This window comes from Flavobacterium sp. AC274, assembly GCF_979258275.1.
In genome coordinates this window covers 1,672,471-1,787,813 of sequence record NZ_OZ409852.1, presented here as the reverse complement: position 1 = coordinate 1,787,813, position 115,343 = coordinate 1,672,471, and the positions used below count along the sequence as shown (strand labels likewise).

General features: G+C 33.2%; 103 protein-coding genes, 5 tRNA genes, 3 rRNA genes, 9 pseudogenes and 1 riboswitch (2 of these 121 only partly in view). Of the genes and pseudogenes, 67 read left to right on the top strand and 53 right to left on the bottom strand.

The window, feature by feature from the left end:
• The 5 genes from ACZZZT_RS08335 to scpA all read left to right on the top strand — a co-directional run.
• A protein-coding gene (locus ACZZZT_RS08335) for an SDR family oxidoreductase (RefSeq protein WP_073395479.1) crosses the window boundary here: on the top strand, nt 1–699 show its 3' portion. Its footprint begins 183 nt before the window's first position; the window shows 699 of its 882 coding nt (coding positions 184–882); the start codon falls outside the window, past its left edge; the stop codon is at nt 697–699.
• A gap of 275 nt (nt 700–974) precedes the next feature.
• Complete coding sequence (udk, locus tag ACZZZT_RS08330; RefSeq protein ID WP_042565131.1) at nt 975–1,583, top strand: uridine kinase; 609 nt, start codon at nt 975–977, stop codon at nt 1,581–1,583.
• A 79-nt stretch (nt 1,584–1,662) separates the two neighbouring features.
• Entirely contained in the window at nt 1,663–1,989 is a 327-nt protein-coding gene (locus ACZZZT_RS08325) for an FtsB family cell division protein (RefSeq protein WP_042565130.1), read from the top strand.
• Nucleotides 1,990–2,006: 17 nt separating this feature from the next.
• Nucleotides 2,007–3,371: a methylmalonyl-CoA mutase subunit beta gene (locus tag ACZZZT_RS08320; RefSeq protein WP_463460024.1), complete on the top strand. Its 1,365-nt coding sequence runs from the start codon at nt 2,007–2,009 to the stop codon at nt 3,369–3,371.
• Between the two features lie 43 nt (nt 3,372–3,414).
• Nucleotides 3,415–5,550, top strand: a complete 2,136-nt coding sequence (scpA, locus tag ACZZZT_RS08315; protein WP_463460023.1) for a methylmalonyl-CoA mutase — start codon at nt 3,415–3,417, stop codon at nt 5,548–5,550.
• Nucleotides 5,551–5,604: 54 nt separating this feature from the next.
• Here scpA and ACZZZT_RS08310 read toward each other — a convergent pair whose 3' ends face one another.
• The 5 genes from ACZZZT_RS08310 to dapF form a co-directional block, all read right to left on the bottom strand.
• Nucleotides 5,605–6,252 (bottom strand): hypothetical protein, encoded by a 648-nt coding sequence (locus tag ACZZZT_RS08310; RefSeq protein WP_042565125.1) that lies wholly within the window; start codon nt 6,250–6,252, stop codon nt 5,605–5,607.
• 515 nt (nt 6,253–6,767) lie between these two features.
• Nucleotides 6,768–7,817, bottom strand: coding sequence for an endolytic transglycosylase MltG (gene mltG, locus ACZZZT_RS08305; protein ID WP_463462397.1), 1,050 nt, complete (start codon nt 7,815–7,817; stop codon nt 6,768–6,770).
• Nucleotides 7,818–8,351, bottom strand: coding sequence for a GNAT family N-acetyltransferase (locus tag ACZZZT_RS08300; protein ID WP_463460022.1), 534 nt, complete (start codon nt 8,349–8,351; stop codon nt 7,818–7,820).
• Nucleotides 8,348–9,217 (bottom strand): tetratricopeptide repeat protein, encoded by an 870-nt coding sequence (locus ACZZZT_RS08295; RefSeq protein WP_463460021.1) that lies wholly within the window; start codon nt 9,215–9,217, stop codon nt 8,348–8,350. The genes ACZZZT_RS08300 and ACZZZT_RS08295 overlap by 4 nt, the downstream gene beginning before the upstream one ends.
• Nucleotides 9,218–9,304: 87 nt before the next feature.
• Nucleotides 9,305–10,087, bottom strand: coding sequence for a diaminopimelate epimerase (dapF, locus tag ACZZZT_RS08290; RefSeq protein WP_302097305.1), 783 nt, complete (start codon nt 10,085–10,087; stop codon nt 9,305–9,307).
• Between the two features lie 140 nt (nt 10,088–10,227).
• On the opposite strand from dapF, the gene ACZZZT_RS08285 reads away from it, so the two are divergent.
• Both ACZZZT_RS08285 and ACZZZT_RS08280 read left to right on the top strand, forming a co-directional pair.
• A complete protein-coding gene (locus tag ACZZZT_RS08285) occupies nt 10,228–11,628 on the top strand; it encodes a trypsin-like peptidase domain-containing protein (protein ID WP_042565121.1) in 1,401 nt (466 codons plus the stop codon).
• Between the two features lie 220 nt (nt 11,629–11,848).
• Nucleotides 11,849–13,296: pseudogene (locus ACZZZT_RS08280) on the top strand (glyceraldehyde-3-phosphate dehydrogenase).
• 117 nt (nt 13,297–13,413) lie between these two features.
• Here ACZZZT_RS08280 and ACZZZT_RS08275 read toward each other — a convergent pair.
• The gene (locus ACZZZT_RS08275; RefSeq protein WP_463460020.1) at nt 13,414–13,815 is read right to left on the bottom strand and encodes an Lrp/AsnC family transcriptional regulator; all 402 of its coding nucleotides are present in this window, start codon (nt 13,813–13,815) and stop codon (nt 13,414–13,416) included.
• A 199-nt stretch (nt 13,816–14,014) separates the two neighbouring features.
• Between ACZZZT_RS08275 and ald the strand changes: the two genes are divergently transcribed.
• Nucleotides 14,015–15,133: an alanine dehydrogenase gene (ald, locus tag ACZZZT_RS08270; RefSeq protein ID WP_463460019.1), complete on the top strand. Its 1,119-nt coding sequence runs from the start codon at nt 14,015–14,017 to the stop codon at nt 15,131–15,133.
• Between the two features lie 91 nt (nt 15,134–15,224).
• Here the strand turns inward: ald and pafA are convergent, their stop codons facing one another.
• From pafA to ACZZZT_RS08240, 6 genes are all read right to left on the bottom strand, one after another.
• Complete coding sequence (gene pafA / locus ACZZZT_RS08265) at nt 15,225–16,865, bottom strand: alkaline phosphatase PafA (RefSeq protein ID WP_463460018.1); 1,641 nt, start codon at nt 16,863–16,865, stop codon at nt 15,225–15,227.
• Nucleotides 16,866–17,073: 208 nt separating this feature from the next.
• Nucleotides 17,074–17,183, bottom strand: a 5S ribosomal RNA gene (rrf, locus tag ACZZZT_RS08260).
• Between the two features lie 151 nt (nt 17,184–17,334).
• Nucleotides 17,335–20,213: ribosomal RNA gene (locus ACZZZT_RS08255) — 23S ribosomal RNA — on the bottom strand.
• A gap of 147 nt (nt 20,214–20,360) precedes the next feature.
• Nucleotides 20,361–20,434: transfer RNA gene (locus tag ACZZZT_RS08250), tRNA-Ala, on the bottom strand.
• Between the two features lie 87 nt (nt 20,435–20,521).
• Nucleotides 20,522–20,595 (bottom strand) — tRNA-Ile (locus ACZZZT_RS08245).
• A gap of 124 nt (nt 20,596–20,719) precedes the next feature.
• Nucleotides 20,720–22,233: ribosomal RNA gene (locus ACZZZT_RS08240) — 16S ribosomal RNA — on the bottom strand.
• The 16S, 23S and 5S rRNA genes sit together here with 2 tRNA genes alongside, the layout of an rRNA operon.
• Nucleotides 22,234–23,329: 1,096 nt before the next feature.
• On the opposite strand from ACZZZT_RS08240, the gene thrS reads away from it, so the two are divergent.
• The 13 genes and pseudogenes from thrS to ACZZZT_RS08175 all read left to right on the top strand — a co-directional run bounded on the left by thrS (nt 23,330) and on the right by ACZZZT_RS08175 (nt 35,151).
• Nucleotides 23,330–25,276 carry a threonine--tRNA ligase gene (gene thrS / locus ACZZZT_RS08235; RefSeq protein WP_042567370.1) on the top strand — a complete coding sequence of 649 codons (1,947 nt, stop codon included), beginning with the start codon at nt 23,330–23,332 and terminating at the stop codon, nt 25,274–25,276.
• 22 nt (nt 25,277–25,298) lie between these two features.
• On the top strand, nt 25,299–25,850 hold the full coding sequence (gene infC, locus ACZZZT_RS08230; protein ID WP_072974136.1) for a translation initiation factor IF-3: 552 nt from the start codon (nt 25,299–25,301) through the stop codon (nt 25,848–25,850).
• A 92-nt stretch (nt 25,851–25,942) separates the two neighbouring features.
• Nucleotides 25,943–26,140 (top strand): 50S ribosomal protein L35, encoded by a 198-nt coding sequence (gene rpmI / locus ACZZZT_RS08225; protein ID WP_007810722.1) that lies wholly within the window; start codon nt 25,943–25,945, stop codon nt 26,138–26,140.
• Nucleotides 26,141–26,241: 101 nt separating this feature from the next.
• A pseudogene (gene rplT, locus ACZZZT_RS08220) lies at nt 26,242–26,585 on the top strand (50S ribosomal protein L20).
• Nucleotides 26,586–26,726: 141 nt separating this feature from the next.
• Nucleotides 26,727–27,299, top strand: coding sequence for a Crp/Fnr family transcriptional regulator (locus ACZZZT_RS08215; RefSeq protein WP_463460017.1), 573 nt, complete (start codon nt 26,727–26,729; stop codon nt 27,297–27,299).
• A gap of 74 nt (nt 27,300–27,373) precedes the next feature.
• Nucleotides 27,374–27,808: a carboxymuconolactone decarboxylase family protein gene (locus tag ACZZZT_RS08210; protein WP_463460016.1), complete on the top strand. Its 435-nt coding sequence runs from the start codon at nt 27,374–27,376 to the stop codon at nt 27,806–27,808.
• A gap of 292 nt (nt 27,809–28,100) precedes the next feature.
• Nucleotides 28,101–28,655: a hypothetical protein gene (locus ACZZZT_RS08205; RefSeq protein WP_463460015.1), complete on the top strand. Its 555-nt coding sequence runs from the start codon at nt 28,101–28,103 to the stop codon at nt 28,653–28,655.
• Between the two features lie 76 nt (nt 28,656–28,731).
• On the top strand, nt 28,732–29,703 hold the full coding sequence (locus ACZZZT_RS08200; RefSeq protein WP_463460014.1) for a sensor histidine kinase: 972 nt from the start codon (nt 28,732–28,734) through the stop codon (nt 29,701–29,703).
• Entirely contained in the window at nt 29,703–30,965 is a 1,263-nt protein-coding gene (locus ACZZZT_RS08195; RefSeq protein WP_463460013.1) for a tetratricopeptide repeat protein, read from the top strand. The genes ACZZZT_RS08200 and ACZZZT_RS08195 overlap by 1 nt, the downstream gene beginning before the upstream one ends.
• Complete coding sequence (locus ACZZZT_RS08190; RefSeq protein WP_463460012.1) at nt 30,908–31,471, top strand: sensor histidine kinase; 564 nt, start codon at nt 30,908–30,910, stop codon at nt 31,469–31,471. The genes ACZZZT_RS08195 and ACZZZT_RS08190 overlap by 58 nt, the downstream gene beginning before the upstream one ends.
• Before the next feature lie 2 nt (nt 31,472–31,473).
• On the top strand, nt 31,474–33,249 hold the full coding sequence (locus ACZZZT_RS08185) for a tetratricopeptide repeat-containing sensor histidine kinase (protein WP_463460011.1): 1,776 nt from the start codon (nt 31,474–31,476) through the stop codon (nt 33,247–33,249).
• Nucleotides 33,250–33,258: 9 nt separating this feature from the next.
• Nucleotides 33,259–33,927: a response regulator gene (locus tag ACZZZT_RS08180; protein WP_463460010.1), complete on the top strand. Its 669-nt coding sequence runs from the start codon at nt 33,259–33,261 to the stop codon at nt 33,925–33,927.
• A gap of 420 nt (nt 33,928–34,347) precedes the next feature.
• Nucleotides 34,348–35,151 (top strand): endonuclease/exonuclease/phosphatase family protein, encoded by an 804-nt coding sequence (locus ACZZZT_RS08175; protein WP_463460009.1) that lies wholly within the window; start codon nt 34,348–34,350, stop codon nt 35,149–35,151.
• On the opposite strand, the pseudogene ACZZZT_RS08170 reads toward ACZZZT_RS08175, so the two are convergent.
• The 10 genes and pseudogenes from ACZZZT_RS08170 to tgt form a co-directional block, all read right to left on the bottom strand.
• Nucleotides 35,152–36,410, bottom strand: a pseudogene (locus ACZZZT_RS08170) (asparagine synthetase B). It lies immediately after the preceding gene.
• A 340-nt stretch (nt 36,411–36,750) separates the two neighbouring features.
• On the bottom strand, nt 36,751–37,416 hold the full coding sequence (locus ACZZZT_RS08165; protein WP_042567362.1) for a response regulator transcription factor: 666 nt from the start codon (nt 37,414–37,416) through the stop codon (nt 36,751–36,753).
• Between the two features lie 112 nt (nt 37,417–37,528).
• On the bottom strand, nt 37,529–38,059 hold the full coding sequence (locus ACZZZT_RS08160) for a sensor histidine kinase (protein WP_463460008.1): 531 nt from the start codon (nt 38,057–38,059) through the stop codon (nt 37,529–37,531).
• Nucleotides 38,060–38,345: 286 nt separating this feature from the next.
• A complete protein-coding gene (locus tag ACZZZT_RS08155; protein ID WP_463460007.1) occupies nt 38,346–38,813 on the bottom strand; it encodes a hypothetical protein in 468 nt (155 codons plus the stop codon).
• A 183-nt stretch (nt 38,814–38,996) separates the two neighbouring features.
• Nucleotides 38,997–39,347 (bottom strand): hypothetical protein, encoded by a 351-nt coding sequence (locus tag ACZZZT_RS08150; RefSeq protein WP_042567359.1) that lies wholly within the window; start codon nt 39,345–39,347, stop codon nt 38,997–38,999.
• A gap of 196 nt (nt 39,348–39,543) precedes the next feature.
• Nucleotides 39,544–41,087: pseudogene (gene dnaB / locus ACZZZT_RS08145) on the bottom strand (replicative DNA helicase).
• Nucleotides 41,088–41,224: 137 nt separating this feature from the next.
• Nucleotides 41,225–42,178 carry an acetyl-CoA carboxylase carboxyltransferase subunit alpha gene (locus ACZZZT_RS08140; RefSeq protein ID WP_042567357.1) on the bottom strand — a complete coding sequence of 318 codons (954 nt, stop codon included), beginning with the start codon at nt 42,176–42,178 and terminating at the stop codon, nt 41,225–41,227.
• A gap of 112 nt (nt 42,179–42,290) precedes the next feature.
• A complete protein-coding gene (locus tag ACZZZT_RS08135) occupies nt 42,291–43,178 on the bottom strand; it encodes a DMT family transporter (protein ID WP_463460006.1) in 888 nt (295 codons plus the stop codon).
• Nucleotides 43,165–44,253: an LptF/LptG family permease gene (locus ACZZZT_RS08130; protein WP_042567355.1), complete on the bottom strand. Its 1,089-nt coding sequence runs from the start codon at nt 44,251–44,253 to the stop codon at nt 43,165–43,167. Before ACZZZT_RS08130 ends, ACZZZT_RS08135 begins: the two co-directional genes overlap by 14 nt.
• 66 nt (nt 44,254–44,319) lie before the next feature.
• Complete coding sequence (tgt, locus tag ACZZZT_RS08125) at nt 44,320–45,450, bottom strand: tRNA guanosine(34) transglycosylase Tgt (protein ID WP_463460005.1); 1,131 nt, start codon at nt 45,448–45,450, stop codon at nt 44,320–44,322.
• Nucleotides 45,451–45,843: 393 nt separating this feature from the next.
• On the opposite strand from tgt, the gene ACZZZT_RS08120 reads away from it, so the two are divergent.
• The 3 genes from ACZZZT_RS08120 to ACZZZT_RS08110 all read left to right on the top strand — a co-directional run bounded on the left by ACZZZT_RS08120 (nt 45,844) and on the right by ACZZZT_RS08110 (nt 48,291).
• Nucleotides 45,844–46,152, top strand: a complete 309-nt coding sequence (locus ACZZZT_RS08120; RefSeq protein WP_073396644.1) for a hypothetical protein — start codon at nt 45,844–45,846, stop codon at nt 46,150–46,152.
• A 259-nt stretch (nt 46,153–46,411) separates the two neighbouring features.
• Nucleotides 46,412–47,263, top strand: coding sequence for a transketolase (locus ACZZZT_RS08115; protein WP_042567352.1), 852 nt, complete (start codon nt 46,412–46,414; stop codon nt 47,261–47,263).
• A gap of 74 nt (nt 47,264–47,337) precedes the next feature.
• Entirely contained in the window at nt 47,338–48,291 is a 954-nt protein-coding gene (locus ACZZZT_RS08110) for a transketolase family protein (protein ID WP_073396641.1), read from the top strand.
• 81 nt (nt 48,292–48,372) lie between these two features.
• Here ACZZZT_RS08110 and ACZZZT_RS08105 read toward each other — a convergent pair whose 3' ends face one another.
• The 3 genes from ACZZZT_RS08105 to ACZZZT_RS08095 all read right to left on the bottom strand — a co-directional run bounded on the left by ACZZZT_RS08105 (nt 48,373) and on the right by ACZZZT_RS08095 (nt 50,469).
• The gene (locus ACZZZT_RS08105; protein ID WP_463460004.1) at nt 48,373–49,119 is read right to left on the bottom strand and encodes a hypothetical protein; all 747 of its coding nucleotides are present in this window, start codon (nt 49,117–49,119) and stop codon (nt 48,373–48,375) included.
• Nucleotides 49,120–49,297: 178 nt separating this feature from the next.
• Nucleotides 49,298–49,972 carry an FKBP-type peptidyl-prolyl cis-trans isomerase gene (locus tag ACZZZT_RS08100; protein WP_463460003.1) on the bottom strand — a complete coding sequence of 225 codons (675 nt, stop codon included), beginning with the start codon at nt 49,970–49,972 and terminating at the stop codon, nt 49,298–49,300.
• A gap of 2 nt (nt 49,973–49,974) precedes the next feature.
• Entirely contained in the window at nt 49,975–50,469 is a 495-nt protein-coding gene (locus ACZZZT_RS08095) for a hypothetical protein (protein WP_463460002.1), read from the bottom strand.
• Between the two features lie 79 nt (nt 50,470–50,548).
• Between ACZZZT_RS08095 and ACZZZT_RS08090 the strand changes: the two genes are divergently transcribed.
• Nucleotides 50,549–50,938 (top strand): RNA-binding S4 domain-containing protein, encoded by a 390-nt coding sequence (locus ACZZZT_RS08090; protein WP_042567348.1) that lies wholly within the window; start codon nt 50,549–50,551, stop codon nt 50,936–50,938.
• Between the two features lie 188 nt (nt 50,939–51,126).
• A complete protein-coding gene (locus tag ACZZZT_RS08085; protein ID WP_073396779.1) occupies nt 51,127–51,627 on the top strand; it encodes a phosphoribosyltransferase domain-containing protein in 501 nt (166 codons plus the stop codon).
• On the opposite strand, the gene ACZZZT_RS08080 is transcribed toward ACZZZT_RS08085, so the two are convergent.
• The gene (locus ACZZZT_RS08080) at nt 51,619–52,137 is read right to left on the bottom strand and encodes a shikimate kinase (RefSeq protein ID WP_463460001.1); all 519 of its coding nucleotides are present in this window, start codon (nt 52,135–52,137) and stop codon (nt 51,619–51,621) included. The genes ACZZZT_RS08085 and ACZZZT_RS08080 overlap by 9 nt on opposite strands.
• A gap of 125 nt (nt 52,138–52,262) precedes the next feature.
• On the opposite strand from ACZZZT_RS08080, the gene ACZZZT_RS08075 reads away from it, so the two are divergent.
• The 4 genes from ACZZZT_RS08075 (at nt 52,263) to ACZZZT_RS08060 (ending at nt 53,711) form a co-directional block, all read left to right on the top strand.
• Nucleotides 52,263–52,335: transfer RNA gene (locus tag ACZZZT_RS08075), tRNA-Lys, on the top strand.
• Nucleotides 52,336–52,375: 40 nt separating this feature from the next.
• A tRNA-Lys gene (locus ACZZZT_RS08070) sits at nt 52,376–52,448 on the top strand.
• A 42-nt stretch (nt 52,449–52,490) separates the two neighbouring features.
• Nucleotides 52,491–52,573, top strand: a tRNA-Leu gene (locus tag ACZZZT_RS08065).
• A gap of 319 nt (nt 52,574–52,892) precedes the next feature.
• Nucleotides 52,893–53,711, top strand: coding sequence for a lysophospholipid acyltransferase family protein (locus ACZZZT_RS08060; RefSeq protein ID WP_042567380.1), 819 nt, complete (start codon nt 52,893–52,895; stop codon nt 53,709–53,711).
• 232 nt (nt 53,712–53,943) lie between these two features.
• Here ACZZZT_RS08060 and ACZZZT_RS08055 read toward each other — a convergent pair.
• The 3 genes and pseudogenes from ACZZZT_RS08055 to ACZZZT_RS08045 all read right to left on the bottom strand — a co-directional run.
• A pseudogene (locus tag ACZZZT_RS08055) lies at nt 53,944–56,175 on the bottom strand (alpha-L-fucosidase); the annotation flags it as partial.
• Nucleotides 56,176–56,286: 111 nt separating this feature from the next.
• Complete coding sequence (locus ACZZZT_RS08050; RefSeq protein WP_463460000.1) at nt 56,287–58,254, bottom strand: glucoamylase family protein; 1,968 nt, start codon at nt 58,252–58,254, stop codon at nt 56,287–56,289.
• 597 nt (nt 58,255–58,851) lie between these two features.
• Nucleotides 58,852–59,595, bottom strand: coding sequence for a T9SS type A sorting domain-containing protein (locus ACZZZT_RS08045; protein WP_463459999.1), 744 nt, complete (start codon nt 59,593–59,595; stop codon nt 58,852–58,854).
• A 291-nt stretch (nt 59,596–59,886) separates the two neighbouring features.
• Here ACZZZT_RS08045 and ACZZZT_RS08040 point away from each other — a divergent pair, with 291 nt between their 5' ends.
• The 10 genes from ACZZZT_RS08040 to ACZZZT_RS07995 all read left to right on the top strand — a co-directional run bounded on the left by ACZZZT_RS08040 (nt 59,887) and on the right by ACZZZT_RS07995 (nt 67,387).
• On the top strand, nt 59,887–60,342 hold the full coding sequence (locus ACZZZT_RS08040; RefSeq protein WP_463459998.1) for a tetratricopeptide repeat protein: 456 nt from the start codon (nt 59,887–59,889) through the stop codon (nt 60,340–60,342).
• A gap of 170 nt (nt 60,343–60,512) precedes the next feature.
• Nucleotides 60,513–60,899: a hypothetical protein gene (locus ACZZZT_RS08035; RefSeq protein ID WP_463459997.1), complete on the top strand. Its 387-nt coding sequence runs from the start codon at nt 60,513–60,515 to the stop codon at nt 60,897–60,899.
• Nucleotides 60,821–61,000: an ion channel gene (locus ACZZZT_RS08030; protein WP_463462396.1), complete on the top strand. Its 180-nt coding sequence runs from the start codon at nt 60,821–60,823 to the stop codon at nt 60,998–61,000. Before ACZZZT_RS08035 ends, ACZZZT_RS08030 begins: the two co-directional genes overlap by 79 nt.
• A 50-nt stretch (nt 61,001–61,050) precedes the next feature.
• The gene (locus ACZZZT_RS08025) at nt 61,051–61,473 is read left to right on the top strand and encodes a hypothetical protein (protein WP_463459996.1); all 423 of its coding nucleotides are present in this window, start codon (nt 61,051–61,053) and stop codon (nt 61,471–61,473) included.
• Between the two features lie 72 nt (nt 61,474–61,545).
• Nucleotides 61,546–62,442 (top strand): MerR family transcriptional regulator, encoded by an 897-nt coding sequence (locus ACZZZT_RS08020; RefSeq protein ID WP_042567344.1) that lies wholly within the window; start codon nt 61,546–61,548, stop codon nt 62,440–62,442.
• A 36-nt stretch (nt 62,443–62,478) separates the two neighbouring features.
• Nucleotides 62,479–63,945, top strand: coding sequence for a phytoene desaturase family protein (locus ACZZZT_RS08015; RefSeq protein ID WP_463459995.1), 1,467 nt, complete (start codon nt 62,479–62,481; stop codon nt 63,943–63,945).
• A 4-nt stretch (nt 63,946–63,949) separates the two neighbouring features.
• Nucleotides 63,950–64,789 (top strand): phytoene/squalene synthase family protein, encoded by an 840-nt coding sequence (locus tag ACZZZT_RS08010; RefSeq protein ID WP_463459994.1) that lies wholly within the window; start codon nt 63,950–63,952, stop codon nt 64,787–64,789.
• A 141-nt stretch (nt 64,790–64,930) separates the two neighbouring features.
• The gene (locus ACZZZT_RS08005; protein WP_463459993.1) at nt 64,931–65,371 is read left to right on the top strand and encodes a sterol desaturase family protein; all 441 of its coding nucleotides are present in this window, start codon (nt 64,931–64,933) and stop codon (nt 65,369–65,371) included.
• A 136-nt stretch (nt 65,372–65,507) separates the two neighbouring features.
• The gene (locus ACZZZT_RS08000; RefSeq protein ID WP_463459992.1) at nt 65,508–65,834 is read left to right on the top strand and encodes an SRPBCC family protein; all 327 of its coding nucleotides are present in this window, start codon (nt 65,508–65,510) and stop codon (nt 65,832–65,834) included.
• 257 nt (nt 65,835–66,091) lie between these two features.
• Nucleotides 66,092–67,387, top strand: a complete 1,296-nt coding sequence (locus tag ACZZZT_RS07995; protein ID WP_463459991.1) for a cryptochrome/photolyase family protein — start codon at nt 66,092–66,094, stop codon at nt 67,385–67,387.
• A gap of 60 nt (nt 67,388–67,447) precedes the next feature.
• Here ACZZZT_RS07995 and ACZZZT_RS07990 read toward each other — a convergent pair whose 3' ends face one another.
• Nucleotides 67,448–68,752 (bottom strand): ABC1 kinase family protein, encoded by a 1,305-nt coding sequence (locus ACZZZT_RS07990; RefSeq protein WP_463459990.1) that lies wholly within the window; start codon nt 68,750–68,752, stop codon nt 67,448–67,450.
• Nucleotides 68,749–69,411 (bottom strand): TetR family transcriptional regulator C-terminal domain-containing protein, encoded by a 663-nt coding sequence (locus ACZZZT_RS07985; protein ID WP_042567337.1) that lies wholly within the window; start codon nt 69,409–69,411, stop codon nt 68,749–68,751. The genes ACZZZT_RS07990 and ACZZZT_RS07985 overlap by 4 nt, the downstream gene beginning before the upstream one ends.
• Before the next feature lie 94 nt (nt 69,412–69,505).
• Here ACZZZT_RS07985 and ACZZZT_RS07980 point away from each other — a divergent pair.
• A pseudogene (locus ACZZZT_RS07980) lies at nt 69,506–70,416 on the top strand (TIGR01777 family oxidoreductase).
• Between the two features lie 4 nt (nt 70,417–70,420).
• Here ACZZZT_RS07980 and ACZZZT_RS07975 read toward each other — a convergent pair.
• The 4 genes from ACZZZT_RS07975 to ACZZZT_RS07960 form a co-directional block, all read right to left on the bottom strand.
• Nucleotides 70,421–70,990: a YceI family protein gene (locus tag ACZZZT_RS07975; RefSeq protein WP_042567335.1), complete on the bottom strand. Its 570-nt coding sequence runs from the start codon at nt 70,988–70,990 to the stop codon at nt 70,421–70,423.
• A 323-nt stretch (nt 70,991–71,313) separates the two neighbouring features.
• A complete protein-coding gene (locus tag ACZZZT_RS07970; protein ID WP_463459989.1) occupies nt 71,314–71,709 on the bottom strand; it encodes a VOC family protein in 396 nt (131 codons plus the stop codon).
• Nucleotides 71,710–71,771: 62 nt separating this feature from the next.
• Nucleotides 71,772–72,320: an acyl-CoA thioesterase gene (locus ACZZZT_RS07965; RefSeq protein WP_042567333.1), complete on the bottom strand. Its 549-nt coding sequence runs from the start codon at nt 72,318–72,320 to the stop codon at nt 71,772–71,774.
• Between the two features lie 24 nt (nt 72,321–72,344).
• The gene (locus ACZZZT_RS07960) at nt 72,345–73,718 is read right to left on the bottom strand and encodes a DNA recombination protein RmuC (protein ID WP_463459988.1); all 1,374 of its coding nucleotides are present in this window, start codon (nt 73,716–73,718) and stop codon (nt 72,345–72,347) included.
• A gap of 201 nt (nt 73,719–73,919) precedes the next feature.
• Here ACZZZT_RS07960 and ACZZZT_RS07955 point away from each other — a divergent pair, with 201 nt between their 5' ends.
• The 6 genes from ACZZZT_RS07955 to ACZZZT_RS07930 all read left to right on the top strand — a co-directional run bounded on the left by ACZZZT_RS07955 (nt 73,920) and on the right by ACZZZT_RS07930 (nt 78,537).
• Nucleotides 73,920–74,777, top strand: coding sequence for a protease complex subunit PrcB family protein (locus ACZZZT_RS07955; protein WP_463459987.1), 858 nt, complete (start codon nt 73,920–73,922; stop codon nt 74,775–74,777).
• Between the two features lie 7 nt (nt 74,778–74,784).
• Complete coding sequence (locus tag ACZZZT_RS07950) at nt 74,785–75,180, top strand: hypothetical protein (RefSeq protein WP_042567330.1); 396 nt, start codon at nt 74,785–74,787, stop codon at nt 75,178–75,180.
• A gap of 86 nt (nt 75,181–75,266) precedes the next feature.
• Nucleotides 75,267–75,782, top strand: coding sequence for an RNA polymerase sigma factor (locus ACZZZT_RS07945; RefSeq protein WP_256365498.1), 516 nt, complete (start codon nt 75,267–75,269; stop codon nt 75,780–75,782).
• On the top strand, nt 75,779–75,943 hold the full coding sequence (locus tag ACZZZT_RS07940) for a hypothetical protein (RefSeq protein ID WP_463459986.1): 165 nt from the start codon (nt 75,779–75,781) through the stop codon (nt 75,941–75,943). Before ACZZZT_RS07945 ends, ACZZZT_RS07940 begins: the two co-directional genes overlap by 4 nt.
• Entirely contained in the window at nt 75,943–77,955 is a 2,013-nt protein-coding gene (locus tag ACZZZT_RS07935; RefSeq protein ID WP_463459985.1) for a hypothetical protein, read from the top strand. Before ACZZZT_RS07940 ends, ACZZZT_RS07935 begins: the two co-directional genes overlap by 1 nt.
• Nucleotides 77,956–78,009: 54 nt before the next feature.
• The gene (locus ACZZZT_RS07930; RefSeq protein ID WP_463459984.1) at nt 78,010–78,537 is read left to right on the top strand and encodes a MepB family protein; all 528 of its coding nucleotides are present in this window, start codon (nt 78,010–78,012) and stop codon (nt 78,535–78,537) included.
• A 56-nt stretch (nt 78,538–78,593) separates the two neighbouring features.
• On the opposite strand, the gene ACZZZT_RS07925 is transcribed toward ACZZZT_RS07930, so the two are convergent.
• From ACZZZT_RS07925 to ACZZZT_RS07915, 3 genes are all read right to left on the bottom strand, one after another.
• Nucleotides 78,594–81,944, bottom strand: a complete 3,351-nt coding sequence (locus ACZZZT_RS07925; RefSeq protein WP_463459983.1) for a T9SS type A sorting domain-containing protein — start codon at nt 81,942–81,944, stop codon at nt 78,594–78,596.
• 365 nt (nt 81,945–82,309) lie between these two features.
• The gene (locus ACZZZT_RS07920; protein WP_073396583.1) at nt 82,310–83,062 is read right to left on the bottom strand and encodes an SDR family NAD(P)-dependent oxidoreductase; all 753 of its coding nucleotides are present in this window, start codon (nt 83,060–83,062) and stop codon (nt 82,310–82,312) included.
• A gap of 150 nt (nt 83,063–83,212) precedes the next feature.
• Nucleotides 83,213–83,584 (bottom strand): hypothetical protein, encoded by a 372-nt coding sequence (locus ACZZZT_RS07915; RefSeq protein WP_463459982.1) that lies wholly within the window; start codon nt 83,582–83,584, stop codon nt 83,213–83,215.
• A 138-nt stretch (nt 83,585–83,722) separates the two neighbouring features.
• On the opposite strand from ACZZZT_RS07915, the gene ACZZZT_RS07910 reads away from it, so the two are divergent.
• Nucleotides 83,723–84,304 (top strand): pseudouridine synthase, encoded by a 582-nt coding sequence (locus tag ACZZZT_RS07910; RefSeq protein ID WP_463459981.1) that lies wholly within the window; start codon nt 83,723–83,725, stop codon nt 84,302–84,304.
• A gap of 52 nt (nt 84,305–84,356) precedes the next feature.
• The gene (locus ACZZZT_RS07905; RefSeq protein WP_463459980.1) at nt 84,357–84,812 is read left to right on the top strand and encodes a tRNA (cytidine(34)-2'-O)-methyltransferase; all 456 of its coding nucleotides are present in this window, start codon (nt 84,357–84,359) and stop codon (nt 84,810–84,812) included.
• A gap of 139 nt (nt 84,813–84,951) precedes the next feature.
• Here ACZZZT_RS07905 and ACZZZT_RS07900 read toward each other — a convergent pair whose 3' ends face one another.
• The 3 genes from ACZZZT_RS07900 to ACZZZT_RS07890 all read right to left on the bottom strand — a co-directional run bounded on the left by ACZZZT_RS07900 (nt 84,952) and on the right by ACZZZT_RS07890 (nt 88,016).
• Complete coding sequence (locus tag ACZZZT_RS07900) at nt 84,952–85,731, bottom strand: ABC transporter ATP-binding protein (protein ID WP_463459979.1); 780 nt, start codon at nt 85,729–85,731, stop codon at nt 84,952–84,954.
• 107 nt (nt 85,732–85,838) lie between these two features.
• Complete coding sequence (locus ACZZZT_RS07895) at nt 85,839–86,867, bottom strand: iron chelate uptake ABC transporter family permease subunit (protein WP_463459978.1); 1,029 nt, start codon at nt 86,865–86,867, stop codon at nt 85,839–85,841.
• A 6-nt stretch (nt 86,868–86,873) separates the two neighbouring features.
• Nucleotides 86,874–88,016, bottom strand: coding sequence for an ABC transporter substrate-binding protein (locus ACZZZT_RS07890; RefSeq protein WP_463459977.1), 1,143 nt, complete (start codon nt 88,014–88,016; stop codon nt 86,874–86,876).
• Nucleotides 88,017–88,187: 171 nt separating this feature from the next.
• Between ACZZZT_RS07890 and ACZZZT_RS07885 the strand changes: the two genes are divergently transcribed.
• From ACZZZT_RS07885 to ACZZZT_RS07850, 8 genes are all read left to right on the top strand, one after another.
• A complete protein-coding gene (locus tag ACZZZT_RS07885; protein WP_073396567.1) occupies nt 88,188–88,550 on the top strand; it encodes a DUF5522 domain-containing protein in 363 nt (120 codons plus the stop codon).
• Nucleotides 88,551–88,736: 186 nt separating this feature from the next.
• Nucleotides 88,737–89,249 (top strand): bifunctional adenosylcobinamide kinase/adenosylcobinamide-phosphate guanylyltransferase, encoded by a 513-nt coding sequence (gene cobU, locus ACZZZT_RS07880; protein WP_463459976.1) that lies wholly within the window; start codon nt 88,737–88,739, stop codon nt 89,247–89,249.
• Between the two features lie 172 nt (nt 89,250–89,421).
• Complete coding sequence (gene cobT, locus ACZZZT_RS07875) at nt 89,422–91,098, top strand: nicotinate-nucleotide--dimethylbenzimidazole phosphoribosyltransferase (protein WP_463459975.1); 1,677 nt, start codon at nt 89,422–89,424, stop codon at nt 91,096–91,098.
• 35 nt (nt 91,099–91,133) lie between these two features.
• Nucleotides 91,134–91,574 carry an IS200/IS605 family transposase gene (tnpA, locus tag ACZZZT_RS07870; protein WP_463459974.1) on the top strand — a complete coding sequence of 147 codons (441 nt, stop codon included), beginning with the start codon at nt 91,134–91,136 and terminating at the stop codon, nt 91,572–91,574.
• A 315-nt stretch (nt 91,575–91,889) separates the two neighbouring features.
• The gene (locus ACZZZT_RS07865; protein WP_463459973.1) at nt 91,890–92,681 is read left to right on the top strand and encodes an adenosylcobinamide-GDP ribazoletransferase; all 792 of its coding nucleotides are present in this window, start codon (nt 91,890–91,892) and stop codon (nt 92,679–92,681) included.
• The gene (gene cobC / locus ACZZZT_RS07860; protein WP_463459972.1) at nt 92,666–93,202 is read left to right on the top strand and encodes an alpha-ribazole phosphatase; all 537 of its coding nucleotides are present in this window, start codon (nt 92,666–92,668) and stop codon (nt 93,200–93,202) included. Before ACZZZT_RS07865 ends, cobC begins: the two co-directional genes overlap by 16 nt.
• A gap of 67 nt (nt 93,203–93,269) precedes the next feature.
• A riboswitch (cobalamin riboswitch) is annotated at nt 93,270–93,470 on the top strand.
• Nucleotides 93,471–93,497: 27 nt separating this feature from the next.
• Nucleotides 93,498–95,360, top strand: coding sequence for a TonB-dependent receptor plug domain-containing protein (locus ACZZZT_RS07855; protein WP_463459971.1), 1,863 nt, complete (start codon nt 93,498–93,500; stop codon nt 95,358–95,360).
• A gap of 5 nt (nt 95,361–95,365) precedes the next feature.
• Nucleotides 95,366–96,436 (top strand): YncE family protein, encoded by a 1,071-nt coding sequence (locus tag ACZZZT_RS07850; protein ID WP_463459970.1) that lies wholly within the window; start codon nt 95,366–95,368, stop codon nt 96,434–96,436.
• Nucleotides 96,437–96,549: 113 nt separating this feature from the next.
• Here the strand turns inward: ACZZZT_RS07850 and ACZZZT_RS07845 are convergent, their stop codons facing one another.
• The gene (locus ACZZZT_RS07845; protein WP_463459969.1) at nt 96,550–98,022 is read right to left on the bottom strand and encodes a S41 family peptidase; all 1,473 of its coding nucleotides are present in this window, start codon (nt 98,020–98,022) and stop codon (nt 96,550–96,552) included.
• A gap of 244 nt (nt 98,023–98,266) precedes the next feature.
• On the opposite strand from ACZZZT_RS07845, the pseudogene ACZZZT_RS07840 reads away from it, so the two are divergent.
• The 5 genes and pseudogenes from ACZZZT_RS07840 (at nt 98,267) to yiaA (ending at nt 100,853) form a co-directional block, all read left to right on the top strand.
• Nucleotides 98,267–98,775 (top strand): annotated as a pseudogene (locus ACZZZT_RS07840) (RNA polymerase sigma factor).
• Complete coding sequence (locus ACZZZT_RS07835) at nt 98,762–99,220, top strand: hypothetical protein (RefSeq protein ID WP_463459968.1); 459 nt, start codon at nt 98,762–98,764, stop codon at nt 99,218–99,220. Before ACZZZT_RS07840 ends, ACZZZT_RS07835 begins: the two are co-directional and overlap by 14 nt.
• 14 nt (nt 99,221–99,234) lie before the next feature.
• Entirely contained in the window at nt 99,235–99,762 is a 528-nt protein-coding gene (locus tag ACZZZT_RS07830; protein WP_463459967.1) for a DUF4252 domain-containing protein, read from the top strand.
• Nucleotides 99,763–99,764: 2 nt separating this feature from the next.
• Nucleotides 99,765–100,301, top strand: coding sequence for a DUF4252 domain-containing protein (locus ACZZZT_RS07825; RefSeq protein ID WP_463459966.1), 537 nt, complete (start codon nt 99,765–99,767; stop codon nt 100,299–100,301).
• Between the two features lie 156 nt (nt 100,302–100,457).
• A complete protein-coding gene (gene yiaA, locus ACZZZT_RS07820) occupies nt 100,458–100,853 on the top strand; it encodes an inner membrane protein YiaA (RefSeq protein ID WP_042567307.1) in 396 nt (131 codons plus the stop codon).
• Nucleotides 100,854–100,930: 77 nt separating this feature from the next.
• Here yiaA and ACZZZT_RS07815 read toward each other — a convergent pair whose 3' ends face one another.
• From ACZZZT_RS07815 to rpmH, 3 genes are all read right to left on the bottom strand, one after another.
• Nucleotides 100,931–102,316, bottom strand: a complete 1,386-nt coding sequence (locus tag ACZZZT_RS07815) for a S41 family peptidase (RefSeq protein ID WP_463459965.1) — start codon at nt 102,314–102,316, stop codon at nt 100,931–100,933.
• 152 nt (nt 102,317–102,468) lie between these two features.
• Nucleotides 102,469–105,324, bottom strand: coding sequence for a carbamoyl-phosphate synthase large subunit (carB, locus tag ACZZZT_RS07810; RefSeq protein ID WP_463459964.1), 2,856 nt, complete (start codon nt 105,322–105,324; stop codon nt 102,469–102,471).
• Between the two features lie 146 nt (nt 105,325–105,470).
• The gene (rpmH, locus tag ACZZZT_RS07805; protein WP_008464848.1) at nt 105,471–105,632 is read right to left on the bottom strand and encodes a 50S ribosomal protein L34; all 162 of its coding nucleotides are present in this window, start codon (nt 105,630–105,632) and stop codon (nt 105,471–105,473) included.
• 165 nt (nt 105,633–105,797) lie between these two features.
• Between rpmH and ACZZZT_RS07800 the strand changes: the two genes are divergently transcribed.
• Nucleotides 105,798–106,313 (top strand): hypothetical protein, encoded by a 516-nt coding sequence (locus ACZZZT_RS07800; RefSeq protein WP_042567304.1) that lies wholly within the window; start codon nt 105,798–105,800, stop codon nt 106,311–106,313.
• 339 nt (nt 106,314–106,652) lie between these two features.
• Here the strand turns inward: ACZZZT_RS07800 and ACZZZT_RS07795 are convergent, their stop codons facing one another.
• The gene (locus ACZZZT_RS07795; protein ID WP_463459963.1) at nt 106,653–107,312 is read right to left on the bottom strand and encodes an alpha/beta hydrolase family protein; all 660 of its coding nucleotides are present in this window, start codon (nt 107,310–107,312) and stop codon (nt 106,653–106,655) included.
• 284 nt (nt 107,313–107,596) lie between these two features.
• Between ACZZZT_RS07795 and ACZZZT_RS07790 the strand changes: the two genes are divergently transcribed.
• Complete coding sequence (locus ACZZZT_RS07790) at nt 107,597–107,899, top strand: GNAT family N-acetyltransferase (protein WP_243396761.1); 303 nt, start codon at nt 107,597–107,599, stop codon at nt 107,897–107,899.
• 76 nt (nt 107,900–107,975) lie between these two features.
• On the opposite strand, the gene ACZZZT_RS07785 is transcribed toward ACZZZT_RS07790, so the two are convergent.
• The 7 genes and pseudogenes from ACZZZT_RS07785 to ACZZZT_RS07755 form a co-directional block, all read right to left on the bottom strand.
• Complete coding sequence (locus tag ACZZZT_RS07785) at nt 107,976–109,610, bottom strand: ABC-F family ATP-binding cassette domain-containing protein (protein ID WP_073396530.1); 1,635 nt, start codon at nt 109,608–109,610, stop codon at nt 107,976–107,978.
• 221 nt (nt 109,611–109,831) lie between these two features.
• Nucleotides 109,832–111,006 (bottom strand): annotated as a pseudogene (locus ACZZZT_RS07780) (GlmU family protein).
• 223 nt (nt 111,007–111,229) lie between these two features.
• Entirely contained in the window at nt 111,230–111,751 is a 522-nt protein-coding gene (locus ACZZZT_RS07775) for a Cif family virulence factor (protein WP_463459962.1), read from the bottom strand.
• A gap of 3 nt (nt 111,752–111,754) precedes the next feature.
• Nucleotides 111,755–112,162: a tautomerase family protein gene (locus tag ACZZZT_RS07770; RefSeq protein WP_463459961.1), complete on the bottom strand. Its 408-nt coding sequence runs from the start codon at nt 112,160–112,162 to the stop codon at nt 111,755–111,757.
• A 52-nt stretch (nt 112,163–112,214) separates the two neighbouring features.
• The gene (locus ACZZZT_RS07765; protein ID WP_463459960.1) at nt 112,215–112,337 is read right to left on the bottom strand and encodes a hypothetical protein; all 123 of its coding nucleotides are present in this window, start codon (nt 112,335–112,337) and stop codon (nt 112,215–112,217) included.
• 26 nt (nt 112,338–112,363) lie between these two features.
• Nucleotides 112,364–112,786 carry a Crp/Fnr family transcriptional regulator gene (locus ACZZZT_RS07760; protein ID WP_463459959.1) on the bottom strand — a complete coding sequence of 141 codons (423 nt, stop codon included), beginning with the start codon at nt 112,784–112,786 and terminating at the stop codon, nt 112,364–112,366.
• A 142-nt stretch (nt 112,787–112,928) separates the two neighbouring features.
• Nucleotides 112,929–113,183: a type B 50S ribosomal protein L31 gene (locus ACZZZT_RS07755; protein ID WP_029272307.1), complete on the bottom strand. Its 255-nt coding sequence runs from the start codon at nt 113,181–113,183 to the stop codon at nt 112,929–112,931.
• Between the two features lie 248 nt (nt 113,184–113,431).
• Here ACZZZT_RS07755 and ACZZZT_RS07750 point away from each other — a divergent pair, with 248 nt between their 5' ends.
• The 3 genes and pseudogenes from ACZZZT_RS07750 to ACZZZT_RS07740 all read left to right on the top strand — a co-directional run.
• Nucleotides 113,432–113,962 carry a DUF4199 domain-containing protein gene (locus ACZZZT_RS07750; RefSeq protein WP_042567300.1) on the top strand — a complete coding sequence of 177 codons (531 nt, stop codon included), beginning with the start codon at nt 113,432–113,434 and terminating at the stop codon, nt 113,960–113,962.
• Between the two features lie 7 nt (nt 113,963–113,969).
• Complete coding sequence (locus ACZZZT_RS07745) at nt 113,970–114,917, top strand: glycosyltransferase family 2 protein (RefSeq protein ID WP_463459958.1); 948 nt, start codon at nt 113,970–113,972, stop codon at nt 114,915–114,917.
• Nucleotides 114,918–115,071: 154 nt separating this feature from the next.
• A pseudogene (locus ACZZZT_RS07740) lies at nt 115,072–115,343 on the top strand (phospho-sugar mutase) (it continues 1,455 nt past the right edge of the window).

Below are 115,343 nucleotides of genomic sequence, written 5' to 3'. Positions count from 1 at the left end.
GAAACTGGCGGAAAATGTTTGCCACTTCAATGTGATGTTCGTCATTATGAAGAAGTAGAAAATATGCTTCAGGAAGTTTTAAAAGCTTTCGGAAAAGTAGATGTTCTTTTAAACAATGCTGCCGGAAATTTCATTTCTCCAACAGAGCGTTTATCTGCAAATGCATTTGATACTGTTATAGATATCGTACTTAAAGGTTCTAAAAACTGTACGCTGGCTTTTGGAAAACACTGGATTGACAGTAAACAAAAATCGGCTACGATTTTGAATATTGTTACTACTTATGCCTGGACAGGTTCTGCGTATGTTGTGCCAAGTGCTACAGCAAAAGCCGGGGTTTTGGCTATGACAAGAAGTCTTGCAGTGGAATGGGCTAAATACGGAATTCGTTCTAATGCAATCGCTCCGGGACCTTTCCCAACTAAGGGTGCATGGGACAGATTATTGCCTGGAGATCTTGCCGAGAAATTTGATATGGCTAAAAAAGTACCATTAAAACGTGTAGGCGATCATCAGGAATTGGCCAATTTAGCTGCTTACTTGGTTTCTGATTTTTCAGCTTATGTAAATGGAGATGTTATTACAATTGATGGCGGCGAATGGCTGAAAGGTGCAGGACAATTTAATTTATTAGAAGCGATTCCGGAAGAACTTTGGGATCAGCTTGAAATGATGATAAAAGCAAAAAAGAATAAATAATTACAAGTGCTTACTAAATTCAGAATATTTTATTAAAACTATACTGATTGCACAAATCCCGAAGGTTTTACTTTCGGGATTTTTTTACGCTTTTCACCATATAAATGATATCTTTTTAACCATATAAGCAATATAAGTTTAACCAAGAAGTGTTTTCACTAAATATCTTGTTGCTTAAATTTACTTCTGTTACTTATATGGTTTAAATAAATAATATGTTGAGACAATTCACTTAAATTATTATTTTTGCCGAATAAATATATAACACCAAATTTATGCTCATTATTGGAATTGCAGGAGGAACAGGAAGTGGAAAAACAACGGTAGTACACCAGATTATGAATGAATTACCAGACACTGAAGTGGGCGTAATTTCTCAGGATTCGTACTATAAAGAAACCCATAATTTGTCGTTTGACGAAAGAGCATTAATAAATTTTGATCATCCGCGCGCTATTGATTTTGAATTGCTGGTAAAACATTTAAAAGCATTAAAAGAAGGCGAAACTATTGATCAGCCGGTTTATTCTTTTATTCAGCACAACAGAACTGACGATACGGTTTCTACACATCCGAGAAAAGTAATGATTGTTGAAGGTATTTTGATTTTGACAAATCCTGAACTTCGTGAGCTTTTTGATGTCAAAGTATATGTTCACGCAGATTCTGACGAAAGATTAATTCGTCGTTTAAAACGTGATATTTCTGAAAGGGGCCGTGATATTGATGAAGTTTTAACCCGTTATCAAAACACATTAAAACCTATGCACGAGCAATTTATAGAACCGTCTAAAGCTTTTGCCGATATTATCATACCAAATGACAAATACAATACTGTTGCAATTGATGTGGTTCGTGCTGTAATTAATCAGCGAATTTCATAATTTTTATCGTAAATTTATTCCATAATCCCGATAGCGATCGTGACCTGCTCTCAACTATCGGGTAAAATTGAAAACTAAAATGAAAAATCCGTATAAAGACAAATCTTGGTTTAAATTTCTAGGCAATAAATATGTCTGGGTTTTACTCTTTTTTGTAGTCTGGATGCTATTTTTAGACAATTACTCTTATTTTGATCATCGCTTTTTAGACAATCAAATTAATGAACTCGAAGACAATAAAAGTTATTATAAAGAGGAAATTAAAAAGGATCAGGAACAAATCAAACAATTAAAAAATCCTGAACAAATAGAAAAATACGCCCGCGAAAAATATTTCATGAAAAAAGACAGCGAGGATATTTACATCATTCACTTTGAAGGAGACACTATTCAAGATAAAGAATAATCAGAAAAAAACACCAAATGGCTACTACCCTTTTCGACGATTTTAATCCGATTTCATCCAAACAATGGAAACAAAAAATTCAGTTTGAATTAGATGGAGCTGATTATAACGAAACCGTAATTTGGAATTCTCCCGAAGATATTCAGGTAAAACCATTTTATCACAGAGACGAATTCTTTAAAACTGCTTCTGTAAAAACAAGTGCTTCAAATTTTAAGATTTGCCAAAATATCTTTGTTTATGATATTGAAAAATCAATTCAAAGAGCCATAAACACTATCGAAAGAGGTGCTGAAAGTTTACGTTTCACCATCGAAAACGAAAAAATTGATATTCAAAAACTATTAGAAAATCTTACTTTAGAAAATAGAACCGTTTACTTTAATTTGAAATTTATTTCAATCGATTTCGTAAAATTATTAGATACCATTTCGATTCAGAAAAAAGCAACTTTTTACTGTAATTTAGATCCCATTGGTCATTTTGCGCGAGAAGGGAACTGGTTTACAACATCTGATAAAAATAATTTTGAAACGATTGAAAAAATTTCAAAAGCAACTACAAATCTTTCTTTGCTAAGTATCGATTTGGGTTTGTATCAAAATGCAGGTGCAAATATTTCACAGCAAATCGCTTATAGTCTGGCTCACGCCAATGAATATCTGAATCGTTTGCCAAATGTTTCCAAACCAATTGTTTTTCAGGTTTCGGTAGGAACTAATTATTTCTTCGAAATTGCAAAACTTCGTGCTTTGCGAATGCTTTTTAAATTAATTGCTGCTGAATATAATCCAGATTTGGATTGTCATCTATTAGTGACGCCAACCAAACGCAACAAAACAATTTACGATTATAATGTAAATATGCTTCGTACAACGACAGAATGCATGTCGGCCATTTTAGGTGGTGCAGATGCGGTTTCTAATTTACCTTATGATTCTTTGTACCATAAAGACAATGAATTTGGCGATAGAATTGCCCGCAATCAATTATTGGTTTTAAAACATGAAAGTTATTTTGACAAAGTAAATAACCCTGCAGACGGAAGTTATTATATTGAAAGTCTAACCATGCAATTAGCCGAAAAAAGTTTGACTTTATTTAAAGATATTGAAGCCAATGGAGGTTTCCTAAAATTTTTGAACGACGGGACAATCAAAAAGAAAATTCAGGAAAGTGCCAATAAAGAACAAGAGTTGTTTGATTCTAAAAAAGAAGTTTTGCTAGGCACAAATAAATACCCGAATAAAGAAGATAAAATGAAACATGATTTAGAATTGTTTCCTTTTGTAAAAATAAAGCCAAGAAAAACATTAATTACGCCCATTATAGAAAAAAGATTAGCTGAAAAGCTAGAACAGGAACGCCTTGAACAAGAATAATCATTTTTCGAAGTAATTAATAACCTACTCAAAGAGTATTTCAATGATAAGAAAAGACCTAAAACATATTAATTTAAATAGTCAAAAGTCGAAAGTCGAAAGTCAAAAACCCGAAGATTTGACTGATAACTTCTTTACTGCGGAAGGAATTGAACTCAAGAAAACCTATTCTGAAAAAGATATTGAAGATTTAGAGTTTCTTGATTTTGGAGCTGGTTTTGCACCTAATTTGCGTGGACCTTACGCTACAATGTATGTGAGGCGTCCGTGGACAATTCGCCAATATGCCGGATTTTCGACAGCTGAAGAAAGCAATGCTTTTTACAGAAGAAATCTTGCAGCAGGACAAAAAGGATTATCCATAGCATTTGATTTACCAACGCATCGAGGTTACGACTCTGATCATGAAAGAGTTGTTGGTGATGTGGGAAAAGCGGGTGTTGCCATAGATTCTGTTGAAGACATGAAAGTGCTTTTTGATCAGATTCCGTTAGATGAAATGTCGGTTTCAATGACAATGAATGGTGCTGTTTTACCTATTATGGCGTTTTATATTGTGGCTGCAGAAGAACAAGGTGTCGCCATTGAAAAACTTTCAGGAACAATTCAGAATGACATTTTGAAAGAATTTATGGTTCGAAATACCTATATCTACCCGCCAACTCCTTCGATGAAGATTATTGCTGATATTTTTGAATTTACAAGCAAGAAAATGCCAAAATTCAATTCTATCTCAATTTCCGGTTATCATATGCAGGAAGCCGGAGCAACAGCCGATATTGAATTAGCTTATACTTTGGCCGATGGTTTAGAATACATTAGAACCGGATTATCAACAGGAATGTCAATTGACGACTTTGCTCCCCGCCTATCTTTCTTTTGGGCGATTGGTATGAATCATTTTATGGAGATTGCAAAAATGCGTGCCGGACGAATGATTTGGGCAAAATTGCTGCAGCAGTTTAATCCTAAAAGTGATAAATCTCTGGCATTAAGAACACATTGTCAAACGAGCGGATGGAGCTTAACAGAACAAGATCCTTTTAATAATGTTGCAAGAACTTGTATCGAAGCTACGGCAGCAGCTTTTGGCGGAACGCAATCTTTGCATACAAATGCACTTGACGAAGCCATCGCTTTGCCAACTGATTTTTCTGCCAGAATTGCACGTAATACTCAAATATATTTACAGGAAGAAACCAAAATCACCAAAACTGTAGATCCTTGGGCGGGCAGTTATTATGTCGAAAGTTTGACTAACGAGATTCTTGAAAGTACCTGGAAACTTATCGAAGAAGTGGAAGAATTAGGCGGAATGACAAAAGCCATTGAAGCCGGAATTCCAAAACTTAGAATTGAGGAAGCCGCCGCGAGAAAACAAGCCAGAATTGATAGCGGACAAGATATTATTGTTGGTGTAAATCAATATCGATTAGAAAAAGAAGATCCTTTGCATATTTTGGATGTAGACAATCAAATGGTTCGCAAACAGCAAATTGATCGATTGGAGGAAATAAAGTCGAAAAGAAATACAGAAGAAGTAAATAAATCACTCGAAAAATTAATTCTTTGTGCTAAAACCAAAGAAGGCAACTTGCTTGAAATTGCTGTTGAAGCTGCCCGAAACAGGGCAACTTTAGGAGAAATAAGCGATGCCCTTGAAACTGTTTTCGGAAGGTTCAAAGCACAAATTAAATCCTTTAGCGGTGTGTATAGTGCAGCAATAAAAAACGACGAAAATTTTGAAAAAGCTAAGCAACTAGCTAATGCTTTCGCAAAACAAGAAGGAAGACGTCCCCGAATTATGATTGCCAAAATGGGACAAGACGGCCATGACAGAGGTGCAAAAGTTGTAGCAACTGGTTATGCTGATGTTGGTTTTGATGTTGATATAGGCCCATTATTTCAAACTCCTGCAGAAGCTGCAAAACAAGCCGTAGAAAACGATGTTCATATTTTAGGTGTTTCATCATTGGCAGCGGGTCATAAAACATTGGTTCCGCAAGTTATTGAGGAATTAAAGAAACATGGCAGAGACGATATTATGGTAATTGTTGGCGGAGTAATTCCTGCACAGGATTATCAATTTTTATTTGATGCCGGAGCAGTTGCCGTTTTTGGTCCCGGGACTAAAATTAGCGAAGCTGCCATTAAAATTTTAGAAATATTAATTGATTAAAACAAGTCATAAAAAAATCCCGAATATTCGGGATTTTTATTTTTTACATTTTTTTTAATCGTGTATTGTCGCGTTACTATCTGCTTCAATATAAGAAAGATCATAACCTCCAAAGGCTTTCATATAACTTCTTAACGAAGTGCCGTAAGCATCTCTAAAATGTCTGTTCCCTTTGTTTCTAAAGAAGTTTTTTACTGATCCCGCACCACCTAGATGCGCAGCAGCTAAAATTCCTGATTCTGTAATTTCGACACCGTTAATGGTTTTCCCTTCATACCTTTCAATTTCATTACGCAAAATCCATTTATTGATAGATAATAATGCAATAAAGGCTTTTTCTTGTAAAGCAGGGTCTTTTAGGAATTCTTTGTTGTTTTTCACACCGATGGCTCTCAAAGCTTTAGAACCAAATTGGTATTTTCCCATATAACCAAGAGAATTTACTTTTCGGTATTTTCCCTGAGATTCTTTAAAAGCAACTGCTTCTTTAAAACCTATAAGATGATTTCCGGTGTAGGGAATGTTTAAGTTTTTTTCGACAGGATAATCATCCTTGTCTTGAGATGGAAGGGAGTATTCAGATCCATCTGTTTTTTCTATTAAAAACCAAGGTTTGGTTTTTAGATTAAAGGGTTTAAACCCCAGGCTTAAAAATGTAATAATAACGATTAAACTTGTGTAATAATACCATTTCTTTATCATAAATTGTTTTTCTTCAAAACGCTGTCACCCTTTTGAAATTTCTACGGTGCAAAGATAAGAAATACAAAATAATGCTGATTTTCAATGTTTTAGTAGTTTACAAAAAATCTAATATTCCCTTTCATCCCTTTATTGATGCACTTTTCGGGCGTTCGATAAAAATCAAATTAAGCTGTTAATTGGCGAAAAAAAAATCTTCAAAAACGTCATTTTTATCAAATTTTTAGCAATTTTGTTAAAATTGAAATAAAAAACCTACAGTATTTAGAGCGTTTTTGACTTAATTAGAATGTTTGGGCAAAAAATTATCTGATTTTTAGGTTAAAAAATCGAAGTGAAAAGGTTATTAAATTAATCTTCTTGACAAAAGAGCAAATTCAGCATTAATTAATTGCCATTTTCAATTAAAACACATTAAAATACATGCCTAAAATATGAAGTTCATAAAGACAAATATTGAAAATAAAAAAACCGAAGCTTTTAACTTCGGTTCTTTAGGTATATTTTATATTTTTTTATCTCGTTACTCCCTGACTAGCGATCCAGTCTGAGTATTTTTTTGCATTTACCTGATGCTGCTCATAAGTTGAAGCAAATTCATGATAACCAAAACGGTCCACACTTGCGCAGAAATAAATATAATCATTCTTTTCCGGGTTTAAAACAGCTTCAAGAGCCGTAATGTCTGGCATTGCAATTGGTCCTGGCGGAAGTCCAACATTCACGTAAGTGTTATATGGCGATTTCATAATCAAGTCATTATAGAAAACTCTTTTTATAACCTGATCAAAATCGTTCGCTTTTAGTTTTAATGCATAAATAACGGTTGGATCTGCTTGTAAAGGCATCGCTAAACGCAATCTGTTTAAATAAACACCTGCAATGCGCGGTCTTTCATCCTTTTTTACAGATTCTTTATGAACAATCGAAGCTAAAATTGTTGCCTGAACCGGTGTTAAACCTTGTTTTTCTGCTTTTGCAATTCTTTCCGCTGTCCAGAAATTATGATATTCTTTGATCATTTTATCACGGAATTTCACTGCAGATGTATTCCAGTAAATTTCATAAGTATTTGGAATAAACATGGCAAAAACGTTCTCTTCATTAAAACCATTTTCTTTTAAAAAAGTAGAATCTTTTATGGCTTTCATTAATGATAAACTATCAGCTTCAATTTCTGAACCTACTCTTCCTGCAAAATTCTCCAAACGTTCCTGATTGTTAAAAGCTAATTTAACCGGAACATTTGATCGCATTGCACGAACCAAATCAATATTATTCATGTCTTTTTTAAGCAAAAAACGACCTGATTTTACATTTTCAGGATAGCTTCTTTTATTGGCTACCATTTCAAAATCATCGTAATTCTTAAGATAAGGCTCTAATATTTTTTTTACATCTGTATAATTAGCTCCGGTTGGAACATACACATAAACTTCTTTTTCTTCGAATTTAGTATTGGCACTAAAAATTCTGCTAATTAAAATAAATCCGTAAATTATTAAAACTGAAATTACGGCTACGGCACTTAATGTGATGATTTTTTTATACTCAAAGCTAAAAATTTAAATTTGTTCGTTAATTAACTGAAAAATTGCTTCATCTTGATAGTGGCCATTTAGCAAAATCCAATCTTTTTTAATTCCTATTTTCTCAAACCCAAATTTAGTAAAAAGAGCTATACTTGCTACATTTCCTATACTAATATTTGCATATAATTGATGTAAATTTAAATTATGAAAAGAATATTTAATTAACAACTCTAAGGCCTCAGAACCAATATTTTGGTTTCTGTTTTCTTTATTTTGAATCACAATCCCAATCCCCGCTCTGTTATTTTTTGGATCAAATTCGAATAAATCAATCAATCCTATAGCAGGAAAATCTTCGTCCTGACAAATTGCCAAGCGCAGCTGTTTTGCTTCATAAATATCCTGATGTGCATTTTCAAGATATTGGCGAACCAAAAAACGACTATATGGTGTTTGTGTATTGCTGACTTCCCAGATACTCTGATCATTTTCCATCGCATATACAAACTCTAAATCATTAGGTTCTAATGCACGTAAATAAATATTTTCGCCTTTGAGTGTTATCATTTTTCAATTTTAGATTGCAAATTGTAGATTTTAGATTGGAATATTAGATATACAAGACTAATTGCTATGATTACTAAAATTAATGAGAGTAACGTTCTAATGTAATCTATTTCGTCGTTTGTTTGCTCTTTTTTGATTTTAGGTTTAGGGTTTAATACATGCTTTGTGTAAGTGAGTCTTTTTTCTAAAATCTTATTATTCAAACCATACTTTTTTGCTTCCTCAAGTATTGGTTTTGCAGTATTAAATTCTCCCTTGATCATTTTTATATTCCCTAATTCAAACAACAATATTGCAATAATATTATCTTTTGGTTTGATAAAAGAAATTCTTTCATTCAATTGATAATTCAATGCCTTATCTAATTTATTTAGCTGAATAGTATCCAGTTGAGAAACAGGTTTGATTTCTTTACCGAAATCGGTATTCAAAAGAAATTTAGCATTTTGAGATTTTACACCGTTAATTTTTGCTTCTAAAATACGGGAATGAAGCCATTCTGAACCATTATGCGATTTCGGATTAATGGTAATTGATTTATTAATCCATTTTAAAGCCTCTTCATTATTCCCCATCAATTCGTATAAGGTTCCTAAGTTTGAAGCGGTAGAATATCGGTTTGGCTTTAACTTTTCAATCTTTAAATACAGACTTAAGGCTTCGTGATATTTCTTTTCAATAATCAAAACATATCCTTTATCCGACAAATAGTCTAAATCCTTTGTTTTACGATAAAGACTGTCCAACTCAAATTCGAAACGTTCTGAAAATTTTCCTATAAAAAAATTATGTCCAAATGGTAGATTATCAGCATAATCCATATAAAGATATTCACCATTTTTCATTAAATATTTTTCTCCATTCAAACACGCGTGGGTATTTAAGCTAGCGAAGAAAAGAATAAAAATAAAGAAAATTTTTCTCAAAGTTTTTTTGATATGAATATAGTAAAATTATATTTCAATTGTACCTTTAAAAACAAATTTGGCCGGACCAGTTAAGAAAACATTAGAAAAATGATCTCCCATTTTGTCAAAAGAAACAACTAGTTTTCCTCCTTCAACATTTAAGTTAATTGAAGTTTTATCAGTTTGTCCAGTCGCATTCATAGCAATAGCAACGGCAGTAGCTCCGGTTCCGCAAGCAAGAGTTTCATCTTCAACACCTCTTTCGTAAGTACGAAGTGAGAAAGTACTATCATCCACTTTTTTAACAAAATTAATGTTACTTCCTTTTTCTCCGTATAATTCGCCATAACGAATTGCTGCTCCATTTTCTTTTACATTATAATGCTCCAAATCCTCTACAATTTGAACATGATGTGGAGAACCTGTATTTAAAAAAGTATAAGAGTCTTTTTTCTGAACTTCATCAACATCAATCATTTGCAGAGAAACAATAGCATCATCCCCTACTGATGCGTGATGCAAACCATCTGTAGCAATAAAAGTTGTCTTATTGTCAATAACACCCAATTGATTGGCAAATGCAACTAGACAACGTCCACCATTGCCACACATCGAGCTTTGATTTCCGTCAGAATTATAATAAACCATTTTAAAATCGGTTTCAGAATCGTTTTCTAACAAAATCAAACCATCTGCACCAATGCCAAAACGTCTGTCGCATAAACGCTCTATTAATTTGATATCTTCTTTTGGGAAAAAATTAGTACGATTGTCAATCATTACAAAATCATTGCCCGTACCTTGATATTTATAAAATTCTATCTGCATTTTTACTGTATTAATAAGTACAAAAGTACGAACTATTAATTAATGAAATGTTAATCATTGTTAAAGAGCGTTAAACCGTTTTACCAAATAATTTTTTCAATTAATTTTACGTGTAAATAACTTAAACCTATATTCTAATTATGAAAAGATTTTCAACCTTATTTTTAGTATCATTAATGAGTGGTGCTACTACTCTTGGTGCATACAAGTTATTATTTGAGAGTAACAATTCTTTTTTTGAAAAAGGAAATTCTGTTGTAACTCTTGCCCCCAACTCATATGGAAAAAATGTTGGTTTAGCAGCCGAAACAGTTGACTTTACCGAAGCGGCAGATAAAACAATTCACACTGTTGTACACGTAAAAAATGTGTCGCGCAGAACAGTTAGTAATCCGATGATGGAATTTTTCTATGGCTACGGAGGACAGCAACAACAGGAACAAGTAGGAACCGGTTCTGGTGTTATTATTTCTGAAGATGGTTATATCGTAACCAACAATCACGTTATTAAAGATGCTACAGAAATTGAAATTACGCTGAACAACAAAAAATCTTATAAAGCAAAATTAATTGGTACTGATTCTAAAATGGATATTGCTTTATTAAAAATTGACGCTGATGAAAAACTTCCTTACTCTGCTTTTGCCAATTCTGACAGTGTAAAAGTTGGTGAATGGGTTTTGGCAGTCGGAAACCCATATAATTTGACCTCTACAGTAACCGCTGGAATTGTTTCAGCAAAAGCAAGAAACTTAGACACAAGCGGAATACAATCATTCATTCAGACTGATGCTGCCGTAAATCCAGGAAACAGTGGTGGTGCTTTAGTTAATACACGTGGTGAGTTAATTGGTATTAATACTATGATTTCTTCAATGACAGGATCTTATGTTGGATATTCTTTTGCTGTTCCATCAAATAATGCCCGTAAAATTATTGAGGATATTATGGAATTTGGAAATGTTCAAAGAGGAATTTTAGGCGTTGAAGGCGGTGAATTAAATAGCACAGCTTCAAAAGAATTGGGCATTACTCAAACTCAGGGCTTTTACATTAGCAAAGTTTCTAAAAATTCAGGAGCTGAAAAAGCGGGTCTTACTAAAGGTGATATTATTGTAAAACTGGATGACCAGAACATTGCAACTTATGCTGATCTTTCAGGTTATATTAACACGAAAAGGCCAAATGATGTTATCAAAGTTACTTATATGAAAGACGGACAAACAAAAACAGTTCCAGTGACTTTAAGCAAAAATGAATTTTTTAGTACTGAATTTAAAGGAATCGAATTAGAAAATATTGATGCCGCAGATAAAAAGAAATTCAGAATTGATTATGGTGTAAAAATTAAAAATATCACCAATGAGAATTTAGCACAATATCAAAACGAATTACAAGGCAATATCATTTTGAGTATTGATAATGTAAAAGCAACAAATGTTGAAACTGTTTCTAAACTTTTAAGTAAAAAAGATGAAGGACAAAGTGTCCGAATTGAAATGATCAATAAAAACGGTGAAATATTAAGAATAATTATTTAGTTGCAGTTATCAGTCTTAGCCTTCAGTGTCAAAAACTGAATTAAGACTGTGATTGAAAACTATTCATAATCCAGTCATCAAAGAGCCATCTTAGAAATTAAGGCGGCTCTTTTTTTATTTTAAAATAAATGCTAAAATAGTTTACGAAATCGATTGAAATAGATACTTTTGCGCAAAATTTTAAAATAGTGAGCATTTTATTTTTTCAATTCAATCAATTATGAGTAAAAAATCTTTGTACCAAAAAGAGGTATCATTACAAGTCGACCGAAGAAGAGCTGGCGTCGAATTAATCAAAGTCATAAGTGATTTATGGTATGACAAATCCATCGAAATGGTTTTATTTAAAAATCAATTACTGGATAAAAATGTCAGCGATATTATCAATTTACATCAATATGCAGGAGAATTTGTTGGCAAACCAATCAGTATTTTCGATTCTGTTGAAATTGCAAAAGTTATTTTATCATTAGATTTTCCACCTGCAAAATTAGATTTAGGAAAACTGACATACGAATATTATCTGGAAGAAGAGAAATATCCGGATGCAAGGTATTTTGTAATGGATAAATTGAAAAAAGCCAAATCGACAAAAGAAATTCAACCAAAAGATGTTGTTTTGTATGGCTTTGGCAGAATAGGCCGTTTATTGGCCAGAGAATTAATGTCTAAAACCGGAAAAGGAAATCAATTGCGCCTGAGAGCAATTGTAACCCGAGATAAAAACGATCCCTCTATTTTAGAAAAAGAGCATCTTTATTACGATACGATTCTATTCACGGTGATTTTCAAGGTTCTGTAATTGCCGATCCGAAAAATAATGCTTTGATTATTAACGGAACAACCGTCCATATTATTAGTGCAAACACACCCGAAGAAATTGATTACGCAGAATATGGAATTAGTGATGCTTTAGTTATTGATAATACCGGAGCTTTTACAACAGAAGAAGCTTTAAAAAGACATTTAACTTCGAATGGGGTGAGTAAAGTTTTATTGACAGCACCAGGAAAAGGTATTCCGAATATTGTTCATGGTGTAAATCATAATGAATACAATCCAGATCAAATAGATATTTTTTCGGCAGCATCGTGCACTACAAATGCTATAACTCCGGTTTTAAAAGTTATCGAAGATAGTTTAGGAGTTGTAAAAGGTCATTTAGAAACAATTCATGCTTATACAAATGATCAGAATCTGGTTGACAATATGCATAAAAAATATCGTCGTGGCAGAGCCGCAGCGTTAAATATGGTTATTACAGAAACCGGTGCCGGAAGCGCAGTTGCAAAAGCAATACCGTCTCTTGAAGGAAAGCTGACTTCAAATGCAATTAGAGTTCCGGTTCCGAATGGCTCTTTAGTTGTATTAAATCTTGAAGTTAAAAAAGCAACCTCAATAGCGGCGATTAATAAAATAATGAAAAAATATGCTTTAGAAGGTGAACTTGTAGAACAAATCAAATATTCATTAAATAATGAACTTGTTTCTTCTGATATTGTTGGAACTTCGGCTCCATCAATTTATGATAGTAATGCAACAATTGTTTCTAAAGACGGAAAAAGTATTGTGCTTTATATTTGGTATGATAATGAATATGGTTATAGCCATCAGGTAATTCGTTTAGCAAAATATATTGCCAAAGTAAGACGTTTTACTTACTACTAAAATAAACCAAAACCAACTATTTCTTAAAGCCATCAAATTTCTTGATGGTTTTTTGTTTTAATTAAATGGGTAAAACCGTCGTACTTTTTACTTCGGAAATTACAAAAACGGTATTGATCAAGGAAACTTCAGGTAAAACCGATAATTTTTTTGATGAAAATGATGATAACTTTCCATATCCGGAATTATAATTTTCAGCATATAATCGAAGTTCCCAGATACATAATTACACTCAACAACTTCAGGCATATCCAAAATCGACTGATTAAAACCTTCAGAAGTATCATAGGTTTGTTTGGTTAGCGTAACCTGACAATAAACTGTTAGATTATTTCCTAGTTTTTTCTTGTTTAAAATAGAAACATACTTCTCTATAACTCCTTCTTTTTCAAGACGTTTAACTCTGTCATGAACAGGCGTTAAAGACAAATTTATTTTGTTTGCAATATCTTTTAAAGTATAGTGAGCGTCTACTTGCAAAAGACGTAAGATTTTTTTGTCAATTTCATCTAAAGCCATAACGAAAACGATATAAATAATAATTGAAATTCAGTCATTTTTTCTTTTTAAAGAATAAAAACACATCCTAAAAAGAATATTTTTCTGTAAAAATACTAAATAAAATAATATTTTCTTATTTATACATCGTTTATCCATAATATATTCTCTGTCAGTAAATTTGTAAAAACAATTTCAAAAAACTAAAAAAATATAACAAATGATAATAGGTGTTCCTAAAGAAATTAAAAATAACGAAAACCGTGTAGCTTTAACTCCAGCTGGTGTTTCTGAAATGAAAAAACATGGACATACAGTTTATGTACAATCAACTGCAGGTTTAGGAAGCGGATTTAGTGATGATGAGTATGCAAATGCAGGGGCAGTAGTTTTAGGAACTATTGAAGAAGTATATGCAATTGCAGAAATGATTATTAAAGTAAAAGAACCAATTGCTTCTGAATATCCATTGATCAAAAAAGATCAATTACTTTTCACTTACTTTCACTTTGCTTCATCAGAACCATTAACACACGCAATGATTGAAAAAGGTGCCGTATGTTTAGCTTACGAAACTGTAGAAAAAGCAGATCGTAGTTTACCATTATTAGTTCCAATGTCAGAAGTTGCTGGTCGTATGGCTATTCAACAAGGAGCAAAATATCTTGAAAAACCATTAAAAGGAAGAGGAATTCTTTTAGGAGGTGTTCCAGGTGTCCCACCAGCTAAAGTATTAGTCTTAGGTGGAGGAATTGTTGGAACTCAAGCTGCAAAAATGGCTGCTGGTTTAGGAGCTCAAGTAACTATTATGGATTTAAGTTTGCCACGTTTACGTTATTTAGACGATATTATGCCTGCAAATGTAAATACAGAAATGTCTAATCACTATAATATTACAAAAGCAATTGCTACAGCTGATTTAATCGTTGGTGCAGTTTTGATTCCAGGAGCAAAAGCACCTCACTTAATTACTCGTGATATGCTTAAATTAATGCGTCCAGGAACTGTTGTTGTTGACGTTGCGGTTGATCAAGGTGGATGTATTGAAACTTGCACACCTACAACTCATGAAAACCCAACTTTCATTATTGATGATATTGTTCACTACTGTGTAGCTAATATGCCAGGAGCTGTTCCTTACACTTCAACTTTAGCTTTAACAAATGCTACTTTACCTTATGCAGTACAATTGGCTAACAAAGGATGGGAAAAAGCTTGCAATGAAAATGAAGAATTAAAAAAAGGTTTGAATATAGCTAATGGAAAAATCCTTTATAAAGGAGTTGCTGAAGCTTGGAATTTACCTTTCAACGAAGAATTAGTGTTAGCAAACGCATAGTGCTGACATTAAAATAAGTGCTTACTAAACACTCAATTTTAAAAGGCTTTTCTTAATTGAAAAGCCTTTTTTTATAGCATAAAAAAACCTGTCAATTAAAATGACAGGTTTCTAAATATCTTATTTTTTCATCTTTCTTTTCATCCAGAATTTCCTCCAATACTTTTGCTTCAGTTCCATTTGGGAAAGTGACTTTGATTTTCTGAGCTATTGTTGGTGCAATTTCAGTAATTGCTTTTTTGTTATAAGATTCACCTTTCTTGATATGCCAACCAAAAAATATAGCTGGTACATGAGTATCGTAACTATAAGGTGTACCGTGTGAAGTTCCTGTAGTAGAATATTCAATATCTCCCGGTTTATCGACAATAACCATATCACCATCCTGTGTGACATCATATCCTTTTGCTACAAAATTTAAGTAGTAATCATTTCCAGAATTGGCTAAAATTTCTTCTTCTGTATAAACTCTTTTTACCTGCGGCTGACTAATCAAGAATTCTTTAAAAGCTTGTTTTACTTTAATCAATTCTAAGCCTTTATCATTAATAATTTGTTTATTGAAATATAGATTAAAATTAGAATAGTTTAAAACTAAATCAACACCAAAAGTTTTAATCGAGAAGTCTTGCAAACTCTTTTTTACATCTTTAGATGGATAATTATCAACATTGTATTTACGATCTTTTAAATATATTACATTTTCCGCACCTGCATGGTCTGCGGTTAGAAATAGTAAATAATTATCTTTTCCAATGGATTTATCTAAGTAAGTCAGAAAATCAGCAATTGTTTGATCTAATCTTAAATAGGTATCCTGAAGCTCCATAGAACGAGGTCCCAATAAATGTCCTACATAATCTGTCGAAGAAAAACTAACCGTTAAAAAATCAGTAATATTATCTTTGCCTAATTCTTCTTTTTCGATTGCCTTCATTGCAAATTCAGCCAATAAATCATTTCCATATGGAGTAGCTCTGATAATTCCGGCATCGTTTTTCTCATACATCGTTTTTAAATCGTATGGAAAAACTGGTGCTGCACTTCCATATAACTTTCCTTCATAAGGATTATTATCAGGTAAACTCTCATTATAAGTAGCAGCAGGTTTAAATAAATCCCAGCCTTTGTTAATGTAAGACATGTAATGTTTTTCATTATTAAACAGAGTAACCCATTCCGGTAATTTTTCACCATAAAAAGTACTTGAAATAAAAGCACCAGTTTTACTATACCAAAATGCCCAATTTGCGAAATGACCAGCTGGTAAAATTGCCCCACGATCTTTAAGACTCATTCCAATTACTTTTCCTTGAAAATTAGTAGCCATTCTCACTTCGTCGGTAATTGTAGTGCTTTGAAGATTTTTCGGTGACATAGCTCCTTCTTCTACTGTTCCATCTCCTACCGTTTTCACTCCTGCATCGTCAGTACAATACACATCCTTTCCAAGAGTTCTGCTAAACCATTCGTTACCTACAATTCCATGAGTAGAAGGCGTTGTACCTGTATAAATTGACGCATGTCCAGGTGCAGTATATGTGGGCATATAATTGTAATGCATGTTTTGAAAAACATATCCATTATTCATTAACCTTTTAAAACCATTTGGAGAAAAATCATCTGAAAATCGATATAAATATTCCATTTTCATTTGATCAACTACAATACCTACTACCAACTTAGGGCGTTGTTGAGCACTTAAATTTGCAATAACAAATAATGCCAACAATACAATATTTTTTTCATATCTAAATTATAATATTTGAATACAAAAATACAGATTCGCATTTAAAAAGGCTAACTCACTATAATTTAAAACTCGTAATTGACTTTAATTTAACAGAACAGGAGCAATTTGGTATAGATCCTGGGATAGTCCTTCACAAAAAGGAGTAAAACCAAAAAACCCTATCCGTATTGGATAGGGTTTTTCAAAAGAAAGGCGACGACATACTCTCCCACATAACTGCAGTACCATCTGCGCAGGCGGGCTTAACTACTCTGTTCGGGATGGGAAGAGGTGAGCCCCGCCGCAATAACCACCTTAAGAAGTTATAATTGCTTTGGGCAATTTGTTCTTCAATTTTTAATTTTTAATTCAAAATTTTTAATTGAAGTAATATCTTAACATACTGAGATAAAGAAAAAAGTGTTTTTTAGAAAGTTTCTTCTCCCGACCGTAGTCGGGAGAAAAGGGTGTACATAAGCTTACGGATTATTAGTACTACTCGACTATGACATTACTGCCTTTACATCTATAGCCTATCAACGTGGTCATCTTCCACGATCCTTAAAAGAAATCTCATCTTGTGGTGGGTTTCGCGCTTATATGCTTTCAGCGCTTATCCCTTCCAAACGTAGCTACTCTGCGGTGCCCCTGGCGGGACAACAGATACACTAGAGGTTTGTCCAATTCGGTCCTCTCGTACTAGAATCAGATCCACTCAAATTTCTAACGCCCACAGTAGATAGAGACCGAACTGTCTCACGACGTTCTGAACCCAGCTCGCGTGCCACTTTAATGGGCGAACAGCCCAACCCTTGGGACCTTCTCCAGCCCCAGGATGTGACGAGCCGACATCGAGGTGCCAAACCCCCCGTCGATATGAGCTCTTGGGGGAGATCAGCCTGTTATCCCCGGCGTACCTTTTATCCTTTGAGCGATGGCCCTTCCATGCGGAACCACCGGATCACTATGCTCTACTTTCGTACCTGATCGACCTGTATGTCTCTCAGTCAAGCTCCCTTATGCCATTGCACTCTACGCACGGTTACCAAGCGTACTGAGGGAACCTTTAGAAGCCTCCGTTACTCTTTTGGAGGCGACCACCCCAGTCAAACTACCCACCAAGCAATGTCCCCCGCAAAACGGGGTTAGGCCTCAGATAAACAAAGGGTTGTATTTCAACAATGACTCCACAACGCCTGGCGACGCCACTTCACAGTCTCCAACCTATCCTACACATCATTTATCCAAGGTCAATACTAAGCTATAGTAAAGGTGCACAGGGTCTTTTCGTCCCACTGCGGGTAAACGGCATCTTCACCGTTACTACAATTTCACCGAGCTCATGGCTGAGACAGTGTCCAGATCGTTACACCATTCGTGCAGGTCGGAACTTACCCGACAAGGAATTTCGCTACCTTAGGACCGTTATAGTTACGGCCGCCGTTTACTGGGGCTTCAATTCAATGCTTCTCCGAAGATAACATCTCCTCTTAACCTTCCAGCACCGGGCAGGTGTCAGGCCCTATACTTCATCTTACGATTTTGCAGAGCCCTGTGTTTTTGATAAACAGTCGCCTGGACCTCTTCACTGCGGCCAGCTTGCGCTGGCGACCTTTCTCCCGAAGTTACAGGTCTATTTTGCCTAATTCCTTAGCCATGAATCTCTCGAGCACCTTAGGATTCTCTCCTCAACTACCTGTGTCGGTTTACGGTACTGGTACTAATTACCTGAAGTTTAGAGGTTTTTCTTGGAAGCCCTTAGGCGCACTATCTCTTTGTCCGAAGACTCCGAGTACTATCGTATTTCCCCAAGATCTGTGGATTTGCCTGCAGATCTTATAGGTAGGTACTTCAACGAACTATTCCGTCAGTTCGCGGCGCTTTCATCACTCCGTCACCCCATCACAGTAATTAGTAGTACGGGAATATTAACCCGTTGGCCATCGACTGTCCCTTTCGGGTTCGCCTTAGGACCAGACTAACCCACAGCTGATTAGCATAGCTGTGGAAACCTTAGTTTTTCGGTGTGCGGGTTTCTCGCCCGCATTATCGTTACTTATGCCTACATTTTCTTTTCCAGCCAGTCCAGCATACCTTACGATACACCTTCAACCCTGCTGGAATGCTCCCCTACCACTTAGAGTAAACTCTAAATCCATAGCTTCGGTAATACACTTATGCCCGATTATTATCCATGCTCGTCCGCTCGACTAGTGAGCTGTTACGCACTCTTTAAATGAATGGCTGCTTCCAAGCCAACATCCTAGCTGTCTGGGCAGACAAACCTCGTTCTTTCAACTTAGTGTATATTTGGGGACCTTAGCTGATGGTCTGGGTTCTTTCCCTCTCGGACTTGGACCTTAGCACCCAAGCCCTCACTGCTGAGAAACATTATATAGCATTCGGAGTTTGTCAGGAATTGGTAGGCGGTGAAGCCCCCGCATCCAATCAGTAGCTCTACCTCTATATAACTTAATTCAGCGCTGCACCTAAATGCATTTCGGGGAGTACGAGCTATTTCCGAGTTTGATTGGCCTTTCACCCCTACCCACAGGTCATCCGAAGACTTTTCAACGTCAACCGGTTCGGACCTCCACACTGTGTTACCAGCGCTTCATCCTGCCCATGGGTAGATCACACGGTTTCGCGTCTAACACTACTGACTAAAGCGCCCTATTCAGACTCGCTTTCGCTACGGATCCGTGGCTTAACCACTTAACCTTGCCAGCAACGTTAACTCGTAGGCTCATTATGCAAAAGGCACGCCGTCACCCCACGAAAGGGCTCCGACCGCTTGTAAGCGTATGGTTTCAGGATCTATTTCACTCCGTTATTCACGGTTCTTTTCACCTTTCCCTCACGGTACTGGTTCACTATCGGTCTCTCAGGAGTATTTAGCCTTAGCGGATGGTCCCGCCAAATTCAGACAGGGTTTCACGTGCCCCGCCCTACTCAGGATACCACTATCTATTACACTTGTTACCCATACGGGGCTATCACCCTCTATGGCGTCACTTTCCAGCAACTTCCGGTTCCTTGTGCATAAAATGTCGTGGTCCTACAACCCCAGCACTGCCGTAACAGCACTGGTTTGGGCTAATCCGCGTTCGCTCGCCACTACTTACGGAATCACTTTTGTTTTCTTCTCCTCCGCCTACTTAGATGTTTCAGTTCAGCGGGTTTGCCCACCTATCGGTGTACTATGTCTTCAACATAGTGGGTTGCCCCATTCAGGTATCTGCGGATCAATCGGTGTGTGCCCGTCCCCGCAGCTTTTCGCAGCTTATCACGCCTTTCATCGCCTCTGAGAGCCAAGGCATCCCCCATACGCCCTTATTTTGCTTATTGTACCAATCTTAAAATTAATTAAGACCGTTTTTTTTTGTCTTTTGTTATTTGTATTGCTACTATAACAAAAAACGCTTTCTACTTTTTATTATTTTCTTATCTCAATATGTCAATGAACTTTTATTGCCTATCTTTACAGACAATCAGTGGAGAATAACGGAGTCGAACCGTTGACCTCCTGCGTGCAAGGCAGGCGCTCTAGCCAGCTGAGCTAATCCCCCATTTTTAAATGATGAGTTATGAATTATGAGTTATGAATACTCATAAATGCTCAACTTCTAAAATTTCCTTTTTTTTAAGTTAAATAGTAGTCCCGGGCAGACTCGAACTGCCGACCCCTACATTATCAGTGTAGTACTCTAACCAGCTGAGCTACGAGACTCTGTTTTACTTAAAATTTATTATTTGAACTAACAGCAAGAGTAATTGAACTTCGTGATTCAGAACCTTCTAAATTATCATCTTTTTTCCCCATCGTGCATTACTGCTAACAATTGGGGCTCTAGAAAGGAGGTGTTCCAGCCGCACCTTCCGGTACGGCTACCTTGTTACGACTTAGCCCTAGTTACCAGTTTTACCCTAGGCAGCTCCTTGCGGTCACCGACTTCAGGCACCCCCAGCTTCCATGGCTTGACGGGCGGTGTGTACAAGGCCCGGGAACGTATTCACCGGATCATGGCTGATATCCGATTACTAGCGATTCCAGCTTCACGGAGTCGAGTTGCAGACTCCGATCCGAACTGTGACCGGTTTTATAGATTCGCTCCTGGTCGCCCAGTGGCTGCTCTCTGTACCGGCCATTGTAGCACGTGTGTAGCCCAAGGCGTAAGGGCCGTGATGATTTGACGTCATCCCCACCTTCCTCACAGTTTGCACTGGCAGTCTTGTTAGAGTTCCCGACATGACTCGCTGGCAACTAACAACAGGGGTTGCGCTCGTTATAGGACTTAACCTGACACCTCACGGCACGAGCTGACGACAACCATGCAGCACCTTGTAAATTGTCTTGCGAAAGATCTGTTTCCAAACCGGTCAATCTACATTTAAGCCTTGGTAAGGTTCCTCGCGTATCATCGAATTAAACCACATGCTCCACCGCTTGTGCGGGCCCCCGTCAATTCCTTTGAGTTTCATTCTTGCGAACGTACTCCCCAGGTGGGATACTTATCACTTTCGCTTAGCCACTGAGATTGCTCCCAACAGCTAGTATCCATCGTTTACGGCGTGGACTACCAGGGTATCTAATCCTGTTCGCTACCCACGCTTTCGTCCATCAGCGTCAATCAATTAGTAGTAACCTGCCTTCGCAATTGGTATTCCATGTAATCTCTAAGCATTTCACCGCTACACTACATATTCTAGTTACTTCCTAATAATTCAAGTCTGGCAGTATCAATGGCCGTTCCACCGTTGAGCGATGGGCTTTCACCACTGACTTACCAAACCGCCTACGGACCCTTTAAACCCAATGATTCCGGATAACGCTTGGATCCTCCGTATTACCGCGGCTGCTGGCACGGAGTTAGCCGATCCTTATTCTTACGATACCGTCAAGCTCCTTCACGAAGGAGTGTTTCTTCTCGTATAAAAGCAGTTTACAATCCATAGGACCGTCATCCTGCACGCGGCATGGCTGGATCAGGCTTGCGCCCATTGTCCAATATTCCTCACTGCTGCCTCCCGTAGGAGTCTGGTCCGTGTCTCAGTACCAGTGTGGGGGATCTCCCTCTCAGGACCCCTACCCATCGTAGCCTTGGTAAGCCGTTACCTTACCAACTAGCTAATGGGACGCATGCTCATCTTTTACCGTTGTGACTTTAATAGTGGCTTCATGCGAAGCTGCTATGCTATGAGGTATTAATCCAAATTTCTCTGGGCTATCCCTCTGTAAAAGGTAGATTGCATACGCGTTACGCACCCGTGCGCCGGTCTCTAAATCCGAAGACTTATACCCCTCGACTTGCATGTGTTAAGCCTGCCGCTAGCGTTCATCCTGAGCCAGGATCAAACTCTTCATCGTATATTGTTTGTCTTAATTAAATCAAGACTAATTATTATCGACGATTCTCTATCGGTTCTTTTCAAATCTCTCGATTCTATTACTCTTATTCTTTTGTTTTGAAATCTCTCTCAAAACGGCTGTCAATTCAATATGTCTACGAACGTGTCTTTCAATCTTGTTTCGCTTGTGTTTCAAAGCGGGTGCAAAAGTAGAAAACTTATTTCTAACTGGCAAATGTTTTTTGAAGTTTTTTTTTAAAGAAAATTTTAATCTCCTTTTTCACTTCTTATTTACCAATCTGTCAATGAACTTTCCCTGTTTTGCGGGGTGCAAATGTAACTTCTGTTTTTAAATCTCACAAGCTTTTTTGAATCTTTTTTTGAAAAAAATTTTCTTTCCAAAATTCATATGCTTGTCAGTATTTATTAGAACGTCTGTCGCTGTTGCGGGTGCAAAAGTAGCACCTTTATTTACATTTACAAGCCTTTTTTTTATATAATTTCAATCTTTTGCAAAAGTTTTTCTTAACACTCTGATAACTCAAAACTTACGATTTGATATTTTTTATCGTTTTTAGGAATTTTCTGTAGTGTTTGTGTTTATCTCAATTCTTTTGTTTCCTGAACTACCGTTTTTATGGACTTTACATACTAATACATTCTTTTCTGAGAACTCTACAACATTTGCTTTCTGCTTCTTTTACGGGATTTTTATCCTTTTGGATGCCTTTTTTAGGCTTTTGCAACAAAGGCATTAAGACACAAAGTCTTTTTTCCCTGTTTTCTCCTTATACAAGTAACACTTCTCCTGAAAACAACTCCCCTAGCCCCGATGGGAGGGAAAATCCTTTTGTGGTGGGGTTCACCACAAAAGATTGGAAGGAACAGCGGGAACAGCTCCTCATTAATATTAATTTCAATAAAAGAACTTCAACTTCGCCCTAACAAAATCACACTTATATATTACAGTATAATTTTCACCTTATATATACGTAGAGAAAAGCATTAGATTAAGGTTAATATTTATTCCTTACATATATATAGTATAAACATGCATATATATATTGTATGTATTTTAGTAATGCGTTATATTTGCATTCACAAAATTATAAACAATGATTAAGATTACTTTACCCGACGGGTCAATTAGAGAGTTTGCTTCTGGCGTAACTCCGATGGAGGTTGCTAAAAGCATTAGTGAAGGATTTGCAAGAAACGTGATTTCAGCATCCTTTAATGGTACAACAATTGAAACCGAAACTCCATTGACGACCGACGGTAGTCTTATTTTATATACCTGGAATGATGCGGAAGGCAAAAAAGCTTTCTGGCATTCAACTTCCCACGTAATGGCTCAAGCTTTAGAGGAATTGTATCCTGGAATTAAATTAACTCTTGGACCTGCAATTTCTAATGGGTTTTATTATGATGTTGATTTTGAAGATCAGAAAATTGTAGAAGCTGACTTTAAAAAAATTGAAGATCGTGTTCTTGAGATTTCAAGAGAAAAACATGAGTTTAAAATGCGTCCGGTTAGTAAGGCCGATGCTTTAGCAATGTACAAGGATAACGTTTACAAGACTGAATTGATTTCGAATCTTGAAGACGGAACTATCACTTTTTGTGATCATGCTACTTTTACTGATTTATGTCGCGGTGGACATATTCCGAATACCGGGATTATCAAAGCTTTTAAAATCATGAGCGTTGCCGGTGCTTACTGGAGAGGTGATGAGAAAAATAAACAGTTGACTCGTGTTTACGGAACTTCTTTCCCAAAACAAAAAGATCTAACTGAATATCTTGAACTTCTTGAGGAGGCAAAACGTCGTGATCACCGTAAATTAGGTAAGGAACTTGAATTGTTTGCTTTTTCTCAAAAAGTTGGACAAGGTTTACCTTTATGGTTACCTAAAGGTGCTGCCCTTAGAGATCGTTTAGAGCAGTTTTTAAAGAAAGCTCAAAAGAAAGCCGGATACGAACAAGTAGTTACTCCACATATTGGTCAGAAAGAACTTTATGTAACTTCTGGTCACTATGCTAAATATGGTGCTGATAGTTTTCAACCTATAAATACTCCTGCTGAAGGCGAAGAATTTTTATTGAAACCTATGAACTGTCCTCATCACTGTGAAATCTATAATGTAAGACCTTGGTCATATAAAGATTTACCTAAGCGTTATGCCGAATTTGGTACTGTATATAGATATGAGCAATCTGGTGAATTGCACGGTTTAACTCGTGTAAGAGGATTTACTCAGGATGATGCACATATTTTTTGTACTCCGGAGCAATTAGATGAAGAGTTCAAAAAAGTTATCGATCTTGTACTTTATGTATTCGGTTCGTTAGGTTTTGAAAACTTTACTGCTCAAATTTCATTAAGAGATCAGGAAAACAGAGAGAAATACATTGGCTCTGATGAAAATTGGGAGAAAGCAGAAAATGCAATTATCAACGCTGCGGCTGACAAAGGACTGAATACTGTAGTAGAATATGGCGAGGCTGCTTTTTATGGTCCGAAGCTTGACTTTATGGTAAAAGATGCTTTGGGAAGACAATGGCAATTAGGAACTATTCAGGTTGATTATAACTTGCCTGAGCGTTTTGAATTAACCTATAAAGGTGCTGATAATGAATTACATCGCCCAGTTATGATTCATAGAGCTCCTTTTGGTTCTATGGAACGATTTATCGCAATTTTACTAGAACATACTGCAGGAAATTTCCCACTTTGGCTTATGCCTGAACAGGCTATAATATTGTCTTTGAGTGAGAAATACGAAATTTATGCTAAAAAAGTTTTAGATTTGCTAGAAAATCACGAAATTCGCGCCCTAATTGACAACCGAAACGAGACAATTGGTAAGAAAATTAGAGATGCAGAAATGCAAAAAATACCATTTATGCTGATTGTTGGTGAGGAAGAAGAGAAAAACGGAACTATTTCAATTCGTCGTCACGGTCAAGAAGGAAAAGGGAATATTACAGTTACAATTGATGAATTTGTCGCTATTGTAAACGAAGAAATAAAAAAGACATTAAAAGTTTTTACAGTTTAACTTAAATTATAAAGTCATAGCAATAAGAAGCAACAGAGGTTATCAACCTCGAGTAGAAAAAAAAGATGCACACAGAATAAATAATAATATTCGTGGTGTACAAGAAGTAAGACTAGTAGGCGAGAACATCGAACCAGGTGTATTTAAGCTTGCAGAAGCTTTACGTTTAGCAGATCAATTCGAATTGGATTTGGTTGAAATTTCGCCAAACGCTGAGCCGCCGGTTTGTAAAATCATGGATTACAAGAAATTTGTTTACGAACAAAAGAAACGTGATAAGGTATTAAAAGCTAAATCTACGCAAGTTGTAGTAAAAGAAATTCGTTTTGGTCCTCAGACTGATGAGCATGATTATGAATTTAAAAGAAAAAATGCTGAGAAGTTCCTTAAAGAAGGTGCTAAATTAAAAGCATTCGTTTTCTTTAAAGGACGTTCGATTATCTATAAAGATCAAGGACAGATTTTATTACTACGTTTGGCTACAGATTTAGAAGAACACGGTAAGGTTGAAGCTATGCCGGTTTTAGAAGGTAAGAGAATGATTATGTTCATTGCTCCGAAAAAGAAAAAGTAATCAGTTTGCAGTTTCAGTATTCAGTCTTGAATTTGAAACTGCTAATCTGAAATAAAATAAGTAAGTAAGAATAAATTAAAACACTAGGAAAAATGCCTAAAATGAAAACAAAATCTAGCGCCAAGAAACGTTTTAAAGTTACTGGTTCTGGAAAAATTAAAAGAAAGCATGCTTTTAAAAGTCACATCTTGACTAAAAAATCTAAAAAACGTAAATTAGCTTTGACTCACTCAGCGCTAGTTCACTCTACAGATATGAAAAGCATCAAACAACAATTAAGAATTATCTAATAATTCTTTAGGTTAAAAAATTATTTATATAACCTTGGAGTATGGCTTTTAAGTTCCTTTGATTTAATTCAGGACGCCTGCTACAAAAACACATTAAAATTATGCCAAGATCGGTAAATTCAGTTGCTAAAAGAGCAAGAAGAAAAAAATAATGAAGCAAGCCAAAGGTTTCTTTGGTAGACGTAAAAACGTTTGGACAGTTGCTAAGAACGCGGTAGAGAAAGCGATGAGCTATGCTTACCGTGACAGAAAACAGAATAAAAGAAATTTCCGTGCTTTATGGATTCAACGTATCAACGCTGGAGCTAGATTAGAAGGGATGTCTTATTCTCAATTCATGGGGAAAGTTAAAGCTAACGGAATCGAATTGAACCGTAAAGTTCTTGCAGATTTAGCTATGAATCACCCAGAAGCTTTCAAAGCAATACTTAATAAAGTAAAATAAACGTTTTATAAACTCAATTTAGATTACTTACTTATCATAGAAAAACCATCCATCAAGGATGGTTTTTTGTTTTATGATGTTTCCGGAAATTCATTGTTTCAAAATTAAATTAATAAGTAAATTTGCATAAAATAGTTTTAGATGCATACTTCACTTTTACAACATATTCAAAAACATATTAATCTCGAGCCATCAGAAATTGATATTTTAGAAGCTGCTTTAAGCATTTCCAAAATAAAAAAGAAAGAACTCGTTTTACAAGAAGGTCAGCTTTGCAATACTATCTATTTCATTATAAAAGGCTGTATGAGACAATATATAATTAATTCTAAAGGCATAGAACAAACTCTTCAATTTGGTATCGAGAATTGGTGGATAACCGATTATTTAAGCTATCACAATCATATTCCTTCGCATTTTTACATTCAGGCTGTAGAAAACTCAACAGTAGTTGCCATTGAAAAAACAACATTAGAAGCAATTCTAATTGAAATTCCAAAACTGGAAAGATATTTCAGAATTGTATCTCAAAAATCATTTGGAGCTGCACAAATGAGAATTAAATTTTTATTTACCATGTCGGCAGAAGAAAGGTATCATCATTTCAATAATCTGCATCCGGAATTTGTGCAACGTGTTCCTCAATATATGATTGCCTCCTACCTTGATTTTTCGGCAGAATTTATGAGCAAAATAAGAGCTGGTAAAGTCTAAGTTTTCTTGAAGTAGTTCAAGTTTTTTAAATAAGAGATGCCTGACCTTTGTATCAAACTTTAAAAAATAATAAAATGAAACCAAGAATCGTTGTTCCAACAGTTGCTCCTGAAGCTTATGAAGCCTTAATGAATTTAGAAAAATACAACGCAAAAACATCAGTCACTACAACACACAAAGAGCTAATAAAAATTCGTGCATCACAAATTAATGGCTGCGCTTTTTGTATTAACATGCATACCACAGACGCAAGAAAGTACGGCGAAACAGAAAAACGTATTTACCTGTTAAGTTCATGGCGTGAAGCTGATGTATATACTGAAGAGGAAAAAGCAATTTTGGCATTAACCGAACAAATTACAATGATTAGTAATCACGTATCTGATGAAGTTTATCAAAATGCTGCAAACCTATTTGATGAAAAATATCTTGCTGAAATTATAATTATTATCATTACAATTAATTCATGGAACAGGTTAGCAATAGCAACGGGATGGAGAGCCGTATAATTTTATAAAGATTAATTTTACAACATTCAGATCAACTACAAGCCTTCCTGTGTGAAGGTTTGTTTGTATATGCCTCTAAATGAGAATCTCAATGTCTTAATTTTGAAAATTTTTCAAAAACAGGTATTTATACGTGTTCCCAACACTTATAATTCTATATTTTTGGCGCATGATACCACAAAGAATACCGTCGTTTTTATATATTATATTTAGTTTTTTGATTCTTTTATCCTGTCAAAAAAAGAATGACGCCCCTATTAAACCTAAGGACACAAAAGCCGAAGTTAAGAGGATGATTACTATTGCGGACAATCTGTTTTATGATAATAATAAGTTAGATAGCGCTTTTTATTATTATAACAAAGCAAAGTTTATTTGTAATCCGATAACAGATGCAGACAATTATGTTATCGTGTCAAACTGTATGGCCGAAATTCAGCAGATTCATGGTGATTATGCCGGAAGTGAAGCTACAATTACCGAAGCTCTTCCGTATTTGAAGTATGTAAAAAAAGTATCTCAAATATGGAACTCTTATGTTACCCTGAGCACAAACTACTTAAACACTTACGAATATAAAAATGCAATTTTATACAATCAAAAGGCTTTACAATTAAAAACAAAGGAATGGAGAAAATTAGCTGCAAAAAATAATATAGCTGTTATATTAATTGAAGAGGGAAAATACGATGAGTCTCTTGAAATTTTTCTTTCACTAATAACAAAAAAAGAAGTATTAGCCGATAATGAATTTCAGGGTAAGGTCTTAGATAATATAGGTTTCTGCTATTTTAAAAAAATGACTCTAAAAAGGCACTTTACTATTTTAATAAAAGCCTTGAAATAAGACAAAAAGAAAAAAACCTTTTGATTTAGGAAAAAGTTATATTCACTTTGCAAAGTTTTATGAAAAAGACAATCCTTTGCTGGCAAAAAAATATATGTTATTAAGCTATGAAAAGTTTAGTATTATAAATAATGTTGATGAAAGATTGTCTGCTTTAAAACTAATAATGACAAATAGCTCGGATAAAGAATTAAAGAAGTACTCAATAATATATGTTAATCTGATCGACAGCATTTTTGAAGTAAGACAAAAAGCTAAAAATCAATTTGCAAGAATCAAATATGATTCAAAGAAGGAAAAAGACGAAAATCTAAAACTTAAAACGCATAAGGCCGAAAATGAGCTTCAATTAGAGAAGCAAAAGAACAGAAATATTATTTCATATATTATTATTGCACTAAGCTTAAGTCTTATTCTGGTACTTTATTTCTATCTGACTTCACGAGGAAACAGAGAAAAAATTGAAGCGACTTATAAAAGTGAAACGCGCATTTCAAAGAAACTTCATGATGAACTGGCTAACGATATTTATCATACGATGGCTTTCGCCGAAAATAAAAACCTTTCTTTGGCGGAAAATAAAGATCAATTGTTAAAAAATCTGGATTTAATATATTCAAGAACGCGAGATATATCAAAAGAGAATAGTCCAATTATTACCACAGACGAATATATCTATTACCTTAAAGAAATGATTGCCGGATTTAATACTCCAAATATTAATATATTATTGAATGGCATAGAAACGATTTATTGGAATGAAATTGAAAAAAATAAAAAAATAACAGTTTACAGAGTATTACAGGAATTACTTGTAAATATGAAAAAACATAGTGATGCGACCCTAGTGGTCATTACTTTTAAAAATACTGATAAAAGTGTTATTGTTACTTATACTGATAATGGAAAAGGTATTGATCTGAATAAAATCACAATTAGAAATGGTCTTCATAATGTAGAAAACAGAATTCTTGCTATAAAAGGAAAAATTGATGTTGATTCAGCAATTGATAAAGGATTTAAAGTCTTTTTTGAATTTCCTTTGTAATGATGAAAAAGGCTTTCTACATTTTTGCAAATAAGAAGATTCTTAAATATCTTCTTATAACTATTTCTATACTTTTATTGGTTATTTTAAATTCATATAAAAATCAAACACCATTAAAAATTAAGAGAAAAGACAAAACAAGTGAAATCAAAAAGCTGATACAAAAGGCAGATTTTCTTTTTGATAATAAACCAGACAGTTCATATTTTTATTACAATAAGGCAATACAACTTTGTGACCCAAAATTAGATTATTTAGAAGCCTATATTTACTCCCTTATCTCAATAGCAGAGATTCAACAAAATGCCAGTAATTATAATGCCAGTGAAGAAACATTGACTAAAACACTTCCATATTTAAAAAAATTAAAAAATCCCAAATTTACTTATAACGTTTACACTATAACAGCTTATAATTATTATAATAAATATGACAACACAAGTGCTATAAATTATCACATAAAAGCCTTAAAACTAGCAAAAAAGCCTTTTAAAAAAGCAGAAATTTTAAATGACATTGCTAATATTTATATAGGAGAAGAAAAATATAAAAAAGCTGTTCAAATATTAGAACCAATAAATACTCTAGAAATCAAACATGATACTGATAGTCTTCGGACCATTAACCATTATGCAATGTTATTAGACAATTTAGGATTTTGTTATTATAAACTCGGGAATCCAAAAGCTTTAAAATATCTTACGGAGAGTTTAAAAATAAAACTTAAATATAAACGGGATTTTGAATTAATGACTACTTATAGATATCTAGCCATATTTTATGAAAAAAGCAATTTAAAACTTTCCAAAATTTATGCACAAAAATCATATATAAATGCATGCGCGGTAAATAATGCAACATTTAAAGCTAATGGTCTTGCCTTATTAATTCAAAAAACGGAAGGAAATGAATTAAAAAAATATTCATTAGCATATATCAAAATAATTGACAGTCTTATTACAAACAGGTCAAAAGCTCAAAATCAATTTGCATATATTAAGTATGACTCAAAAAAAGATAGAAAAGAAAACCTTCAACTCAAATCTCAAAAAGCTGAAAATGAATTACAAATAGAAAAACAGAAAAGCAGAAATTTAATTTCTTCGGTAATTATAATTTTCGCTTTAGGAATAATTATATTTCTATACTACTATTTAACTTCAAAATCAAAAAAGATAAAAATGAAGCTATTTATAAAAGTGAAATGCAAATATCAAGAAAACTACATGATGAACTCGCTAATGATGTGTACCAAACATTGACTTTTGCCCAAAATAGAGATATTGAACTAATTGAACATAAAGACCAGCTATTAAATAATTTACAAGTCATTTATTCACGAGCAAGAAATATTTCAAAGGAAAACAGTACTATTATTACAGATGAAAACTATAGTATGGCATTAAAGGAAATGATTTCGGAATTCAATAATCCAAACATAAACTTTATATTGAACGGCCTGGAAACTATTTCGTGGAATGAAATTGAAAAGAACAAAAAGATAACTGTTTACAGAGTTTTACAGGAACTACTTGTAAACGCAAAAAAACATAGTGATGCTTCTTTAATTGGCATAACTTTCAAAAAAACAGATCAAAGTGTTACTGTTTCTTATACTGACAATGGTAAAGGTTGTGATCTTAACAATGTAACTTTTAGAAACGGACTTCAAAATATCGAAAACAGAATTCTGGCAATAAAAGGAAAAATCAATATGGATTCGCAGCCAAGCAAAGGATTTAAAGTCTTTTTTAAATTCCCATTATAATCATGACAAAAACTTTTTATTTCTTTCAAAACAAAACTGCCCTGAAATATCTCATGATATTTCTATCTCTATTATTAATTGGGAGCGTAATTTTATTTTATTCTTATAAAAGCAAAAAACCTTTAAAACATGTAAAAAAGGATAATACTAAAGAAATAAAAAGACTTACTGATATAGCCGATGTATATTTTGATGCTTATAAAAGTGATAGTGCAATCTATGTTTTTAACAAAGTTAAAAAACTTTGCAATCCTAATACAAATACTATAGATTATGTTTATGCATTATCCTGTATCGCTGAACTTCAAATAGAACAAGGAAATTATATTGCTAGTGAAGAAAATGCAACGGAAGCATTACCTTACTTAAAAAAAATCAAAAATCCCAGATATTCATGGATTATCTATAATTTATTAGGAATTGTATATAGCAATAATTACGATAATTACAATGCTATTTTATACTTCAAAAAAGCTATAGCACTAAAAACCAGTGCATGGAGGAAATTTACTGCCTTAAATAATTTAGTTGCTATTTATATGGAACAAGGCAGATATAAAGAAGCTAAAAAAATACTGCTTATACTAGCCTCACAAAAAAACGTTTCAAAATATGATGCAATAAATCATAATATTTATTCTTTTGTAATAGACAATCTAGGGTATTGTTATTATAAGCTGGGAAATCCTAAAAAAGCATTAGATTGTTTTTATCAAGCCTTAAGAATTAGATTAAAACCTGAAACCCAAGAAGGCCTAGTATTGACATATAAACATCTCTCTATATTTTTTGAAAAAAGCAATCCTAATTTATCCAGAGTCTATGCAGATAAAGCATACAAGCATGCATTAAAAGTAAATAATCCAAAAAGTAAAGTTATTGCCCTCTCGCTATTAATTAAATATAGTAATGGGAATGATTTGAAACAACATTCATTAGCTTATATAAAACTTGTTGACAGTATTACTAATGCAAGACAAAGTGCAAAAAACCAATTTACTAATATTAAATATATTTCGAAAACAGAGAAAGATGAAAACCTGAAGCTAAAAGCTCAAAAAGTAACCTATGAATTACAATTAGAAAGACAAAAAAAACGAAATATTATCTCTTATATTATCATTGCATTTATTCTGGGATTCATTACATTCTTTTATTTTCATTTAAAATCAAAAGAAAAAAAGGAAACAAATGAGGTAATTTATCAAAGTGAAATGCGAATATCTAAAAAATTACATGACGAACTCGCTAATGATGTTCATGAAACACTTCAGTTTGTAACGCATAAAGATTTGGAACTTGATACAAACAAGGATCAATTATTAAATAATTTAGAAATTATGTATTCCCGAACACGAAATATTTCTAAAGAAAACAGCCAAATTGCTACTGATGAAAATTATCCTTTTGCTTTAAGAGAAATGATTGCCGAGTTTAAGACGCCTAATATTCATATTTTACTGAATGGATTTGATTTGATTTCATGGAATAAAATTCAAAAAAACAAAAAAATAATTCTTTACCGCGTTTTACAAGAATTATTTTATAACCTGAAAAAACATAGCAACGCCACTTTAGTAAGCATTACCTTTAAAATAAAGGATAAAAACATCTCTGTAGATTATAATGATAACGGAACCGGGAATGAAAATTCTTCGATAATTTTCAAAAATGGTTTAGCAAATGTGGAAAACCGTATAAAAACTATAAATGGAACCATTACTTTTGACAACAATTCTAAAAAAGGTTTTAAATTAAGTTTCTCGTTCCCTTTATAAACAATCAATATGTACAAAAAAGTTTTAGTTGCCGAAGATCTAGATAGTATTAGCATAGCTGTTATTCAAGTACTTGAAGAACTTAAAGTTCCTATAATTGATCATGTAAAATATTGCGATGATGGGATTTTGAAAATTAAAAAAGCCTTAAATGATAATGAACCATACGATTTATTAATTACTGATTTGTCTTTTAAAACAGATCATCGCAAAGTAAATTTAACCTGTGGAGAAGATTTAGTAGAGGCTATTAATGCAGTTCAGCCTAAACTTAAAAAAATTGTATTCTCGATTGAAGATAAATCATACCGAATAAAATCACTTTTTAATGATTTTAAAATTAATGCATATGTTTCAAAAGGCAGAAATAGTATAAACGAATTAAAAAAAGCAATAGAAAGAACATTTCAAAACGAAGAAAGAATTCTTTCATCGGATTTATCTTTTAGCTTTAATGATAAAACTTTGATCGAAATAGAAAGTTATGACATTTCTATTTTAAAATTATTAGCTCAGGGCTTAACATTAGAAAATATTTCCAGCGAATTCAAAGCAAGTTCAATAGCCCCAAATGGAACCAGTAGTCTGGAAAAACGAATTAATAAATTAAAAATTTACTTTAAGGCTAACAATAATGTTCATTTAATTGCAATTGCAAAAGACTTTGGTCTTGTGTAATTATATGGTTTTACGGTTTCCCGTAAGGAAATTGTTATTTATAGGTTTAAGTTTGCTTAAAACCCCTTAACCTACAAAATGAAACCACATTCAGATATCGATTCAGATGAGATTCAATACCGGAAATTTATTTCCAAATTTTATACAACAAAAAATAAAATTATAATGAAAACAATGTTACTCTGTCTATTCCTATCTATTAGCTTTGCTTTAGTGTCAGAAAAAACAGAATGGTTAGAAATTAACTGGAAAATGATCTTCATACCAGCGCTTTTAGTTTTACAAATAATAATTATATCAACTGCTTTAAAGAATAGATATAAAAAACATTAGCTGCTGAATTAAAGTATCAAAAAATTAAAAATACCAGATTGATTCTTAAATCTGGAAATGGTTTATATTTGATATTTTAAACATTACATGAAAAACAGTCTAAGCCTTTTAATTTTATTCTTTACACTTCATTCATTTTCACAAGTCAAAATTCTTTCCTGGAATTTAGAAAATTTTGGAAAATCAAAAACAGATTCTGAGTTAAACATTATAGCCAATACGATTCGTAACTACGATATTATAGCAATTCAGGAAGTTGTAGCAGGTTATGGAGGTGCTCAGGCAGTGGCAAAACTGGCAGAAATTCTGAATGAAAAAGGAATAAAATGGGACTACAGCGTTAGCAATCCTACAAGTGGTGACAGCTACAAAAAAGAAAGATATGCCTACATCTGGAAAACATCAAAAGCAAAACTTCAAGGCAATACCTGGCTGGAAAAAAAATATAATTTAGAAATTGACCGCGAACCTTATTTTGCCACTTTTATAATCGACAAAAAAACACTTACTTTAGTTAATTTTCATGCTATTACCAAAAAGAAACAGCCTGAAAAAGAAATCAAGTATTTTAAATTTTTACCGCAAGAGTATCCAAACCTAAAATTAGTCTTTATCGGGGATTTTAATTGCCCGGAATCACATACCGTTTTTAATCCCTTGAAAAAAATGGGGTTCTCTCCTATTTTAGAAAAACAAAAGACAACATTAAAACAAGAATGCAAAGATAATATCTGTCTGGCATCTGAGTTTGACAATATTTTTTATAAGAAAAACAATTTAAAATATATTAACTCTGGTATAATTCCATTTTATAAAACGTTTGATTCCTTGCAAGAAGCCCGAAAAATATCAGATCATATTCCGATTTGGTTTGAATTTTCCTTAAACTAATTACGTTTTCAATTTTTTCTTTCTGGCTGCAGGAAACAATACATTATTAAGTATTAATCTGTAACCCGGCGAATTAGGATGTAAATCTAATACCGTTGGCGGATCACCAACCTGATGTTGAAAATCTTCGGGATCATGTCCTCCAAAAAATGTAAACATTCCTTTTCCTTTTTCTCCATGAATGTATCTTGCTTCACCATTTAATTCGCAGGTACCCATTACTAAAACATTTGATTTTACTAAAGCAGAATCAAAAGAAGTAGTTTGCCCCATAAATCCTTTAACCAATTGTGTATGATTTTGGCACAACATACTCGGGATCGGATCCCATTTTGCTGAAAATTCCATCAAAGAAAAATAATCTTTTTCCATTGGAATTCTGCGTTTTAAAGTCATATCAATATCCGAGAACTCATATTGCTCAGGGCGCCTCTCTAATGTAAAATTTTTAAAAGCAAACGAATTTCCAAAATTCAATTTCGATTGATAATTTGGTTCGCTTGCATCCCCGTCAAACATTGCTTCGCAAATATCTACACCGTCGGCAGCTAGCGCAATATCAAAACTATCAGTTGCAGAACACATTGCAAACATAAAGCCGCCGCCAATAACAAAATCTCTTATTTTTTTGCCACTGCTCCTTTTTCCTGTGATACTTTCGAATATCCCAATTTTGCCGCTAAAGCCTCTGCATCCTTTTTTTGATCAATATACCAAGGTGTGTTTTTGTACGCAGCATAAAATTTTCCATATTGTCCTGTAAAATCTTCATGATGCAGATGCAGCCAATCATATAGCAGTAATTGATCACTTAAAACTTCCTCATCATAAATTGGTGTAAAGGGTATTTCGGCGTATGTTAAAACCAATGTCACCGCATCATCCCAGGGTTGTTTACCTTTTGGTGTATAAACAGCTATTTTTGGTGCTTTTTCGAGAATCACAGATTCCATATTTTGAGAAGGACTGGAGATTTCATTTAAAATCGAAGCTTGTTCACTATCTGAAAGCACTTCAAAGCTTACTCCACGAATTTGACATTCTTTTCGGATTTCTTCAACATCAGGAAGCAAAAAAGAGCCGCCTCTATAATTTAGCAACCAGCTGGCTTTGTAATCTTTACTTAAGCACCAGTATGTAATTCCATATGCTTTAAGATGATTTTGCTGTGTTGTTTCATCCATTGGAAGTAGAAGAAATGAAGCTTTAACAGTCAAAGAAAAAAGAAATATAAATATGTAAGCTAAACTTTTATGCATTATAAATTATTTTAGTAAAGATATAAAGGAAGAATTAAAAAACACAATAGCTTAGGGTAATTTACTACACTAAACAATTATGAAGTTAAAATAATTTTCAAATTCAAAATTTATTACAAAATCAGGTATAAACACCTATTATGAAAATATAGTTTCTATTTAAATTTGTTTATCGAAATAACCAATTAATGAAACAGTGAAAAATCTAGCAATGAAATTTAATGGCAGTAAAAACCAACCAAAAGGATTAAGCATATTACAGAAAATAGGTATTTGCGCCCTAATAATGATAATAATTGTTTATTATGTATTGTCAATTCAATTTTTAACCAGCTAAAATTTATATTGTTAAAACTGCTATTTCGTTTTGAATCGCATAAACAACTAATCCGGCAATATTTCTGGATTCAGTTTTAAGCAATAGATTATTGCGGTGCCCTTCAACAGTTCTTGGACTTAAAAAAAGATGATCTGCTATTTCTGTGGTTGTTTTTTGCAGACAGATAAGTTGAAGAATTTCTATTTCACGAGGTGAAAGAAAACCGGTTTCTAAATTTCCTTTTGAGTTTTTAGATGAAACAATAGTTTCCTGAATTGTTTTTAAAACTATTTGGCTGTAATAAAATCCTTTTTTTGCAACTTCATTAACGGTATGAATTAAATCTTTGGGGGTTGTATTTTTTATCAAATAAGCAACAGCACCAACCTGAATCATGTTAGCAACAAATGATTTTGTATCATAACTGGTTAGCGCAATTATTTTGATATCAGGATAAGATTTGCGAATAATTTTTGTGGCCTCAACCCCATTTAAAACAGGCATTTTCAAATCCATTATAATGATATCCGGCTTTGATTCGCTGCTATTTAATTTGGAAATAAGCTCTTCTCCGTTTGAAGCCTCAAAAATAATTTCAAAATTATCTTCTTTTTGCAATAAAAAAGCGATTCCCTTCCGAAATAAAACTTCGTCATCGACTAAAGCAATTTTTACAATGCTGCTCATTTATTTATGTATTTGGTTCTTTGGAATTTCGAAATTACAAAATATGCTTTAGAAAACGAGAAAAAGCAATCTATTTTATTGATCAAATACAATTATTAATCTTAAAAGACCTTTAAAAAGTAAACATTACCGCAATACCATGGTCAATTTCAGAATTTATTTTAATTGTTCCATTTAAAACAGAAATTCTGCTATCAATATTTTTCATGCCAAGTCCTTTTTGATTTTCAATATTTTGAGAATCAAAACCGACGCCGTTATCTTCATAATGACAAGTGTTTATTCTGTTTATTATTTTAAAAGCGATCCAAATTTCGGTTGCTTTTCCGTGTCGTAGCGAATTATTCATCAATTCCTGTAAAATTCTAAAAACATGTAAATGACGATCAATTTCATTTTCATCAAAATCAATTTCATTTTTGTAATAAACTTTTACGGCTTTACTACTTTCAAATTCCTCACATAATTCTTCAACACCGGCATTTAATCCAAATTTTTCGAAAACGGGCGGCAATAAATTATGGGCAATTTTTCTGGAATTCTCTAAAGCTTTTGTAGTTAGAGCAATTATATTTTCTGTGATTTCAATAGTTTCAGCTTCTGTTAAATTTGGAGAAGTTAATAAATGACTATTCAATGACACTATATTTAATTTTGAACTAATATCATCATGAAGGTCCTGAGCAATTCTTTTGCGTTCTTCTTCCTGTGTTAGAATAATAGCATGAAGCTGCTCTTTTTGATATTGTAATACTAAATCTTTTTTTCAAGTTCTTTCTGAATTATTTTTTTCTTGAGAAATAGAAAAATACTATCAGTATAATAGCAACAATTATAAAGAAAAGGGAAATATATAAAATAACTGCAACAAGTTCTTTTTCCGGAATTGTACTAGCATTCATAGCAAAATTTTTATTACAGAATTGTGATTAAACTAATGAAGCTTTGGCTGAAAAACTTTTTATCCACTCGTATAAAATAAAGAATTGCAATACCAAAATTAAAAATGCATTAAATATCCAAGTTAAAAATTTCACATCATCACTAAGTCCTGATGAAAGGTTTCCAACTAAAAACAAAACCGTACTTGACAATAAATACATTACAAAACCAAAACTAACATAATAGTATTTTTTATTATCTGTAAGCATATTATATAAGTGAATCAAAGCATAAACAACCAGCAGTAAAGAGGTTAAAATAATTTCGAATAAATTAAGTTTTACAAACTGGTAAGGATCTAAAACTAATTGGAATCCCAAAATTAATAATGAAACTGCTAATGTAGTTTTAACAAATATTTTTTGATTTTTAATCTGCAATAATGAATTATAGAACAATCCTAATAGTATCATTTGTCCTGCAAAAAATATATTGATAACAAATTGATTCTTCATTCTTAGGAAATACATTACCTCCATCGAAAACTGCATTAAAAATGCAAAGGCTAAATAAGTAACAAAAAAAACATTAGCTTTTCCCTTACGGAAAAAGCTATATGAATATAATATTAGGTTTAATAATAAAATTAAATATCCTGAATAAATTAAAAAATCATCCACTTTAATATAATTTAAAAATCAATATGGAGGGCAAGATCTTACACCATCATAAACAATCTCTTCGGCAGCCGATCTGTTTTGTTGACTTGTAGGAGGTCCGTAGACATCAATATATTGACCTGTTTCCTTATCAAATTTTGCTCCAACAAAAAGCAATGTCTTTTCTCCCTGGTCATTAATACCTATGTAAGCGCGAACTGCATCTGCATCAAGCTGTAATACAAATTCTAAACTTTCACGTGGAATTAAATAAGATTTGACTTTATCTTTCGGGTCTTCAACGGTGGTGTCATCCTCGTATCTCTTCTCCCATTCTTTAGCTATTTTTAATGGAATTTGAATTGGTCCGGGAAAGGTTTCTTCGCTCATAATTTACAATTTTAAATTAGTTAATAATATTAGATTTAATCAATTGGTTTGTTAATAGTTTGGCTAATCTACCGAATTAATTCTTATCTAAGAAATATTATTTGTGCAAAATAGTGTACTAAAAATCTAAATTATTAGCGAAAAAAATCTTCAAGGCAGTTAAAAACTCTTGAAGATTTTCTTTTATATTTTAAAATTAAAACGGTACATCGCTGTCATCATCGTCATCATTCAGATTACTTCCAAATGCTTCATTTGCCGACGGCAGATTTTTGGTGATAAACGGGTTATCATCATGATTCATTTTTGATGGTAAATCGTCATAACTACCTGAAAAATCATCAAGATTATCGAATTTTCCAAGGTGTCCAATAAATTTTAAACGAACATTTTCAATACCACCATTACGGTGTTTGGCTATCATTATTTCAGCTTGACCTGCAGTTGGCGAAGCCTCATCATCATCCCATTCGTCAATTTTGTAATATTCTGGTCGATATAAAAACGAAACAATATCGGCATCCTGTTCAATTGCTCCAGATTCACGAAGATCCGATAGCAACGGACGTTTACTTGATCCACGCGTTTCAACGGCACGAGATAACTGCGAAAGTGCAATTACCGGAACATTTAGCTCCTTTGCCAAAGCTTTTAAGTTTCGGGAAATTGTAGAAATTTCCTGTTCACGATTTCCTCCTCCTTTACCATTTCCACCGGCAGTCATCAATTGCAAATAATCAACAATGACAATTTTGATATTATGCTGAGAAACCAAACGACGGCATTTTGCTCTTAAATCAAAAATAGAAAGAGATGGAGTATCGTCAATATACAATGGTGCTTTCTCTAAGTTTTTTACTTTAGTACTTAACATTTCCCATTCATGGGGTTCTAATTTACCGGTACGTAATTTCTCCGATGATAGTCCCGTTTCTGATGAAATCAACCTTGTAATCAACTGAACCGAGGCCATCTCTAAAGAAAATAATGCCACTCCATGTCCAAACTCAATAGCAATATTTCTGGCCATTGAAAGTACAAATGCGGTTTTTCCCATCGCTGGTCTGGCCGCTATAATAATTAAATCACTTGGCTGCCATCCCGAAGTCAGTTTATCTAAATTAGTAAAACCGGTTTCAACACCACTCAATCCTTCTTTTCCGGCAATTTCTTCAATACGTTTCTTTGCCTGTAAAACTAAACTTTGCGCTGTTTCAGAACTTCGTTTAATATTTCCTTGTGTTACTTCATATAATTTTGATTCAGCCTGATCCAATAAATCAAATACATCTGCTGTTTCATCATAAGAGGCTTCGATAATTTCAGAAGAAATTCGAATTAAACTTCGCTGAATAAACTTTTGAAGTATGATACGTGAGTGAAATTCAATATGCGCCGAAGAGGCAATTTTTTGCGTAAGCTGAATTAAATAAAAATCTCCTCCTGCAACTTCCAATTTTCCATTTTTTTCAGCTGAGCCGAAACGGTTAATAAGTCAATTGGCTGCGTTTCAGTAAAAAGCTGCACAATCGCTTCAAAAATATATTTGTGTGCATCTTTATAAAAAGCATCCGGTTGCAAAATATCAATTACATCATCCACACCTTTTTTATCAATCATCATCGCACCAAGTACAGCCTCCTCTAATTCAAGTACTTGTGGCGGTAACTTTCCTTTTTCTAAATTAATAATGGTGGTTTTATCTACCTTTACAGGGTTTATGTTCTTGAAATTTTCCATATAGCGAAAGTAACAAAATTTAAAAAAAATTGCTATCGAGTTATAACTATTAATTGTTTATAAATAAGTTTTTTTGTTGATAACCAAAAAAAATCCGAAACTGTAGGGCTTCGGATTTTAAACATTATTGTAAGAATTTACTCCTTGTACTCGCCCATATTACTATATTTGTCCATTCTCTGAGCAATTAAGTCGGCTGTTGATAAGTCTTTCAATTCGTTATATCCTTTTGTAATATATTCGGCTACTGTTTTAAAAGTAGTTTCGCGGTCATAATGCGCTCCACCTAATGGTTCCGGAATTACATCATCAACTAATTTTTGTTTTTTCATATCAGATGATGTCAATTTTAAAGCATCAGCTGCACGTTCTTTGTATTCCCAGCTTTTCCATAAAATAGAAGAACATGATTCTGGAGAAATTACAGAATACCAAGTATTTTCTAACATATATACTTTATCACCAACACCTATTCCTAAAGCCCCACCTGAGGCACCTTCACCAACGATAATGGTAATGATTGGCACTTTTAAACGAACCATTTCAAAAATATTTCTGGCAATAGCTTCTCCCTGCCCTCTTTCTTCAGCTTCAAGTCCTGGATATGCACCTGGGGTATCTACAAGAGTTAAAACCGGAATTCCGAATTTCTCTGCCATTTTCATCAAACGCAAAGCTTTACGATATCCTTCAGGATTTGCCATACCAAAATTACGGTACTGACGTGTTTTTGTATTATATCCTTTTTGCTGACCTACGATCATAAACGACTGTCCGTTTACTTTTCCTAAACCACCAACCATTGCTTTATCATCTTTAAAACCTCTGTCTCCGTGAAGTTCTAAAAAAGTATCACCGCAAATTGCTCTGATATAATCTAAAGTGTAAGGTCTGTTAGGATGTCTTGACAGCTGAACTCTTTGCCACGCCGTAAGGTTTTTATATATGTCTTTTTTTGTTTGTTCTAATTTTTTGTTGATTTCCTTGCAAGTTGGTGTTACATCAACATCAGATTCTTTCCCAATTATAACACACTTTTCTAACTGCTCTTCAAGTTCTTTTATTGGAAGCTCAAAATCTAAATATTCCATGGATTTTTGAATTTTGTTTGTAAATCGAACCGCAAATATAAAAATATTATACTATTCGTATGATTAATTCGTGTTTAAAATGTAAAAATGTAATTTATAAATAAGTAAAGTATTACAGATTCTTCTTGTTTTGATAATGTTTAAAAACACCATTTAGAATAACTGTGATTACAATTATGATTGCGCCGATATAAAATTCGGTACTCATTTTTTCTTTTCCTCCAAGAATAAAATAAGCTAGCATAATGCCGTAAACAGGCTCTAAATTAGTGGTTAACATTACTGTATATGGCGTTAGCTTCTGCATTACTTTTACCGAAGCCGTAAATGCATAAGCCGTACAAACCGATGCTAAAATGAGTAATAAAACCCAATTGTTTAATGACATTGTAAAAAAATCAGCAGTGAATTTTCCCTGTACCAAAAAATAAATAGAAATAAAGAAAACTCCTGCACCAAATTCATAAAATGTAATTACAGAAGGTTCATGATCAGATATTAATTTTCCGTTCATTAAGGTAAACAAAACGCCTAAAATAATAGAAGCCAAGGCGTAATACATTCCGCTTAAGTATTTAACCTCAACCTGCATAATTAGTGCTAAACCTCCAATTATTATCAATCCGAAGAAAACTTCGTACCATAATATTTTTCTTCCGTAAAAAAGCGGTTCTAATAAAGAGGCAAAAAAAGCACCCAAAGAAAATATTGATAAGGTTATCGAAACATTAGAAACATGAATGGCCTTAAAAAAGAAAATCCAATGAAGTGCAATCAACAATCCCACAAAAATTAATTTGGCAAAAGACTGAGCTGATATTATAAAAGACTGCTTTTTGTAGACAATGAAACCAGCAAGAAATATCCCTGCAAGAAACATTCTGAACCAAACTAAATTTTCGGCATCAATTGTTATTAAAGCTCCTAAAATGGCTGTAAAACCCCAGATAAAAACAATTAAATGAAGATTTAAATAACTTTTTAAATTATCGTTTCGCATTACGTAATAAATAAACTGCCAGAATTCCGAAAACCATATTAGGGAACCACACAGCTAGTAAAGGTGAAAAAGTAGATTTTTCGGCAAGAGTACCAAATATTTTATCAAAAAACACAAATGAAAAGGCAATTGCAATTCCGATCGCAAGGTTCATTCCCATTCCACCCCGGCGTTTCATTGCTGAAACGGCAACTGCAATAATCGTTAAAATAAATGCCGAAACCGGTACACTGTATTTTTTATACAGCACAACCAAATAGGTATTTACATTTCCGGAACCACGTTTTCTTTCTTTTTCGATAAATTTATAAAGCTTACCCAAAGTTAAGGTCTCGGCAATATAAACTACCGGAGTTAAATCCTCTAATTCAAACTTAAAAGCTGTATTTTTTTCAGGGGCTTTTTCAATTACATCGTTCAGGTCTCCAAGTGTTCTTTTAGTGTAATCATACATGGTGTATGTTTTCTTCTTTGGATCCCACTTGATGCGGCTTGCTGTAATTTTATATTTTAATTTATCTTTTTCGAAATGCTCCAGTGTGAAATTAAAAGCCGTTTTTGATTCTTCATTAAAGCTGTTTACAAAAATAAAATCGTTATCATTAATTTGTCTGTAAACATTGGTATTTTCACCCCGCATGAGCTCTTTTCCATTTCCTTTTAAATAGGTATATCTAAAATTATTATATCCTTCACTCGCGGCAGGAACGATGAAAAATCCCATCAACAATACAAAAATAGAAACGATTGTTGCACCAATAATATAAGGTCGTAAAAAGCGTGTAAATGAAATTCCAGAACTCAAAATAGCAATAATCTCTGTATTATTGGCCAATTTTGATGTAAACCAAATTACCGATAAAAACAAAAATATCGGAAATAAGGAATTGATAAAATAGATTGTGAAATTGTAATAATAGAACGCAATATCCATAAACGGAATCTTGTTTTCCAACATCTTATTTACCTTTTCAGAAACGTCAATCACGATTCCGATAGGGGCAAATAATAACAACATCACCGAAAAGGTAGCGAGATATCTTTTTAAAATATATTTATCTATTATTGTCAGCATAGCAAAGTTTAATCGATTTTTGTTTAATCGTTTAACCGAATAAACGATTAAACAAATCAACATATTTTATAGTCTTTGACTCATATTTTTAACCATCATTTCTTTCCATGGTCTAAAATCGCCTGCTAAGATATGTTTTCTAGCTTCACGAACCAACCACATATAGAAACCAAGGTTATGAATTGTAGCAATTTGTTTCCCTAAATATTCGTTGGCAGCAAATAAGTGACGTAAATAAGCTTTCGTATATTCTGTATCAACAAAAGTATGTCCCATTTCATCAATTGGAGAAAAATCGTCTTCCCACTTTTTATTCTTTATATTGATAGTTCCGTTTGCTGTAAACAACATTCCGTTTCTGGCATTACGCGTTGGCATAACACAGTCAAACATATCAATTCCTAATGCAATATTTTCCAGAATATTAATTGGTGTTCCAACACCCATTAAATAACGGGGCTTATCCTCCGGAAGAATTTCGCAGACAACTTCTGTCATTGCGTACATTTCCTCAGCAGGCTCTCCTACTGATAATCCTCCAATTGCATTTCCCTGCTGACCTGAATTTGCAATATATTCTGCAGATTGACGACGCAAATCTTTATAAGTACTTCCCTGAACAATTGGAAAAAATGTTTGTTCGTAACCGTATTTAAAAGGCAATTTATCTAAATGATTGATACAACGATCCAGCCAACGGTGCGTCATGTGCATCGAACGCTGTGCATATCTATAATCGCAAGGATAAGGCGTACATTCATCAAAAGCCATGATAATATCAGCACCAATTGTACGCTGAATTTCCATTACATTTTCTGGTGTAAAAAAGTGATAAGAGCCGTCAATATGAGATTTAAACTTCACTCCTTCTTCCTTAATTTTTCGATTACTCGAAAGAGAATACACTTGGTATCCACCAGAATCTGTCAAAATATTACGATCCCAGTTCATGAATTTATGCAATCCACCGGCTTTTTCAAGAATTTCAGTCTGAGGACGCAGGTATAAATGGTATGTGTTTCCCAGAATAATATCCGGATTAATATCTTCTTTCAATTCACGCTGATGCACTCCTTTTACCGAAGCAACCGTACCAACAGGCATAAAAATAGGCGTTTCAATTACGCCGTGATCTGTAGTAATACTTCCCGCTCTCGCTTTCGACTGCGGATCTTTTTGTAATAAATCAAACTTCATCTGTTTCTTTTTCTCCCGATTGTTCGGGACGGCAAAGATAAACTAATTTCAGGGAAATTTAATTAATTAGAAAATTTGTCAATTAGAAAATTAGATAATGATTTTTGAGCACCGAAAGCTTGGAATTTGGAATTTCAAAAAATTGAAATTTAGAAAATTTTGGGCGTTCCCTCCGGTCGGGCTATCCGCTGCAAGTCCTCGCACTTCCTTCGTCAGGCTGTGGGCTTTTCGCTTCTATCCCTAACGCGCACATCTGACAGCTTTTCGATAAATAACCTAAATGTAAAAGTTACAACAACCACATTAATAAAGTGTAACATAATAAGAGTATTGATTTCTTAATTTTAAATATCTGGAAAAACTAAATTAATATCAATTAAAATTATAGAAATCATGATAAGCTCAGAAAATAAAAACACAACACCCGAAGAACGAATTGAAAGAAATCTGGATAATCTAGATTATCCGGCAAACGAAGACATTTACAATCAGGAAGAAAAACTGGAAGATATTGATCCGGAAGGAATTTCAGGTGAAAGAACAGTCATTAACAACGATAACTATGACAATGAATGGAAACAAAACAGTGACAAGTTAGGAAATGACTTAGATATTCCGGGAGCTGAACTTGATGACGAACAAGAAGACATTGGTTCGGAAGACGAAGAAAACAATTTCTACAGCGAAAGCGACACTGAATAACCCTTTTTGCCCTTAATACAAGAATTTTCACAACTTTATTTTGCCACACATTAAAAGATTTGAACAGATTTTTAAAATCAATTTAATCTTTTAATGTGTGGCATTTTTTTATATACAATTTACAAGATTTTGAAGTTTTTTTTCACATCAATAAAAAAAGAAGCATAATTTAACAATTGCATCAAACTAATACAAAAAATCATTTGTCTCCCCGCAAAATAAAAATTACTTTTGCTTCAGTTTAACTTTTACATACAAAATGAAGCCTAACACACAACAATTAAGCGATTTAACTATCCAAGTAAGAAGAGATATTCTTCGTATGGTACATGCTGTCAACTCAGGACACCCAGGTGGTTCACTAGGTTGTACTGAATTTTTGGTAACACTATACCAAAATATTATGGACCGTAAAGAAGGTTTTGATATGGACGGAATTGGAGAAGACCTCTTTTTCCTTTCAAATGGTCATATTTCCCCAGTATTTTACAGCGTTTTAGCACGTAGCGGTTATTTCCCTGTTTCAGAACTTGCCACTTTCAGATTATTAAACTCACGTTTACAAGGACACCCAACAACTCACGAAGGATTACCTGGAGTTCGTATAGCCTCTGGTTCATTAGGACAAGGTTTATCTGTAGCTCTTGGAGCAGCTCAGGCAAAAAAATTAAATGGCGACAATCATTTAATCTATACTTTACACGGAGATGGTGAACTACAAGAAGGTCAAAACTGGGAAGCGATCATGTATGCTTCTGCTAAAAAAGTAGACAATCTTATTGCAACCATAGACGTTAACGGAAAACAAATTGACGGAACAACTGACGAAGTTTTACCAATGGGAAGCATTCGTGCTAAATTTGAAGCTTTTGACTGGGACGTTCTTGAAATTAAAGAAGGAAACAGTATCGATGCCATTCTTGCAGGTTTAACAGATGCTAAATCAAGAACAGGAAAAGGAAAACCAGTTTGTATTTTATTATATACTGAAATGGGTAACGGAGTAGACTTTATGATGCACACACATGCATGGCATGGTAAAGCGCCAAACAACGATCAGTTGACAAGTGCTTTAGCTCAAAACTATTCTGCAGATCAAATCGATTATTAAAAAAAGCTTTAAGCTTTAAGCAATAAGCTTTATGCCTATTGCCTACAGCCTACTGCGTACAGCAATAAAACAAAATGAAAAAATATACAAATACAGGAAGTAAAGATACTCGTTCGGGTTTTGGAGCGGGAATGACTGAATTAGGTCAAAAAAATGAAAAAGTAGTAGCACTTTGTGCTGATTTAATTGGATCATTAAAATTTGATGATTTCAAGAAAAATCACCCGGAGCGTTTTTTCCAAATTGGAATCGCTGAAGCTAACATGATTGGTATTGCTGCAGGTTTAACAATTGGAGGAAAAATTCCTTTTACAGGAACTTTCGCTAACTTCTCTACAGGAAGAGTTTACGATCAAATTCGTCAATCTGTTGCTTATTCTGATAAAAACGTAAAAATTTGTGCTTCTCACGCAGGTTTAACACTTGGTGAAGACGGAGCAACACACCAAATCTTAGAAGATATTGGATTAATGAAAATGTTGCCTGGAATGACTGTAATCAACACTTGTGATTACAACCAAACTAAAGCGGCTACTTTAGCATTGGCAGATCATCATGGTCCTGCTTATTTACGTTTCGGTCGTCCGGTTGTACCTAACTTCATGCCAGCTGACGAACCTTTCGTAATTGGGAAAGCTATTTTACTAAACGAAGGAACTGATGTTACAATCGTTGCAACAGGACACTTAGTTTGGGAAGCTCTTATCGCTGCTGAAGCTCTTGAAGCAAAAGGAATCTCTGCTGAAGTAATCAACATTCATACAATTAAACCTCTTGACGAAGAAGCGATTCTAAAATCATTGGCAAAAACAAAATGTGTTGTAACTGCAGAAGAACACAACATTCTTGGAGGTCTTGGAGAAAGCATTTCAAGAGTATTAGCTCTAAACACTCCTGCTCCACAAGAATTTGTTGCCGTAAACGATAGTTTTGGTGAATCTGGAACTCCAGAGCAATTAATGGAGAAATACAAATTAAACAATCAGGCTATTGTTGAAGCTGTAGAAAAAGTTATCAAAAGAAAATAATTTTTAGTTTTCTTACTTTATACAAAAAAACCTCGAAATCACTTTCGAGGTTTTTTTATGTCTTGTCTTCTTTCTATTATTTTATTTCTGTCGGTGAATTAATTCCCATACTGGCTCAAATTCTAATTCATCGAAATTTAAAGCATGTAAATCTTTTTCATAAATACTATTACTAAAAGTATCCTGAATTCCATTTATAAAAACCCATTTTCCTTCTTTTTCAGGTATTTCCCATCTTCTATATTTTACAACCGTTGCTTTTGCATTTACTTTTTTTGAAAGATCAGACAAAATAGATTTTGCATCAACATTCAAACTTTTTGCAATTGCAACTACTATAAAATAACCAAATTGAATATCTCTTGAATTATCAAAATCTCTTTGATTCGATATCGAAATAAAGACTTCAGGAGGCGATTGACGTTTTTCGCAAACTGCCCAAATTGGTGACCAAAGTTCAAAACTTTGAAAGTATTCTTCATTCCCATTTTCTACTGTCCATTTATCGTGCGATTTATCATTCCACTTTAATCTTCCCAATTTCATTTCAGAATGATAAATGAATTCTTCATTTTCTTTTTGAGATACTCTTTTTTCAGTTTTGTATTTATTTACACGAATTCCCGTCTCATTATTATTTTCAATCTGATTCAGTATTGCTTCAAAATAAGGTTTAAAATTTGAGTTCCAATTTGATTTCAGCCAAGGCGATTTGGATTCGTCTTCATTCCCAAATAATAAATAAAAGTCATACGTCCTATTCTTCCAATCTGAATCAGCATTAGTTAACTTATCATAAAAGTCACTTAATTTATCGATTAACTTCATATTTTGATTATCTCTTATTATTTATAACAACATATTCTTTTTTAATTCCAAGATAACTATTTTATGAAAAGCTTCTTCAAATTTGATAAAAAAATGATTTACAATCAGATTTATAAAAAATCAAAAACCTCCAAATCATAAGACTTGGAGGTTTCAAAAAATTATCTTTTAATCCTTTTTATTGCTTCTTAATAGGATATGTATTATCCAAGTGTATTCTTAATCTTGGCTCATCTGTATAATCCGTTTCTATATATTTTCTAGGATTTGTTGCCGACTCTGCTGCTGCTGGATTAGTAAGTTCGCCTGTTGGTCTTCTTGGAATTCCTCTAGGCTCTGTTTCATCTGTATTTGGCGTAGCTGGATTATCCACAATTGGACTCCAAGGATAATAAGCACTTATTCCGTAATTAATTCCACCAACATTACCAATTTGTCCTGTTGGTTTAGATATTTCATAGAAAGTTGTAAAACCATCTCCGTCATCATCAGCATCTAAAAAGTCAGGAATACCATCTTTGTCAGTATCATCCGGATTTACCGGAGCATTTGGATATAAAGTTGTATTTCTAAAATCTCTAACATAACGATCTCCATTTATATCTTCCTGATAATCAAAAACTCCATCAAAATCATGATCAAGTCTTTTATAATCATAAAACTTAACACTAAAAATTAAAGGAGAGTAAGAAGGAATCGAATTATTTCCGGCATAATAACCTAAACCTGAAGGAATAAATAAAACTGCAGACCCGAAATTTTCATATTTAATAGTCCCATCCGCCTGCGTAGTTGAAGTTCCTGTCTTCAACTCAGGAAAAGTTTCACCCCAACCAACGATCGCCGTATACAAGTCTACACTTGTTTGTGGAAACTTAACTTCTTCAAAAAAGTAGTCTTCAAATAAGTAGGTGCTTTATCCGTTTTAGCAACACGACTTAAATATTCTCCTTTATATGCAGCTAAAACTCCATCAGTATTCATTGGTGATGTTCCTGTACCTTCTCTTAAAATCAAATAGTACATTTTATAAGTAACCCCATCTAAATCAACATTTTTTGCCAACAACTTTGGAAAAGTTTCACTATTCAAATAAGACATTATAGAAGGCTGTGTTGTAGGATCTGTAATACTATCTATAACAACATCCTGATCTTCAGGTGTACCGGCACTTTCTGTTACAGTAATATAATTTGTAGTTAAATATTCTTCAATATTAGCATTATCTGTATTAAATTGCTCCTGATAGTCTCTTAAAGGCTCAACAGGAGTATCATCGTCACCTTTGTTACAAGAAACTATTGCAATACCAGCGAGCAATAAAACAAAATAATATTTAAATTTATTCATTATTGTTAATTTTTTAGGTGCGCAAGATACAATATTGATTTATTTTTGTAAAGAATTTAACTTGGATTTTAGAAAAATTATGAGAATAGATAAATACCTATGGTGCGTTCGTTATTACAAAACCAGAAACATGGTTACTGAGGCTTGTAAAAAAAACCATATTACTGTAAATGGGCAGGTTGCCAAGCCATCTAAAGAAGTTTTTCCTACGGACAGAATTACTTTTAGAAAAGATCAGATTACACAAATTATTACTGTCTTGGATATTCCTGAAAGTCGTGTTGGGGCAAAACTTGTCGATATCTATCGAAAAAACGAAACTCCTGCAGAAGCATATGCACATTTAGAGTTATTAAAACTTTCTAAAGAGCACTATCGCAAAAGCGGAACAGGAAGACCAACCAAAAAAGACCGAAGAGATATTGACGAATATGGAAACGAGATTTTTGATGACGAAGATGAAAATTAAATTCCAATCCCGAAGCGTCGGGATAAATCTCAAATTCCAAAATCGGAGCGTATCTAATTATAATATATAAATTCAAAAAAACTAAAAACAAACCTAAGCATTAAAAATTGGAATTTCCTTTCTTAAAATTGGAATTTGGATTTTTTATATTGGAATTTAAATTAGTTATATTAGCAAAAAATAAAATCATGAGCAAAAATATCATCTTAACCCATCAGGAAATCGAACATAAAATAAAACGTATTGCGTATCAAATTTACGAAACTTTTGTTGATGAAGAAGAAGTTGTTATTGCCGGAATCGCTTCTAACGGATCTATTTTTGCCGAAAAAATTGCTTTGGCTCTAAGCAACATCTCTACTCTTAAAATTTCACTTTGCGAAGTTAAGGTCGATAAACAAAATCCGCAACTACCAATACAAACATCATTAAACGCATCAGAATACTCCAATAAAGGATTAGTATTGGTTGATGATGTATTAAATTCAGGCACTACCTTAATATACGCCGTTCGTCATTTTTTAGACGTTCCGCTTAAAAAATTCAAAACGGCAGTACTTGTAGACAGAAATCATAAAAAATACCCTGTAAAAGCAGATTTTAAAGGAATTTCACTTTCTACTTCTTTACTTGAACATGTTCAGGTAATTTTTGATGACAATGGCAATGATTATGCTTTCTTAAGCTAGAATTTCTAAAATATCTTCAACTGTTTCTTCGACTGTTTTATTATCAACCGCCACTTTATGCTGTGCATGGTTATAATAAAAGCTTCTGTCGAACAAATGTTTTGCGATAAATTCTTTCATTTCTTCCTCATTCATATTAGCAATCAACGGGCGCTTGCTTTTGTTGTGAATTAATCTATTATATAAAGTCTCTATTGAAGCTTTTAAATAAATAGATGTAACATCATCTTTTTTCAATAATTCATGATTATTGGCATAGCAAGGTGTACCTCCACCTAAACCTATTATACTATTTTCTGTAGATTGGAGCAATTCGACAAACATTTCGTGTTCTAATTTCCTAAAATAGATTTCTCCTTTTTGTTCGAAAATCTCATTTATTGATAAATTGGCTCTTTTTTCGATGCATTTATCCAAATCTAAAAATGGGATTTTGGTAATTTTTGAAAGATTTTGGGCAATTGTTGACTTTCCGCAGCCCATATATCCTAATAAGACGATTTTTTTCATTCTAATAAAACACTATAAATTAGGGGATTGTAAATTTTGTTTAAAAAAAGACAAATTTATAATAAAATTGCTTGCAAATAATAAAATAAACTCCTTATATTTGCACCCGCATTCAAGGAACATATGACTCGATAGCTCAGTTGGTAGAGCACATCACTTTTAATGATGGGGTCCTGGGTTCGAGCCCCAGTCGGGTCACAAAATTTGTGACTAACAAAATAAGTTTCTTGAAAGCAATGACTCGATAGCTCAGTCGGTAGAGCACATCACTTTTAATGATGGGGTCCTGGGTTCGAGCCCCAGTCGGGTCACAAAAGGTCGAGTAATTTATTACTTGACCTTTTTTCATTTTAGGCCACGTGGAGAAACGGTAGACTTGCCATCTTGAGGGGGTGGTGCTCGTAAGGGCGTGTGGGTTCAAATCCCACCGTGGTCACAAAAAAAGGTAAAATACATAAATGTGTTTTACCTTTTTTTATTTCTACAATTACAAAGACAGCATTAAAATAAACATCTTCATTCTTCATAATGTTTTTGCATATTCAATTTTGCATATAAAATCCGAGTATCTTTACCCGCGATTGCAATAAAGAATATATAGATGAATTAAGCTTTTCTACTTTTAGAACCTAAAATTCTTTCCTGAAGTCATAAGTTATAATAAAAAATTTCGCAAATAAACAATAGCATTACTAATTTCAATTCCGTTTAGGTTTTTTATTAGTTTTCGCATTTAACTTTAATAGTTATAACATATGACATTGATATCCAAAGAAAAATTTTCTGAAGCTGCCGGCCTTTCTAAAATTCCTATCCCGGGATTGTCCTCTTATTTAATGAAGGTAATGAAAATTAACAATTTAAATACAATGGTTAAGGAAGCAGGCAATCTTGAAGGTGCAGATTTCGCCAATTATGCCTTAACGAAAATAGGCGTAAAAGTCAAGTATGATGCTGCCGAATTATTAAATATCCCAAGTGAAGGAGCCTTTATCGTAGTGGCTAATCACCCTTATGGAGGTATCGAATCATTAGCCTTATTAAGTACAATTGCGAAAATACGTCCTGACACCATGTATATGGGGAATTTTTTATTAAAGGAAATTCCAAATCTTGAAAAATGTATTATTGCGGTAAATCCATTTGAAAATGTACAAAATTCTGCCAGTATCACAGGATTAAAAATGACGTTTAAAGCTTTATCAGAAGGTATTCCTGTCGCCATATTTCCTGCCGGAGAAGTTTCATCATATGATTTTAAGACAAGTAAAATCACAGATCCGGAATGGCATCCTGTAGTAGGAAAAATTATCAGCAAAGCCAATGTACCTATCTTACCTATATATTTTCATGGAAATAATGGTTTTTTCTTCAGTATGCTAAAATCAATTCACCCGATGTTGCAAACTTCAAAACTGATTTCAGAAATGTTTAACAAACAAGGACACGAACTAAAAATGACTATCGGGAAAGCCATTTTTTTATCAGGAACAAAAGACAAAGCCGCTGATCTTCTAATGTTACAAAATCTTAGAAGTAAACTGTATGCTCTCAAAAATCAATTACATAATTAATAGATTCAAGTTTATTTAGCATTTATGACAAACATTGAAAATCAAATACTTTTCTTTTCAAACCTCTGCTAAGTCGCTTAAAAACTAAAAATCTATTAATAAAAGATTCGAATTTTGTGCAATAAAGGTCGAAATAAAAATAAAAAAGCCTGAGAATCTATATTCTCAGGCTTTTTGGTCAACAAAATTTTCGATATTTTGATTCCAAAAACCTAAAGACAATTTCTTTCTTTTATTCTGTCTTATCCAAACCTGCATCGGTTACTTCTACAGTATCAACAAGCAGATCTTGATAAAAGGTTACTTCATGCACATTGACAGGATCCCATCCTCCGTTTGAAATACGGTGCAATTCAATATAATAAATTCCTTCGAACAGATAAACATCACCTAATTGCTTGATTTGATAGTTCATGAAACTACTGTCAGTTGTTGTAAACGGATAAATAATACTTGAAATATCTTTTATCACCAATTGAAATTTACCGGAAATACCCGCCAGTTCACATTGCCAGTGATAAATGCCTGCCTCATTCACTTTCACTCTCCAAGATGCATAAGCAGCTGGATTTGTCCATCCGGCAATGCTGTAATAAGGTGGGTTTCCTATCCCAATACCGCTTCCGTGCAATATGGCATTTTGTCCGGCAACAACAAGGGTTCTATCTGCATTTTGATTGATAATAGGAGTTCTATCAATTTGGGGATGAATCGAAATTTGACGCACATTTACAGGATCCCATCCTCCGCCCGAAATACGGTGCAGTTCGATGTTATAAATACCAACCGGTAAATTAATTGTTCCGATGGATAATACTTGATAATTTTCAAAACCTCTTGTTGTAATTGTAAATGGATAAGGTCCTTGATCTACTCCATTTACTTTTAGCACAAACTGTCCCGAATAGCCTGATACAACTGCATCTAAAATGAAATTTCCGGATTGAATAACTTCAACGTGCCAGGTGGCAAAGTTAGCATCATTAACCCATGTCCCAAGTTCATATAGCGGTGCATTTTGAATGCTTAATCCAGGAGCAACAGCATCGATTGGATTCAAATTGAGTGTACCATCATTGAATTGTTTAACAAAAGTGAAAAGAATATCCACAATTCTTGACATTTCTAAGACAATGGTTGTACTGATATTATCCAAAGGAGCTGCAGGCACCGAAATAGTATACCCGGAAAACCCATCATTGGGAGTTATATCCAATGCTGTTTTGTGAATATCTGCAAGGAAATACGCTTTTACAACACTTCCATCAGGCAGATCAGGAACATTTAATTTTTCATTCAGAGGCCAATAATCTGCAAATACATGCAGGTATAAGTATTGTGTTCCGTCGATAATTTTGCTGGTAGCTCGTCCCCAAAGTAATTGTGTGGTATACGGGCTGGCTTGGGTTTTATCGACAGCCATTTTATTTATACTCATCCAATAGGCAAATCCATTAAGTCTGTCGATTGCTTCGGGCGGAAATGTCCCATCTGCCTCCGGACCTACATTGAGAAGAAAATTACCTCCTTTACTAACAATATCAATCAGCTTTTGAATTAAATCTTTTTCGGTTTTCCAACGCGGATCATAAGCATCATAACCCCAATTGTCATTCATTGTCATACAAGTTTCCCAATCTGTTCCATCTCCATTTGGCGGCATAGTAGGAATACTTTGTTCAGGAGTATTAAAATCTGCTGTCAAACCATCTTCCATTCGGTTATTGAATATCAAACGATCTGATCCGGGAATGTTTTTAATTGCTTTCATCATTCGATACCGGAATTCGGGTGTACTGGAGCCTCCCATATCCCACCAAATCAGGTCAATATTATAGTCATTAATCATGGTTTGAATATGAGGAACCACAATAGTATCAGTATATTGTGCCTTTTCCAGATAGGAAGCCTCATGATCGGGTGTTGTATTCTGAGGAATCCATCCCATTCCTCCCGGATTCATCCAGTCCAGACATTGAGAATAATAAAATCCTATTTTCAATCCTGCTGCATGAGCCTCAGTCACCAAGTCTTTTAAAACATCGGCTGCAATATTGGTTTCATCTTCAATATTATATCCAACATGATGAGTGTGCATCAAAGCCAAACCTTCATGGTGTTTGGCGGTAACGACAATATATTTCATACCGGCCTCCTTTGCCATTCTTACCCATTCTGAAGCATTGAAGTTTTGTGCCGTAAAATTTTGCTGCCAGCGTGTTTTGTATTCGTTTCTCGGAATCTGGGCTGCAAACATAATCCATTCGGCATATTGGCCGGGTTTGTAAGGCTCACCTGTAGCGGGATCGATTTTAATAGTTCCATCCGGATTAATCCATTCCGGGCGATAAGTTGAATAATAATCCTGCATCCAATAATCAGGTCCAATTCCCGAACCTGATTTTATTAAAGTTGGTCCTGTATAGTGTCCCGCCAGTCCGGAGTAGCCTCCCCAATGCAAAAAAGTCCAAAACTTGCTTCACGCCACCAGGCCATTCGTTGATCTTTATGCTCTTTTGTCTCAAGAGTCGTTACATAAAGGGTGTTACTCATCTTAGTTAAAATATCCAGATTGTCATCCCTGCGCGAAACAGTAAATATCAAATGAATTCAAATTATGTATAGTTATTGTGTTAGCAGTAACATTTTGATAAAAAACACCTTCTTTAAATACATCGTATGAAGTTACTGCAGGAATTGCATCCCACGACAAAGAAATAGAATTAGTCTTTACGTCGGTTGCTTTTAATTCTTTAGGATTGTTATTGTAGAAAGGATTAATATCGATCTCTGTATCGCTAAAAATTAACTCATCAATATAAACAATATCTCCAATTGCAGCATTAGCCGTATAATCAGGCTGAATACCAAACACAGAAATATTTTTTACTTTGTTCGTTAATAAATCAAACACTGCTACGCCCCATTCGTTTTGTTTATCCAATGGGCTTTGAGATAAGAATTCATTGTTTCCTCCGTCTGAAATATTAACTCTGATCTGAGAATTCGGATTATTGCGATAATACTTCATGTACAAATACTTATACTCAGAAAGGGGTCCATTTGGAGTACAGAAAAATCCTGCCCATATAACAGAATTTCCAATACGTTCAAATTTCAGTACCTTATTACTTATGTTCGATCCTGTTTTGTCCGGATTGTCTACCACCGTAATCCGCATATCGGCTACAGGATTAACTTTTATTTGATTTGTAAAATTGATCTTTCCGTTTTCAAAATTATCAAATACAAGAGGTTCTCTAATTATTGGATGCGGGTAAAAATCCGGTTTAAAACTCAGTTTGCCTAAAGCTGTTTGAATTTCAGGAGCCGACATAAAATAATCCCATAACAGACCTGTACGGTAATTTTCGATCATACAAATAATCGGACCTTGGTCGATAGCCAAATAATAAATATCGTTCCAATTGACGGTTTCATTAAAAGCGTCTACAAATCCTGCTTTTTCGTTCCAGATCTTTGTTCCCAGCTTCTCGTAAAAATATCTCAGGGCGGCTAATGATTCTTTGGGCGTATAAGGCATTGCCGAGAGAGCTGCTGTTGGAGCGATCACACCTTTGTCATTTCCCGGGCAATGAGCAGTGTAAGTGATATTTCCATCACAAGCTGTCAAACCCCAGGCTTTGTTTTCGCCATATCCTTTATAAGCCAGCGGATTTTCTTCGCAATACGCCCTGTTTATCAATGTATGAGCCTGATTTTGCTGAAAATAATTTACATCATTAATAGTATCTCTCAAATTTTTCGGGTTAAACCCTAAAAATGAATAATGAGAGAAAAATAAAGGTCCGCCTTTTAAACTTGAGTCGCCAATAGGAAGGGTAATATTATAAAATTTTTTATTCTTAGTATGATAAGTACCACCAGATGACCAACCGTTTTTCCATAAACTGGGGTCTATGGCATGAGTTGGTGAAGCAACAGCCAAGATATAAGAAATCATACACTCATTCCAGCCGATAATACCCAGCCCCTTCACATTTTGCAGCTCATTATTACAATGCCAGTACAACTTGTTTGATCCAAATCGAAAATAATCCCAATCTACATTGTTCCAAAGTACATTGATCTTAACAACCAGACTCTGTTCTGTCAAAATTGGCTGGTTGAAATACTGGCGTGCCGTAATCAAACCCTGCATTAGAAAAGAGGTCTCGACCAGATCACCTCCATTATCATTTTTACTAAACGGAATGGTTTCACCTGTACTTCCATTAATCCAATGGGCAAAAACCCCTTTATAATTTGTTGCCGAGTTAGTTAAGAAATTAACAATTTTATCAATACGCTGGCATCCTTGTTCTCTGGTAATAAATCCCCTCTCAATTCCAACCAAAATAGCCATCAATCCAAATCCAGAGCCCCCTGAGGTAACAGTGGGTCCGGGTCCTCCCGAAACAGGAAGACGCTCATAAGCCATTCCTGAATTTGCATCTGCATGATCCCAAAAGTATTTAAATGCATATTGCTGCGTTTTTGTAAGCAACTGTTCATCCGTAAGTGTTAAAGTGGAGTTTTCCATAAGATTTAATGATTAAGTATAAATAATATTAAGTAAAGCTGTATTATACTATTGTCGCTTTTCAATAAATAAAATGGCTTATAGAGACCTGTTAACAAAAACAAGGATAAGTATTTTAAAATTCAGTATTCTAAAAGTGCAATTAACACATCGATAGTTAATTACCTGACATTCTGTTGTTTTAAATCACAATACGGAATTTGCATTGACAAATAAAATCCGTCGGTAGTAAGATTAGGTTTTGATAAATGTTTGAAAGAATATTTCTAACGATTTTCCATTCGGTATAAATCAAGAAATTGCTGCTAGAAGAGGAGTTTTTAACAGAGGCTTATTTATCTATTAAAACGCATCGTAGATGTTTTTTCTTGCTTTTAAAGGCTTAAAAATAAAAAAATGTAATAAATATAGTACGAATATATTAATTATTATTTACAATTACACCATCAAAAAATACTTTTTTAAAATTTATTTATGATGATATTATCAAAATAAAGTACAGATGCTTAGAGCTTTAAAAAAATAAAAGCCTGAGAATATAAATTCTCAGGCTTTGTTATGATTCGAAAATCTTATTCAAGATTTTTACTTCACCAATTACTGTTTAATGAATTTTCCGGTGTGATTTTCAACCTTGTAAATGTAAATACCAGATGATAAAGACGAAACGTCTAAACTTATTTTATTAGAATCACTATGATTTCTTTGACTCATTACTTCTTTTCCGGCAGCAGAGTAAATTTTAATATCGGCGGTCTTATTTACTTGTTCAGGAATTGTAATATTTATAATAGAATCAGTAGGGTTTGGATAAGGGCTTAATTTAGCCAAAAGATTAAATTGATCTGTCGACAATGTACCGTTTAAGGCATAAACATCGATAATGTTGCCATCATTTTTAGATGTAACGAGTTTAAAATCCCCGTTGTTAGTCTTAATGATATTTGCTCGGTTTCGATCTCCTAAATTATTAATAACATCTCCATTTTCATTCAATAAATACATTTGATTTGGTGATCCCGAAATCATAACTATAAATTCGATTAGTGCATCATTATTAAACAATTTGTCACTGGGCGCATATATACTTATATAACCGCTTGCCTGGATTGGCAATGATACTGATTTGTATAACGAATGGTTTTCATTATATAGTTTAATTGAATTATCACCCGAACTAAAGTAATAATAATAGGTAGCACTTTCGGTATTGAAAGAAAACGAATAATTAGAATATAGTACCGAATTTGACAGACTATTATCATAAGAATGCTCAAGAGAAATTTGGCCTTGTAATTTTACAAATCCTAAAAGTATTACAATAAGTAATGTTTTTTTCATTTAATGGTTTTTAAGGTTACTATATTTTTTTGCTTTATTATTTGCACAACGCAGTCTATTAAAAAACTTCGTTAGCTTTTTTCTACTCCGTAAATATATTTGATTTAGTTTACAAACTTATTTTTTCATAAAAAAATAAATATGCTATTAATCGATTTTTAATTGGCAAATCCATACTCAATTATTTCATCATTTCCTCACTTTTTTTACAAGAAATCACTTTACAAAATAAAACTTTTCCTAAATTCGTCTCGAAATTAATCAACCATTAACCTAACCCCAAATTAGTTTATGAAACACCTACTACTCGTATCATTTATGATGATTACCAGCCTTACATGGGCGCAATCTGCAACCGCTTATTTTGACAAAGCGATGAAAAAAGCCGAAGCCGGCAATACAAAAGGTGCTATCGCGGATTACACAAAAGCCATCAAAATGAATTCGCATTTTGTAGAAGCTTACGCAAACAGAGGCGTGGCAAAATACAAATTAAATGACTTGCAAGGAGCTCTTGCAGATTTTACTAAAGCAATAGAGTTAGACACAATGAATTCTGATGCCTTTACAGGAAGAGCAAACGTACAGTACAAATTATTGAATTACGACGCAGCAGTCGAAGATTGCTCTTATTGTTTAATGATGAATCCTAAAGATTATGTTGCCTTAAATCTTAGAGGACTTTGTTACAATAAAATGGGAGAAAAAAGAAATCATGTAAAGATTTCTCTAAAGCAATCGAATTAGGAAGTCAAAGCGCTATTAAAAACAGGGCAACTTTCTGCAAATAAAATTCAATAAATAAAAAACACAAGGCAATCTGTAAAATCAAATTTTTCAGATTGCTTTTTCTGTTAATTACCTTACCAAATCCGTATAAAAGATATTACTACATTTGTTCGATAAATTAATTTTCAATGGCACTTCTTAAAATACTAAACAATAAAGCCAAGACAGACGAAAATTCTGGTTTTGGAACCAATGCAAACAGTTACGGAGGAAGATTTGTAAACAAAAACGGAACTGCCAATATTGAAAAAAGAGGAATGAATTTACTGCGTCGAATTAGTTGGTATCACACCATGATCGACATGCCAAACTGGAAATTCATGTTTATTCTATTTTCCTTTTACATTATAATCAATTTTATTTTTGCTATTTTATACTATGCAATTGGTATAGAACATCTTGACGGAATTGCACAATCGCAAAGTGTTTTAACCCAATTTGGTCAGGCTTATTTTTTAGTGCACAAACTTTTACCACCGTTGGTTACGGACATATTAGTCCAACCGGTTTTTTGACCAGCGCTTTATCAGCTGCCGAGGCCTTAATCGGTTTATTGAGTTTTGCCATTGCGACAGGATTATTTTTGGAAGATTCAGTAAACCAACCGCTTTTTTAAAATTTTCACACAACGCATTAATTTCTCCTTATAAAGAACAAAAAGCATTAATGATTCGGGTTGTTCCTTTTAAGAACACCAATTTTACAGATGCAAAAGCAAAAATCACGTTAGGAATGAGCGTTGAAGAAAATGGCGCCAGAACCAATAAATTCTATACTCTTGATCTCGAATTAGACCGGATAAATGCACTTTCATTAAGCTGGACATTGGTACATGCCATAACAGAAGAAAGTCCGTTGTATAATTTTACAGAAGATGATTTCAAAAAGACTCACGGTGAAATTCTGGTTTTCATTACCACTTTTGATGACATGTTTAGTAATACAGTTGCAGCACGAACATCTTATACATTTAATGAGATTATTTATGGTGCAAAATTTGAAACAATGTACAACAGAAGCAAAGATGGTACTAAAACGATTTTGTATCTTGACAAATTAAATCAGTATCATACTACAAAGTTCTTATAAATCATCATTTTAATCAAGTTTTAAAGGTAATGTCAGATTTTGTTTTATTTTTGTTCACCCAATTAATCTACAATGATAAACAACATAAAGACTGTTTTCAGTATAAAGGATCTGGAAAACCTATCAGGAATAAAAGCACATACAATTCGTATCTGGGAGAAGAGATACAATATTCTTGAACCCATGAGAACGGATACTAATATTCGTCTTTATAATTTACACAGCCTACAAAAACTTTTAAATATAACCTTACTGCACGACTACGGTTATAAAATTTCTAAAATATCCACTTTCCCCGAAGAAAAAATCCCACAATTAGTTCGTGAGATTATATCAAAGAAAAATGCTCAAAACTACGCCATTACTTCTTTTAAAATGGCAATGATGAATTTTGACCAGGAAATTTTCTTCAATACATTCGACTGGCTTATTTCTGAAAAATCGTTTAAGGAAGTTTTTAAAGAACATTTTCTTCCCTTATTAAAAGAACTGGGATTACTATGGCAATCTGAAACGATAACTCCGGCAAACGAGCATTTCATGAGTCATTTGATCAAACAAAAGATTTTAATTTATACAGAAAGCCTTCAAATACTTAAACCAACCAAAACCGACAGAATTTTTGTTCTTTCACTCCCTTTAAACGAAATTCACCAAATTGGATTATTGTATCTGCAATATGAAATTTTATCCAAAGGATACAAAACCATTTATTTAGGTGAAAGCATGCCAATCGAAAATCTTCAGGATCTTACCAAACATTTTGAAAACATCACGTTTGTATCTTTTATGACTATTCAGCCTGATCGCAATGTTATCAATCAGTATGTAAAAACGATGGGGCAAAAATTACTTCAAAAAACCAATGAAATATGGCTTATGGGTAAAATGACTGAACATATAGACAAAAATCTACCTGACAGAATCAGAATTTTTGATTCGATGGAAGAAACAATAGAATCGATTTAATATTTTGTTTAAAGTTTTTGTATATTTGTTAAACAAATGACAAAAACAATCGCAATAATAGGATCAGGCTTCTCTGCATTAGCCGCTTCGTGTTACCTGGCTCAACAAGGAAACAAAGTCACTATTTACGAAAAAAACGATACAATAGGCGGTCGTGCAAGGCAATTTAAAAAAGACGGCTTTACCTTCGATATGGGGCCAAGCTGGTACTGGATGCCCGACGTATTTGAACGTTTCTTTCATGACTTCAGCAAACAAACTTCTGATTACTATCAACTTATAAAGCTTAATCCTGCTTATCGTGTTTATTTCGGGATAAATGATTTCATTAATATTTATGATAATTTAGAAGAAATAAAATCCACTTTTGAAAATATCGAAAAAGGAAGCGGCGCAAAACTTGAAGTGTTTATTAGTCATGCAAAAAGCAATTATGATATTGCTATTAAAGAATTGGTTTATCGTCCCGGAGTTTCACCATTAGAATTAATTACGCCACAAACCATTCTAAAGCTCAATCAATTTTTTAGCACTGTCAGCAACGACATTAGAAAAGAGTTCAAAAACGAAAGATTAGTCCAGATTCTTGAATTTCCCGTTCTATTTCTCGGAGCCAAGCCATCTAAAACACCTTCGTTTTATAATTTTATGAATTATGCCGATTTTGGTTTAGGAACCTGGCATCCAAAAACCGGAATGTTTGATGTAATTCGGGGAATAGAAAAATTAGCTCTCGAATTGGGAGTTACTATCGAAACCAATTCAGCAATCGAGAAAATAATAGTCGAAAATAAAACCGCAACAGGAATTATAATTAATGGAAAAATCATTAATGCAGATATTATTTTAAGTGGAGCAGATTATCACCATACCGAAACTTTATTAGACGAAACATTCAGAGCTTATTCTGATAAATATTGGGAAAGCCGTGTTTTTGCACCTTCTTCCCTACTCTTTTTTGTGGGTTTTAATAAAAAAATAGAAAACGTTACTCATCATGCTTTATTTTTTGATGTAGATTTTAATCAGCACGCGGCCGATATTTACGATCATCCAAAATGGCCGGATGCTCCTTTGTTTTATGCCAATTTTCCATCAAAAACAGATAAAACAGCAGCGCCGGAAGGAATGGAAAGTGGATTTTTCCTTATTCCGTTAGCGCCAGGAATAAACGATAGTGAAGAACTTCGAGAGGAATATTTTGAAAAGATAATCACTCGTTTTGAGCAACTTACACAACAAGACGTTAAAAATAATATTATATTTAAGAAGTCATTCTGTAAAAATGATTTTGTGACAGATTATAATGCATACAAAGGAAATGCATACGGAATGGCCAATACATTATTACAAACTGCTTTTTTAAGACCAAAACTAAAAAGTAAAAAAGTACGTAACTTATATTTCACGGGGCAGTTAACTGTTCCCGGACCAGGTGTTCCGCCAGCTTTAATTTCAGGAAAATTGGTTGCCGAGTTAATTCAAAAATCTATTAGACCGTAAAAAGATGAAATCACTATTTGATACAGTTTCTTTTAAATGTAGTAAGTTGGTAACCAAAAACTACAGCACATCCTTCTCGCTGGCGGTAAATATGTTATCACCAAGCATTAGAGATGGTATTCACAGTATTTATGGGTTTGTTCGTTTTGCAGACGAAATTGTCGATTCATTTCATGATTACGACAAAGAAAACCTCATCAACGATTTCGAAAAAGAATATTACAAAGCCGTAGAAAACGGAATTAGTTTAAACCCGATTCTAAACTCCTTTCAACATACTGTAAAGCAATATAATATTACTGATGATCTTGTTCAGGCATTTTTAAAAAGCATGAAACTCGATCTCATCAAATCAAATTACGACACACAAATAGAATACGAAGATTATATATATGGTTCTGCCGATGTTGTAGGTTTAATGTGCCTGAAAGTTTTTGTAAAAGGAAACAATCAAAAATATGAACAGCTTAAACACGAAGCAATGAGACTGGGATCGGCTTTTCAGAAAGTAAACTTTCTTCGGGATCTAAAAGATGATAATTTGGTTTTAAACCGAAATTATTTTCCGGGCGTTGATTTAAAATCTTTTGATGAAAATGCAAAAACTGCCATCATCAAAGAAATTGAAGAAGATTTCAGAATTGCTTATCAGGGAATTGTAAAATTGCCTATCGAAGCCAAATTTGGAGTTTATACAGCTTATGTTTATTACAAAAAACTGCTCAAAAAACTTAAAAACACACCTTATTATGAAATTGGAAATTCAAGAATAAGAGTTTCAAATTACACAAAAGCCGGGCTTTTAGCACAATCTTTTGTAACTTACAAATTGAAATTGGTGTAAAAAATCTACCCGATTTTTGTCATTTCGACGAAGGAGAAATCACATAAAGTAAAGACATACAGTACGTCGCTCTCTGGATGAGATTTCTCCTTCGTCGAAATGACAAACCGAAACTAAAATAATAACTTCAACAAATACAAAATGATTTCTTTTTTAATCTTTTTAGGTGTTTTTTTATTCATGGAATGCATTACCTGGCTTACGCATAAGTACATTATGCACGGTCTAATGTGGTATTTTCATGCAGATCATCATCAGCCCAAATACGAAAATACTTTTGAGCGCAATGATATATTCTTTGTCATTTTTGCTATTCCAAGTATAACTCTTTTTTATTTTGGAGTTCAGGGCGGATTCAACTATTTATTTTTTATCGCCTGTGGTGTTACACTTTACGGGATATGCTATTTTTTAATTCACGATGTTTTGATTCACCAGCGTTTTAAATGGTTTAAAAACACCAAAAACAAATACCTCATCGGTTTACGAAAAGCACATAAAATACATCATAAACATTTAGGAAAAGAGCACGGAGAATGTTTCGGAATGTTATTTGTGCCTTTCAAATACTATAGAATGTAGAATAATTTGGGCGTTCCCCAAGGGTCGGGCTTTCCGTTCCCGCTTTTTTTGTTCGGCAAAGCCTCTCAAAAAAAGAGCTCCACTACAATCCCTAACGCAACTGTGTCTTCAAGAACAATTCGTAATAATTAATTTCATGAAAGTATATAAATTAGAAACCGTTCAGCATTTAAACGCCACAATTGAAGAATGTTGGGACTTTTTCTCAAGTCCAAAAAATCTTCAAACCATAACACCTAAGGATATGACTTTCGAAATTCAGGATTATGACGGCAAACGTATGTATCCCGGACAAGTTATCACCTATACGCTAAAACCTCTTCTCGGCATCAAAATTAACTGGATGACGATCATTACAGTTTCAGAAGAAAACAAATACTTTGTTGACGAACAGCGTTTTGGCCCTTATGCATTATGGCATCACAAACATTTTTTGAGCCAACAGAAAATGGGACAAAAATGACAGATATTGTTCATTATGCATTGCCTTTAGGATTTTTGGGTCGCATAATGAATACTTTGGTAGTTAAAAACAAACTCAAAACTATCTTTGATTACCGTCGCAACACAATCGATGGATTATTCAAAGCTAAAGCATAAATTGTTTTTTTGCCACAGATTTTAAGATTTAAAAGATTATATCTAAAATTAGCCACGAATTCACGAATTAAAATAACTAAAAAATTCGTGAATTCGTGGCAAAAAAAGAGAATCAATACAATGACAAAACAAAAAGCAACTATTTTCTGGTTTCGACGTGATTTACGTTTAGAAGATAATACAGGATTATTTGAAGCCTTACAATCTGATTTTCCTGTAATTCCGTTATTTATTTTTGACGATGAAATTTTAGAAAATCTTCCTAAAAATGATGCGCGAGTAAATTTCATTTACGATTCACTTCAAAAAATAAATACTGAACTTTTAGAAATTGGCACTTCACTTTTAATTAAAAAAGGGAAAACACTTCTGGTTTGGCAATCACTTCTGGAAGAATTCGATATTCAAAAAGTATTCTTCAATAAAGATTATGAGCCTTTTGCTATCAAAAGAGATTTGGCAATTTCTTCTTTACTACAAGAAAATAATATCGAAACTTTTTCATTTAAAGATCATGTGATTTTTGAAGAAAAAGAAATTACAAAAGCCGACGGACTTCCGTACACAATTTACACACCATACAAAAACAAATGGCTCGAAAAATACCATCTTTCCGGTCAGGCACCAGAATATGAAACAAAAGCTTTATTAAAAAATTTTGCAAAAAATCAGTTTCCCTTTCCAAAATTAGCAGCAATAGGTTTTGAAGAAAACAGCATAAAAGTACTTCCTCATAACTTGACGCAAATTGCCAATTATAAAGAAACTCGCGATTTTCCGGCTTTAGACAGTACGTCGTATCTTTCGCCACATTTACGTTTTGGAACAGTTAGTATTCGAAAATTAGTAAATTGGGCAAACAAGAAAAATCAAACGTTTTTAAGTGAATTAATCTGGAGAGAATTTTTTATTCAGATTCTATTTAGTTTTCCTAGTGTTGTAAATCACAATTTCAAATCGGCTTACGACGGAATTCAGTGGCGCAATAACGAAGACGATTTTAAACGCTGGTGTTCCGGAACTACAGGTTATCCTATGGTCGATGCAGGAATGCGTCAGCTTAACGAAACCGGATATATGCACAATCGTGTACGAATGGTTGTAGCAAGCTTTTTATGCAAGCATTTACTAATTAACTGGCAATGGGGCGAGGCTTATTTTGCAGAGAAATTGTTAGATTTTGAATTGGCTTCAAACGTAGGAAACTGGCAATGGGCTGCCGGAACTGGTTGCGATGCCGCACCATATTTCAGAGTATTTAATCCTGAAATTCAACAAAAGAAATTTGATGAAAAAGGAATCTACATTCGCAAATGGATCCCTGAATTTGATTTTGGTTATAATGAACCAATGGTTGATCATGCCTGTGCAAGAGATCGCGCTATTGCAACTTATAAGGCTGGAATCTTAAAATAGTTATTTTTGTTTCAGGTTTCAAGTTTCAGGTTGCGTAACTTGAAACCTGAAACAAAAGAATTAGTATTTCAAATAATTATCTACTTTAATTTTTGCCTTTAAATCAAACATCAAATTATACAAGCCAAAGAAAGTACGGTTCATATAAATAAAGTGTTTAGAACCACGATTTCCGTTCATTTTTTTGAGATTGGTATCGTTTGAAAAGCGTTCGCCTAATTTGGCAATATTTTCAAAGAAAGTTTCATCTGCAAAATCAAATGTTTCTTCCTGAAAAGGTTTTGTAAAAAGTGACAATAAATCATGAAACATCTCCGTAAAATATTCAATTTCCGAAGGTGAATCGTCCGGGCGAAGAATTTCTAACTCAAACAATTTTTCATTAAAAAGAGCTGGATCTGTAATCACGTTTTTATTGATCAACTCAAAATAAGGCACGTAAAAGTCTGTCGGAATTTGTTTCATACAGCCAAAATCCAAAGCAATCAGATTATTTTGATCATCTACCAAAAAATTTCCCGGATGTGGATCTGCATGAACTTTTCTAAGAACATGAATTTGGTACATATAAAAATCCCAAAGTGCCTGCCCAATTTTATCCGCAACTTCATGATTTGTATTAATGGCGGTAAACTCAGAAAGATGAATTCCCGTCATCCAGTCCATCGTAATAATTTTCTCTGATGAAAACTCAGGATAATAATTCGGAAAAAGTATACCTTCTATCTTACTGCAAGCTTCAACAACTTCTTTACTTTGTTCCAGTTCTAATAAATAATTCGTTTCTTCGATCAGTTTATCTTCAACTTCCTTAAAATATTTATCAGAATCTTTCCCCTGCAGGTTAAACATTCTGATTGCAATAGGTTTAACCAAAGCCAAATCTGAAGAAATACTATTGGCAACACCCGGATATTGAATTTTAACGGCTAGTTTTTTACCGTTTTTAGTTGCCAAATGCACTTGCCCAATACTTGCTGCATTTACAGAGTTTGCATTAAACTCATCAAATATTTCATAAGGTGTTTTCCCAAAATTAGTTTTAAATGTTTTTAAAACCAATGGTGCAGATAATGGCGGAACAGAAAATTGTGAAAGCGAAAACTTCTCTACATAAGCCTGAGGCAAAAAGTTCTTGTCCATACTTAGCATTTGCGCCACTTTAAGTGCGCTTCCTTTTAGGCTTTTTAAACCGTCGTAAATATCTTCAGCATTATTCTCGTTGAGTTTATCGCGGGTTAAATCAGGATTTACTATTTTTTCGGCATAATGTTTAACGTAGTTTACCCCAATTTTGGCACCGGTCTGCACTAGTTTTCCGGCTCTTTCTATCTTTGAGGTTGGTATATAATCTATTGTTTTCATTGTTTGTTGTATATTTTTTCTTTGAAAAGAAATTTTCCGAAATCTAAAAGATGGTTCAATGGCGCAACATTCATTAACTCAAACGAAGCATTTACAGATTTTTCGATAAAAATATCCGTTTTTTCAAAAGCTGGAGACGCATCATCCATCCAGAATTTAATCGTCATCATTAATTGCAGCCAGGCCGATTCCTGAATTCCTTTTTCCTGAAATTTTTGAAATTTTTCCTGCTCAATTCTATAATCATCTGTCAGGATTTCTGAAACATATTCTTTAAAACTTTCTCGAAGCAATGATAATTGCGAAAGGTTTTTTAAGGGATTTCTATCTATTTTTAATGATTGCAGGACGTAACTTCTGTTGGCAGTCAGTATTTCGAAAAAAGTAAAGTAAAAACTCAACATTTTGTTTTTCATATCATACTCCTGGTAATCTGCATTTTTATGAAGCAAATCAACTGTATTGACAAAAAAGAGTCTGAAAATTTCTTTTTCTAAACCTTCCAATGTTCCAAAAAAAGCATAAAATTCTGTTTCTTCAAAATCATTTTCTTTTGCAAAATGGTATACAGATTTTGGCTTTTGCCCTTTCTCTAAAATCTCATTCATGTATAGCGAAACGATATCTTCTTTGTTGATTATCTTCTTTTTAGTATCCATTTTAATTAATTTAGAATTCGCCTTAAAGGTAAGCAATGTTTAATTATCTTTACTAATTGCTAAACAAGATGCACTGTTAAATATATTATAAATCATGTCCAAAAATGTCTTACTTACCGGCGGATCAGGGTTCATTGGCAAATACTTAACCGAAGTATTAATTGCTAATGGTTTTTCGGTTTCTGTACTAAGCCGCGGTGATCGAAAAAACACACCTTTAATCACTTATTACAAATGGGATTTAGAAAATGATTTTATCGAGGAAGAAGCTATACTTAAGGCAGATTATATTATTCATTTAGCAGGTGAAGGAATTGTTGAAAAACGATGGACAGAAAAACGAAAAAAGCAATTCTGGAAAGTAGAACAAAACCGGTCAAACTAATTTTTAATGTTTTAAAGAAGAAAAATAAATCACTGGATGCATTTATTTCGGCTTCGGCGATTGGAATCTACGGCGCATATACCAGCAAACAAATTTGTACCGAAGACCAGCCTCCGGCAAATGACTTTTTAGGAATAACGTGCCAAAAATGGGAAGATGCCGTTGATGAAATTAATTCATTAGGAATTAGAACCGTAAAAGTAAGGACTGGAATTGTTTTTGGAAAAAATGAGGGCTTTCTTAAAAAGATTAATCCATCATTCAAAGCAGGTTTTGGCACTATTTTAGGTTCCGGAAAACAGTATTTGCCCTGGATTCATATTGAAGATCTGTGCCAGATTTATTTAAAAGCTGTCATTGACCCGGAAATGCACGGCGCATATAACGCTGCGATTACAGATAATACTACCAATGGCTCATTTTCTAAAATTCTGGCTAACCTGTACGGATATAAAATCTGGCTCCCAAAAGTACCTGCTTTTTTAATTCGCTTTGCTTTGGGCGAAATGAGTGTTGCTGTTTTGGAAGGACAAAGAGTTTCCTCTGAAAAAATACAACAAACGGGTTTTGAGTTTCAATTTACTGATATCGAAACTGCCCTTTCTCATAGTTTGTCGTGATTTTTTATTTTAAAGTTAAAAGAGCCAATTCCTCATTTCTAATAACTCCGGTTAAACCTGTATTTGCAGTCGATGAGATTTTTGAACCGATTTTCATAGGGATTGAAATATCAAAATCAGATACCAAAATTGGAAAATCAGAATGAATTTGTATTCCTTCATTTACTTTTTTCAACAAGGCTTTTACTTCAATTTCTCGTGATTTTCCGTGTACGGTTAATTTTCCTTTTATTAAATATTCCTTTTCGGCGTCATCAATATCTTTAATATCAAATTTTGCAATTTTTCCTTTAAAAACGGCTTTAGGATAACGATGGCTCTCTAAATAGTTTTCATTAAAATGCTCTTGCATTAAATCTAATTTAAATCGAAAATCTCTGATTATAACTGTACAAATAAATGTACTGGTTTTAGGCTCTAAAACTATCACAGCCGATCTATTTACTGCTTTTATTTCTTCAAAAAGAGGAATGGATGCCTCAAAATTTACTGTGGCTGTATTGGTTGTAAATTTTTCCTGAGCATACAAAGAAAATGCAGTAAAAAGCAAAATAAGTAAAGTAGTTCTTTTCATAATCGTCAGCAATTAAACAATTATGTCACTCCATTTTTTAAATTAAAATAGACAACTGAAAAAATCAGTTTTGAAAAATCGAATGGCAGTTATTCCGTTAAATATAGCAACTTATATATACACTTAAAGTTACGTAATTTTCCGGAGCTTAGTCGCTGGTATTATGCTAAATATTTGTGAAATGTTTTTGCTCTTGAAATGTAGAGTGAGGCAGAAATATTGGTGATAAAGTATTGTCTCTACGAGACACTTTGAAGTGGATATATATCTTTCAAAGTATCCCGTAGGAACTATATAATAATTAATTATTCTGAATTAAATTCCTATCCTTCAACTTCAGTACAAATCTCAATTAAAAAACCATCAAGATCTCTCACATACGCTACAACTTGACCCCACGGTTTTTGTGTTGGTTCTTTTACCAATATTGCGCCAAACGAAGTTGCTTTTTGTACAAGTTCGGGCACATCATCGGTTATAAAACCTATTTCTATTGCAAAAGGTTTGTGTTCTAAACTGCTTTCGACAAAACCATCTTCTAAATTTTGTGCTGCCAGTTTTTTTGATGCAAATGAAAGCGTAGTTTCACCGGTAATCAATTCACCATAATCATTATCAGGTGTAATAAATTTTCTTGAAAAACCAAAAACGTTTTCATAAAACACAACCGACTTTTCTACATCTTCTACATATAATATTGTATAACCAAATTTAACCATTTCTCTGCTTTTTTTAATTTTTAATAATAGATTTCAATTTACAAAAATCATTTTAAATAGAATTATCCTATTTCTAACAAAACATTATATTTATCTAAACTTGCCAAATCTTCTATAGAATTTACATTCGTAATTTTTGCATGATCTTCTAATTCTTTTTTAGCTTCTATTTGTTTGATGCATTTTCTAAATCTGCGTACTTCATCTAAACTGGATAAAATAAGTCCTGGAACCTGTACACTTTTGCCTTCTTTATCTTTTGCTACCATTGTAAAATAAGACGAAAGACAATGTTTTACGGCACCAGTCTGAATATTTTCAGCTTCAACACGTATGCCTACAATCATAGAACTACGACCTACATAATTTACAGAAGCCTTCATTGTAACTAATTCTCCTACTTCGATAGGCTTTAAAAAATTCACTGTATCAACTGAAGCCGTAACACAATAATTACCGCAAAATTTTGATGCCGAAGCAAAGGCAATCTGATCTAATAATTGAAGAATATATCCTCCATGAATTTTACCACTGAAATTGGTATGCGATGGTAACATTAATTCGGAAATACTAATTTTTGATGATGAAACGGGCTTAAAATCTGTAGTCATGTTTTTATTCTGTTTGGTTAGGTTTTAATTTAGGGATTGACTTTCGTCGGTATTTGAGGCTCTTGTAATAATATTTTCCGGAAGTGATTTTTTGGCCTTCGCTCCCATTTTCTTTAATCTTTCTACACTCGAAATTAGATTACCTTTTCCATCAACGAGTTTGTTCATTGCATTCTCATATTCGGTTTTGGTATCTTTTATTTTGTTTCCAATTTTTACTAAATCGGTTACAAAACCTTCAAATTTATCATACAATGCACCGGCCTGTCTTGCAATTTCAAAAGCATTTTCCTGCTGTTTCTGATTGCTCCACATACTATCAATGGTGCGTAAAGTGGCCAATAATGTGGTTGGCGTTACAATTACAATATTGCGATCAAAAGCTCTGTTGTATAACGTAGAATCTTCGTTTAAGGCAATCGCAAAAGCGGGTTCTATTGGTATAAAAAGCAATACAAAATCAGGGCTTTCTATTTGATATAAATCATGGTAATTTTTACTGCCAAGCTGTTCTACGTGCCTTTTAATAGAAAGCACATGTTCTCTTAAAAAATCACTTTTAAGAATTTCAGACTCTTCGTTGATCCATTTTTCATAGGCTACCAAAGAAACTTTCGAATCGACAATCATTTTCTTTCCGTCTGGTAAATTAATTACAACATCCGGCAAAACGCGCGTTCCTTCTGTATTGGTAAAACTTTGCTGTACTTCGTATTCTCTTCCTTTTTCCAGTCCGGATTTTTCTAAAACACGTTCCAGAACCAATTCGCCCCAATTTCCCTGCATTTTACTATCACCTTTTAATGCTTTTGTTAAGTTTAAGGTTTCTTTACTCATTTGAGCATTCATTTCACTTAAACCTAAAATTTGCTGACGTAAAGCCGCATGATAATCAATACTTTCTTTGTGAGTCTGATCTACTTTTTGCTCAAAAACATGAATTTTATCCTGTAAAGGCAACAAGATACTTTTCATATTTTCATTATTTTGTTCTGTAAATTTTGCCGATTTTTCTTCGAGAATTTTATTCGCCAAATTTTCAAATTCTTTGGTGAATTTTTCCTGAAGCTCTGTTATTTCTGCTTTTTGTTCTTTATGCCTTTCCCATAAATTTTCAAAATCTACTTCTTTCTTTGAAAGCTGTATGGCGAGACTATCCTTTTCGGTTCTGATATTTTCTTTTTCCAGATTATTTTGCTGCAAAAGTCTTTCAAAATTTTTTCTGTCATTTTCAAATTGCTCTTTCTGCAATTGAAACTGATTTACATTGGCATTTAATCTTTCTTCCAAGCTAACTTTTTGAGATTGAAATTTAGCCGAAAACAATATTCTTCCAAAGTAAATACCTAGTAACAATGCGATTATAAAAACCAATAAAAATGGAAGGAAGTCGAACATAACTAAGTTGTTTTTTAAGTAAAAGTACGCAATAATACGTAGTTCCGAATTTTAAAATTTAAATTTCACGAATTATTATCAATTCAAAATTAAACAAACATTCTAAACCATTTTTCAAAAAAATACGCTCAAAAAAAACCGTTCTACGCAACCTTTTTAAAAGATGATTATCTATTAAATATAACCTATTAAAAAAATATCATGAAAAAAATAATGCTTGGCTTATTTATAGCTTTTGGAATTAGTGCCTGCTCCCTTAACAACGATGATTTTAATACAGATTGCGGACCTGATGTAAATGTGCCTTTTACAGGATTTCCTCTTTTATGTAATTATAGCGTAAAAAATATGCCTAATAACCCTCAGGCTATTTATATAGATACTCAGGAAAGTATGGATAAGGCATTTACAAAGCATGAAAACACTTGTCCTGTTGCCAGTGATCCTAATATTGATTTTACAAAAACCCATTTAGTTGGGGTTTATGCCGGAGCAAAACCAACAAGTGGATATGAAATTAAAGTCACTTCTATGTATGAAAATAGCTGTCAAATGATTATCACCTTTTATGAAAAAAGCCCGCAGGCAGGTGAACAAATTACACAAACACCAACTTATCCTTCAGACTTTATTTTAATTCCTGCAACTAAAAAACCACTTGTTTTTATCAAAACTTCAGAGTCTCCTGATAATATTATTATTGGAAACATTGGCAGCATTCGTAATTTCTACCAATTAAATGATTTTAACATTCTTAAATTTCAGGATGTTGCTTACGGAAGTTATAGTTTTGAGCAATACAAATATACCAGCACAATAAAAAGAGGCGAATATACTTTGTTCTTAAAAAATGTTCCAGCTGAAATTTTAAATATTAAAGGTCAGACTAAAACGTACGGTGCTCCGGATACTGCAGATCAGGGCGGCGTTTATTTTCAAATGCGTCAGGGAGGAACTGTTACTAAAATTTTCATTGATACTTATGATACTGCAGATCAAAGCGACGCTATAAAACTTTTCAAAAAAGCCATTCAGGATAAAATTACAAGTTTAAAATAATCCGATTATGAAAAGAATTTTATTGTTTTTTATTGCCTTTTGTCTTTTTTCAAGCTTTTGTGCTACAGAAAAGACAATAAATTCCAATGCGATAGTAAATACCTGGATTTGGGAAAAATCTATTGGAGGAACCAATAATCCTTACACGGCTACACCAAAAACAAGTGGATTTACTAAAAAAGTAGTTTTTACTTCTGATGGAAGGGTGATCACGTATAAAAATGATGTAGAGATTAGAAACAGCAGCTATGAAATTGGAAAAGGCCTTGGTGCAGCAGATAATCTGGAACATGACCTTATTTCGTTTGAAGGTAAAACTTATGTAATCGAAAAGCTTGATAATCAAAACCTAACCATTTTAAGCAATAACTCAGACGCTACTCGTACTATTTTTAAAAGATAGCTAAATGAGTTAAAAAAAGCTAATTTTGCCAAAACAAATCTAACCACTTTTTGAAAGACGATTTAGAAAAATATATTCGCCAATGCATGCAAAATGAACGAGAGGGACAACTGAAAATTTATCAGTTGTTCTCTCCGGTTTTGTATGGCATTTGCTTAAAATATATGAAAAACGAAGATGATGCAAAGGATGTTTTTCAGGAAGCATTTATTGTTGTTTTTCAAAAAATAAATCAGTTTAAGTTTGAAGGAAGTTTTGAAGGCTGGATGAAGCGAATTTTTATAAACAAACTCATTGAGACTTTAAATAAAAAGAAAAAAGAAAGTTTCTTTTTGGATGTTTTTGATCCTGATACCGATTTTATTGAAGAACAGGAACTGGATATCCCGCCAATAGAACAAGAAAAACTGTTAGAATATATTCGGGATTTACCAGATCAATACAGGACGGTTTTTAACTTGTATGTTTTTGAAAAAATGAAACATAAGGAAATAGCCGAATTACTAAAGATTTCAGAAGGAACATCAAAATCAAATTTAAACAGGGCCAAGCGCATTTTGCAAAAGAGAATTTTGAGCATAAAAAATTTTAAGACAGCATGAAAAAGCAAAATATAGAAGATATTTTTTCATCAATGGAAAACTTTTCAAGTGTTCCGCCTCCTGAATTATGGAGTCAGATTGAAGAAAAACTAGACAAACCAAAAAAGAAAAAAGAGCGATTCTTTGGTGGTCTGCTGCCGCATGCTTGTTATTGGGTTTAATGCTCCCAACTGTTTTACATTTTAGTTCTGATGCAGGAATTAAAACTATTGATAATAGCTCTAAAAATAATAATGTTGTTCTGGACGAGAAAAATACAGACTTAAATGATTCAAAAACAAGAAGCATTGAAGAAAACAATATTCAGAAAGATACAATTACCAACGAAATAAAAAGTGCAGAAAACGCTGTTGCGCTGGGAAACTCATCTGAAAAAGAAACAAAAAACATATCCGATCCTTCTAAAATCAATCAAAATCAAAAAACGACAGTCAGTTCTGTAAACACCAAAAACAAAAGCAATAAAGAAGGTGTTTTAAATGGAAAATCAAATTTAGAAGTAAATAAACCAAATCAGGCAGTAGCCGAAAAATCATTTGCCCCAAATAATGAGAATGGCTTTAATACCGCTTCTAAGGCTGAAACATTAAATTCTGAAAAAAGAAATTCAAATCAGGCTGTAGCCGGAAAATCTCTTGTTCCGAATAATGAAAATACATTTAATTCGCCTTCTAAATTTCAAACACCAAATACTGAAAAAGTAAAAACAAATCAGGCTGTAGCCGAAAAATCAATTGTTCCTAATAAAACAAATTCGTTCAATTCTGGTTCTAAAAATCAGTTTTCAAATGTTGAAAATACAAAAGCAAATCAGGCTGTAGCCGAAAAATCAATTGTTCCTAATAAAACAAATTCGTTTAATTCTGGTTCTAAAAATCAGTTTTCTAATATTGAAAATGCAAAAGTAAATCAGGCTGTAGCCGAAAAATCAGTTGTTCCGAATAAAACAAATTCGTTTAATTCTGGTTCTAAAAATCAGTTTTCAAATATTGAAAATGCAAAAGTAAATCAGGCTGTAGCCGAAAAATCAGCTGTTACTAATAAAACAAACACCTTTAATTCTGGTTCTAAAAATCAGTTTTCAAATATTGAAAATACAAAAACAAATCAGACTGTAGCCGAAAAATCAGTTGTTCCGAATAAAACAAATTCGTTTAATTCTGGTTCTAAAAATCAAACGCCTTCTTCTATTTTCGAAGATAAACTGAATCTAAAAAACGCGAACAATCTGGCTTCAAATCCTTTTAATTCAGCATTAAATAAAGATCAAAAAACAAATACGGCTGCAAAAGGATTTAAAAACGAAATCATAACAAACGAACAGGCTATTGCTGATAATCAAAAAAGCACTTCAAAATTTGGCGATGCATTGAGTAAACAAGATTCAGTTCAGTTAGCAGAACTTCAAAATTTAGAAAAAGGTATTGTTACTGTAACTCCTGAAACTAAAAAAGAAAAAGAAGACAAGGCTATTGCTAAAAATGAAAAATGGGCTGTGGAAGTTTTTGCCGGAGTTGCCAATTCTGAAAATTATAAAAATGAAAAAACTTTAGGCAACGTAAACGATTCTAAGCAAAGTAACAGTTACGGTGTAAAAACGAAATATAAAATCAATAAAAAGTGGGCTGTAAGTTCTGGTGTAAAATTCAATGAATTGGGTCAGAGTATTGCCAATGTTTCTTATATGAGAACTACAAATGCTTTTTTGACTTCAAGCGATTATTTCAACCAAAATGCAACGGTAGCTACTTCTCATATTACAAATAATGCTAATTATATATTTGTACCTACTAATACAATAATGGCCTTAAAAAGTGATAATGTCGAAAAAGGAAAACTGGATCAGAATTTAAGATATCTTGAGGTACCATTAGAGGTTTCATATTCTATTTTTAATAAAAACAAAACTAATATTAGTTTGAATACCGGTGGCTTTGTAGGTAAATTAATTTCAAACGATATGGCTTTAAATGGAAGTTCTATTGGTGAAAATGTAAACGCAAACGATTATGTATATGGTTCACTGTTAAGCACTACTGTACAATATCGCATTTATAAAAAAACAAATGTTTTTGTTGAGCCTGCTATGAATTATTATATAAATCCTTTAAGCGAACAATCTTTCAACCAATTTCAATGGGGGTTAAATTTTGGTTTGAATGTTTCATTTTAAGCTTCTTTTTGTTGTACTTTTCAAGAAAAAAAACAACAAATTAGTATTCTTAAAATGGCAATCAAAAATAACTGGATCAACACAAAACTATTCCCTAATGATTTAATTACTGCCAAAGAATTGGTTTATGATTATTGTAATTTTGAATGTTCTGAACCTCAACCAGAAGCAGAAAGTCAGGATTATAATGCATACGATTTTCAAATTGAAGGCCGCAATATTAAATTTAGAACGGCAAAAATTACGCCTACAAAAACAGGGCAGTTTGTAACTTTATGGAAACGAAATGTAACCGGAATTATTGAACCTTTTGATTTTTCTGATGCAATTGATTTTGTTATTGTAAATGTTAGAAAAAATGATTTATCAGGTCAATTTATTTTCCCTAAATCAGTTTTATTACAAAAGGGAATTTTTTCGACTGCTGCAAAGGAAGGAATACGCGCCACGAGAGTTTATCCGCCCTGGGACGAAACTTCGAGCAAACAAGCTCAAAAAACGCAAAAATGGCAATTGGATTATTTCTGTGAAATATCACCGAAAACAGATTTCGATAAAATCAAAAAACTACTGCTTTTATAAAATACAAAAAGGCTGTCTGAGATTCAGACAGCCTTTTTATATACGGGTTATTGTGATTATTTCTTTATAATCTTATCTTTAAAAACAACTTTATTGTTTTCGCTTAAGGTATAAACATAAATTCCAGATCGTAAATTACTTACCTGAACTGCGGTAATATTACTGTCCTGAGAACCTTTTATTTCAATCGGACCACCAACCAAACGTCCTGAGATATCATAAAGCTTTAATTTTAAGTTTTTCTCATCAGTTGTTTTTACTACAATATTTACAACATCAGTTGCAGGATTTGGATATGCTTGCGCAAAACCTTTTTTAGCATCAAAATCAATTGTAGATAATACATCTTGTTTCAATTGAAAACGAGCAATTACCGGGCCGTGATCTGATGTATTTGTAGTATAACTTGGAATATCATTTCTTGGATCATAAACGGCTGTTGAGCTATTAACATACTGATCAATCAATTCGTTTGAAATCATGATATGATCTAAAAATCCACCTGAACTTAAAAAGCTAAACGCACCGGCCTGACTAATTTCTAAAGTTAAGGCTTTGTAATTACTGCTATCTGTAACAAAGTTCTCATAAGTTGAAGGATTATTAACGCCAAAAACAGATCCCTTTACATCATCATTATAATCTCCTAAAAGAATTATGTTTGAGTTTGCATAGTAAGTATCTAAACTATCTTTTAGAACCTGCGTATCATATTTACGTCTGTTATAGGTGGTAACATCAGATCCGCTGTTGGCGCGGGCATGAAGGTCTATTAGATTTATTTCGTTTTTAACTCCGTTAACATTCGTTTCTATGGTTACCATATAAGGCAAACGTCCTGAAGAGAAAAATCCTGTGCTAGGTTTTGCCGGTGGCGTACCCGATGGTAATGGATAATTAACTAAAGTTTTTGTTCCGGCAACTAATTCATCATACAAACCCTGAAACATAACACGCGATTTTTTGACAGATGTTGTTTGTGTGTTATAAATCACGACTAACTTTTGAAGTGGAAAATTTGGGTCTGAAGTGGGATCCCATGAATAAGACCATGATGTAGAGGTACTCTTAGCAAATGTTTTTCCGTTTATGCTTATTTTCTGAATTAAGTCATCTATGGCACCATCACTTGAAACTTCCTGAACTGCGTATACATCTGCATCTAGTTTATTCATCACTTTAGCAACATTTTCAATTTGCAATAAATTGTCTGTAGGACCATAGGAATTATTTGTAGAACCGAAGAACTCTAAATTATAAGTCACCACATCAAAAGTATCTTCTTTTGGTAAAGAAGAACCTGTCAGTGAACCAATTTGTTTATTTAATGAAGTTCCGGTTACTGTTAAGGCTCCAGCTATTTTAAATTCTTTGACTGTTGGTGCAAACTTTACGTAAAGTATTTTTCCGGCTAAAGCATCTGCAGCAGAAACTAATATCGTGGATCCAAAAGAAATATTGTCTGCTGAAATTTGATAGGAAGCCGGAGCTGTAATGGTGATATCTCCATATCCTTCTGCCTTAAAATTGAATGATTGAGCATCAGAAACGGTATTCTGAAGTACAATTCCAAAATCTAAAACCGGATTTGAGTCTACATAACCTGCTTCATTGGTTATAGCAAAATCATCAAATGACCATTCTGAAGCATTATTATTTCCACCACCCATTGTTGTTTCATAAACCCACGCCAGATACGTATGGTTTGTTTTATAAGCGTCTAATTTAATATATTGCGATTGCACATAATTACCTGTACTGGTTGGAAATTTACCCTCAATTTCTGTCCATGTTGCTGTAGCCGGACTGCTTACTCCGTCATAATTTGTAGAAACCATTAATTTTAAACCTGGCCCTGGATAAAATTTACGAGAATAAAATGACAGCAGCGGCAAGTTTACAAAATTATCTAAACGCAATCTAGGCGAAATTAACCAATCGTTACTTGCTCCTGTATCTGTATAGCCGTTCACTAACACTGCTCCCGTGCCAGAATTTATATTTCTTGTTTCTGTTGTATGTTTCCATTGATTGGTTGGTCCTGCAAGATTGTATTGTGCCCAACCACTATTTGTTAAAACATTTGCATCATTAAAACCTTGTACATATGGATTAATACCCGTTCCGGTTAGCGAAACTGTTGTAGTTACTGCTCCGGTTGATTCATGCGTTATTTGACCAGAAAAACCAGCAACAGCATTTGGTGAGAATTTTACATAAACTGTTGGTGTTGCGTTTGAAGCAAAATCAGCAACAGTAAAAATCAGTGATGATGCAAACGTATTGTTGTCTTTAGAAATACTAAAATTTGCCGGCGCTGTTACTACCACATCAGTTGTTAGATTTACCGCAGCAATTTGGTAGCTTTTGTGAATGGCATCCTCATAATTCGATTCTGAAAAACCTAAATCTAATGACGATATTGTAGTAGATATTAGAGGATCTACAACACTTGCAGTAGTCACGTCTACTCTATTTACTGTGATTTGTGGATTGTCATAAAGATCTTCTGAAAAAGAAAAAACAGAATATGCCGTATTCAAACTTAAGGCAGTAAATGTTTTTGAATACTCCTGAGTTGGATCAATTATATCTACGAAACCAGATTGTAAAGCTGTATTTCCGGCTGCATCCTGACCTGTTTTTATTTGTGCAATTGTTGGCTCAGAACTTCCGCCCGGAAGCAAGACGTAATATGTTTTTCCACTTTCGTTTATTTTACTGATAAAATCGAAACCTGAAGATAAGACATTGTCTGTTTTAGGATAACCAGCAACAGTAACCGGAGCAGTATTATCACTTCTAACATCAATATTATCAATTGCAAAAGATGGACGTCCGCCACCTCCCGAAACTTGTTTTGAAACCCATCTTATCTGAACTACAGGCTGATTATTACATTGGGCAGGAAGTGTAATTTTTCTTTTTAGCGAATTTTGCGGCAGAAAAACGTTTGTTCCTGTCTGATTCTCCATATTATTACGATATTCTGTTCCTGCAATTGAACTAAAATCTCCTGTTGATCCCACTCTATATTGCAAAATCATTTCATTAATCCTTGTGTTACTTGCATCATACGGATTTCGTATGGTCATAATATCGTATTGAACTTTTACGTCAGTCAGCCCATCGGTTGAAAAAGCCAAACCCAGAGCAAGATTAAGGTTTGTTGTGTTTAAAAAACCAATTTTACCTACATAATTATAGAAACCTCCTGAATTAATATTTGCTCCTCTCCCAGTTAATATAGTGGTATAATCTGTAAAAGTTGAAGATGTCGCAAATTCAGTTGTCCCAGTCGCATTTGTTCCTAAGTTCCAACCTTTTAATCCTGAAATAAATTCTGTTGAAGTGCTGGACCAGTTTTCAAAATTTTCCTGATAAGGTAGTGGCGATAGAGCCGGCATTGTCTGTGCGACTATTGTAAAGCAACAAAAAAACTTAAAAAAGTCATTAAATGACGTAACGAGTAAATGTTTTTCATATGATTAAAAAATAGGGTTTTAGAGATCAAATTTAAGTTTTTAAAGTTAAGGGAATATTGCAATAACTTAAACAAATTGTAAGGTTATTTGCAAACATACAGTACCAAAAACCAAACTATTCATATATTCATTCGGTATTCTGTAAGCAAATAGAATCCCTTTCATCTTGTATTATTTTCTAAACCATTTATTTTTTAACAAGAAAATTAGCTTTTAATTTAAAATTTAGCCAATAAAAAAAGCTGCCCGAATTTCAGACAGCTTCCTAATAATATAAAAACTGATTTTTAAATCGCCGTATATCCACCATCGGCAATAATATAACTTCCGGTTGTGAAAGAAGATTTTTCAGAACTTAAAAAAGTAACAAGTTCTGCTATTTCTTCGGCAGTTCCTAAACGGTTCATTGGAGCTTTTGCAGCAATGGCAGTCATCGCCTCTTTATTCAGATTATCTTTCAATAAAGCTGTTTCTATATAACCGGGACCAACGGCGTTGCAACGAATATTTTTTTGTGCATATTCGGCAGCAATATTTTTAGTTAAACCAACAACTCCATGTTTAGATGCTGTATATGCCGGACTTAATGGCGCCGCAACCTGACCGTGAATAGAAGCAATATTTACTATACTTCCACCGCCGTTTTTCTCCATTTGTTCTAATTGATAACGACAAGCATAAAATACACCACTTAAATTTAAAGCGATTACTTTATCCCAAGCCTCCGGTTCGTATTCTCCGGTTGGTTTTGCAGGTCCACCCATTCCTGCATTATTACACGCAATATCAAGTCGGCCGTATTTTGAAACCGCTACTTCAACCATGTGCTTATTGTCGATTGCGCTAGACGAATCGCCTTTTACAAAAAAGGCTTCTCCTCCTGCATCTTTTATAACTTTTACGGTTTCTTCACCGTGTTCAACATTAATATCCGAAACTACTACTTTTGCTCCTTCACGAGCGTAGGATTCTGCAACAGCGCGTCCAATTCCTGAACCACCACCTGATACAAAAGCTACTTTGTTTTCTAAAAGTGACATATTCTTAATATTTAAATTTGTAGCAACAATTTACGAAGATCTTAACCGCTAACCATAATAAAACCAGAGTTTACAATAAGATTAAGACTTTATCATAATCAAATGTTATTTCACATTAAAATCATGTAAATCATCATTTTTTTCTTAATGTTAATCTTCATCCAATTTCATATTGCCTCGATCTTCATGGCTTTCCGGATCTGAATTAGGATAACGATTTGGCGTAATATCAGAATTTCGATCTTTGTTTTCAACTGTTTTTTTTGCTTCTTCTTCAGATGAAACCCCACGGTTTGCATTGGCATTATTTGGATCTACATCACCTTTGACTTTTTTGATGTCTTCATTTTCATTTCGCGCTCTTTCTACTACTTGTTTATTTCCGTCCTGATCTGCTACAACTTCTTTTCTCAAATTGGCATCGTCGGCTTTTCCATCGTGCGAAATATTTTTTCCTTTAGATTCGTCTATATTTTTTTGTACTCCATTTATTTTTTTAGAGCCTAAATCATTAGTTCCCATATCATTTTTTTTAAAGTTCTTATATAATATTACGAATTCTAAATTTTAAAACTAAATGGTTTAACATTGCTTTTAGTTTATTCTAGTATTATTTTTTTAATGAATATGAAACAAAACTATCTTTGCAAAAAATAAAACATGCATCAACACTTTATTCTTTTTAAGCCTTATGGTTATTTGAGTCAATTTATTTATGAATTGAAAAGAAAGAAAAAACTCCTGGGCGAATTGCATGATTTCCCGGAAGGAACTATGGCAATTGGGCGTTTAGATGAAGATTCTGAAGGATTACTTTTGCTAACTACCGACGGAAAAGTCAGCGAGCAAATAAGAAGCAAAAAAGTAGATAAAGAATACTATGTACAAGTTGATGGAATAATAACTACTGAAGCGATCGAACAATTGCAAAAAGGTGTTGAAATTGGTTTTGAAGGTGGAAAATACACAACAAAACCTTGCTCTGCATTTATCGTTACCGAAATTCCGGATTTTGGACCAAGAGCAAAAAAAATCAGAGATGAGAGACATGGACCGACTTCCCGGGCTTCAATTACTGTAAATGAAGGTAAATTTCGTCAGGTTCGAAAAATGACTGCGGCTGTTGGTTTTCCTACACTTAGATTAGTTCGGGTTAGAATAGGAAATGTATATTTGCAAAACCTAAAAGCCGGAGAAGTTTTAGAAGTTCCCGATTTTAAATTAGATAATGTGTCAATTTGAGAATTAGATAATTCCCAAATAAACGATTAAACAAATTAACAAATAAACGATAATGCTAAACGTTGTTCTTGTAGAACCTGAAATACCAAATAATACGGGAAATATTGGAAGATTATGCGTGGGAACCGAAAGCCGACTGCATTTAATTCATCCTTTTGGTTTTGTTATAAACGATAAAAACCTTAAACGTTCAGGTTTGGATTACTGGGTTCATCTTGATGTAACCGAATATCAAAATATAGAAGAATGGATTGCGCAGATTCCAGATCAATCACGTGTATTCTTAATGAGTTCTCATGCTGAAAAATCATATTTGGAAACTGACTTTCAAGACGGTGACTGGCTGGTTTTCGGAAAAGAAAGCGTTGGTTTAAGCAAAGAAGTTTTGGATCGTTTCGAAAATCATTTAACAATTCCGATGTCGAAATTAATACGCAGTTTTAATATTGCAAATTCTGTGGCTTTTGTAGTTGGGGAGGCTAAAAGACAGATTGGGTTAAAAGGTTAATCGTTTATTTGTTTAAACGTTTAATCGAACCTTAAAAAGACAATTTCCTGCAAGGTTTTCGAAACCTTGTAGGTATTACATTTTTTTATAACCTTTAAATTTTACACCTACAAGGTTTTGAAAACCTTGCAGGAACGAATCAGGTTACAATAAACTTCCCTTTCTCAGCATCAAAAACAATATGCTCATCTTTAAACAAAGTAGCAAAACTTCCGTTGGAAATTAAATTACAAGGCTGATCCTGAACGACAGTTTCCGGCGTCATAATAATCATTTCATCACTCAATTGAATCGCCAGATCTATATCGTGCGTAGAAAATAAAATACATTTTTGAGTTTCGTGTGTTAGCTTTTTCAATAATTTAAAAAGCGAAACTTTATGCAACAAATCAAGATGTGTTGTAGGTTCGTCAAGAATAATCAACGGAGTATCTTGTGCTAACGCTCTCGCAATTAAAACCTTTTGTAATTGTCCGTCGCTAATTTCGTAATGCCTTTTTGTAGCCAAATGTTCAATTTGAGTCAATTGCATGACTTCCTGAACTTTCTCAATATCAGTTGGGGTTAAAGTGCCAATCCAATTGGTGTATGGCTGACGTCCTAAAGCAACTAACTCAAAAACAGAAAGATTACTTGACGGCAACTTTTCGGTTAAAACAACGCTTAAATTCTGAGCCAATTCTAAAGGATTATAAGTATTGATATTTTTCTCGTTCAAAAAAACATTTCCTGATAACGGTTGTTGAATTCCTGTAATTGTTCGCAATAAAGTAGATTTCCCAATTCCATTTGCACCAATCAAAGAGATTAGTTTTCCTGAGGATAAATTCAAATTTAAATTTTCAGCAATAGTCACAATCGCTTTCTTGGTTTTATAACCAATATTTAGATTTGAAGTTGATAAGATAATACTGCTCATTTTTTAAGATGCTAAGATTCTGAAATACTAATTGCTAAGTTTTTTCACATAGATTAAAATGATCTGCGTAAATCCGTTTAATCCGCGTAATCCGTGTTCCAAATAATTTACTGAAAATTTCTTTTTCGCATTAATAACCAAACTACAACCGGAGCACCAATGATAGATGTAATTGCATTAATTGGCAAAGTGGTTTCTAATCCGGGTAATTGCGAAGCGATATCACAAAACAACATAATTATTCCGCCATAAAAAAGCGTGCTCCAATATAAAACGGCGTGATTACTAGTTTGAAAAGTAAGCTTTGCAATATGCGGAACTGCGAGACCAATAAAGGCAATCGGACCAGCAAAAGCTGTTATGCTTCCTGCCAGTATACTTGTCGCAAATATGATGATTAGCTGGGCTTTTTTGTAATTCAAACCCATGCTTTTAGCATAATTCTCACCCAAAAGCAAGGCGTTTAATGGCTTAATACTTCCGGCACTTAAAAGCAAACCAATACCAACACAAACAGCCAAAACAGAAATTGATGTCCAGGAAAGGTTTCCCAAACTCCCCAATGACCAAAATGTAAATTTCTGCAATTGTTCTGCCGAACTAAAATAGGTTAAAACACCCACAATTGCACTTGTAAAACTGCCAAACATGAGTCCGACAATTAAAATCGCCATTGTATTTCGCAATCGCTGCGCAACCAATAAAACCAAAAGCAAAACCGAAACACTGCCTAATGTTGAGGCAATAACAAGTCCGTATGGTGATAAAAGAATAGCATTTAAAAACGAAGGCAAAAATTCTGCACCCAAAATAACAATCGCAACAGCCAAAATTGCTCCCGAACTCAAACCCAAAACATCTGGTCCGGCTAATGGATTCCTGAATAATGTCTGCATCAGCAAACCGCTAATTGACAGTCCTACACCAACCAAAAAGGCTGTTATAGCTTTTGGTAAACGGTAATTAATAATGATATATTCCCAAGTTGATTTACTGGCTTGTCCACCTGTTAAACTGGTATATACTTCTTTAAACGGAATTGTAATTGATCCTAAACTTATGTCCAGAAAAAACATAAATAATAGCACTAAACCAAGTACAAAAAACAGAATTATATTTCGCTTTGAATTTATCAATGAATCTTAATTTAGTTTAGAGGCAAAGGTAAATTCGTAGCTTGGCAATAAATCAGGGTGAAAAATTTTGATATAATCTTTTAAAACTAAATCCGGTCGGCTTGGTGCCAATTCATAATAAACTGTTCCGCCAGTTGCTCCAAATTTACCTTCAAAAGTATATACGTTTTTAGACGTAAAAGCATCAAATTGTGTGTAATGCGGATTGCTTTTTCCGAACTCTTCCAATGTTTTAAATGAGCCTGAAGCAATCCAGAAATTAGCAGTTTTAGCTTTGTCTAATACTTTTTCAAAAGATAAACCTTCACTTCCGCTTCCTTTTAAATCGGCCCATAAATAATTGGCATGGGCATCATTCATAAATTGTGCAACCCAGCTATTTCCTTTGGCTACATACCAAAGATCTTGATACATAGAACCATACAAAACAGTTGAAGTTGCCGGCTGATCTGCTACTAATTTTTTTGCCTGATTGTAGCTTTCAACAATTTTATCAAACAATTCTTTGGCTTTATCTTCCTTGCCAAACAATGCACCGTAAAGTTTAATCCATTCTGCTTTTCCAAGCGGAGATTGTTCCATCCAATCGGCCTGAATAAAAACATTTAAACCGCTTTTTTTCAAATTATCCAACATTGGGTTGTTGTTATCTACCCCAAAAGTTATAATCAGATCCGGCGACAATTCTATTAGTTGCTCGATATTCAATTTTTCATTTTGCCCTACATTCTTTACTGAACCTTTATCAATTAAAACTCTTGTTTTTTCTGAAGAAACATAATCAGTATGAGGAAAACCAACTAATTTGTCTTCAACATCAAGCATTTCCAAAAACGGAATATTTGTAGTAGATGTAACAACAACAGATTCTAAAGGCACTTTTATTGTGGTATATTTTTGCAGACTATCTGGTACTTTTGCTTCTTTTTCTTTTAAAATATAAGTGAATTTTGCATTCGCATTTGGCCATGGCTCTATAACTGTAACCACAGAATACCCTTCGTGTTTTACAATTGAAAGTCCGGAAGCAAACTCTATGCTATTTTGGGGAATTTCAGTTTTTACAATCTCCGGAGCTTCATTTTTTTTACATCCAACCAGAAGAAAAAATGATAAAACAAAAATAGTTTTTGGAAATAAATGTTTCATATGTAGGTTATATATTTTGAAATATGGTATCGTTATTGCTTATTATTATTCAAATTTGAATCACGGCGATTCACAATCGAAATTTTTCAATGAGGACAAAGGTAACGCAATTTATAAATTTTTTATTTACCTTTATTCTTACAAAAACCAAATTTATCTTTACCTACTATTATGAATACCACAAAAACCAAAATTTGCTCGAGTTGCGACTCTGCATTTAGTTGCGGAGATATTTCTGTTGAAAACAAATGTTGGTGTAACGACTACCCTCCTATTTTTAATCTTTCTGATGGTGGAGATTGCCTCTGCCCGGATTGCTTTAAAGAAGCTTGTATTGACAAAATAGACGCTTATATCGAAACTATGACTCCCCAAAAAGCACTACAAAATAAAGCACTATCTTTACCAAAAACAGAAAAACTAATCGAGGATGTTGATTTTTATATTGAAAACGGCAATTATGTTTTTACAACATGGTTTCATTTAAAAAGAGGAAATTGCTGTGGTAACAACTGTCGGCATTGCCCCTATTAATTGTTAATTATAAAATGTTAGTTCATATTCATTTCTTAAAAACCTAATTGGTCTTTTGCGTTAGGGATAGAAGCGGCATCCTTTTATTTTTTTCTTTAAAAAAATAAAAGATAAAGCGTATAGCCCGACCCTTGGGGAACGCCACAATAATTCATAACTCAAAACTTACAACTCATAATTTAAAAAATGATCTACTTAATTACCGGCGGTGAACGATCAGGAAAAAGCACTTATGCGCAAAATCTGGCTTTGCAGCTTTCCGAATCTCCAATTTATGTAGCAACAGCCAGAAAATGGGATGTTGATTTTCAAAATAGAATTGATCGCCATCAACAAGAACGCGACGAACGCTGGACTAATATTGAAAAAGAGAAATATATTAGTGAAATTGATTTTTCAGGAAAAGTAGCGCTGATTGATTGCGTTACGCTTTGGCTGACGAACTTTTTTGTCGATACTAATTATGATGTAAATTTAAGTCTCGAAGAAGCCAAAAAAGAATTCCTTTCGATTGCCAGTCAGGAAAATACAATATTTATTATTGTAACCAATGAAATTGGAATGGGCGTTCATGCAGAAACTCACATTGGAAGAAAATTTACAGAACTGCAAGGCTGGATGAATCAGTTTTTGGCATCAAAAGCAGATGAAGTTATTTTGATGGTTTCCGGAATTCCGGTTAAGATTAAGGGGTTATAATTTCTAAAAATAAATTCCAAATTTTTAAAATTCCAAATTCCAAAGCTATAGTTTATCTTTACTTATGTACTAAATTTTCAAATTGTATTAATATTTCCTTTTTTTGGAATTTGGATTTTTTTATTGGAATTTCCCACATATTTGGAATTTAAAAATTGTAATTTTATAAATTATGAGCCATTTAGATGATATATTAAAATCCCGCCGCGATACCCGACATTTCACAACCGATGAAGTTCCTGACGAAGTAATCGAAAAAGCTTTGCAGGCCGGACATTGGGCGCCTTCGGTTGGATTGACGGATGCTACGAGATATTTCATCATTAAATCGGCAGAAGTAAAAAGTGCTATTAAAGAATTATTTTTAGATTATAATAAAAAAGCCGAAGAACTCACCGATAATCCGGAACAAAAAGAACATTACAGATCGTTAAAACTCGAAGCGATTGAAGAAGCTCCAATCGGACTTATTATTGCGTATGACAGATCTGTTTTAAATCAGTTTACTATTGGAACTGTTGGCAGTAATGAGGCGGTAAAGTTTAGTTCGGTTTGTGCTGCACAAAATATTTGGCTTTCGCTTACAGAACAAGGTTACGGAATGGGCTGGGTTTCGATCCTGAACTATTATCAGTTTAAAAAAATCCTTGATTTACCTGAAAATATTGAGCCTTTGGGCTATTTCTGCATTGGAAAACCGGCAACGAATTACAACAATCAGCCGATGCTTCAGCAGTTGCACTGGAAGCAGAAATCGGAAGCTCCGGATTGCAAAGAAATCAAAAATGTGGTTGAAAGTCGTGTTTTAGATTTTCAATTAAAAACAAAAAATTCTGATGCCAAAAATGACTTTGCTAAACTTCTACAGGAAAAAATAGATTCTAAAACCAAACCAGTTGGTTCTTTAGGAACTTTAGAAACTTTGGCTTTTCAGATGGCAACGGTTTTTGAAACCTTAAATCCTAAAATTACAAACCCAAACATTGTGGTTTTTGCCGCAGATCACGGAATCGCAAATCATGGTGTAAGCGCTTATCCGCAAGATGTGACCCGCCAAATGGTTGGTAATTTTCTCGAAGGCGGTGCCGCAATCAATGTTTTTTGCAATCAAAATAATATTCAGTTATCTATTGTAGACGCTGGCGTAAACTACGATTTTCCAACAAATGCTAATTTAATCAATGCTAAAATTGCAAAAGGAACACAATCGTTTCTACACGCACCGGCAATCAGTGAAACGGAATTACAATTGTGTTTTGAAAAAGGAAAATCTATTGTTGATGATATTGCAAAAACAAATTCAAATTGCATTGGTTTTGGCGAAATGGGAATTGGAAATACCTCAACAGCTTCGGTTTTAATGAGTCTTTTAACTGGTTTTTCTATTGAAGAATGTGTGGGAAAAGGAACTGGAGTTGAAGCTGAAAAATTACTTCAAAAACAAAATATACTTCAAAAAGCAATTGATAATTATTCCGGTCAAGCCGAATTAATGCAGCAATTGGCTTATTTTGGCGGTTTTGAAATCATACAAATGGCAAGTGGAATGTTAACTGCTTTTGAAAATAAAATGATAATTTTGATCGATGGTTTTATTTGCAGCGTGGCTTTTTTAATCGCTTCGAAAATAAATGCTGATATTCATAAAAATGCTGTTTTCTGCCATTGTTCTGCCGAAAAAGCACATCAAAAATTACTTGATTATTTACATGCAAAACCTATTTTAAATCTAGATTTGCGCCTAGGTGAAGGAACAGGCTGTGCGATTGCTTTTCCTATTTTAAAATCGGCCGAAGCTTTTTTGAATGAAATGGCTAGTTTTGAAAGTGCGGGGGTTAGTAGGAAATAAAAGCAGTTTCAGTTTTCAGTTAAAAATAAAATTATATGCCATTTATTAAAGTTTACATCCATTTTGTGTGGAGTACAAAAAACAGATTTCCTTATTTAGATTCTATTGAATTACGTCAGAAAGTCTGGAATCACATTAAAGAAAATGCAAAAGAAAAAGGAATTTACATTGATTTTATAAATGGTTTTTCAGATCATTGTCATTGTTTAATTTCATTGGGAGTCGAACAAAATATTAAAAAAATAATACAATTGATTAAAGGTGAATCTTCTTTTTGGATTAATAAAAATCAATTAACAAAGGAAAGATTTGAATGGCAGGATGAATATTTTGCTGTTTCGGTTTCAGAATCGGTTGTTGACAAAGTGAGAGATTATATTAAAAATCAAGAAATTCATCACAAGAAAAAAACTTTTCAGGAAGAATATGATGAATTTATAATGAAATTTGGATTTCAAAAAATATTGAATAAATAGAATTTGGCTAAAGCCATTTCCATTATAAAATTTAATCCCCCAGATAAATCTGGGGGCTATTCAATATTGAAACCTATAATTAAATTCAATAACATTCTGCCAATCTTTATTGACAATCTACTATTGAATTGCCTCCAGATTTGTCTGGGATTATTGGAGAATTAAAATTTGAAATAAGTAAAAACAAATAAATCTGAACCAAATCAATTCTAACACAAATCCATTAATGATCTTTTTGAATAGCCCCCAGATTTATCTGGGGTTATAAAGTTTGCAATGAGAATGGCTTTAGCCAAATAATATACCTAAATATCAATGAAAAAAGAACTACATATCTTCTTTACCTGTTTAATGTTTTATACCCGAATTCCCTGCCCCAAAAACATCGATCATAATCCTGAATATTTAAATAAAGCTACTCGTTACTTTCCTTTTATAGGATGGATTGTTGGAAGCATTTCTTTTTTAACTTTCTATCTTTTTTCCTTTTTTCTATCCACAGAAACTGCCGTTATTTTTGCAATTATTACTTCTGTTTTAACAACGGGAGCTTTTCACGAAGATGGTTTTGCAGATGTCTGTGATGGTTTTGGCGGAGGATGGACAAAAGAAAAAATCCTGATCATTATGAAGGACAGTGCTATTGGCGCTTATGGGGCAATTGGTTTAGTTTTACTTTTTTTATTAAAATTCAAATTACTTTCAGAAGGCATTTTGCTTTTTACTACTGATAATGCTCATCTTCTTATTTTCCTTTTGTTTATTTCGGCTCATTCTTTAAGTCGTTTAGCTGCAATTTCGATCATTTTTACGCATAAATATTCGCGTGATGATGCTTCGAGCAAAAGTAAACCAATCGCAAATAATCATAGTTGGAAAGAAGTTTTCGGTGCTTTCTTCTTCGGATTAATTCCTTTGTTGGCACTTGCTTTTTTTCAGTATAAAATTTTATTTGCGATAATTCCAGTTTTTCTAACCCGTTATTTTTTGGCTCGTTATTTCCAAAAATGGATTGATGGATATACGGGAGATTGTCTTGGCGCAACGCAACAGGTTTGTGAAGTTATTTACTATTTAAGTATTCTTTTTTTATGGAAGTTTATCTAGTTCGCCATACCGAAACTATTTGTGAAAAAGGAGTTTGTTACGGACAATCAGATGTGGCTATTGCTGAACCTTTTGATTTGGTTTTCGAAAACATCATTTCGCAATTACCTGCTGAAGCCATTATATTTTCGAGTCCGTTGAAAAGATGTTCTATTTTAGCAAAACACATTCAAAAAAGAATAAAAACTATTTCTTATCAGGAAGACAAACGATTGATGGAAATGAATTTTGGCGATTGGGAAATGAAAAACTGGAATGATATTCTGTCCGAGCAACTGAATCCGTGGATGGAGGATTTTGTTAATATTCCGGCTTCAAACGGAGAATCTTTTGTTGAATTACATAAAAGAGTTGGTCAGTTTTTATCAGATCAAATTTCAGAAGAAATAAAACAGCCAATAGTTATTATTTCACATGCCGGCGTAATTAGAAGTATTTTATGCCATCATACTTTTTTACCCCTAAAAGATGCTTTTACTAATAAAGTAGATTTTGGACAAGTAATAAAAATAGTACTTTAAAGGTCGTTTTGTTTAGAATTTGATATAAAAAGTGAAACAAATTTGAAAATTCGATGATTTTAACTTTATCTTTGCGCCAAATTAAGGTTGTGTTTAATTAAACACATTAAAAGGGAATCAAGTATAAATCTTGAGCTGTTCCCGCAACTGTAAGCTTAGTTCTATAATGAATGCTTATTGTTATCTACAAACCACTGCTCGCCCCGGCGGGTGGGAAGGTAAACAATAAGACGCAAGCCAGGAGACCTGCCTTTATAACAAATATCGAGCTCTCGGGAAAAAGAGTTTAGAAATTATGACTTTAAAAAAACGTTTTGCATTTTGTTTTCTGTTGTTGTGCCAATTCATTTCGGCGCAAAATGACTCTATTACAAAACTTAAGGAAGTTATTGTTTCTGATGTCAATCTAAAAAAATACTCCAGCTCACAATCGGTTCAGGTTTTAAATGATTCTGTTATCAATAAAAATCAGCCTTCCTTAACTTCGCTTTTAAACTATAATACTGTTATTTATTTTAAGGAAAACGGTTTGGGAATGACTTCGGCTCCCTCTTTTAGAGGAACAACAGGAGCGCAAACTGCTGTTATCTGGAATGGTATAAATATAAATTCCCAGTTTTTAGGTCAGGCAGATTTTAATACTATCGGAACAAGAGATTTCAATTCTATAACTGTAAAAGCCGGAGGCGGAAGTGTTCTATACGGAAGCAGTGCCATTGGTGGAAGTATTCACCTAAATAATGATTTACGATTTAAAAAGGAATTCTCAAATCAGGTATTTTTTAGCTTAGGAAGTTATAATACTTTGAGCGCCAATTATCGTACTATCGTTGCATCAGATAAATATAGTCTTCAGATAAGTATTTCCAGAAACAGTTCTGATAATGATTTTAAATATCCGGGCAATACAAATCAGAGAAACACAAATGGTGAATACTATAATACTAGTATGAATACCACTTTTGGTTATAAAATTGATTCTAAAAACACATTAAAGGCTTATAGCCAGTTTTACGATTCTGAACGTCATTTTTCTTTGACTTCTCCTAATGGTTCCAAAACCAAATATGATGATTTTAATACCCGAAATTTATTAGAATGGGAAAGTCTTTTTAATCGTTTTACATCAAAATTGAAAATTGCTCATATTGGAGAATCATATAAATACTATCCTAGTATTACTTCGGAATTATTCACTTACGGAAAAGTTGAAACTTCTCTTATAAAATATGATTTGGCGTTTGATGTAAATGATAAGATTAAACTAAACTCGATTGTAGATTATAATCGTAATAAAGGATATGGATCGAGTATCGATAACGTAAAAAGAGAAATAGGCTCTGCGAGTATATTATTAAGTCATTCATTAAGTGACAAATGGGATTATAATGCGAGTATTCGTCAGGAAGTAACAGACAATTACGGAAATCCATTTCTTTTTTCGTTTGGAACACGTTATCAGTTTACTGACTTTTACCGTGTAAAAATAAATGCTTCAAAAAACTTCAGAATGCCTACTTATAATGATTTGTTTTGGGAAGGAAGCGGTAATCCTGATTTAAAACCTGAAACTTCTTATCAGGCTGAAATTGGCAATGAATTTTTTACCAAAGATTTTTCAGTATCAGTAACGGCTTATTACAATTCTATTAAAAATTTACTGCGTTGGGTTCCTTCACAAGGCGGCGGAGATATGTGGTCTCCTGAAAATACAGACAAAGTAAGGGCTTACGGTGCTGAAGTAATTTTAGAATGGAAACCAAAAATAGCAAACAATAATTTTACAATTAACGGAACGTACGCCTATACAGTTTCAGAAAGCGAACAATTGATTGCAGGTGAATTAATTTACAAGCAATTGATATACGTTCCTTACCATAAACTGACAGGATCTGTCTCCTACAATTGGAAAAAATTCTCGTCTTATTTTCAGTATTTATATAACGGAGATGCCTATACAACACCTTTTAATAATCCAGCAACTAAGGTTAAAGATTATAACGTTGGGAATGTTGGTGTTGACTATGATTTTGGCAAAAAGAAGAGTTATAAACTTGGATTTCAAGTACTAAATGTTTGGAACGAAAATTACCAGCCTGTTACAAGCAGACAAATGCCCGGAAGAAATTATTCTATATACATAAACCTTAATTTTTAAATACCATGAAAAGATTCAATAAACTATTTTTAGCTGTCCTAGTAAGCTCAGCATTTTTTGTGTCATGTAGCAATGATGATGACAATACTCAAGAGGCACGCGGTGATTATGATGGCGGATTATTTATTGTTAACGAAGGTAATTTTGGAACTCCAAACGGCTCTATTTCATATTTATCTGATGATTTACAAATCGAAAACAATGTGTTTTCATTAACAAACCCAGGAAAAGTAATCGGAGATACTCCTATATGTATTGTTTTTAATGGTGATTTGGCTTATATAGTGGTAAACGCATCAAACAAAATCGAGGTTGTTAACAGATATACTTTTAAAAGCGTTACCACAATAACTACAAATCTAAACAATCCGAGATTTATTGCTTTTGCAAACGGAAAAGGATATATCACTAACTGGGGAGATCCGCTGGTTACTACAGATGATTATGTAGCAGTACTTGATCTTGCTACAAATACTATAAGTTCTTCATTAATTTCTGTTATTGAAGGTCCTGAAAAAATTATTGAAAATGCCGGAAAACTGTATGTAGCACACAAAGGTGGTTATGGCCAAGGAAATTCATTAACAGTAATTAACTCTGCTACTAATGCAGTTGTAACCAACTTTGAAGTTGGAGATGTACCAAGTGCATTGGTAAAAGACAATGGAACTTTATATGTTTTATGCAATGGAAGACCTTCTTATGCCGCACCAGAAACTGCAGGTAAAATTGTAAAAGTTAACCTGAGCAACAATACTATTGCATCAACACTTAGTTTCCCAGATGTAACACATCCTGGTTTTATGGATATTAATAACAGTAAAATATATTATACTGTAGACAGTAATGTTTATACAACTTCGACAACTTCTACCGCATTACCAACTGCTGAGATATTTAAAGCTGCAAAAGTTAGTACACTATATGGTTTTGCTGTGAAAAACGACAATATCTACATCGCAGATGCTGGAAATTATCAAGATCCTGGAAAAGTGTACATCTATTCTTTAACAGGAACACTTACTAGCGAACTTGGCGTTGGGATATTGCCAAACGGTTTTTACTTTAATAACTAGTAAAATAGCTGGAAGATATTTTCAGAATAATCTATTACTTTATTTTTTTTATTTTTTTGGAAAAAAAGGCTTTCATTTCTGAAAGCCTTTTTTATATCATCTATTTTAATCTCTTATCTTAATGCTTTTAGAAATTCTTTTGGAGCAGTTTCTAAATACATTTCATTTCTTACACCGTTTATTTTTTTGGAATCGCTAAAATAAGGTAAAACTAATTCTTTATCGTCCTGAATTCTTTTTGCTGTTACACCGGTAATTTTAGATATCGCTGTAGCCAGGAAAGGTTCGTTTGTTTCTCCTAAAACACCGTAACTGGTTACGAATTCCTGTTGTAAATAAGTAGGTGTTAAACCGCTTGTATAATCTCCAAAATCTTCTGAATTGGCAATTTTTAAAACCAATGGCTGCATGGCATATTTATGATTTGGATTTACTTTAGAATTTTTGTCCAAAGTTGGTGAGTCATAAACTGTAAAAGAACCAACATTTTTACCAATTGTTGTTTCACCAATCTGCACAACATTAATATAAGGTTTTAATCCGTTTATAACCAATTCACTTGCAGATGCCGTATTATCCGTAGTTAGAACATATACCGTTGTTAGGTTTAAACTATTTAAACCAGCATCAGCGCTATTTAAAAATTTAATATTTAAACGCTCTAAGCCCTCCGCATCCATTCCTGCCATTGATTTAATGTTGTATTGTATTTTTGAGAAAATCTTACCTCCAAACTGACCTGTAATTAAACTTGCCAAAAGTGTTGCGCTGTTAATAGAACCTCCGCCATTATATCTTAGATCTAACACTAAGTCAGTAACGCCTTGTGCCTTTAATTCTCCAAAAGCATCATTTAATCTGGCGTCATAGTCCCGATAAAAGCCATTATACATCAAATAACCTATTTTATGACCGTTTGAATTTATTACCTTATTAATTAAAATCGGGTTTTCTTCTAAAGTTGTTTTTGTTAAACTAACAGATTTTCCGTTTAAAACAAATGCCGATCCATTATAGTCAGCAAAATTCAAAGTGTAGCTTTCACTATCCAGCAATAAAGCTTCGTAGTTTGAAACTGTTAACTTAGTTCCGTTTACAGCAGTAAAAAAATAACCTCTTTTAACATCTTTTGTTGATGCATCAGAATTAGCAATAATATAGCGCACATAACCTACTAAGTCATTAGATCCTTCCGAAACTCTGGTAAGCCTGAAATCAACTCCATTGTTTTTACTGATACCATTAAGTTCCTGTTCTAAAACAGTATAATCATCAACAATCCAGCTAAAACGATCAATAGCATTAATTGGATATTTGCTCACGGGTTTATTTAATAGATCTTCAAATAATTCCTCTGGTTTTGAATAGCCCGCTAAAAATGAATTACGGGCATCTGTATTTGCAAAACGATCATCAGCTAAATTAGGTACATCAGCCTGCCACAGATAAACTTCATTTAATCCTCTCCAGATAAAATCGTTTACCTGCAAATCAGAGGGTGCGGCAACATCATCCTCATCTTCGCAGGATTGCAAAGAGAAAGCTAATAAAAAAATTAGCAGGACACTTCTTAATATTGTTTTCATAAAAATATGTTTCTATATTCTATTAACGTAAAAATACTATCTTTAGTTTTAACATTTATAAGTTTGTTGTTTTTTTCTAATAAAAAAATTTCAATACTGTTGTAACAAAAATAATTGTGTCTCGTCTTGACTATATAAACGCTCTATAAAGGTTTGTTTATAAAAATAAAGATTGGCTAAAAATTTACTGTAAAAGATTAAATATTTAGTCCTCTCTAACCAAAAACCAAAAAAGTAACCACAGATGAACCAAATTGTGTTTATAGAATTAATTAATCCTTTTAAAGACAAAGTTTTTCGTCTGGCAAAAAGATTACTTACCAGCACCGAGGAAGCTGAAGATGCAACTCAGGAAGTAATGGTGAAATTATGGAACAAAAAAGATAATCTCGATGCTTATAATAGTATTGAAGCCGTAGCAATGACAATGACAAAAAATTATTGCCTGGATCAATTAAAATCTAAAAGAGCCGGGAACCTTAAAATTGTACATAATAATTTTACCGACAGAGAACCGCAATTAGATAAACAATTAGAAGACATTGACAGTTTAGAATGGGTAGAAAAAATAATGAGTCAGCTGCCGGAACAGCAGCAAATATTAATTCAGTTACGCGATGTTGAACAATATGAATTTGATGAAATTGCGAAAATTGTCGACATGAATGAAACGGCTATACGAGTAGCGCTTTCGAGAGCGAGAAAAAAATTAGAGAATCAATGCTTAATACACACCGTTATGGAATTAAATAAAATAGAAGATATATTAGAAAAATACTTTCAGGGAGAAACTACTATTGCCGAGGAAAAAGAATTAAAAGAATATTTTTCTTCACCGAATGTTGCGCAGCATTTAGAGCAATACAAACCAATGTTTGGTTATTTCTCTCAGGTAAAACAACAAAAATCAACGCAAAATATTCCACTAAAAACTAAAAAACGAAATTTGACGTGGCTATCAATTGCAGCTTCTGTTGTTGTTTTACTGTCAATTGGAACCTATTTTTATGTAAGCGAAAAAAATACAGCTCCGGTTGTAGCGCAATCAGAATTAGGAACCTATGATGATCCGGAAGAAGCGCTGAAAGCAACGCAAAAAGCTTTGGCCTTATTATCAAACAATGTTAATGTAGGTATTGAAAGTGTACAATACATTAAAGAATACGAACAATCAAAAAACAAAATTTTTAAACAATAAAAAAATCAATCAAAATGAGAAATTTAATTATAACACTAGTTTTCACATTCGTTACCACTACTTTTTATGCACAAAGTGCATTTGATAAATATGATGGTCAGGACGATGTAACCTCTGTAATTGTAAACAAAAAAATGTTTGATTTAATGAGTAAGGTAAAAGTTGATGCTTCAGACAAAGAAATGCAACAATATATTAGCCTGATCAAAAAACTAGACTATTTAAAAGTATTTACAACCAAAAACCCTAAAATTGAAGCCGACATGAAAGCTTCTGCAGATAAATATATAAAAACTGCAGGTTTAGAAGAGTTAATGCGAGTAAATGACAGCGGAAGAAATGTAAAAATATTAGTAAAATCAGGTGCCAGCGACACTCAGGTTAAAGAATTACTGATGTTTATTGACGGTGCCAAAAACGAAGAAACGGTCTTATTATCTTTAACCGGTAATTTTGACATAAACGAAATCTCTGTACTTACAGATAAAATGCAGCTTCCCGGAGGTTCTGACTTGAAAAAAGCGTCTAAAAACAAAAAATAATCATGAAACTAAACGTTTTTACCTCAGCCATTTTAGCATTAGTAACTTTAATAAGTTGCAATTCTGAACCTTCATTACAAAAGTATTTTGTAGAAAACACAGAGAACAAAGATTTTATTGCCCTTGATGTTTCGCCAAGTATTTTAAACTTAGAAAAAGCAAAATTATCAGCCGAACAAACAGAAGCTTTAAAGTCTTTTGACAAAATGAATATTCTGGCATTCAAGGCAAATGACAAAAATCAGGCACAATTTGAAACCGAAAGAACAAAAGTTAAAGCTATTTTGACAAATCCAAAATATCAAAAATTAATGTCTTTTGGATCAGGTAAAGACGGGGCTTCAATAAGCTATGTTGGTACTGACGAAAACATAGAAGAATTTGTGGTTTTTGCCAATAGAAAAGAAAATGGTTTTGCAGTAGTACGCGTGTTAGGAAAAAACATGAATCCAAACAATATTATGACGTTAATGTCTGTTTTGAAGGAATCAAATATAGATATGGAACAATTAAAGCCTTTGCAGCAATTGGTTAAATAATACATCCTTTACTTACTTTAAAAACAAAAAAAGCTCCATAATTGGAGCTTTTTTCTTATAATATTTGAAAGATTAAACTTAATAATATTCAGTACTCTTTTATTTAAAACTGAAGTGAATTTAACTATATTTGTTACTTAACCAAAAATATTAAATATGGTACAAAAAACATCGAATGCCTTTATTGCAGCATCTTGGGTTGCACTTGGAGCCGGAATGATCGGATACATTGTTGGTCTAGCCAGAGCCGAAATGCTTTTAAACGAAAAAGGATATTATTTTACTGTTCTAATGTTTGGTCTGTTTGCTGTAGTTTCACTACAAAAAAGTGTAAGAGACAGACTTGAAAAACTTCCGGTAACAGATATGTATTATGGAATTTGCTGGTTTGGAACTCTTTTGTCAATTGTATTATTGGTAATTGGACTTTGGAATGCAACAATTCTACCAAGTGAAAAAGGTTTCTATGCATTTGCATTTTTATTAGCGTTGTTTGGCGCTATTTCAGTACAAAAAAACACAAGAGATAATATGTCATTTTCTAATGAATAATCTTTTGAAATTATAATTCAAATAAAAACCAACTTCCAAGTTAAAACGAAAAGCTCCATAATTTTATGGAGCTTTTTTTATTTACTGCTTTTTGCTTTTTCATATCGCATTTTTAAACCTTCTAAGTAGGGCGCTTTTTGCTCTTCTGCTAATGCAATTGATTTTTCAAAATTAATTAAAGCCAAATCCTTCTTACCATTGAGCTCAAGCATGTCTCCATACGCCAGATAACTCATTGGAGATCTAGGATATAAAACCGTATTGCTTTTTAATATTGACTCTGCTACAATAGGATTCTTTTGGATATTTTGAGAACCAAAAAAATTAATATCCCCTTCACTAAATAGATTCAAATCATTGCCTTTGGTAAAAATCTGAAGTATTTGTTGATCTATTTTTGTAATATCACTTTCTGAATAGGATTGGGTTTGTTTATCAAGAATATCCTGTAATTCACTATATATGTTTTTTGATTCTGATGCTTTTTTATTTCTGTAAGTTTCTGCAGCTTGACTTGCTAATTCAACAGCTTTAGAATAGGCACTTTCTCCAGAAGTTTTTATTTCCGGAATAACCCCGGTTCCTTCCCAACTTGTTTTGGTTATCGGATTTATGCCCATACCTGTCGGAATAAAGATTTCTAAATCAGGATTTATCTTGAAAACATCACCTGGATTCGCAGCACCTCCAGTAACTTTTCCAACTAATGTAGCTCTTTTTTGACTTTGCATATTATAACTAAATTCCTCAGCTCCCGAAAAAGTTTTTGAGCCGGTAATTATAAATAAAGGGACATCAATCATTTTCTTTCCATTTACTTCATGAGTAATAGCTTCATCTTTTCGATTTCCTTGTCTAAAATAAAGCGTATTAGTCAATAAATTACTCTCCAGAAAATAACTACATAAATAATTTACCGTTTTAGGATTACCACCACCATTATCCTGCAAATCAATAATTACAGCATCTGTATTTTTTAAGAGATACATATATGCATCAATAGTTTTAGTAGTTTCAGCAAGAAAAAAGTTGATGTTTAGATAACCAATATTTCCATCAATTATTTTTACCTCTTTAAAACCATTGGCTTGTTTTCGAATATCTGTGTGTATTTTTAAATAACTTTGATAGTCATTATTTAAATTCTCATGCTCTTTTACAGGAGCAAAAGCAGTCCAAACGCCCAAATGTTTATCATTATTAACAACTCTGATTTCTTTAGTTAAGGCATGCGCGAACGAATCAAGTAAGTCATATTTTTTAAACTTCCCTTCCTTTAAACTTTTATTCAAATGGTTGGCTATTAATTCGGCTTGATCAGGAAAAACGTAATTTTCCTGTAACAATAAATCAATTTTACCGATAGTTTCTTTTTTAAACTTTTCATTTATTTTTTTCTGTGCAAACACATCAACATTAAAGAAACTAATAAACAATAAAATATAGATGAAAAATGATTTCATATTTTCCTTTAGATTTAGTTACAAAAAAATCAGAATTGAATTTGATACTTATCAAATATAGTTAAATATTTCATTATCAAATTCAACCTAAAAAAGGTCATAAAAAAAGCTCCATAAATTATGGAGCTTTTTTTATATCACAATCTGAGTTCTTATTTACTCAAATACATTTTTCTTCTAGAGTACAATTCGTAGAATTGATCGTCTTTTAAGTCATCAATAAACAAGATACTTTCTCCTGTTGATTTCATTTCTGGCCCTAATGCTTTGTTTACATTGTGGAACTTGCTGAAAGAGAAAACCGGCTGTTTAATCGCATATCCTTTCAATTGCGGATTAAACTTAAAGTCAGTTACTTTATTGTGTCCTAACATTACTTTTGTAGCGTAGTTTACATAAGGCTCTCCGTAAGCTTTTGCAATAAACGGTACCGTTCTCGATGCTCTTGGGTTTGCTTCGATAATATAAACCGTATCGTCTTTTATCGCAAACTGAATATTGATTAAACCAACAGTTTTCAGCGCTCTTGCGATTTTCACCGTATGATCTTTTATTTGCTGCATTACGAATTCTCCTAAGTTAAAAGGAGGCAAAGTAGCATTACTATCTCCAGAGTGAACTCCGCAAGGTTCGATATGCTCCATAATTCCAATGATGTAAACATTTCCGTCAGCATCACAAATGGCATCAGCTTCTGCTTCGATTGCTCCGGCTAAATAATGATCCAGAAGTAATTTATTTCCTGGAATTGTTTTCAATAAGTTGATAACGTGCTCTTCTAATTCTTTTTTGTTGATTACAATTTTCATTCCCTGACCTCCTAATACATAAGAAGGACGAATCAATAATGGAAAATCTAAAGTGTCTGCAAGTGCAGAAGCTTCGTCAGCTGTTTCAGCGATTCCGAATTGTGGGAAAGGAATATGTAATTCTCTCAATAAATCTGAGAAACGTCCTCTGTCTTCCGCTAAATCCAGTGCATCAAAACTAGTTCCGATGATTTTAACTCCGTATTTAGATAATTTTTCAGCCAATTTCAAAGCTGTTTGTCCACCTAACTGCACAATTACACCTTCTGGTTTTTCATGCTGAATAATGTCATAAATGTGTTCCCAGAAAACAGGCTCGAAGTATAATTTATCAGCTGTATCAAAATCTGTCGAAACCGTTTCAGGATTACAGTTGATCATGATGGTTTCGTAACCACATTCTTTTGCAGCCAAAACTCCGTGCACACAAGAATAATCAAACTCAATTCCTTGTCCAATTCTGTTTGGTCCTGAACCAAGAACGATGATTTTCTTTTTATCTGTTACAATACTTTCGTTATCTACATAACGCTCGCCGTTTGCTTTTTCTATTTCTGCCTCAAAAGTTGAGTAGTAATAAGGTGTCAATGCTTTAAACTCTGCCGCACAAGTATCAACCAGTTTAAACACACGGTTAATATTTTGATCCATTCTTAAAGTGTGAACTTCACTTTCAAGACAATTCATCATGTGCGCGATTTGTCTGTCGGCAAAACCTTTTTGTTTCGCTTCAAGCAATAACTCTTTTGGAAGATTCGAAATTTTATAGTTCGAAATTTCTTTCTCTAAAGTATAAAGCTCTTCGTATTGTTTTAAGAACCACATATCGATTTTTGTGATTTCATGAATACGGCTCAACGGAATTCCCATTGCGATTGCATCATAAATTACAAAAACACGATCCCAACTTGCAAAAGTTAGTTTCTCGATAATTTGTTCGTAGTTTTTATATCCTTTTCCGTCAGCTCCCAACCCATTTCTTTTAATTTCTAAAGATTGAGTCGCTTTGTGTAATGCTTCCCGGAACGAACGTCCAATTCCCATTACTTCACCAACAGATTTCATCTGAAGTCCTAAAGTTCTGTCTGCTCCTTCGAATTTATCGAAGTTCCAACGTGGTATTTTCACGATTACATAATCCAAAGTTGGTTCAAAAAGAGCCGAAGTAGATTTTGTAATTTGGTTTTGTAATTCATCAAGATTGTATCCTAAAGCTAGTTTAGAAGCAATTTTAGCAATTGGATAACCCGTTGCTTTTGATGCTAAAGCAGAAGAACGAGACACACGAGGATTAATTTCGATCGCTACGATATCTTCTTTTTCATCTGGTGAAACTGCAAATTGTACGTTACAACCTCCCGCAAAATTTCCGATACTACGCATCATTAAGATCGCATAGTCACGTAATTTTTGGAATGTTGTATCAGATAATGTCATTGCCGGTGCAACTGTAATCGAATCTCCGGTATGAATTCCCATCGGGTCCATATTTTCGATCGAACAAATAATTACAACATTATCATTTTTATCTCTTAAAAGTTCTAACTCATATTCTTTCCATCCCATCAAAGCTTTGTCAATCAAAACTTCGTGAATTGGTGAAGCTTCAAGTCCACGTGTTAAAAGCTCATCAAAATCTTCTTTTTTGTAAACAATTGCAGCTCCTGTTCCTCCAAGCGTAAACGAAGGACGAATTACAAGCGGGAAACCAAATTCCTGAGCAATTTCTTTTCCTTCTAAGTATGAAGTAGCTGTTTTTGCAGGCGCAGTTGGTACATTAATTCTTTCTAAAAGCTGTTTAAACTGCTCTCTGTCTTCGGTAATATTAATTGCGTTTACGTCAACTCCAATTAATCTTACTCCGAAATCCTGCCAGATTCCTTTTTCTTCAGCTTCCAAACATAAATTCAACGCTGTTTGTCCTCCCATTGTAGGCAAAACGGCATCAATTTGTGGATGTTCCTTCAGAATTTCAATAATCGATTTTGTAGTTAATGGTTTTAGATAAACATGATCGGCCATAGTTGGGTCGGTCATAATTGTCGCTGGATTTGAGTTTATCAAGATAACTTCAATTCCTTCTTCGCGAATAGAACGTGCAGATTGAGATCCGGCATAATCAAATTCGCAAGCTTGACCAATAACAATAGGTCCTGACCCTATTATTAAAACTGATTTTATTGATGTGTCTTTAGGCATTTTATTTGTATTGTGTAGTTATATATGGTATTTCAAAAATGATCTGTAGTACATTAAAAACTAGAATGTTGCAAGTTTTTTTACTGACAAGGTATAAAAAAAGGCGATACTAAAAAAGTAACGCCTTATTTATGTTTATAGAAACATTATTTTTTGTGTCTAGGTTCGCTAGAAACAGTTAATTTATGTCTTCCTTTTGCTCTTCTACGCGCTAGAACTTTTCTTCCATTCGCAGAAGCCATTCTGTCCATAAATCCGTGCTTATTTCTTCTTTTTCTTTTCGATGGTTGAAATGTTCTTTTGCTCATTGCTTTGTATCTTTAAAATGGTGTCTAATATCTCTTTTCTGTTTTTGAATATCGTTATTCGAAAACCGAGTGCAAATATACAAAGACTTTTTTTCCCGCAAGTACTTTAATAAAAATATTTTTAATTCATTTTACTATATTTGCAATCACAAATATACATCTATTATGTTTCACAAAAATATTAAACTTATTTTGGCCGGACTTCTTGTAGTTGCTGGCATTTGGCAATTTACAGAAAGTAATATCGGAAATGGAATTTTCCTTATTTTACTTACTGCAATTCCGATTTTTCTTTACTTTAAAAACGAATTCATCCTTTTAGCCTTCCTTAAATTAAGAAAACAAGACTTTGAAGGAGCTAAAAAATGGCTGGCATACATTAAAAATCCCGAAGCAGCATTGGTTAGAAAACAACAAGGATATTTCAATTACCTTCACGGAATCATGTTATCTCAAACCAATATCAATCAGGCTGAGAAACATTTCAAAAAAGCTATCGAACTTGGACTATCAATGGATATGGATTTAGCCGTAGCTAAATTAAACCTTGCCGGAGTTGCCATGTCACGCAGAAGAAAGCTTGAAGCAACTAATTTATTGAACGAAGCTAAGAAACTGGACAAACAAGGTATGTTGAAAGAGCAAATCACAATGATGAAAGAACAAATGAAGAAAATCTAGATTTCTTTAAATTACGATATCATTTTTAAATTACAATATCAAAATCCCAAATTCCAATTAAATGGTGTTTGGGATTTTTTTTATTTTAGATTTCTGAGTTTAGATTTTAGATTTTTCTTCTATTGGAAAGAATACCGTTTAGTTTGTCATTTCGACCGAAGGGAGAAATCACACTCGTAACTCTACAAAGATTGGCGATTTTGATTGCGGAGTTTCTTGCGGAGATCCCTCGTTCCTCGGGATGACAAGATTGCGAGTAATAACTTTTCGCGTAAATCTTTGTCAAAGTTTAAAACTTTGACAAAGATATCGAACCGCCAAAAAATTGGAATTTTGGAATTAATCTTCCAATATAATTGATGGCAAATTCTCATTAAGCCATTTGTATTTATTAAGAATCATAATATGAGTTCCGCCTTTTACGATAATGCAGCTTTTAATATATTTTATAGGAAAAACTTCGTCCTGATCACCATGAATATGAATTATATTTTCATCGATTTGATTCCTATCCCATAAAATCACATTTTCGACTGCCCATTGTAAATACCGAATATCGCGCATGGCAAGAAATTTTTCGTACAATTTAATTCGTTTGTTGACTTTTTCTCCAAAGGAATATTTTGCAAGATTCTCGATATTCAGAATCAATTTCATCGGAATTAATTTGTAGGCTTTTGTAGTTTTGCCAATTTTCATTCTTCTCGGAAATTCTAAATTGCTTCTAACGCTCGAAATAATTATAACCTTCCGGACATCAATATGTTTTGCCATTTCCTGAACCAGAATCCCTCCAAAAGATACTCCAATTAAAACTGGATTTTCATGTTTAATGTTTTTTGTAATTCGAAGTGCATAATCAGACAAGGATTCCTTTGGCTGTGGAATTTCCCATTCCAGTAAACACATTTCGAAAACAGATTCATCTAAATTGATTCTTTCAAAAATAGTCGAACTTGCAGCCAAACCAGGCATAAAATAGACAGGAATTTTACTCATTAGTTCAGAAATTGTAGCTTTTAAATTTATTCTAAAATTACTTTTTTTAGCAATATGCACAACAAATCTTACGCCATAATTACAAATTAAACTTATTTAAATTACAAAAAGTAAGTAAAGCCTGAGAAAACTGCATCTCCAAAAAAATAATTTAATATTGAGAATCAAATGATTACCTTTGTAATCTAAATAACACATGTTAAATATCTTTTTAAGGAGTTTTATATGAGTTATTTGCGCCCACCATTTCTATTATTTTTTTAACCCTACAAGAACAACTAATTATGGAAACTATTGACATTATGGAAATCAAAGACAACACTTTTGCAAGACAATTTGAAGCCATAACCCCCGAAGGATTGCTTTCTGTTGAATATTCGTTTCAGGAAAAGAAAATTTTTTTAACCAAAATCAATACTCCCGAAGGGTTTGACAACCAAGCTTTAATTGACACCGTACTTAAAAGCATCATGGAAATCGTGGTAGAAAAGAAATTTAAATTAATGCCTATTCACCCAAAAATTGTACAGTTCATCAAAAAAAATCCAAAATATAAAGAATTACTTCCTCCGGGAATTAGGATTTAATTTTTTTATTTCTTCATAAAAAACAAAAAGCACAAGAATTAACTTGTGCTTTTTGTTTTTAATAAAACCGAAAATTTTACTTTTCAATCTCTCTCATAGAATCCATTTTTTTATGTGCAAGGAATCCTGCCACATCTTCAAAATGTTCTTTAACTCGTTTATTTCCAAATTCAAATACCTTCGTCGCTAATCCGTCAAGGAAATCACGATCGTGAGAAACCAAAATTAAAGTTCCGTCAAAATCACGCAATGCATCCTTAATAATGTCTTTTGTTTTCATATCTAAGTGATTCGAAGGCTCATCCAGAATTAACAAGTTTACTGGCTCCAACAATAATTTTATCATTGCCAAACGTGTTTTTTCTCCTCCTGAAAGCACTTTTACTTTCTTAGTAATATCATCTCCCTGAAACATAAATGCTCCAAGAATATTTTTAATTTGTGTTCTGATATCTCCAACAGCAATTGCATCGATTGTTTCAAAAATAGTAGCATTTTCATCTAATAAAGAAGCCTGATTTTGAGCAAAATATCCAATTTGAGAATTGTGTCCAATTTCAACACTTCCTTCATCTATACCTATTTCCTTCATGATCGCTTTGATCATGGTCGATTTTCCTTCACCATTTTTACCAACAAAAGCTACTTTTTCTCCTCTTTCAATAACAATATTGGCATCTTTAAAAACTACATGATCTCCGTATTTTTTAGACAATTCTTTTACTACAACAGGATATTGCCCTGAACGTGCTGCCGGCGGAAATTTTAATTTTAATGCAGAGTTATCAACTTCATCAACCTGAACAATAACCAGTTTTTCAAGCATTTTAACACGAGACTGCACTGCATCTGTTTTAGAGAAAGTCCCTTTAAAACGATCAATAAAAGCTCTGTTATCAGCAATCATTCTTTGCTGTTCATCATAAGCTTTTTGCTGATGAATACGACGATCTTTTCTCAATTCTAAATAATGAGAATATTTTGCTTTGTAATCGTAGATTCTTCCCATTGTTACTTCAATAGTACGATTCGTGATATTATCTACAAACGCTCTATCGTGCGAAATTACTACAACAGCTTTTGCCGAATTGATCAAAAATTCTTCAAGCCACTGAATACTTTCGATATCCATGTGGTTTGTTGGCTCATCCAGTAAAATTAAATCCGGTTTTTGTAATAAAATTTTAGCCAATTCTATACGCATTCTCCATCCACCGGAAAATTCAGAAGTCTGACGTGTAAAATCTTCACGTTCAAAACCTAAACCAACTAAAATTTTCTCTACTTCAGCTTCATAATTCACTTCTTCAATCGCGTAAAATTTCTCGCTTAAGTCAGAAACTCTTTCGATCAATTTCATATAAGCATCACTTTCATAATCAGTACGAACCGTTAATTGCTCATTAATTTCATCAATTTCGGCTTTCATTTTAAAAATTTCACCAAAAGCTTTTGATGCTTCTTCCATTACAGTCGAGCCATCTTTGGTCAATAAATGCTGAGGCAAATAAGCCACAACAGCATCTTTTGGAGTCGAAATACTTCCGGTTGAAGGTTTGCTCTGACCTGCAATTATTTTTAAAAGTGTCGATTTTCCCGCACCATTTTTACCCATAAGGGCAATTTTATCATTTTCATTTATAGCAAAAGAAACATCGCTAAATAATGTAGTTCCACCAAACTGAACCGAAATATCGTTAACTGTAATCATTACTTTCTGTGAATTTGTTTAATCGGTTAATCGTTTATCTGACAACCCATTTTTTTCGTGGTGCAAAGATAGATTTAATTAGATAATGTGCCAATTTGTTAATTAGATAATTCTCATTAAAGACAAAAAGCTTTTTAAACATAAAAAACTCCGCAAAGCATATAAACTTTGCGGAGCAAATATTTTCAATTATCTAATTGGCACATTGACTAATTAGATAATTAATCTTTTCTCCATTTTTTAGTTTCCTCAAAAATGTGCTCCAGAATTGAAGATTCAATTTCATCAAATTCTATGTTTCTTCGGCTCATTACTAATTTTGCCGTTTCAAAAGCTTTTTTAGTCACATACGTGGTAAAACCTGCAGCTCCTCCCCAGGAAAAACTCGGAACAAAATTGCGAGGAAAACCACTTCCGAAAATATTCGCGCTCACTCCTACTACAGTTCCCGTATTAAACATTGTATTGATTCCGCATTTACTGTGATCACCCATCATTAAACCACAAAACTGAAGTCCCGTTTTAGCAAAACCTTCTGTTTCGTAGCTCCATAATTTTACCTCTTCGTAATTATTTTTCAGGTTTGAATTATTGCTATCCGCTCCAATATTACACCATTCACCCAGAACAGAATCACCTAAAAATCCGTCATGCCCTTTATTTGAATTCGCAAAAAGAACTGAGTTTTTAACCTCTCCTCCTATTCTTGATCCGGGTCCTACGGTTGTTGCTCCGTAAACTTTTGCATTTAGTTTTACCTGTGCATTTTCGCATAAAGCAAAAGGGCCGCGAATTACGGTTCCTTCCATAATTTCTGTATTCTTACCTATATATATAGGCCCGTTTGACGCATTCAGTGTTACAAACTCCAGTTTTGCTCCTTCTTCAATAAAAATATTTTCGGGCGCAATTACATTTACACTTTTCGGAATTGGCTGCGATTTTCTGTCTTCTGTCAGATAAATAAAATCTTCACGAATTGCCGCATCATTTTTAGAAAAAATATCCCAGGTATGTTCAACTGTTAGACAATCATCATTATAATGAATAATTTCGTAGGAGTCAAAATCAACTTCTTCCTGATTTTCAGAAGTAAAAAAGCAACTACATCATCTCCTCTAAAAATAGCCTGATTTTCTTTTAAATCTGAAACAAGTTCCGCAAGCGTATCATTTGGCAAATACGCTGCGTTTATCATCACGTTTTCTTCCATTTCTACCATAGGGAATTTGGCAGACAAGTAATCTTCGGTTATTGTTGTTATGGTAGATCCCAGACGCATTTCCCATTTTTGACGAATCGTCATTATTCCGATTAAAATATCTGCAACCGGACGAGTAAATGTAAAGGGCAATAAGGCATTCCGAACGGGGCCGTCGAAAAGAATATAGTTCATAAAATTTGTGTTTGTTAAAATATTGATTTGGTTACCTGCCCCAAAGTTACAAATATTTTATTTTCTGTAATTAAATGTATTGTAGCAACGAAAGAAAATACAGCAGAAAAATATTAACCAATAAAACAAACAGAATAACTGATAAATAAAAACCTGCAGCTAAATAATTGTTTAATAAAATTCAATTATGTAAAGCATTTAAAATCGAAATCATAACAGTTTATTATTTTCTAATTTTAAGATCCGGCTGTTTAAAATATTTGACCAATTCTAAAGAATATATCACACTTGTAATCTTCCATTTTCCATCTCTTTTTATAAGATTTAGATACTTACTTCCCCAATTTGTCATTTTGTTATCTGCCCAAAAACTATAATCCATTGTTACAGAGGCAACGGTTCCGTCTTCGACAATTTTAATATTATCAAATTTATCTTCGGTTGTTTTATGCCTGAACAAACTTCGCAGAAATCCTTTGTAGGATCCCGAAAAATAACTATTTCCAGCTTCTGCCTCGCCTTTTTCTTTAATTTCTTTAGCATAAGTTCGCTCTTTGTAAGCTGCGCACCAAACAACATGATCCTCATTAAATAAACTGTAAAACACAGTAGAATCTTTTTCGATTACACTTTTTGAATAAGAATCAATAATATTTAGTATCTTCTTTTTATTATCCTGTTTTTCCTGGCTGTAACTTTCGATTGCTATCAAAAGTAAAAATGCCAGAACGCTGATCTTTTTCATTATTTAAGCTTTTGAAATTTTATTATTAATAATTTTATACTCTATCGTAATTCCTTCATATCCATAAGCATCTGCTTTCATTTCTTCTATCGCAGTATAACTAACCGGATGAACATTTCCCAATAGTAAAACAAGGGAATTGTGCAAAGTTTCTATAAACTTCGCCTTATCATCTTTAAGATTTGTGGAGTCTGAAATTTTAATAGTCAAAAAGAAACTATTCGTTTTTAACTCGGCTAAAGATTTCGAGTTTATAAACCACAGATAATCCGGAATAAAGGAAACAGTAACAACTGTAACTTCTGATTTTTTGTTTAGAATTTCTTTAGTGAGACTGCTAATCGCTATTACTAACTCTTTTGCCAAATCAGGATTTTCCTGACCACTGACTTTTAGATTAATTACCGGCATACTTCAAATATTTATTGATTATTGAAGTACAAAATTCAATCTAAATAAATACTTATTTATTGATGTATGTTAAGAGTTTTATTCGGCTTAGCGATTCAGGTTTTATTCCAAGATAAGAAGCAATATGATATTGAGAAACCTCTTGTTCAATTCCGGGATATATTTTACACAGCATTTCAAGTCTTTCTGCTGCAGAATTTTTCAGGAAAGAAGTTTCTCTTCTGCACTTTCTAATAAAAAGACATCAGAGATATATTTGGCAAGCTTTAAAAAAGCAAAATCTTCCTCAATTAGCTTATTAAATCGTTCAAAAGTAATATAGGAGATTTCGGTTTCGGCCAAAGCTTCAATATTGCAGTTTGTAGGAGCTTGAGTTAAATAACTTGTATAAGCAGTTACAAAACTGTTTAATAGATAAAAATCATTATTAAATTCAACTCCTTCCTTTTGAACATAAGATCTGAGTTTTCCTGAATTTACAATCCCTATAAACTCACAAACAGAACCTTCTTTTATTAAATGTTCTTTTTTCTTTAAAACTTTAAACTGGATTTCATTATTAAACTTTTCAAAATGATGTGTCTCTAGTCCCAGTTTTTCAAAAACATCTCTAAGTGAGTCCATATACATTTGGTTAAGTTATTTTATTCAAAGATAAAGATATCACGCAACAAGATTCGTCTATTTAAATATTATCTTTTTGACGTTTTAAATCCACAAAAAAAGCCTTCCGATTGGAAGGCTTTTGTATAAATAAAAACAGTTATTAGTTTTTAACGTGTTTTGCATATTTAGTTTTAAATTTATCAATACGTCCTGCAGTATCGATAAGTTTAGATTTACCAGTATAAAAAGGGTGAGATGTTCTAGAAATCTCCATTTTTACAACTGGATACTCAACTCCGTCAACTTCAATTGTTTCTTTTGTATCTGCAGTAGATTTAGTGATAAAAACTTCGTCATTTGACATATCTTTAAATGCAACTAATCTGTAATTTTCTGGGTGAATTCCTTTTTTCATCTTTTTCTTTTATTTATTGTTTGAAGTATTTTCATTTTGAAGCTTTTTCATGGTTAGAAAAAGGTGTAAATAAATAATACTCTTTTTGTTTAAAAACTTTTAATTATTTTGAGTTTGCAAATTTACAATTCTTTTTTAATATACAAATCTTTACGCCACTTTTTTTACTTAAATTCAAAAAGCTTTTTTCCCCGCGATTATATTCGGAATTACTATATTTGTGGATTAATTTTAAAACATATATAAATATGATTAATGAAGTTATAAAGAAGAATGGAATTACATATGGTGTAATGATCGGAATTGCATCTGCTCTAATTACTGCTACCATTTATGCAGTCGATTTAAATCTATTCGTTTCCTGGTGGTTTGGCTTGCTTGGTTTAGTAATAAACGTAACGATATCAATCATTTTGCTTTCTAAAACCAAGAAAGAATTAAATGGAATTTTTCCTTTCAAAGATGCCTTTACCACTTACTTTATTGCAGCGGTAATTGGTATTCTAATCTCTACTTTATTCAACATTGTCCTATTTAATGTTATTGATCCGGGAGCAAAAGACACTTTAAGCGAAATTATGATTAAATATACGGTTGGTATGCTGCAAAAGTTTGGCACTCCGGCTTCTACAATTAATGAAACTGTTGCGAAAATGAAAATAACAAATCCTTATTCTACTTTAGAATTAGTAAAAGGATCTGTTTTCGCTATTGTAATCTGTGCTATTTTCGGATTAGTTTTCGCAGCATTTTTTAAAAGCAAATCTACACAAGAATAAAAAATAAATGAATTTATCTATACTTATACCGCTTCTAAACGAGGAGGAATCACTACAAGAACTATATTCGTGGATTATTGAAGTGATGCAATCTAACAATTACTCTTATGAAATCATTTTTGTAGATGATGGCAGTACAGATAATTCCTGGGAAATTATTGAAGGTTTCTCTAACGAAAACCCCAATGTAAAAGGCATTCGTTTCATGAAAAATTTTGGAAAATCACAGGCTCTGCATGCGGGTTTTGCAAAAGCAAAAGGCGATGTTATTATTACTATGGATGCCGATTTGCAAGATAGTCCGGATGAGATTCCCGGATTATTTGAAATGATTACCAAAGAAAAATTTGATTTGGTATCAGGTTGGAAAAAGAAACGTTACGATTCTGTTGTGGCGAAAAATTTACCGTCTAAATTATTTAATTGGGCTGCCAGAAAAACTTCCGGAGTTGAGTTAAATGATTTTAATTGCGGATTAAAAGCATACAAAAACACAGTTGTAAAAAACATCGAAGTTTCGGGCGAAATGCACCGTTATATTCCGGTTTTGGCAAAAAATGCAGGTTTTAATAAAATTGGAGAAAAAGTTGTTATTCACCAGGCCAGAAAATATGGGGAAACCAAATTTGGTATGGATCGTTTTATCAATGGCTTTCTGGATTTGATTACGATTTGGTTTTTATCAAGATTTGGAAAAAGACCAATGCACTTATTTGGCTTATTGGGATCCATAATGTTTCTGATTGGTTTTTTATTAGCTCTGTACTTAGGAATCGATAAATTATTTATTCACAAAACAAGCCGCTTAATTACCGAAAGACCACATTTTTATCTATCCATAACATCAATGATCATAGGAACACAATTATTTTTAGCCGGATTTTTAGGTGAAATTATATTGCGTACTAAAAGCAATGAAGCACGTTATAAAGTAGCTCGAGAAGTTAATTTTTAAAGTAAAGACAATAAAATATGATGTTCCTGAATAATTCAGGAGCATCTTTTGCGTTCTTACAGGAACATAAAAATATTTTTTTGATAATTACTATAAAGCAGGATTATTCCTTAAAAAATATTATCTTTAATTAGAACATTAAAAACACATTTACATGAATATAGCACCTAATATTTTAAATGCTGTAAACGAATGGCTGACGCCTACATTTGACAATGAAACACAAGCGGCCGTTAAGGAATTAATGACAACGTCGCCAAAAGAACTTGAAGAAAGTTTTTATAAAAACCTGGAATTTGGTACAGGTGGAATGCGTGGTGTTATGGGTATTGGAAACAATAGAATTAACAAATATACGCTTGGTAAAAACACACAGGGTCTTTCAGATTACCTGCATGAAGTTTTTCCAAATCAACCATTAAAAGT

Excerpts from the sequence above, each read along its gene's own strand:
- ACZZZT_RS07890 (WP_463459977.1), bottom strand. The coding sequence starts at position 88,016 with ATGAAACATTTATTTCCAAAAACTATTTTTGTTTTATCATTTTTTCTT.
- ACZZZT_RS08085 (WP_073396779.1), top strand. The coding sequence starts at position 51,127 with ATGAGCAAAAATATCATCTTAACCCATCAGGAAATCGAACATAAAATA.
- scpA (WP_463460023.1), top strand. The coding sequence starts at position 3,415 with ATGATAAGAAAAGACCTAAAACATATTAATTTAAATAGTCAAAAGTCG.
- ACZZZT_RS07990 (WP_463459990.1), bottom strand. The coding sequence starts at position 68,752 with ATGAAAACAATAGATTATATACCAACCTCAAAGATAGAAAGAGCCGGA.
- ACZZZT_RS08035 (WP_463459997.1), top strand. The coding sequence starts at position 60,513 with ATGGCACTTCTTAAAATACTAAACAATAAAGCCAAGACAGACGAAAAT.
- ACZZZT_RS07945 (WP_256365498.1), top strand. The coding sequence starts at position 75,267 with ATGCAAAATGAACGAGAGGGACAACTGAAAATTTATCAGTTGTTCTCT.
- ACZZZT_RS08155 (WP_463460007.1), bottom strand. The coding sequence starts at position 38,813 with ATGAAGAATCAATTTGTTATCAATATATTTTTTGCAGGACAAATGATA.
- ACZZZT_RS08095 (WP_463460002.1), bottom strand. The coding sequence starts at position 50,469 with ATGAATAAATTTAAATATTATTTTGTTTTATTGCTCGCTGGTATTGCA.
- ACZZZT_RS07760 (WP_463459959.1), bottom strand. The coding sequence starts at position 112,786 with ATGGACTCACTTAGAGATGTTTTTGAAAAACTGGGACTAGAGACACAT.
- ACZZZT_RS08175 (WP_463460009.1), top strand. The coding sequence starts at position 34,348 with ATGAAAAACAGTCTAAGCCTTTTAATTTTATTCTTTACACTTCATTCA.
- yiaA (WP_042567307.1), top strand. The coding sequence starts at position 100,458 with ATGGTACAAAAAACATCGAATGCCTTTATTGCAGCATCTTGGGTTGCA.
- ACZZZT_RS08150 (WP_042567359.1), bottom strand. The coding sequence starts at position 39,347 with ATGAGCGAAGAAACCTTTCCCGGACCAATTCAAATTCCATTAAAAATA.
- rpmH (WP_008464848.1), bottom strand. The coding sequence starts at position 105,632 with ATGAGCAAAAGAACATTTCAACCATCGAAAAGAAAAAGAAGAAATAAG.
- ACZZZT_RS08205 (WP_463460015.1), top strand. The coding sequence starts at position 28,101 with ATGATTACTATTGCGGACAATCTGTTTTATGATAATAATAAGTTAGAT.
- ACZZZT_RS08320 (WP_463460024.1), top strand. The coding sequence starts at position 2,007 with ATGGCTACTACCCTTTTCGACGATTTTAATCCGATTTCATCCAAACAA.
- ACZZZT_RS08010 (WP_463459994.1), top strand. The coding sequence starts at position 63,950 with ATGAAATCACTATTTGATACAGTTTCTTTTAAATGTAGTAAGTTGGTA.
- thrS (WP_042567370.1), top strand. The coding sequence starts at position 23,330 with ATGATTAAGATTACTTTACCCGACGGGTCAATTAGAGAGTTTGCTTCT.
- ACZZZT_RS08005 (WP_463459993.1), top strand. The coding sequence starts at position 64,931 with ATGATTTCTTTTTTAATCTTTTTAGGTGTTTTTTTATTCATGGAATGC.
- ACZZZT_RS08090 (WP_042567348.1), top strand. The coding sequence starts at position 50,549 with ATGAGAATAGATAAATACCTATGGTGCGTTCGTTATTACAAAACCAGA.
- carB (WP_463459964.1), bottom strand. The coding sequence starts at position 105,324 with ATGCCTAAAGACACATCAATAAAATCAGTTTTAATAATAGGGTCAGGA.
- ACZZZT_RS07750 (WP_042567300.1), top strand. The coding sequence starts at position 113,432 with ATGATTAATGAAGTTATAAAGAAGAATGGAATTACATATGGTGTAATG.
- ACZZZT_RS07770 (WP_463459961.1), bottom strand. The coding sequence starts at position 112,162 with ATGCCGGTAATTAATCTAAAAGTCAGTGGTCAGGAAAATCCTGATTTG.
- ACZZZT_RS07785 (WP_073396530.1), bottom strand. The coding sequence starts at position 109,610 with ATGATTACAGTTAACGATATTTCGGTTCAGTTTGGTGGAACTACATTA.
- ACZZZT_RS07965 (WP_042567333.1), bottom strand. The coding sequence starts at position 72,320 with ATGACTACAGATTTTAAGCCCGTTTCATCATCAAAAATTAGTATTTCC.
- dapF (WP_302097305.1), bottom strand. The coding sequence starts at position 10,087 with ATGCAGATAGAATTTTATAAATATCAAGGTACGGGCAATGATTTTGTA.
- ACZZZT_RS08300 (WP_463460022.1), bottom strand. The coding sequence starts at position 8,351 with ATGATAACACTCAAAGGCGAAAATATTTATTTACGTGCATTAGAACCT.
- ACZZZT_RS08180 (WP_463460010.1), top strand. The coding sequence starts at position 33,259 with ATGTACAAAAAAGTTTTAGTTGCCGAAGATCTAGATAGTATTAGCATA.
- ACZZZT_RS07795 (WP_463459963.1), bottom strand. The coding sequence starts at position 107,312 with ATGAGTAAAATTCCTGTCTATTTTATGCCTGGTTTGGCTGCAAGTTCG.
- ACZZZT_RS08120 (WP_073396644.1), top strand. The coding sequence starts at position 45,844 with ATGATAAGCTCAGAAAATAAAAACACAACACCCGAAGAACGAATTGAA.
- ACZZZT_RS08045 (WP_463459999.1), bottom strand. The coding sequence starts at position 59,595 with ATGAAAAAAACATTACTTATTGTAATACTTTTAGGATTTGTAAAATTA.
- ACZZZT_RS07930 (WP_463459984.1), top strand. The coding sequence starts at position 78,010 with ATGGCAATCAAAAATAACTGGATCAACACAAAACTATTCCCTAATGAT.
- ACZZZT_RS08025 (WP_463459996.1), top strand. The coding sequence starts at position 61,051 with ATGATTCGGGTTGTTCCTTTTAAGAACACCAATTTTACAGATGCAAAA.
- ACZZZT_RS08130 (WP_042567355.1), bottom strand. The coding sequence starts at position 44,253 with ATGCTGACAATAATAGATAAATATATTTTAAAAAGATATCTCGCTACC.
- ACZZZT_RS08195 (WP_463460013.1), top strand. The coding sequence starts at position 29,703 with ATGATGAAAAAGGCTTTCTACATTTTTGCAAATAAGAAGATTCTTAAA.
- ald (WP_463460019.1), top strand. The coding sequence starts at position 14,015 with ATGATAATAGGTGTTCCTAAAGAAATTAAAAATAACGAAAACCGTGTA.
- ACZZZT_RS08080 (WP_463460001.1), bottom strand. The coding sequence starts at position 52,137 with ATGAAAAAAATCGTCTTATTAGGATATATGGGCTGCGGAAAGTCAACA.
- ACZZZT_RS07835 (WP_463459968.1), top strand. The coding sequence starts at position 98,762 with ATGGAATTAAATAAAATAGAAGATATATTAGAAAAATACTTTCAGGGA.
- ACZZZT_RS08185 (WP_463460011.1), top strand. The coding sequence starts at position 31,474 with ATGACAAAAACTTTTTATTTCTTTCAAAACAAAACTGCCCTGAAATAT.
- ACZZZT_RS07915 (WP_463459982.1), bottom strand. The coding sequence starts at position 83,584 with ATGGGAACTAATGATTTAGGCTCTAAAAAAATAAATGGAGTACAAAAA.
- cobC (WP_463459972.1), top strand. The coding sequence starts at position 92,666 with ATGGAAGTTTATCTAGTTCGCCATACCGAAACTATTTGTGAAAAAGGA.
- ACZZZT_RS08020 (WP_042567344.1), top strand. The coding sequence starts at position 61,546 with ATGATAAACAACATAAAGACTGTTTTCAGTATAAAGGATCTGGAAAAC.
- ACZZZT_RS08040 (WP_463459998.1), top strand. The coding sequence starts at position 59,887 with ATGAAACACCTACTACTCGTATCATTTATGATGATTACCAGCCTTACA.
- tgt (WP_463460005.1), bottom strand. The coding sequence starts at position 45,450 with ATGAAGTTTGATTTATTACAAAAAGATCCGCAGTCGAAAGCGAGAGCG.
- ACZZZT_RS08015 (WP_463459995.1), top strand. The coding sequence starts at position 62,479 with ATGACAAAAACAATCGCAATAATAGGATCAGGCTTCTCTGCATTAGCC.
- ACZZZT_RS07825 (WP_463459966.1), top strand. The coding sequence starts at position 99,765 with ATGAAACTAAACGTTTTTACCTCAGCCATTTTAGCATTAGTAACTTTA.
- ACZZZT_RS07745 (WP_463459958.1), top strand. The coding sequence starts at position 113,970 with ATGAATTTATCTATACTTATACCGCTTCTAAACGAGGAGGAATCACTA.
- ACZZZT_RS07925 (WP_463459983.1), bottom strand. The coding sequence starts at position 81,944 with ATGCCGGCTCTATCGCCACTACCTTATCAGGAAAATTTTGAAAACTGG.
- ACZZZT_RS07975 (WP_042567335.1), bottom strand. The coding sequence starts at position 70,990 with ATGAAAAGAACTACTTTACTTATTTTGCTTTTTACTGCATTTTCTTTG.
- ACZZZT_RS07830 (WP_463459967.1), top strand. The coding sequence starts at position 99,235 with ATGAGAAATTTAATTATAACACTAGTTTTCACATTCGTTACCACTACT.
- ACZZZT_RS07885 (WP_073396567.1), top strand. The coding sequence starts at position 88,188 with ATGAATACCACAAAAACCAAAATTTGCTCGAGTTGCGACTCTGCATTT.
- ACZZZT_RS08140 (WP_042567357.1), bottom strand. The coding sequence starts at position 42,178 with ATGGAATATTTAGATTTTGAGCTTCCAATAAAAGAACTTGAAGAGCAG.
- ACZZZT_RS07955 (WP_463459987.1), top strand. The coding sequence starts at position 73,920 with ATGAAAAAAATAATGCTTGGCTTATTTATAGCTTTTGGAATTAGTGCC.
- tnpA (WP_463459974.1), top strand. The coding sequence starts at position 91,134 with ATGCCATTTATTAAAGTTTACATCCATTTTGTGTGGAGTACAAAAAAC.
- ACZZZT_RS07790 (WP_243396761.1), top strand. The coding sequence starts at position 107,597 with ATGGAAACTATTGACATTATGGAAATCAAAGACAACACTTTTGCAAGA.
- ACZZZT_RS07765 (WP_463459960.1), bottom strand. The coding sequence starts at position 112,337 with ATGCTGTGTAAAATATATCCCGGAATTGAACAAGAGGTTTCTCAATAT.
- ACZZZT_RS07995 (WP_463459991.1), top strand. The coding sequence starts at position 66,092 with ATGACAAAACAAAAAGCAACTATTTTCTGGTTTCGACGTGATTTACGT.
- ACZZZT_RS07985 (WP_042567337.1), bottom strand. The coding sequence starts at position 69,411 with ATGGATACTAAAAAGAAGATAATCAACAAAGAAGATATCGTTTCGCTA.
- ACZZZT_RS08060 (WP_042567380.1), top strand. The coding sequence starts at position 52,893 with ATGACATTGATATCCAAAGAAAAATTTTCTGAAGCTGCCGGCCTTTCT.
- ACZZZT_RS08165 (WP_042567362.1), bottom strand. The coding sequence starts at position 37,416 with ATGAGCAGCATTGTAAAAATTGCTTTAGTCGATGACGAAGTTTTATTT.
- ACZZZT_RS07935 (WP_463459985.1), top strand. The coding sequence starts at position 75,943 with ATGCTCCCAACTGTTTTACATTTTAGTTCTGATGCAGGAATTAAAACT.
- cobU (WP_463459976.1), top strand. The coding sequence starts at position 88,737 with ATGATCTACTTAATTACCGGCGGTGAACGATCAGGAAAAAGCACTTAT.
- ACZZZT_RS08135 (WP_463460006.1), bottom strand. The coding sequence starts at position 43,178 with ATGCGAAACGATAATTTAAAAAGTTATTTAAATCTTCATTTAATTGTT.
- ACZZZT_RS07960 (WP_463459988.1), bottom strand. The coding sequence starts at position 73,718 with ATGTTCGACTTCCTTCCATTTTTATTGGTTTTTATAATCGCATTGTTA.
- udk (WP_042565131.1), top strand. The coding sequence starts at position 975 with ATGCTCATTATTGGAATTGCAGGAGGAACAGGAAGTGGAAAAACAACG.
- ACZZZT_RS07940 (WP_463459986.1), top strand. The coding sequence starts at position 75,779 with ATGAAAAAGCAAAATATAGAAGATATTTTTTCATCAATGGAAAACTTT.
- ACZZZT_RS07910 (WP_463459981.1), top strand. The coding sequence starts at position 83,723 with ATGCATCAACACTTTATTCTTTTTAAGCCTTATGGTTATTTGAGTCAA.
- ACZZZT_RS07800 (WP_042567304.1), top strand. The coding sequence starts at position 105,798 with ATGTTTCACAAAAATATTAAACTTATTTTGGCCGGACTTCTTGTAGTT.
- ACZZZT_RS07755 (WP_029272307.1), bottom strand. The coding sequence starts at position 113,183 with ATGAAAAAAGGAATTCACCCAGAAAATTACAGATTAGTTGCATTTAAA.
- ACZZZT_RS08105 (WP_463460004.1), bottom strand. The coding sequence starts at position 49,119 with ATGAAGTTAATCGATAAATTAAGTGACTTTTATGATAAGTTAACTAAT.
- ACZZZT_RS07900 (WP_463459979.1), bottom strand. The coding sequence starts at position 85,731 with ATGAGCAGTATTATCTTATCAACTTCAAATCTAAATATTGGTTATAAA.
- ACZZZT_RS08190 (WP_463460012.1), top strand. The coding sequence starts at position 30,908 with ATGCAAATATCAAGAAAACTACATGATGAACTCGCTAATGATGTGTAC.
- ACZZZT_RS07905 (WP_463459980.1), top strand. The coding sequence starts at position 84,357 with ATGCTAAACGTTGTTCTTGTAGAACCTGAAATACCAAATAATACGGGA.
- ACZZZT_RS08285 (WP_042565121.1), top strand. The coding sequence starts at position 10,228 with ATGAAAAGATTTTCAACCTTATTTTTAGTATCATTAATGAGTGGTGCT.
- ACZZZT_RS07865 (WP_463459973.1), top strand. The coding sequence starts at position 91,890 with ATGAAAAAAGAACTACATATCTTCTTTACCTGTTTAATGTTTTATACC.
- ACZZZT_RS08000 (WP_463459992.1), top strand. The coding sequence starts at position 65,508 with ATGAAAGTATATAAATTAGAAACCGTTCAGCATTTAAACGCCACAATT.
- ACZZZT_RS07855 (WP_463459971.1), top strand. The coding sequence starts at position 93,498 with ATGACTTTAAAAAAACGTTTTGCATTTTGTTTTCTGTTGTTGTGCCAA.
- rpmI (WP_007810722.1), top strand. The coding sequence starts at position 25,943 with ATGCCTAAAATGAAAACAAAATCTAGCGCCAAGAAACGTTTTAAAGTT.
- ACZZZT_RS08115 (WP_042567352.1), top strand. The coding sequence starts at position 46,412 with ATGAAGCCTAACACACAACAATTAAGCGATTTAACTATCCAAGTAAGA.
- ACZZZT_RS08275 (WP_463460020.1), bottom strand. The coding sequence starts at position 13,815 with ATGGCTTTAGATGAAATTGACAAAAAAATCTTACGTCTTTTGCAAGTA.
- ACZZZT_RS07815 (WP_463459965.1), bottom strand. The coding sequence starts at position 102,316 with ATGAAATCATTTTTCATCTATATTTTATTGTTTATTAGTTTCTTTAAT.
- ACZZZT_RS07970 (WP_463459989.1), bottom strand. The coding sequence starts at position 71,709 with ATGGTTAAATTTGGTTATACAATATTATATGTAGAAGATGTAGAAAAG.
- ACZZZT_RS08310 (WP_042565125.1), bottom strand. The coding sequence starts at position 6,252 with ATGATAAAGAAATGGTATTATTACACAAGTTTAATCGTTATTATTACA.
- ACZZZT_RS08215 (WP_463460017.1), top strand. The coding sequence starts at position 26,727 with ATGCATACTTCACTTTTACAACATATTCAAAAACATATTAATCTCGAG.
- ACZZZT_RS08210 (WP_463460016.1), top strand. The coding sequence starts at position 27,374 with ATGAAACCAAGAATCGTTGTTCCAACAGTTGCTCCTGAAGCTTATGAA.
- ACZZZT_RS08325 (WP_042565130.1), top strand. The coding sequence starts at position 1,663 with ATGAAAAATCCGTATAAAGACAAATCTTGGTTTAAATTTCTAGGCAAT.
- ACZZZT_RS07775 (WP_463459962.1), bottom strand. The coding sequence starts at position 111,751 with ATGAAAAAGATCAGCGTTCTGGCATTTTTACTTTTGATAGCAATCGAA.
- ACZZZT_RS07845 (WP_463459969.1), bottom strand. The coding sequence starts at position 98,022 with ATGAAAACAATATTAAGAAGTGTCCTGCTAATTTTTTTATTAGCTTTC.
- ACZZZT_RS07920 (WP_073396583.1), bottom strand. The coding sequence starts at position 83,062 with ATGTCACTTTTAGAAAACAAAGTAGCTTTTGTATCAGGTGGTGGTTCA.
- ACZZZT_RS08110 (WP_073396641.1), top strand. The coding sequence starts at position 47,338 with ATGAAAAAATATACAAATACAGGAAGTAAAGATACTCGTTCGGGTTTT.
- ACZZZT_RS07950 (WP_042567330.1), top strand. The coding sequence starts at position 74,785 with ATGAAAAGAATTTTATTGTTTTTTATTGCCTTTTGTCTTTTTTCAAGC.
- ACZZZT_RS08050 (WP_463460000.1), bottom strand. The coding sequence starts at position 58,254 with ATGGAAAACTCCACTTTAACACTTACGGATGAACAGTTGCTTACAAAA.
- ACZZZT_RS07850 (WP_463459970.1), top strand. The coding sequence starts at position 95,366 with ATGAAAAGATTCAATAAACTATTTTTAGCTGTCCTAGTAAGCTCAGCA.
- cobT (WP_463459975.1), top strand. The coding sequence starts at position 89,422 with ATGAGCCATTTAGATGATATATTAAAATCCCGCCGCGATACCCGACAT.